We start from the raw sequence: 109,516 nt of genomic DNA on the forward strand, positions 1-109,516 counted from the left end.
GCCACCACGAACTCGGACTGGGCGCCAACGCGATGTGCGTGTGGGACATCCCCGACGGCGAGGTTTCGGCGCTCGGGCGCCAGCTCGCGCGTGAACCTGCCGTCACCCTGTGCTACCGCAGGACGCGGGTGGCCCCGCAGTGGCCTTACAACCTGTTCTGCATGATCCATGGCAGCGAGCGGGACGAGGTGCTTGCCGCCCGTGACGAGCTCGCCGGCCGACTGGGACTGGACCGTTTTCCACATGCCGTGCTGTTCAGCTGCCGCCGCTTCAAGCAAACCGGCGCCCGCTATCTGGGCGCGAAGGACCTGATCGATGCCTGATCTTTCCACCAACTCGCATACTCCGGCAGGGCGCCGCGGGGTGGCGGCCCGCCGCGAGCCGGACGACACCGACCGCCGCATCATCAATGCGTTGCAGGGTGAGTTCCCGCTCTCGGAGACCCCTTTCGCCGAGGTCGCCCGCACACTGGGTCTTGGGGAAGAGGAGGTCATCGCGCGGCTGCGCAGCTTGCTCGAAGATCGCGTACTCACCCGCTTCGGCCCGATGTTCCAGATCGAGCGCATGGGCGGCGCCTTTTGCCTCGCAGCGATCGCCGTGCCCGAGGCGCTTTGGGAGCGCACGGTCGAGGCGGTCAATGCCTTTCCTGAAGTTGCACACAACTATCGCCGCGAGCATGCGCTCAACATGTGGTTCGTGCTTGCCACTGAAACGCCGGAAGGCATTGTCGATTGCGCCCGCCGTATCGAGGCGGCCACCGGGCTGCTGGTGCATCGGTTTCCGAAGGAGCGCGAGTACTTTGTCGAGATGAGGCTGGAGGCATGAGCATGACCGGATCTGCTGCCGCACTGGCCGAGTTTGCCGAACTCGACCGACGCATCGTGCTGGCCACTCAGGGCGGCCTGCCGCTGGTGCCGCGGCCTTATGCGGCGGTTGCTGAAACGCTCGGCGTGGGGGAGCCGCTGGTGCGTGCGCGCATGGCCGCGATGCTAGAGGACGGGCGCATTCGCCGAATCGGCGCCGTGCCCAACCATTACGCCATCGGCTACACGGCAAACGGGATGAGCGTATGGGAGATCGATGACGCGGCGATCGATGCCGTGGGCGAGCGGGTCGGGGGGCTTTCCTTTGTCACGCATTGCTACCGTCGGCCGCGCCATCTGCCCGACTGGCCCTACAACCTTTTCGCCATGGTCCATGCAGGCAGTCGCGAGGCGGCGCTCGAGCGGGTGCAGGAGATCGCCGCCCTGATCGAACATGAATTCCCCGCGGCTTGTCGTCAGCACGACGTGCTGTTCTCCGCTGGGATCCTCAAAAAGACGGGGCTGCGCATCGGCGGCTGAGGGCGCACCACGTCTTGCCCGCTTCGGGGCCCTTGACACGGGTCATTTACAGCATGGGGGTACTCGGGTGAAATGGGCGCCATTCAGGAGGGCCTCATGTTCCGTATCTCCCAATTCATCCGCGAGCTCGATCATCCCACGCCGGCCGGCCCCCGCCGCAATCCACCCGGGCCGGTGGTGATCTGGAACCTGATCCGGCGCTGCAACCTTACCTGCGAGCACTGCTACTCGATCTCGGCCGACAAGGATTTCCCCGGCGAGCTGAACACGCAGGAAGTTTTCAAGGTCATGGACGACCTGAAGGCCGCGCGCGTGCCGGTGCTGATCCTGTCGGGCGGCGAGCCCCTGCTGCGCTCCGACATCTTCGACATCGCCCGCCGCGCCAAGGGCATGGGCTTCTACGTGGGCCTGTCGTCCAATGGCACGCTGATCGACGACGCCAACATCGATGCGATCGACGGGATCGGCTTCGACTACGTGGGCGTGAGCCTGGATGGCATCGGCGCCACGCACGACCACTTCCGCCGCAAGCAGGGTGCCTTCGAGGCCTCGATGCATGGCATCCGCCTGTGCCGCGATCGGGGCATCAAGGTCGGCGTGCGCTACACCATGACCGAGGGCAATGCGCACGACCTGCCCGCGCTGCTGAAGCTGGTCGAGGACGAGGGCATCGACAAGTTCTACTTCTCGCACCTGAACTACGCTGGCCGCGGTAACAAGAACCGTGCCGGCGACGCCCAGCACCGGACCACACGCGAGGCCATGGAACTGCTCTTCGAGACCTGTCTCGATCTGCACCAGCGTGGTATCGAGAAGGACTTCGTCACGGGCAACAACGACGCTGACGGCCCCTTCCTGCTGCATTGGGTGCAGCAGCGCTTCCCGGACAAGGCCGCACACATCGAGGCCAGGCTGCGCCAGTGGGGCGGTAACGCGAGCGGGGTGAATGTCTCGAACATCGACAACCTCGGCATTGTGCACCCTGACACCATGTGGTGGCATGTGCCGCTGGGCAACGTGCGCGAGCGGGCCTTCGGCGACATCTGGAACGACCTCTCCAATCCGCTGCTCGCCGGGCTCAAGCAGCATCCGCGCAAGCTCGAAGGGCGCTGCGGGGCGTGCAGGTATCTCGACATCTGCAACGGCAGCTCTCGGGTGCGTGCCGAACAGGTCACCGGCAATCCGTGGGCGGAGGATCCCGCCTGCTATCTGTATGACGAAGAAATTGGCGTGAGCGCAGCGGACTATGGCGCCGAGCGTGTGGTCACCACGCCCTGGAAACGCATCAACAAGGTGTCGGCATGATAATCCGCACCGCGCTGACCACCGTGCTCGCAGCCCTTGCGGCTGCGCTATCGACGGGTACGCTTGCCTCGCCAGCCGCGGGCCCGGCGGCAACACCAGGACAGGCTGCGGCGATTCCCCTGCAGAACGTGATTGCGCTCTATGCCCAGCATTGCGCGGAGTGCCATGCACCCAACCGCCTTGGCGCCATGGGTCCGGCCCTGCTGCCCGACAACCTTGCGCGCCTGCGCAAGGCCGAGGCGGTGAAGATCATCACGAAGGGGCGCACCGCCACGCAGATGCCTGCCTTCGGCGAGGTGCTCAGCGCCGGCGAGATCGCCGCCATCACCGAGTGGATCTACACGCCGGTCGAACCCGCGCCGCGCTGGACCGACGAGGATGTCCGCGCCTCGCGCATTGTGCATGTCGACCCGGCCACGCTCTCCGACAAGCCGGTGTTTGACGCCGATCCGCTCAACCTCTTCCTGGTGGTGGAGGCGGGCGATCATCACGTCAGCGTGCTCGACGGCGACAAGCTCGAGCCGATCCATCGCTTCCAGTCCCGTTTCGCGCTGCATGGCGGGCCCAAGTTTGCCGCCGAGGGGCGCTACGTCTTCTTCGCTTCGCGCGACGGCTGGATCACCAAGTTCGACATGTGGAACCTCAAGGTGGTGGCTGAGGTGCGCGCCGGCATCAACACGCGCAACGTGGCCGTATCGCCCGATGGTACGCACGTGGCGGTTGCAAACTACCTGCCGCACACCCTGGTGCTGCTCGACGGCGACCTGAACCTGATCAAGACCCTCGAGGCCAAGGACCAGGATGGCAGGCAGACCTCGCGCGTGTCGGCCGTCTACGATGCGACACCGCGCCAATCCTTCATTGCCGCGCTGAAGGACGTGCCCGAGGTCTGGGAGATCAGCTACACGAAGGCGGTGGAGGATATTCCCACCGGTTTCATCCATGATTACAAGCAGCGCGAGGGCAGCTTCATCCCCGGTTACCTGAACCCGCGCCGCACGGTGCTTGCCGAGGTGCTGGACGATTTCTTCTTCACCCAGGATTACTCCGAGCTGATGGGCGCCTCGCGCGAGGGTGTGGGCCAGGTGGTAAACCTCGATGTGCGCAAGAAGATCGCCAACCTGCCGCTGGATGGCATGCCGCACCTGGGCTCGGGCATCACCTGGGAATGGACCGACCCCGCCGCCGGGCCGGATGCGAAGCCGCGCACCGTGATGGCGAGTACCAACCTCAAGGCTGGCGAGGTCACGGTGATCGACATGAAGACCTGGGAGGTGGTCAAACGCATCCAGACGCGTGGCCCGGGCTTCTTCCTGCGCAGCCACGGCAACAGCCGCTACGCCTTCGTGGACTCGATGATGAGCCCCGAGGCCAAGCACATCCTGCAGATCATCGACAAGCAAACACTCGAGGTGGTCAAGGAGATCACCGGCGAGCCGGGCAAGACACTGGCGCACGTCGAGTTCACCCGCGACGGGCGCTACGCGCTCGCCAGTCTCTGGGAGGACGAAGGTGCGGTGATCGTGCTCGACGCGCAGACCCTCGAAGAGCGCAAGCGTTTGCCGATGCGCAAGCCCGTGGGCAAGTACAACGTTTGGAACAAGATCACGCGCGAAGAGGGCACCAGCCACTGAACGCAACGCTCCGCCGCCGGGGTCCCTAAACAAGGGTGGACCCGGCGGTGGTTTATCCTCCCCGGCACTTCCTCAAGCAAGACAGAGATCTAGACATGGCGCTGATTCGCCTCGACGAACCGACAAGCAAACGCATCCCCCCCGAAACCTTCTCGCTCTGGGCGCTCGGTTTCCGGCCCTTCTATCTGCTCGCTGCCCTATTCGCAGCCATCGCCGTGCCGGTGTGGGCGGTGGGTTACGCGGGGGGCATCGATCTGCCCATGCCCGGCATCTGGTGGCATGCGCACGAGATGATCTTCGGCTTTGCCGCGGCGGTCATTATCGGCTTCCTGTACACCGCGGCGGGGAACTGGACCGGACTGAAGACGCCCGTGGGCAAGCCACTCGCGGCGCTGGCTGCGGTCTGGCTGGCTGGCCGGCTCGCCATGGCCTTTGGCTCCGGCGCCTGGGTAGCGGTCGTCGATCTCGCCTTCCTGCCGGTCGCGGCAGGCATGTTGTTGCGCGTGCTGATCAAGGGCAAGAGCACGCGCAACTACTTCGTTGGGGCCGTGCCCGCGGCGCTGTCGCTGGCCAACCTGTTCTTCCACCTGGCGGTGCTCGGCGTGATCGAGGCGGATCCGCTGATGGCGATGCATTTTGCCCTCGGTCTGGTGGTGGTGCTCGAAACCATCGTGGGCGGACGGGTGATCCCGATGTTCACCTTCAATGGCCTGCGCGGCGTCCGTCAGTGGCGGAACAAGCAACTCGACTGGGCTGCGGCGATCGCCACGGGCATCGCCCTCCTGCTGTGGGCGCTTGACGCCGGTGCATGGGCGGGCGTGGTTTCCCTGCTGGCAGCCGTGCTGCAGGCGATCCGGCTGGGAGGCTGGAACCCGTGGGCAACCCGTGGTACGCCGATCCTGTGGGTGCTGCACCTGGCGTATCTGTGGATTCCGCTCGGTCTCGCGCTGGTTGGTCTCACGCAGTTCGGTGTGCTGCCGCGCTCGGCAGGGATTCACGCGCTGGCAATCGGTGCGACCGGCGGTCTCATCATCGGCATGATCACCCGCACCGCGCTCGGGCACACAGGCCGCATGCTGATCGCGGGCCGGATCGAAACGGCAGCGTATGCGCTCGTGCTCCTTGCGGCGCTGGTGCGGGTGCTGACGGTGGGCTTCATCCCGGCAGCACAGATCGGTGGCGTGCATGCAGCCGCTACCCTGTGGTCGCTCGGCTTCCTGCTTTATCTGTGGCGCTATACGCCCTTCCTCATGCGGGCGCGGGCAGACGGCAAGGAGGGCTGAGCCGCCGCATCAGGTACGCAACAGGCTGGACAGCACACCGGGGTCGGGAACCGGAAGGGACTCGAAGCCCGGTCGTGCGAACAGGTATCCCTGTTGAAGCAATATGCCCATGTCAGCGAGGCAACGCGCCTCGCCGAGGGTTTCCACGCCCTCGCCGATCAGGCTGCAGGGAAACTCTTCGGCCAGGTTGACCAGATGGCGCACGATCAGTTGACGGCGAGGGTCCTGGTCGATGTTGCGAATCAGGTTCATGTCGAGCTTCAGCGAGTCGGGCTGGAAGTGCGTGAGCAGGTTGAGACCGGCATACCCTGCACCGAAGTCGTCGATTGCAGTCGCAAAGCCGATCGCACGATATTCCTCCACGATGCGGCGTAGATGCCCATCGTTGCGCACCTCTTCGACTTCAGTGATCTCGAACTGCAGCCGGTTGAGGGGAAAACCCACGCGGTTTGCTGCCTCGATGGTGGCGCGTATGCAGGCCTTGGGCTCGTACACCGCGTTCGGCAGGAAGTTGATGCTCAGTCGCGTCGACAGGCCCAGCTTCTGTGCGAGCTCGATGGCACGAATCCGGCATTGCTGATCGAACGGGTATCGGTTCTCGTCGGTCACCTGAGAGAGTACAGTCGCTGCACCCTGGCCACCGGGGCCGCGCACGAGTGCCTCCCAGCCCCATGTTTCGCCCTTGCCCAAGTCGACAATGGGCTGAAAGGCCATGCTGAAGTCGAAGGCCAGGGGCGGCAGATCGCGGCAACGGCTGCAGCCTGGTGTATCGACAGTGGCGTGAAGGGGGTGCAGGGGGTGTTCCGTACCGGTCATGTGTTCAGCCGTGGTGTGATGTGATCGCGCCTCGCACCTTATGGCGCGGGGCTTCGAGGATCAAGGGCGTAGGTCACGCTTGCGCCACGCCCGTGCGGCTTCAGTTCAGGCTCTTGCGCAGGCGGCCGATGTCCGGAATGTGGATGGTGCGGCCCTCGACCTGGATGAGCCTCGCGTTGGACAACTCGTTGAGGATGCGTGAGAAGTGTTCCTGCGTTAGGTTCAGCCGCGAGGCGATTGTGCCCTTGCTGGTGGGAAGCCGGATGGAAACCTGGCCCTCGGCGACGTGATCGCCGTCGCGTTCTTCCTCGCGCAGCAGGTAGCCGATCACCCGCTCGCGGCCGGAGCGCAGCGAGTAACTCTCGACGTCGGCCATCAGGTGATGAAGGCGCTGCGCCAGGCCGGCGATGATCTTGCGGCAGAAGCTTGGGTCGACCGCCATCTCGTCGAAGAACACCTGCTTGCCGATGTGGAGGAGGGTGGAGTCGGTCAGGGCCTGTGCCATCACCACGTAGGGCTTGTCGGTAAACATCACCGCCTCGCCGAAGCTGCGTCCCGCATAAAGGATGTCCACCACCTTCTCGTTGCCATCGGCCGAGGTGAAGGCCAGCTTGATCTGGCCGCTGAGAATCAGGTGGAAGCCGTTGCAGGGGTCGCCGCGGTGAAAGAGGATCTCGCCCTTGGGCGCTTTTACCTCGCGCACGCCACGGGCAAAGCGTGCGATGTCGCTGCAGGACAGCCCGTTGAACAGCGAGGCCTGCGAAAGCAGGCGGCACAGGCGGTCCAGTTCGTCCGCAGGCGGCGTGCCGTACTGCGCTGGCTGCAGCCCGTCGCGGCACAGGTCGTCACATCTGGGCATGGCTTTAGCGTGTGAGCTGGGCATAGAACATGGGGAGGCGCGCGGGCAGTTCGTCCGGCTGGCGGATGACCGCGAAGCCTGCGGGGCCGAAAAGGTGGGGCAGGTAGCTCGCGCCTTCGCGGTCGATGGTGACGCAGAAGGGCACGATGCCGCGATTGCGGGCCTCGACGACGGCCACGCGGGTGTCCTCGATGCCGTAACGACCGTCGTAGAGATCAAGGTCGTTGGGCTTGCCGTCGGACAGGATCAGGAGGATGCGCCGCGCCGCGCTCTGTTTCTCGAGCACGTTGGTGGCGTGGCGGATCGCTGCGCCAAGACGGGTGTAGTAGCCGGGCTTGATCGCCATGATGCGGCCGCGTGCCTGGTCGTCGAAGCGTTGATCGAAATCCTTCAGGCGATGAAAGCGCACGTTGCTGCGTTTGACCGAGGAGAAGCCGCACAGCGCGAAGCGGTCGCCGGTGGCGAGCAGCGCTTCACCGAACAGCAGCAGCGAGTCGCGGATGACATCGATCACGCGGGCATGCGAAGAGATCCAGGTGTCGGTGGATAGCGAGAGGTCAGCGAGCGCAAGGCAGGCGAGGTCGCGCTCGCGCTTCTCGAGCGACAGATAGAGCTGGTCGGACGGGTGATGGCCCGTGGCGCGGTCCGTGGTTGCGCGCACGAGCGCGTCGACGTCGAGTTCGCTGCCGTCGGCCTGAGCCTTGAGCCAGCGGCGTGCGGGGGTGAGCGCAGCAAACTGACGGTGCAGTCGGCGTGCGGTGCGACGAAGATGGTCGGGGAGCTTGCAGGGCGCGGCGCGTGGGTCGTGCACCGAGGCGGTGAACTCGGTCAGGCGCACGTGATCCTCCCGCAGCAGGTCCTTGCGGTAGTCCCACTCCGGGAGCGGAATTCCGTCGCCCAGCACCACGTCGTCTTCCGCCGCGGACGGCAGGTCGAGGTCGAAGCGGATCTTCGAGGCCACGCGCTCGCCATCGCGGGTGATCGATAGCTGATCGAGGTTCGCCGCGGCTTCGGCTGCATTGTCGTCGGGGTCGTCGTCGGTGCTGCGCTTGACCTTGATGAACTCCGCGACCGAAAGCAGGCTCTCGACGCGGAAGGGGATGATCATGCCATGCTTTTCGGGCGCGTTGTCCTGGCGTTCGACGCGGTGTGCCTGCTCGCTGGCATCGCGGCCCGGCTTGCTGTTGCCGGCCTCGCCGCCTTCCGGGCCGTTCGCGCTGCCGGTGAGTCCCCCGGCGCCCGCTCCGTGGTAGTCACTCAGCCACAGCAACACCGGCTGGGTTTCCCGGGCCTTGGCGGGCAGCTTGGGGAGTGCGGCGATGCTGCCGGGCGCGTGCAGCGCCTGGCGTAGCAGGTTCTCGCGTTCGGCTTCGGGGGCGGGCAACTTGGCGACTTGGGGGCGTTGCGCGATCACGGCCTCCACCAGACGGCGGTAGCGTGTCTCGATGCCCGGCCAGCGGCGCAGTGCGCGCAGCGTCGCACGCTGGTTCTCGCGCAGTTCACGCGTGGCGGCTTCGTCAAAATCGCCCGCGGGCAGGGGCGCAAGCGCGGCGTCCGCTGCGGCATCGGTGATGGCGTTCCCACCGCCGTGGGCGGCCGCCAGGGCCGCCAGCCAGAGATAGAGATCACGATTGAGGCTGCGTTCGGGAAGCGCGTCCAGTTCCGGGGGCAGGCGCAGGGTGCTGATGTCCATGCGACCGCGCGGAATGCGCTCGTCGGCGCCGGCGATGCGCTGCAGCAGGCTGCGGCGGGCGCCGTGCGTATCGGACGTGGCTGCGGCCACGCGCAGGCCGGGGTCGCCACCCAGCGCACGGAAGAACACCCCGGCCACTTTCTCCATTTCCTTGAGCTTGACCGCTGCCTTGGGAAAGTGCCCGCCGGCCGCACGGGTGATCAGTCGGTGCCAGAGCAGGCCTACGTGTTCTTCCATCTGTCAGTGCTCCTCATGCGACGGTTTTTCCGCCGCAAGCCCATGGCTCAAGACTGTTCGGGCGCTTCGCGCGGACCGAAAACGGGGTAGCGCCAGGTGCGACCGTTGATTGCACGTGACAGGCCCATGACACCCAGCAGGATCAATGTTGAGTGCACGAAGGTGAAGTAAAGCACACCGATCACCCATGTCCAGGGGTTGTCGAAACCGCCGAGCAGGAAGATCGCCACGCTGATCGTCACCAGTAAAAGGCCACCCCAGATGCAGGTCCATCCGGTCTGGCGCAGGTGATTGCGTACCAGCGGATCGGGGTCGTTGTGATGGCGCGACCACAGCACCATCAGCGCGATAAATGCGATCCCCGGCAGCAACATCAGGTTGATCAGGAACAGGGCCTCGGCCGCGACGGCCAGCTTGGGGCCCGGCATGACATGCCGCAAGGGGTCTGGGCGCTGGGGGCTCATGGCAGTGTCCGTTCGTGGTGGCCGTCAGCGGCCGAAGGTGGCGGAAACCACCTCCATGAGGCCTTCCGCGATCTCGGGGTCGTCGGTGAGGCTCTCGACGATGCCGACGCGGCAGGCAGCGATCGGATCCATGCCGTCCTTGGTGAGCAGCGCAGCGTAGACCAGCAGGCGTGTGCTCGCAGCCTCTTCCAGGTCGCGATCCTTCAACGAACGCAGGGAGCCCGCGATCGCAACCAGGCGTTTGGCCAGGTCGGGCGCGCAGCCGGTCTCACCGATCAGGATGGCTTCCTCCTGCGCGGGGCGTGGAAAGTCGAAGCGCAGGCTGACGAAGCGCTGCCGAGTTGAGGGCTTCATGCCCTTGAGCAGGTTCTGGTAGCCGGGGTTGTACGACACCACCAGCATGAAACCCGGTGGTGCCTGGAGCAACTCGCCGGTGCGGTCGATCGGCAGGAGGCGGCGGTCGTCCGCGAGCGGGTGCAGCACCACAGTGGTGTCCTTGCGCGCCTCGACGACTTCGTCGAGGTAGCAGATGCCGCCTTCGCGCACGGCGCGCGTCAGCGGCCCGTCGCACCACATGGTCTTGCCGTCGCCGATCAGGTGGCGGCCGACGAGGTCGGCGGCGGTCAGATCGTCATGGCAGGCCACGGTATAGAGCGGCAGGCCGAGGCGGGCGGCCATGTATGCGACAAAGCGTGTCTTGCCGCAACCGGTCGGTCCCTTGATGAGCAGCGGCAGCCGGTTCTTCCATGCGTGCTCGAAGATGCTGATCTCGTCGCCGGAGGCTTCGTAGAACGGAGTGTCGAGGTTCGGGGTGTCCGGCTTCATTGTGCGAGTCCCTTGATGTAGGCGATGGCGATGACGGCCCAGACGAGGACCATCCAGCCCATGGTGACCGCGCGCCACAGCAGCGGTGCGTGGCGTAGCGCCATGAAATCGAGAATGATCACTGCGCCTTTCCAGAACGAGATGACGGCGAGGAGGGCAACGCCCCAGGTGCCCGTCTCGCCCAGTGCGCCCATGGCCCAGGTGGCGATGGTGGCGAGGATCAGCGTGGCCCAGAGCAGGGTGGAGGTACGAGGGGTGCCGTGCATGCTCTTGCTCATGTCGTTCTCCTCAGTGAATGACGTAGACGAGGGGGAACAGCACCAGCCAGACCAGGTCGACCATGTGCCAGTACGCGGCGCCGGTTTCGAGGCCGTTCATCTCGCCGGGACGATAGCGCCCCTGGCGTGCGCCGTTCCACATCGCGATCAGGATCACCAGGCCGAGGATCACATGCATGAAGTGGAAGAAGGTCAGTGACAGATAAAACATGTGGAACGGGCTGCTCGAGAGACTGATGTTGTGCTCGAACGCCGCCGCATACTCGGTGAGCTTGACGAGGATGAAGCCGAAGCCGGTGAGGATGGCGCCGAGCAACCAGTTGGCGCACTCGCGCGATGCCTCGCGCTCGGCGGCCTGCACCGCGCGCACGACGAAGTAGCTCGCCGTGAGCAACAGGATGGTGTTGATCGCGCCGGCGTGGCGGTTGAGCTCGAGCTGCTCGGTGTTGAACAGTTCGATGTTGTTGGCGCGGGTGAAGGCGTAGGCGGCGAAGAAGACGCCGAAGGCGAGCAACTCGGCGAGGATGAAGAACCAGATCGCCAGGTCCCCCGCCAGGCGCGGGGCATTGTCCTGCGCAGGGGCCGAATCCGGGGCGATGGCAGTGTTTGTGGTCATTTGGGGAGCCGGTCGTGTTGGTTTCCCGTGAGTCTAGGAAACCCTGCCCCCGAATAACTTGATCGGGGTTAATTGAGATCCAATCTCGCTTGTAGCCGGGCTTTCTTTTCCAGCCAGTGCCGCGTGACGTCGACCATGCGGCTGGCAAAGCCCCACTCGTTGTCGAACCAGACCATCAGGTTGATCATGCGCGGCCCGACGCTGCGCGTCTGGCTGGCGTCGAGGATCGCCGAGTGCGGATCGTGGTTGAAGTCGATCGACGCATGGGGATCGTCCGAGTACGCGATGAGGCCGCGGTAGCAGCCAGCGGCCGCCTCATGCAGCAAGGCGTTGATCTCGCCGGGATGCAGGTCCCGTGCGAGGGTGAGCACCACGTCGATGGCCGAGACATTGTGCGTGGGGACGCGGATGGCCTTGGCGACGACCCGCCCGGAGAGTTCCGGCAGGAGCCGCTCCACGCCGCGGGCGAGGCCGGTCGACACCGGGATGATCGACTGCATCGCCGAGCGCGTACGGCGCAGGTCGGTGTGATGGTAGCCGTCGATCAGCGGTTGATCGTTCATCGCCGAATGCAGGGTGGTGAGCAGTACCTGCTCGAGGCCGATCTCGCGGTGCAGCAGGTCGAGCACCGGCACGATTGCGTTGGTGGTGCACGAGGCATTCGAAACCAGCTGCTCGTCGCCGTTCAGATGCCCTTCATTGACCCCGAATACCACGGTTGCATCAACGTCCTCGCCGCTGTTGCCGGGGTGCGAGAGCAGCAGTCGTGGACACCCGGCGTGCAGGAAGCGCTGCAAGGCCTCGCGGCCGCCGTACTGTCCCGAGCACTCCACCAGCAGGTCGATGCCGAGCGCGCCCCAGTCCACCCCTTCGGGCGTCGACGCGTGCGTGACCGTGATTTCGTGGCCGGAGATGAGCAGGCTCGATTCCTTGCTGCCGACCGGTTCGGGGAAACGGCCGTGCGTCGAGTCGAAGCGGGTGAGGTAAGTGATGCTGGCCAGGTCGGCCGGCTCGTTGATGGCGACGATGCGGAAGCGCTCGGCGAGTCCCGCTTCGTGCAAGGCTCGGAGGTAGCACCGGCCGATGCGGCCATAGCCGTTGATGGCGACGCGGAAGCGGCTGTCCGGGGAGGCAGGTTTGGCGGTGAGATCGGGAGCGGTCACGTCGAACTCGAGGGCAGGCGGGGATGGGTGGCGGCGGTGGGGTGATCTGCGCACAGGCGATGGAGCCACGGGGTGGTCAACAAACTCAGGGCAGCCGCCATTCTAGCGGTGCGGGCAGCTACGGCGCCCGGAATTGCGCACCCGGGCCGCGGCCACGGCTGACTCGGGCGGCGTGACGAGCAAAAAAAAGGGGCGGCTATCGCCGCCCCAACCCCTTCCCCTGGATCGCCCAGGAGTTGCTACCGAAGAACCTTGTAAATCAGGCCTTGACTGCCTTCGCTTCGCCCTTGATGAAGAAGCTGGCGAGATAGACGATCAGACCAATGAAGAACATCACGCCCGCCCATTCACGCATCCAGTAGAACAGCGTCAGCTGATCCTGGGTGGCCATGAAGGACATCGGAGTGTCCGACACGCGCTGCAGCCAGACCTGCAGGATGCCGGCAGCGGTCAGGAACAGCGTGATGAAGACCATGGCGATCGTCATCAGCCAGAACGACCACATCTCGACGACCTGAGCCTTCTCGCTGTTGGCAGCGCGGCCGCGCATGATCGGCATGGCGTAGCTGATGATCGTCAGCACCACCATCACGTAGGCGCCATAGAAGGCCATGTGGCCGTGTGCCGCGGTGATCTGCGAGCCGTGCGTGAAGTAGTTCACCGGAGCCAGGGTGTGCAGGAAGCCCCACACGCCGGCGCCCAGGAACGCCATCACGCCGGTGCCCAGTGCCCACAGCACGGCCGCCTTGTTCGGATGCTCGCGGCGACGACGGTTCACCATGTTGAAGGCGAACACGGTCATGGCGAAGAACGGGATCGGCTCCAGCGCGGAGAAGATCGAACCCCACCACTGCCAGTATTCCGGCGTACCGATCCAGAAGTAGTGGTGGCCGGTACCGATGATGCCGGTCACGAGCGCCAGGGTGATGATCACGTACAGCCACTTCTCGATGACCTCGCGGTCAACACCGGTCACCTTGATGAGGACGAAGGCGAGCAGCGCGGCCATGATCAGTTCCCAGACGCCTTCCACCCAGAGGTGGACCACCCACCACCAGTAGAACTTGTCGCGGACGAGGTTGACCGGGTTGTAGAAGGAGAACAGGAAGAAGATCGCCAGACCCCACAGGCCCAACAGCAGGACGATGCTGATAACGGTCTTGCGGCCCTTCAGCACGGTCATGGTGATGTTGAACAGGAAGGCCAGTGCCACGACCACGATGCCGATCTTGGTCAGCAAAGGCTGTTCGAGGAACTCCCGGCCCATGGTCGCGAGGATGTCGTTGCCCGTCATCGACGCCAGCGTGCTGTAGGGCACGAGCAGGTAGCCGAGGATGGTCAGCGCCCCTGCGACGAGGAAGACCCAGAACAATGCCAGCGCCAGCTTCGGGCTGAACAGTTCGGTCTCCGCCTCTTCAGGCACGAGGTAGTAGGCCGCCCCCATGAAGCCGAACAGCAGCCACACGATCAGCAGGTTGGTATGCACCATGCGCGCCACGTTGAAGGGGATTTCCGGGAACAGGAAATCGCCCACCACGTATTGCAGGCCCATGATCAGACCGAAGATGATTTGCCCCACGAAAAGCCCGATCGCCGCGATGAAGTAGGGCATGGCGACCGCTTGTGATTTGTATTGCATGGATATCCCCTTTTGGTCTCCAGTGTTCCGATCAGCCCTCGATGTTGGGCGGCCAGTTGGCGGTGTTGATCTCGGACGTGTACTTCAGGAAGGCCACGAGCTGGTCGAGCTGTTCTTCGGTCAGATTGAAGTTCGGCATCTGGCGACGGCCGGGGGCTCCAGTGGGCATGGCCTGCATCCAGGCCTTGATGAAGTCACCGCCACGGCGCTTGTAGACGTTGCCGAGTTCGGGCGCGAAGTAGGCGCCTTCGCCGAGCAACGTGTGGCAGCCGAGACAGTTGTTGACTTCCCAGATGTGCTTGCCGGCTGCGACCTCGGGGGTGATTGCCTGCCGGTTGTCACGATTCGGAAGCTCGCGCTCCGTATCGAAGGTGAGCGCCAGGAACAGAAGGAAGAAGAATACCGTTCCCCCGTAAAAGATGTTCCGCGCCATTGATTTTGTGAAGATACCGCTCATGGAGTACTCCTCATCGCTTGTCTCGTTTTTTCCGAAAAGGTGTCGGTTTGCCCGGGTGGTTCAGGGGTTACAACTGTCCACGGCTAAGCCGATGGTGGGGGCATTGTGGGTGGGGGCCCCCCACCCGCTCCATGATATGAATCAAGATGTAGCGGCAAGGAGGCGCTGATGAGGAATGGAGGCACATCTGACCGGGCGAGGGCGCATCGTCGTTGCGTGTGGTGCTTGCATCTTGCATGCACGGTGCTGCTGGCGGGCGGGGCGGTTCCGGCGCGTACGGAGCCCGTGGCTGCTGGTCAGTGGGTCGCGGTCGACGTGGGGCATACCCTTGAGGCACCTGGGGCGATCAGCGCACGCGGCCGCAGCGAGTTCGAGTTCAATCGCACGCTCGCCCTGCATATCGTCGCCGCACTTGAATCGCGTGGCTTTGCGGTGCGCTTGATCAATGCGGACGGGCGGATCGGCAGCTTGAAGGCGCGCCCCCAGGCTGCTGCAGGGGCAGCCTTCCTCCTGTCGATCCATCACGATTCGGTGGGCGCGCATGAACTGCGGCCCTGGCGCTGGGGCGGCCACTTGCTGGATTACAACGATAAGTTCGCCGGACATTCCTTGTTCGTGTCGCGCGACAACCCGGATACGGCGCGCAGCGTCCTGTGCGCGCGCACCATTGGCGCGCGGCTGCAGCGCATGGGCTTCGAGCCCACGCACAAGAACGGCCTCCGGCGTGCCTATGCAGATCATACCCATGCGGTGCACTACTACGATGGGCTGGCCGTGCTGCGCCATGCGCGGATGCCGGCCGTGCTGTTCGAGGCAGGCGTGATCAAGAACCGGGGTGAGGAAGTGTTGCTGCGCGACCCCGAACGGCAGGCACGCATGGCGGACGGCATCGCGACCGCGATCGCTGCCTGCCTGCGCATGGGCGAACCCGCTGATGACGAGACCGCGGCCGATCGGGTTCAGTCGTGAAGGCGCGCACGGCACCCGGCGGAGGCGCTTCGCGGGGCGCCGCGCGGGTGCCGCGAGGCCGCTTACTTCGCGTTCGGCAGGCGCGACGACACGCCCTGCACGAAGTAGTCCATCTTGCCCAGCGCGGCATCGTCCATGACCGCCCCCGTCGCGAGGCGCTCGGTGCCGGCCTGGTCCACCACCGGCCCGGTGAAGGGGTGGAAGCTGCCTGCGGTGATCTTCGCCTCGAGATCACGCACCATCGCCTGCACGTCCTCGGGGATCGCCGGATTGAGCGGCGTGAGCTTGATCATGCCGTCCTTCATGCCGCCCCACACGCCCTCGGGCTTCCAGGTGCCGGCGAGGACTGCGTCGACGGTGCGCTTGTAGAACTCGCCCCAGTGGTGGGTGGTGGCGGTGAGCTGGGCCTTCGGTCCGTACTTGGACATGTCCGAATGGTAGGCGAAGGCGTGCACGCCCTTTTCTTCGGCGGCCTGCACGGTGGCGGTCGAGTCGGTATGGTGAGTGAGCATGTCGGCGCCTTGCGAGATCAGCGTCATCGCAGCCTCGCGTTCCTTGCCCGGGTCATACCAGCTGTTGGCCCAGATCACGCGCACTTCCACGTTCGGGTTCACGCTGCGCGCGCCCATGGTGAAGGCGTTGATGCCCTGCAGCACCTCCGGGATGGGGAAGGCGCCGACGTAGCCGAGTACGTTGGACTTGGTCATCTTGCCGGCGATCACGCCGTTGAGGTAACGCCCTTCATAGAAGCGCGCGTTGTAGGGGGCGAAGTTCTTCGCCGACTTGTAGCCAGTGGCGTGCAGGAAAGTGACGTTCGGGAATTGGCGGGCGACGCGCTCGACGTAGTTCATGTAGCCGAAGCTGGTGGCGAACACGATCTTGCTGCCGCTGGCGGCAAACTCCCGGATCACGCGTTCGGCGTCTGCACCTTCGGCCACGCTCTCGACATAACGCGTCTCGATGCGGTCGCCAAACGCGGCTTCGAGCGCCTTGCGGCCGAGGTCGTGCTGGAACGTCCAGCCGGCATCGCCGATCGGGCTGACATAGACGAAGCCAACCTTGGCGGGTGCCTCGGCGGCCGCGCTCAGCGGAAGGGTGGCGGCGACAGCGAATGCGGCAGCACACAGCATGAACTGGCGGCGATGGGTCATGGACGAGTCTCCTGAGGCAGTCGTGAAGGCGGGTGTGGGTCGGATGGGATTCAGCCGTGGCGAAGCGCCGGGCCGTGTTCAGCGTTGCGGGTAATGCGCGGTGGCGCGCACGCATTCGGGCACGAGTTCGGGGCCGCGGTAGATCAGGCCGCTGTAGAGCTGGACCAGCTTTGCCCCGGCATCGAGCTTGGCGCGTGCCTGCGCGCCTTCGAGCACCCCGCCTGCTGCGATGATCGGCAATTCGTCGCCGAGCGCCTGTGCAAGTTTGCGCACCACCGTGGTCGAGGCCTCGAACACCGGTGCGCCCGACAGGCCGCCCTGTTCGTTTCCATGGCGGATGCCCTGCACCTGGTCGCGCGCGACCGTCGTGTTGGTGGCGATGACGGCGTCGATGCGGTGGCGGCGCAACGCGTCGGCGATGTTGGTGATCTGTGCGTCCTCGAGATCGGGCGCGATCTTCAGCGTCATGGGTACGTAGCGACCGTGGGTGTCGGCGAGGCGGGTCTGCGCGGCCTTGAGCCGGCCGAGCAGGTCGTCGAGCTCGGACTCGCCCTGCAGCTGGCGCAGGTTCTTCGTGTTGGGCGAAGAGATGTTGACCGTGACATAACTCGCCAATGCATAGACCTTCTCGAGGCAGGCGAGGTAGTCGTCTGCGGCGTGTTCGATCGGGGTGTCGAAGTTCTTGCCGATATTGATGCCGAGGATGCCGCGGAATTTTGCCCCACGCACATGGGCGATCAGCGCATCGACGCCGTGGTTGTTGAACCCCATGCGGTTGATGATGCCCCGCACCTCGGGCAGGCGGAACATGCGTGGGCGCGGGTTGCCGGGCTGTGGTCGCGGCGTGATGGTGCCGATCTCGATGAAGCCGAAGCCCAGCCGGGCCAAGCCGTCGAGCGCTTCACCGTTCTTGTCGAGTCCTGCGGCGAGACCGATCCGGTTGGGGAACTGCAGGCCCATGACCTCGACCGGATCGGCGGCCTGAGGCTGACCGGCGGGCAGCAGCTTGCCAGCCAGATGCAGACTCTGCAGGGTGAAATTGTGTGCGCTTTCGGGGTCGAGCGAAAACAGCAGCGGGCGGGCGAGTTCGTAAAGCATTGCAGGATTGTATCGGTTCGCCCCGTGGCGGTGCAGGGGGCGGTTGAGGAGGCGGGGAATTGAAGGGGTGAGGGGGGCGCTGCGTAGTCCGCGGAAAGGTCCGACCGCTCACGGTTGTGTCCGCAGCGGCTGCCAGATCCCGTCCTGCAGAGCCTCGAGCGGCCGAAAGCGCGACTTGTAGGCCATCTTCCCGCTCTCCTCGATCCAGTAGCCCAGATAGACGTGGGGCAGTCCGAGGCGGCGGGCGGCTTCGATCTGCCACAGGATGCCGTAGGTGCCCAGCGCGCTGCGCGGCAGCCTCGGTTCGTAGAAGGTATATACGCTGGACAGCCCGTCGCTGAGGCAGTCGATCACGCTCACCATCCGCAGCATGCCGTATTCGCGAAACTCGATCAGGCGCGTGTCGACATGGCTTTGCAGCAGGAAATGGCTGAACTGCTCGCGGTTGTCCAGATCCATCCCGCCGCCCGCATGTCGTGCCGCCTGGTAGCGCTGGTAAAGCTGGAAGTGTTCTTCGTGCAAGGCGAGTGGGCGCTCCGTGCTTGTCAGGCCGCTATGCAACTTCCACGCGCGGCGCTGGCTGCGGTCGGGGCGGAAGTCCTGCACCGGGATGCGCACGGGCACGCAGGCCTTGCAGCTGTCACAGTGGGGCCGGTAGGTGAACACGCCGCTGCGGCGAAAGCCGCGACGCACAAGCTCGCTGTAGATAGGGGTGTCGATCAGGTGTCCAGGTGTGGCGACCTGCGAGCGTGCGCTGCGCTCGGGGAGGTAGGAGCAGGCATAGGGCGCTGTTGCATAAAACTGGATCAGCGCATAGGGGTAGTCCTGTTGCATTGCCTCGTTCGCCAGACAGGGTTGGGTTCAGGGCCAGTCGAAGTCGTCCATGGCGTCCGCAGCCCATTTGGCCGGCGCATCGCCTGCGGCCACGAGCTGCTGCAGTGCCATGATGAACCGTGCGCGCGGTATCTCCCGTGCGCCCATCGACAGCAGGTGGCGTGTGGTCATCTGGCAGTCGATCATGCCATAGCCGCGCGCTGCGAGCAGCCGTGCGAGGTGGGCAAGCGCGACTTTGGATGCATCGGTTTCGAGCGAGAACATGGACTCGCCGAAGAACATCCGCCCCAGCGCGATGCCGTACAGGCCGCCGACCAGCCGTTCATCCTGCCAGCATTCGACGCTGTGGGCATAGCCGAGTTCATGCATGTGACGGTAAGCGGCCTGCATGGAGGGGGTGATCCAGGTTCCGAGGCCGGGCTCGCGCGGCGCGGCACAGGCGCGCACGACCGCGGCGAAGTCGGTGTCGGCACGCACTTCAAAACGCCGGCGGCGCAGCGTCTTGCGTAGCGAGTGGCTGATGTGGACGTGCCCGGGGTCGAGCACCAGGCGCGGATCGGGCGTCCACCAAAGGATGGGCTCTCCGGCGCTGAACCACGGGAAGATGCCGCGCCGATAGGCGGCCAGGAGCCAGGGCGGCGTGAGCGCGCCGCCCGCGGCGATCAGGCCATTGGGCTCGGCCAGCGCCGCCGTGTCGGGCGGAAACTCCGGCGCATCGCCCAGCCAGGAAATCATGGTTTCGGGGTGGAGAAGCTGCGGCCTGTGTCGCCATCGGGGAAAGTGACCACATGGTCCACATCCAGCCGGATCCCGATGTGCTCGCCGACTGCGTGGTTGTGATGGCTGGGCACCAGTGACAACACCCGTGCCCCGCTTCCAAGGCGCAGAGTGTAGAGGATGTCCGCGCCGCGGAACGCCTTGTGGGCGACCTCGGCCACGAGCGGACTGGTGTCATCGTGCACGATGTCGTCGGGACGCAGCAGCACGTCGACCTCGCTGCCGTGCGCGCAGGCAGCGCAGTTCTCCCCGCATACCAGCGGTGTGCTGCTGTTGAGCACGCCGAGCTCGACTTGTACGCGCTGGTCGTCGAGCACCCTGCCGCGCACAAAGGCGCCCTGGCCGATGAAATCGGCTACGAACCGGTTCGCCGGGCGGTGATACAGGTTGTAGGGGGTATCCCACTGCTGGATGCGCCCTTCGTGCATCAGACCGATCTCGTCCGCGACCGCAAAGGCCTCGTGCTGGTCGTGGGTGACGAGGATTGCCGTGGTGTCTGTGGACTTGATGATGTCTCGCACCTCGTAGGAGAGCCTTTCGCGCAATTCGACGTCGAGATTGGAGAAGGGCTCATCGAGCAGCAGCAGGCTGGGACGCGGCGCGAGCGCGCGCGCGAGCGCGATCCGTTGCTGCTGGCCGCCGGACATCTCGTGGGGGAACTTGCCCCCCTGGCTGCCGAGCCCGACGAGTGCGAGCAGTTCCTCCACGCGCCGGCGCCGCTCGGTCGGTGTCTCTCCCCGCAGGCCGAAGGCGATGTTGTCGGCCACCGAAAGATGCGGGAAGAGCGCGTAGTCCTGAAAAACCATGCCGATGCGCCGCCGCTCGGGGGGCACGCTGTGGGCCGGCGTGCTGACGATCTCTCCGTCGAGCCGGATGTGGCCGGAAGCGAGCCGTTCGAACCCCGCGATGCAGCGCAGCACCGTGGTCTTGCCGCAGCCGGAGGGGCCCAGCAGGCAGCCGATGCGCCCCTTGGCGAGGTGCAGCGAGAGTTGGCGCACGACCACATTGTCGCCGAAGGCAAGATCGATGCGGTCTAGTTCGAGGTGGGACATGGGCCGGATCCAGGGGAGGAACGGGTGCGACGGCAGGGGCTGCAGGGCTGAGGGGGCGAGGCGTCGATTATTGCACCGCAGGTTTCCAAATGCGATCAATTATAATTCGCCGACAGCAGCGGAGCCGGCCGATGTGCGGCCAGGCCCCGATCAGACGGGAACGGAATGAATTCTTCGGGAGTATGGGGCGCAAGGCGCCTGCAGGGGTCGACACTCACGCTGTCCGCGGTGCTGGTTGCTGCACTGATCGCGGCGCCGGTGCTGTCGGTGTTCTCCAACGTGTTCGTGGGGCAGACCAGCGACACCTGGGCGCATCTGGCCGATACCGTGCTGGGCGAGTTCGTCTTCAACACCGTCGTGCTGTGTGTCGGCGTGGGCCTGGGTGTGGCCTCGATCGGGGTAACGGCGGCCTGGTTGACCACGATGCTTGATTTTCCCGGGCGGCGCTTCTTCGAGTGGGCGCTGGTGCTGCCACTGGCCATGCCTGCCTACGTGATGGCCTACGTATATACCGACTTCCTCCAGTTCGTCGGTCCGGTGCAGAGCGGGCTGCGGGAAGCCTTCGGCTGGCGGCACGGCGATTACTGGTTTCCGGATGTGCGCAGCGTCGGTGGCGCGGTGGCGATGTTCATGTTCGTGCTCTATCCCTACGTTTACATGATTGCCCGCGCGGCCTTTCTCGAGCGCGCGGGGGGCATGCTCGAGGCCGCCCGCTCGCTGGGGCTTGGACCGTGGTCCTCGTTCTTCCGCGTTTCGCTGCCGCTGGCTCGACCGGCGGTGGTCGCGGGCACGGCGCTGGCGCTGATGGAAACGCTGGCCGATTTCGGGACCGTGTCCTACTTCGGCGTGCAGACCTTCACGACCGGGATTTACCGTGCCTGGTTTTCGCTCGGTGATCGCATCGCTGCCGCGCAGCTTTCTGCAGCGCTGCTCGCTTTTGTGGTGCTCGTGCTCGCGCTCGAACATCTTTCGCGCGGGCGTGCGCGTTTCAACAACACTTCGCGCCAGGCGGCGCTCCCGGTGCGGGTCAGCCTGAGCGGTGGACGAGGCTGGCTCGCCGCCTTCGCCTGCTTCATGCCCTTGCTGCTCGGCTTTCTGCTGCCGGCCGGTCTGCTGCTGGAGATGGCGTTGGTTGAGGGGGATGCCCAGCTCGGTGCCCGTTTCGTGCAATTGGCCCGCAACAGCTTCGTGCTGGCCGCGATCACCGCCTTTATCGCGGTGCTGCTTGCCGTGCTGCTCGCCTATGCGGCGCGTCTTGCGCGCTCGCAGCTGCCACGCGCGCTGAACCGGGTGGTTGGGTTGGGTTACGCCGTGCCTGGTTCGGTGATTGCGGTCGGGGTGCTGATCCCGCTCACGCGGCTGGACAACTGGCTGGCGCACAGTTGGGAGGCGCTGTTCGGGGTCAATCCCGGGCTGGTGTTCACGGGAGGCATCGCGGCGCTGGTGTACGCCTACCTGGCGCGCTTCCTCTCGGTGGGGCTGCAGACCGTGGAGTCCAGCCTGGGCAAGATCACGCCGAGCATGGACGACGCCTCGCGCAGTCTCGGTGCCGGCAAGTGGGAGACCTTGCGCCGCGTGCACATGCCGATGCTGCGCGGAAGCCTGCTGACCGCCGGCCTGCTGGTGTTCGTCGACGTGATGAAGGAGTTGCCGGCAACGCTGGTGATCCGTCCGTTCAACTTCGATACGCTGGCGACACAGGCACACACCCTTGCTGCGGACGAGCGCCTGAGCGAGGCCTCGACGGCCGCGCTGATCATCGTCGCCGTTGGCCTGTTGCCGATGATCGTGATCTCCCGCCAGATCCTTGGCACGAGCCGGCGGCGCAGCTGAGATGCAAGGTGGGCGCCCCCGGGTGGGGTGGCGTCTTCGCCCGCGTGCCTGCTCATCGGCTGCACAGCGTGAAAAATTGCCCCATTGCGCGGTTGTGCGATCGCACATGAATACGAGGCTGGGGGATAATCGCGGCCACGAGAATAAAGCCAAGAACATGAAATCGATCGTATGGGGTCCGGTGCCTGCGCTGCGGCTTCCTCTCCTTTCAGCGCCGCCGTGTTCCGATGCCCCTTTCGCCGTTGCGGCGCAGGGGGGTGTTGCCCTCATCCTGCGAGCAGGCTGGCGATGCAGCGTGTGCTAGGCATGAAAGGCGAGATCGCCCGTCCCTATGGCTGGGCAACTCTGCTGAGCGTGGTTTTCTGCGGGACGCTGTTCGTTCACGCCAACCTGTTTCCAACCCCTGAGCATTATCTCGCCCTGCATGCCGGGCTGGAGTTCTTCTCGGTTGCGGTGTCGGTGATGGTGCTGGCCCTGGGGTGGAACCTGCGCAAGGCAGTCGGCAGTGCGCGGCGGGTCTGGCTTGGTGCCGCCTTCCTCGGCGCAGGGTTGCTCGATCTGGCGCACACGCTCTCGTATGCGGGCATGCCGCTCTTCATCACGCCCAGCGGCACCGAGAAGGCGATCCATTTCTGGCTTGCGGCGCGGACTCTGGTGCTCATCGGCCTGATCGGCTATCCCTTCGTGGGGGATGGGCGCTGGTCGTCCGCGCGCGCTTTGGTCGTCACCGGAGGAGGCCTTGCGCTGGCGCTGGCATGGAGCTGGATGGTGCTCTTCCTGCCCGATCGCATGCCGCACACCTTCGTGCCGGGGCAGGGCGTCACGACGCTCAAGCTGGCGGTCGAATACGTGCTCGCCGGGTTGTATCTGCTCGCGGCCGTGCTGCTCGCAAGGCATGCAATGGTGAAGCGGGACAAGTCGGCGAACTGGCTTGCTGCGGCGGCCTGGGTGCTTGCCCTCACCGAGCTCTATTTCACGCTCTATGTGGACGTGAGCGACTTCTTCAACGTCATGGGGCACGTGTTCAAGATCGCGGGCTTTGCGATGATCTACCGGGCGGTCTTCGTGTCGGGCGTGCGCGAGCCTCACGACGCGCTGGCCCGCGAGCGGGCGCTGCTGAGGGCACTGATCGATTCGGTGCCGGACCTGATCGCATTCCGCGATCTGCGCGGGCGCTTCCTGGGTTGCAACAAGGCCTTCGCGGCGGCATACGGTGTGCGGGAAGCGGAGTTGCTCGGGCGCCGAGAGACCGATGTCTTCCCGCAGCTTGCAGGATTGGCGGGAGGCACGCCGGACGCGGTGGTCGCTGAAGCCGTGCGTGTGGAAGAGTGGCTGGAAGGGCCGGATGGCACCCTGCGCCTGCTCGACACGCTGCGCGCGCCGTTCTGCGACGAGCGCGGCGAGAGCCTCGGCGAGATCCGGGTCAGCCGCGATTTCACCGAGCGGCGCAGGGTGCGCGAGCAGATCGCAGAGCGTGAGCGGCGGGTCATGCTTGCGCTCGAGGGCGCGGAGCTGGGTCTCTGGGACTGGGATGTGCCAAGCGGGCGGACAAGCTATAGCCCGGCCTGGGGCCGGATGCTTGGCTTCGAGCCGCATGAGTTCGAGCAGGATGTGGAAACCTGGGAGTCGCTGGTCCATCCCGACGACTGGAGCGACATCCGCAACTCGCTCGAGCCGCACCTGCGCGGCGAAAGGGACGCCTATCAGGCCGAGTACCGGCTTCGGCACAAGGACGGGAGATGGGTGTGGGTGCTCGCCGCAGGTCGGGTGCTGGACCGTGACGAGCGCGGGCAGGCGCTACGCATGGTTGGCATCCTGCAGGATGTTTCGCAGCGCAAGGTGATGGAAGAGAGCCTTGTCCAGCTTGCGACCAGCGACCCCCTGACCGGGCTCTGGAATCGCCGACACTTTGCGGAGATGGTGCGCGGCGAACTCGGACGGCTGCGCAGACATCAGTCGACGGCCGGGCTGCTCCTGCTGGATCTCGATCACTTCAAGCGCATCAACGATACCCATGGTCACGCAGCCGGCGACGAGGTGCTGCGTCACTTCACAGCGACCGTTACCGCCCAGCTTCGTGAGGCAGACGTGTTCGCCCGGCTAGGGGGCGAGGAGTTTGCCATCCTGCTGCCGTGTATCGATGCGCGCGGTGCGCTGCGTGTTGCCGAGCGGCTATGCCGTATCGTTGCGGCGCATCCGGCGGCGATCGACTCGGGCCCGCTTGTGTTCACGGTCAGTATCGGCGTCACCATGTTGTCGCTGGACGATGAGGACCACGAAGCCGCTTACGCACGTGCGGACGAGGCCTTGTATGAAGCGAAGCATGCCGGACGCAATCGCGCCCTGATGTCCTCGGCGGACCGGGAGGATGCTGGGGGACTGGCCGCCGACGTGTCGCCGGCCAGTCTGTAGGCCGCCGCAAGCGGCGACCCGGTGGGCGCTCAGCGGTAACCGGCGCGGTCGAAGATGCGCTGGGCTTCCGCCACGGTGTCGGCGAGCTCGCCGATCGGCAGGGTGTCGGCCTTGAATTCGCCGAGTTTCGTCAGTGCGGCGTTCTCGACCTTGACCGTGGGCACGACCGGCCATTCGTTGTTGCCGTTGGCGAAGTAGGCCTGCGCCGAGTCCGAGGCGAGATATTCAAGGAATTTCACTGCAGCTTCCTTGTTCGGCGCGTGCTTCAGCATGCCTGCGCCGGAGACGTTGATGTGCGTGCCCCAGCTTTGCTGGTTGGGCCACACGGCCTGGATGCTGGCCACGGCACGCTGGTCTTCCTCCTTGGGCGAATTCATCAGCCGCGCCAGGTAGTAGCTGTTCGCGATCGCCACGCCGCATTCGCCTGCAGCGACGGCGCGGATCTGGTCGGTGTCGCCGCCCTTGGGCGCGCGTGCGAAGTTGGCGACCAGGCCTTCGGCCCATTTCGCGGCGGCTTCTGCGCCGTTGTGCTTGATCAGCGCAGCGCCTAGCGACAGGTTGTAAGGATGGCTGCCCGAGCGGGTGCATACCTTGCCCTTGAGCGCAGGATCCGCAAGCTGCTCGTAGGTCTGCACCTGCTCGGCCTTGACCAGCTCCGGGTTGTAGACGATGACGCGCGCGCGGGTGGAGTAGGAGAACCAGTTCGGCGCACGCAGGTGTGCCGGGATGCGGGCTTCGAGCGCCTCCGACTTGACCGGCTCGAAGATCCCGAGCTCATCGGCCTTGGCCAGGCGTGATGCATCCACGGTGATGAAAATGTCGGCCGGGCTGTTGGCGCCTTCGTTGCGGATACGTTCGAGGAGCTCGTCTTCCTTCGCCTCGATGCGGTTGATCTTGATGCCGGTCTGCTTGGTGAAATCGCCGTACAACTGCTCGTCGGTCTGGTAGTGACGGGCGGAGTAGATATTCAGCTCGGCAGCGGCTGCGGTGCCGGCAACGCCGAATGCGGCGAGCAATGAGGCGAGTACGGCCTTCTTCATCATGTTGGAGAACCCCCGGGTTGTTGATCTTGCAGCGCGATAATAACGAGAAGAATTCCCAGTTGCAAACGGATCGCATTAGCGGCATTATCGATGAGAATCATTCGCAACAATTAAGGGGGATTCATGAATGCACTGCTCGTGGGGGCCGACCGTCTGGGCAATATTCCCGATGTCCTCGGCAGCTTCGGAATACGCATCGCCGCGCATGTGAGCGGGCGGGACACCACACACCAGCGACGCAGCGCGCCCTTGCCGAGCGGCATTGGCGTGGTGATCCTGTTTACAGACTTCATCGGGCACAACGTGATGCAGCGCTTTCGCGAGGCGGCAAGTCGCGAGGGGGTGATGTTCGTCTGCTGCCGACGGTCGACCTGCGCGCTGCAGCAGGCGCTGGGCAAGCGGCTGGGGGAGCGCTGTGCATCGTGCGAGATCGACTGCAAGCATCGTGAGGGCGCACGCAGCACGCGGAACTGAACCTGCGGCGTCAGAAACAAGAAAGCCCGGAGTTTGACGCCGGGCTTTCTTGTTTCTGGGATGTCGACGCGCTTCAGCGTGCCGTAAGCAGCGCTGAAGATGCGTTGCCGAGTGTCGGTTCGTCGATCAGTCTGCGCGCGCCATTGAAGCGTTTTGCCCAGTAGCGGGTGCCGATGCTCTCAACACGCACCTTGCCGCCGCGGGAGGGGGCGTGCACGAACTTTCCGTCGCCCAGATAAATGCCCACGTGAGAGAAGGTGCGGCGCATCGTGTTGAAGAACACCAGGTCGCCGGGTTGCAGATCGGAGCGGCTGATCTTGTCCCCCAGGCCCGCCATCTGGCGTGCAGTACGGGGCAGATCCAGCCCTACGGCGTTCCGGAACACGTTGAGCACCAGGCCGCTGCAGTCGAGCCCGGTCTCGGGAGAGGTGCCGCCGAAGCGGTAGGGAATGCCGAGGTGGCTCAGCGCTTCGTCAACCAGTTGTGCTGCCGCCGTAACGTACTCATCGCCTGCGCTCGCCCGGGACGATTCCTGCATGCGTGCGGCCTGATCCGCGTGTGTGACCGGCACATACGCGGTTGAGATGAGCAGCGCGAAAGCGATAGCACGAAAAAACATTCGGCGGAATATACGCACCGACATCGAACTTGTAAATGGAAATGTCTGCTTGCCGAAGCTGCTAGCTGAAATGCCCGGCGACCCGCCGCGGCGGGCGGCGTAGCGTAGGGCATTTCGCGTGGTGCCTGCTCAGATCTTGAGCTTGTGGCGGAAGGCCTGTTCGTGCTCGGCCAGCCCACGCGGCGTGGCAACCCCGAGCGAGAGCGCACGTGCCTGTGCCGCGAGGAAGAGCTGCGCGATCGCCCAGCCGTCGCCGAGTGCGTGGTGACGCTGGAAGGTTTCGATGCCGAAGGCCGTCATCCAGTCGCCGAGCCGGCTGGGGCGCTCCAGCTTTTCGGGGAACAGTGAGGGCAGCAGGAAGTAGAGGTCGAGCCAGAGAAGCTCGGTGGTGAGCGCGAGGTGCTCCTGCAGTGCACGCTCGAGCATGTTGCGATTGAACGAGGCGTTGAACACCACGAGCGGATTCTTCCCCGTGATGGCGAGCAGACCGACGAGTGCCTCGGCAGGTGAGGGGTCGAGCCGTGCGTAATAGGCATCCGCTGGGCGGATCAGGCCGCCATCCACGCCAATGGCGGCGACTGCGAGCAGGCGGTCGCGCTCCAGGTCCAGCCCCGAGGCTTCGGTGTTGAGGACCACATAGCGTGTTTCGAAGTGCGGCCGGCTGCGCCGCGCACGCGGCAAGGCCTGCCAGTCCTGCAGGGCCTGTCCAGCCGCCGCATCGAGTTTGACCGAGCCGCCGCGGGCGGCCTTGAGGCGTGAGAGCAGGCTCATATCTGGTAATCCAGCTTGAGTCGCAACTGGAGCTTGCGCGCCTGGCGGAAGGCTTCCTTGAGGATGCGGCGGTCGAGTTCGTTCAGCGATTCCGGGTTGACGCGGTTGTCCTCCGGGGCGTCGTGCTCGGTCTCCAGATGCTGGGCGCGCAGACGCAGGAGCTGGATGAAGTTGAAGCCATCGATCATGGCGTCGACCTCTTCGGCTGACATGCCGATCCGGGCTGCGGCCTGACGCAGGCGCTGCACGGTGCTGCTGGAGTCCACGCCGGTGCGCAAGGCGAGGATGCGGGCGACGTCCACGAACAGGCGGGCACCCGACTTCTTGAGGTCGATCGTGCCGTCGTCTTCCAGCACGAAGTCGCGGATACGCCCAAGCGGCGGCAGCACCTTGAGCGCATTCACCGCCATCATGCGCAGGAAGCTGCTGTTGCCCTTGACCGTCTTGTTGAGCCAGCTGCGCAGTTGATCCTCGAAGCGCGGGTTGCCATACAGGATGCGGAAATCGAAGAAGATCGACGCATTGAGCAGGGCCTGGGGGTCGGGCTCGCGGATCCAGTCGCCGAACCGTGATTTCCATTCGTCGAGGGTAAGGCAGAGTTCCGGGTTGCTCGCCATGATGTTGCCCTTGCAGAGCGGGAATCCGCAGGCGGCGAGGTCTTCGTTGACCGTCTGCGCGAAGGCGAGCAGGCGCTTGCGTGCGCCGTCGACCGACTGCCCCTCCATGGCGCGAAAGACAATCCCGTTGTCCTGGTCGGTGGAGAGCGTTTGTTCGTGCCGGCCTTCCGAGCCGAACGCGAACCAGCCGAAATCGATGCCGAGCAGGTCGTGGCGTTCGCGCGCCAGCACGATGATGCGCCGGGTCAGTGCATCATTGAGTGCCGAGATGAACTGAGTGAGCTGCTCGGCGCCAATGCCCTGTGCGATAAGGTTGAGCGCGAGCTGGCGGATGTCGCCGCTGGCGTGCCGCAGGGCTTCGATGTCCGCGGCGTTGTCGATGCCGGCACGGATCTGGCGCAGGCTGATGCGCTGCAGCGAGAACAGGTCACGCTCGGACACCACGCCCTTGAGCACGCCGTCGACATCGACCACGAGCAGGTGGCGTACGCCGTGTGTCGCCATCTCCAGCGCAGCGTCGTAGGCGGATGCCGATTGCGGCAGCTGGTGCGGGTTGGCGGTCATCAGCTCGCCGATCGGTCGCGACAGGTCGAAGCCAGCGAGGATCACTCGCGGCAGCAGGTCACTCTGAGTCAGTACGCCGACCGGGCGGGTCTGTTCGTCCACCACGACCATGCAGCCCAGGCGCAACTCGCTCATGCGCTCGAGCGCCTCGCGGGTGGGTGTTTCGGGCGTGACGAAGACGGGCTCCTTCTGGATCAGCTTGCCCAGCGCCGTGGTCATGGTCTGCTGTTCGGCGGCGCGCTGCGCGAAGGCGGTTTGTAGCTGCTGGCGCGACTGGTTCAGCAGGCTGGCGATGTACTGCGTGCAGAACAGGTGGAGGACCGGGCTGATCTGCATCAGGTGGAGGAACTCGTCCGTCGTGATCTGGTAGCAGAAGCTGTCCTCCACCGCCACATACGCGTTGGTCGAAGGCCGGCGTGCCGAGATCGCACCGATCGGGAAGCACTCGCCAGGGCCAAGCGTCAGGCTGGCATACTCAGTCACCGTGGTCGAGCCCGTTTGACGCGCCTGGATCTTGCCCCGCTGCACGATGTGGAAATGCTTGGGAACCCCCATCTCGGGGGTGAGGATGTCCGCGCCGCGCGGGAAGAAGCTCAGCACTGCGCGCTCGGCAAGAAATGCGAGCGCTTCCGCCTCCATGCGGTTGAATGGAGAAAAATTGCGCAGGAAATCCGTGCTGGCACCCACCAGCAGGTCGGCGGCTTCGGTACTCATGGCGGCTCGATCGACGAAGGAATCCGCCGATTATAGGTGAGCAGCCCGATGATGCGGCGGGCGGATCCGGGCTGCAGCGGCGTGCCATCCCCGGCGGGGGGCGCACGCGCAGGCCGTGGCCTCCTTTGCAGGAGGGGATTTGTCGAGGGACGGGGCGTGTGCGGGCGAGGTGCCCCTGCGTGCGGAACCCGCGGCTCAGAGCACCTCTGCGGCGTAGTCCGCCAGCCGGGAGCGTTCACCGCGCTGCAGCGTGATGTGGCCGGCATGCGCCCAGCCCTTGAAGCGGTCGACCACGAAGGTCAGCCCGGACGAGCCTTCCGTGAGGTAAGGGGTGTCGATCTGTGCGATGTTGCCCATGCATACCACCTTGGTGCCGGGGCCTGCGCGGGTGATCAGGGTCTTCATCTGCTTGGGCGTGAGGTTTTGCGCCTCGTCGATGATGAGGAACTTGTTGAGGAAGGTCCGCCCGCGCATGAAATTCAGGCTCTTGATCTTGATGCGGCTGCGGATCAGGTCGCGGGTGGCGGCGCGGCCCCAGTCACCGCCCTCGCCGGCAGTGCCGTTGAGCACGTCGAGGTTGTCTTCGAGCGCGCCCATCCACGGCGCCATCTTTTCTTCCTCGGTGCCGGGCAGAAAACCGATGTCCTCGCCCACCGGCACGGTGACCCGGGTCATGATGATCTCGCTGTAGCGCTTCGATTCGAGCACCTGGGTGAGCCCGGCGGCGAGCGTCAGGAGGGTCTTGCCGGTGCCGGCCTGGCCCAGCAGGGTGACGAAGTCGATCTCCGGGTTCATCAGCAGGTTGAGCGCGAAGTTTTGCTCCCGGTTGCGCGCGGTGATGCCCCATACGTTGTTGCGTTGGTGGCTGAAGTCGACCAGTGTCTCCAGCACCACGCTACGGCCTTCCTTTTCCTTCACCCAGGCTTGCAGGGCCGGCTCCCCGTCCTGGTACACGAACTCGTTGACCAGCATCTCGGGTGCGAGCGGGCCGCTCAGTCGGTAGTAGGTGTGCGCCTCCTCCTTCCACGACTGCATGCCACGCCCGTGCGCGTCCCAGAAGTCGGGCGGCAGTTCGCGCGTGCCGGTGTACAGCAGGTCGCTGTCCTCGAGCACCTTGTCGTTGAAGTAGTCCTGCGCCGCCAGCCCGAGCGCGCGGGCCTTGATGCGCATGTTGATGTCCTTGGACACCAGGATGACTTCGCGCTGCGGGTGCTTGTCGGCGAGGAACATCACCACGGCGAGGATCTGGTTGTCGCCACGGGCGGTGGGTAGCGCGGCTGGCAGGGCTACGTCGATGGCCTCGGTCTGCAGGTAGAGCCGGCCCGTGGCGAGCCCGCGCGATGGCCCTTCAAGCGCGATCCCGGCCTCGATGCCGTTCTCGGACTGCGACACGATCTCGTCGAGCATGCGGCTCGCCTGGCGCGTGTTGCGCGCCACTTCGCTCGTGCCCTTCTTGTTGTTGTCCAGCTCCTCGAGGGTCATGATCGGCACGTACAGATCATGCTCCTCGAAGCGGTAAAGGCTGGTGGGGTCGTGCATGAGCACGTTGGTGTCGAGCACGAAGAGCTTGCACGCACCGCCGTGCGGCGCGGTTGCGCGCGCGGTGCGTGTCCGGCGCGCCGTCCCGGATGCTGCGGCGGCCTTGGGCTTGGGTTCGGGGGTGGTCTGCGTGGCGGGGGCTTGGCGTTTCGCGGGCATTGGGCGGGCGGATCCGTTCGGTGGCGGGGAGGGCGGCGGGACGGGCCGGGGCGCGGCCTTCCCGGCGGGGCGTCAGAGGGCGCGTGCGGCGGCGAGGACTTCCTCGGCGTGCCCGGGAACCTTCACGCTGCGCCATTCGCGCGCGATGTCACCCCCGGCATCGATGAGGAAGGTGCTGCGCTCGATGCCGCGCAGCTGCTTGCCGTACATGTTCTTGAGCTTCATCACGCCGAAGGCTTCGCAGGCCTTTTCCTCCGGGTCGGAGATCAGTTCGAAGGGAAGTGCCAGCTTCGCCTTGAAGTTCTCGTGGCTGCGGAGGCTGTCGCGGCTGAGACCATAGACCCGGCATCCGGCTGCGGCGAAGTCCGCGTGCAGTGCAGCGAAATCGCGGGTTTCGTTGGTGCAGCCGGGGGTGTTGTCCTTGGGATAGAAATAGAGCACCAGCTTTTGACCGCGCAGCGCGGACAGGGTGACCGTCTGGTCCCCGGTGGCGGCCAGGCTGAAGTCGGGGGCGGGATGTGCGCTCATGCTTTCTCCTTTTCTGCTTGTCGATGCGCCTGCGCAGGCGAGGCGGCGGGCAGCCCGGCCGGTGCGCGGGGTTCAGGGTAGCGGAAAGGCCGGCTCGCGGTGAACATCTTGTTGAACCCAGGTTACCGGATGGTTGCAGCCTGGTGGCGGCGTCAACGCTCGTGGAGCAGGGCGAGTGTCACCGCGCGGCCCTCGCCGACGAGGATGTTGTAGGTCCGGCACGCGGCGGCGAAGTCCATGAACTCGAAGCCGATCCTGGCCTCGATCAGCGGGCGCAGGAGCTCGGGGGCAGGAAAGCGCTGGCGGCGGCCGGTACCGACGAGCAGGATCTCGGCGCCAGATTCCGCTGCGGCTGCCAGGTCGCTCGGGGTGAGCCCGGACAGGTCACCCGCCGCCGCAGGCGCCCAGCCGGTGACGACCTGCCCGGCGCTGACGAGCAGATTGCCCTCGTGGCGCTCCTTGCCCACCATGACGTGGTCGTCGGCATAGGCGGTGATGATGTTGGTGTTGGCGTTTTTGTCCTGGTAGAGCTTCATTGCGCGTTCCTGGTCGAGGGGCTGCTCGCGTTGCATGGGTGAAATTGCCGCGGTGCGGGAGCGGGGCTAAGATAGCAATCTTTTGCAGGGCCGGAAAACGGCAATGCGCGTATCCATCGATCAGGAAGGGTTGGCATGAAAGCGGTGAAGACACTCGAACTCGCGACGGCATCTCCGGAACCGGTGATCAAGGCCGAGGCGGGCGCGGCTGCACCGCGCCCCATCCGCAAGTCGGCCAAGCTGGCCGAAGTCTGCTACGACATCCGTGGTCCGGTGCTGGTGCGCGCCAAGCAGATGGAGGACGAGGGCCACAAGATCATCAAGCTCAACATCGGCAACCTCGCTGCGTTCGGCTTCGATTCGCCCGAAGAGATCCAGATGGACATGATCCGCAACCTGCCCAACGCGGCCGGCTACTCGGACTCCAAGGGCATCTTCTCCGCGCGCAAGGCGGTGATGCACTACACGCAGCAGAAGGGCATCAAGGGTGTCACGATCGAGGATATCTACATCGGCAATGGCGTCTCCGAGCTGATCGTCATGGCGATGAATGCGCTGCTCGACGCCGGTGACGAGGTGCTGGTGCCGGCGCCCGACTACCCGCTGTGGACCGCAGCGGTGAGCCTGTCGGGCGGCAGGCCGGTGCACTACCTGTGCGACGAGTCGCGCGGCTGGTTGCCTGACATCGAGGACATGCGCGCCAAGATCAACGCCAATACGCGCGCGATCGTGGTGATCAATCCGAACAACCCCACCGGCGCGGTGTATCCGGACGAAACGCTCAAGCAGATCATCGAACTCGCGCGCGAGCACGACCTGATCATCTATGCCGACGAGGTCTATGACAAGGTGCTGTACGAGGGCGTGAAGCACACGTCCATGGCGGCCTTGTCGGAGGATGTTCTCACCATCATTTTCAATGGCCTGTCGAAGAACTACCGCTCCTGCGGCTACCGTGCCGGCTGGATGGTGGTGTGCGGCGACAAGCGTCGGGCGGGCGATTACATCGAGGGGCTGAACATGCTGGCCTCGATGCGTCTGTGCGCCAACGTGCCCGGCCAGTACGCGATCCAGACCGCGCTCGGCGGTTATCAGAGCATCGACGACCTGGTGGCCGAGGGGGGGCGCATGCGTCGCCAGCGCGACCTGGCGTGGGAACTGATCACCCAGATCCCGGGGGTTTCCTGCGTGAAGCCCGACGCGACGCTGTACATGTTTCCGAAGCTGGATCCGAGGATCTATCCGATCGAGGACGACCAGGCCTTCATCGCCGAACTGCTGGAGGAAGAGCGCGTGCTGCTGGTGCAGGGCTCGGGCTTCAACTGGCCGTATCCCGATCACTTCCGCCTCGTCTTCCTGCCGCATGAAGACGACCTGCGCGACGCGATCGGCCGCATCGCCCGCTTCCTCGAAAACTATCGCAAGCGCCACGGCACCTGAATCGCGGCGTACTCGTCACCACTCACTCACCACGGAACACACTGCATGAAACCGATCAATGTTGGCCTGCTGGGCATCGGTACCGTCGGCGGCGGCACCTTCACCGTTCTGAAGCGCAACGCGGAAGAAATCACCCGTCGCGCCGGTCGCCCGATCGTCATCACCACCGTGGCCGACAAGAACCTCGAGCTGGCGCGCAAGGTCACCGGCGGTGACGCGAAGCTCACAGACGACGCCTTCGCAGTGGTGACGGATCCTGAGATCGACATCGTCGTCGAGCTGATCGGTGGCTACGGCGTGGCCAAGGAACTGGTGCTCAAGGCGATCGAAAATGGAAAGCACGTGGTCACCGCCAACAAGGCGCTGCTGGCCGTGCATGGCAACGAGATCTTCGCCGCGGCGCAGAAGAAGGGGGTGATGGTGGCCTTCGAGGCGGCGGTCGCCGGTGGCATCCCGATCATCAAGGCGCTGCGCGAAGGCCTCACCGCCAACCGCATCGAGTGGCTGGCGGGCATCATCAATGGCACGACCAACTTCATCCTGTCCGAGATGCGCGACAAGGGTCTGCCTTTTGCCGAGGTGCTGAAGGAAGCCCAGGCGCTCGGTTACGCCGAGGCCGATCCGACCTTCGATGTCGAGGGCGTAGACGCCGCGCACAAGGCGACGATCATGAGCGCGATTGCTTTCGGCATCCCGATGCAGTTCGACAAGGCCTACATCGAAGGCATCAGCAAGCTCGATGCGGTCGATATCGCCTACGCCGAGCAGTTGGGCTACCGAATCAAGCTGCTGGGCATCGCCCGCCGCCGCGAGCAGGGCGTCGAGTTGCGCGTGCACCCGACGCTGATCCCGGAGAAGCGCCTGATCGCCAACGTGGAAGGCGCGATGAACGCGGTGCTGGTGCAGGGCGACGCCGTCGGTGCGACGCTGTATTACGGCAAGGGCGCCGGCGCCGAGCCGACCGCTTCCGCCGTCATCGCCGACCTGGTCGACGTGACCCGACTGCACACCTCCGACCCCGAGCATCGCGTGCCGCATCTGGCCTTCCAGCCCGACCAGGTACGCAACGTGCCGGTGCTGCCGATCGAGGAGGTCGTCACCTCCTACTACCTGCGCATGCGGGTCGAAGACAAGCCGGGCGTGCTCGCCGACATCACCCGCATCCTGGCCGACAGCGACATTTCGATCGAGGCGCTCAGCCAGAAGGAAGCGGCCGAGGGCGAGACCCACACCGACATCATCCTGCTCACCCACCAGACCTTGGAGAAGAACGCCAACGCTGCGATCGCGCGCATCGAGGCGCTACCGGTGGTGCAGGGCAAGGTGACCAAGCTGCGCATGGAAGGCCTGTGACGCAGCGCCGGGCGTCGTGACACGGGGGCCGCATCCCGCGCAGGGTGCGGCCCCTTTTGATTTCAGGGGACGGCTTGGGCGTACGCGCAGAGCGCGCCACGAACAGAATGGGGAAGGACATGCGTTACACGGTGGACGAGGTCTTCATCGGCACGGTGCGGTTGCTGTCGGCGGATGGCGAACGTAGCGGCATCTTCAAGGCGCCGGCCGATGGCCCGGTGATGCTCACGCCCACCGGGCTCGCAGGGGACGAACAGGCCGACCTTCGTCATCATGGTGGCCCTGACAAGGCCCTGCATCATTTTCCGGTTGAGCACTACGCCCTGCTCGCTGCGGAATGGCCGCACTGTGCGGACAGTGTGGGTGCGGGTTTCCTTGGTGAGAATCTCAGCACGCACGGCCTGACCGAGCACGAGCTTTGCATCGGAGACGTACTTTCGATCGGTGCCGCACGCGTCCAGGTCAGCCAGACCCGCTCGCCCTGCTGGAAGATCGATCTGCGCGTAAAGGCCGAGGGCGCGTCGCGCTTCGTCGAGGCTGCGGGCATTACCGGCTGGTACTACCGGGTGCTGCAGCCTGGCCTGATCGGTGCAGGGGATGTGCTCGAGCTCATCGAGCGTCCCAACCCCTGGTTGACGCTGGCGCACTACTGGGAGTCGGTGACCGCTCATCGCCCGGAACCGGGCATGCTGCGCCGGATCGCCATGGCGCCCGGTCTCGCTGCCGACAAGGCGAAGCGCTGGGCCGAGCGGGCCGACTGGCTCGAATCGGCTTCCGCGTGAGTTCGGCAGGGGCGTTCGGGATGGCTTTCAAGCTTGCCGTGTTCATCGCCATCCTGATCCTGATTGCGGTGCTCGGAGTGCGCGCGTATCGTGCATCCGTGCGGCGCTTCGAGGAACGGGGTGGAATCCGTCGGGCGTTGTGCAGCGACGATGCATCCAAACTGGAATGAAGGAGGCGCAAGCATGTCCGATCACGTCTACAAACTCGTCGAGGTCGTAGGTTCGTCGCGCGAAGGGACCGATGCTGCCATTCGCAATGCCATCGAAACTGCGGCGAGATCCATTCGCCACATCGAGTGGTTCGAAGTGGTCGAAACGCGCGGCCACGTCGTCGATGGCGAGGTGGCGCATTTCCAGGTCACGCTCAAGGTGGGCTTCCGTCTCGAGACGGAATGACCCGCCTCACCATGGGCGCGCTGCGCTCGCCGCGCGGCGCGCCCATGGTCCCGCGCGCCTGTTTACACCGCGGTGGCGCCGGTGATCTGGTGCAGGCGCGAAACCGTGCCCGCGTCCAGGTGCAGCGCCTGTGCGAGCTGGCGTAGGTACGCCACTTCGGCCGGTGTGTCGATGTCGATCGAAAGCAGTGATGCGGCGTAGATCTCGGCGGCCACAGCTGCGTTGGGGACGTCGCGCACGAGTCCGGCGATGTCGAGCGGGCGGCGTAGTTCGCTGAGGATGAACTGCCGTTCCTCTTCGCTGAGCCCGTCCGCGCCGAGCTTGCCGACGATGCGCTGAATCTCTTCCTCGCTCACCTCGCCGTCCGCCTTGGATGCGGAAATCATGGCGCGCACGATCAGCGCCTCGGCTTCGGGGGCGGTCATGGCCTGAACGTCCTCGGGCGCAAAGCCGGCCATGGCACCTGTGGAGTCAGCCTGTTCGCGCCGTTTGTCGGTCCAGTTCTTGAGCGCGGCCATGGCGATCGTCGCCAGGATGGCCATGCCGGCATTGCCGCCCGTGCTCCCGCTGCGGCGGGGCGCTGTGCCCTGTGTGCCACCGAGCAGGCCGCCAAGCAGATCGCCGAGACCGCCACTCGGGGCAGTGGGCCGGCCGCCCGCAGAACCACCCAGTACGCCGCCGAGCAGGTCGCCCAACGCGCCTGCGCCACCGCTACGGCTGCCGCCCAGCACGCCGCCGAGCAGATCGCCGAGGCCACCCGGGCCCGCGGGTTGCCTGGCGCTGCCTGCACCCTGCGCACCGCCGAGCAATCCACCCAGAAGATCTCCGATTCCGTTGCTGCCGACCGCATGATCCAGGCGGGCGCGGCTCTGGCTCGCCATGCCTTGCTGAAGAATCTGGCCGAGGATGTTTCCCAGGTTCATGTCCGGCTCCTGTGCGTTTGCGCGAAATGGCATTGTACTCCACCGATACGGCGGAGGCGCCTGTGTGCCGGCCTGCGCTGGGTGCAGGGGGCTCAGTCGAGTTGCGCGACGCGGGTGGGCGCGGTGGGGGCGTGTTCGCTGAAGTAGCGCTTGATGCCGCGCATGAGGGCGTTGGCCATCTTCTCCTGGTAGGCCTCGTCGTTCAGACGGCGCTCTTCCTGCGGGTTGCTGATGAACGCGGTTTCGACCAGCACGGAGGGAATGTCCGGTGCGCGCAGCACGGCGAATCCGGCCTGTTCCACCTCGGGCTTGTGCAGGCGATTGATGGTGCCGAGCTCACCGAGCATCGCCCGGCCAAGCTTGAAGCTGTCGTTGATGGTTGCGGTCTGCGACAGGTCAAGCAGCGTGCGTGCCAGATGTCCCTCCTGGCGGGAGAGATTGACGCCACCGACGAGATCGGCGTCGTTCTCTTTCTGTGCGAGCCAGCGTGCGGCCGAACTGGATGCCCCGCGCTCGGACAGCACGTACACCGAGCTGCCGTTGGCTTCGGGGCGCACGAAGGCATCCGCGTGGATGGACACGAAGAGGTCCGCACGCACACGCCGCGCACGCGCGACGCGCTGGTGCAGGGGCACGAAGTAGTCGCCGTCGCGGGTCAGCACCGCCCGCATGCCGGGTTCGGCGTCGATCTTGCGCTTGAGCCGGCGCGCGATCGAGAGCGTGACGTTCTTCTCGTAGCTGCCGCGACGACCGATGGCGCCGGGGTCCTCGCCGCCGTGGCCGGCATCGAGCACCACCGTGTAGAGCCTGTTCACCGCGGGGCTGTTGCCTTTGCCCGGGCGCTCCGGCTCGCGCGGGGCGCGGCTCGCCACGGTGGAACTGCTGCGGCCTTCGTCGCCCATCGCCGCATCCATCGGCGAGTCCTTCAGGATCAAGGCCATGAGCGGATCATGTTCCTCGCTCGGATGCAGGTCGAGGACGAGGCGATGGCCGTAGCTTCCGACCGGCGCGAGGGTGAAGACCTGAGGCTCGATCACCGCCTTCAACTCGACCACGATGCGTACCACGCCGGGGCGGTTCTGCCCCGCACGGATGCGGCTGATGTAGGGGTCGCTGTCGAGCACCTTGGACGGCAGCGACTGCAGCACGCTGTTGAGTTCGACGCCTTCCAGGTCGACCACGAGGCGATCCGGGTCCTGCACCAGCATATGGCTGAAGCGCAGGTTCGATGAGCCCTCGAGGGTGATGCGGGTGTATTCGGGCGAGGGCCAGACGCGCACCGCGACGAGGCTGGTGCTGGCGGCGTGGCCGACCGGGCTGACCAGCAGCGCCAGCGAGGCGCCGGCGAACTTGAGCAGGCGCCGGCGATCGATGCGCGACGAAGGTGTGCCGGCCGGCAACGTCTCCGTGCCGGCGCTCAGATCGGCCCGGGCGCCGGGTCCGTGCCCCGCAAAGCTCTCACCAGTTCGATCGCGCATGTCTGCCCCGCTTCCGTGTTGCTGCGAATCACTGCAATCCGTCCATCCGCGGCTGGCGAGAGGCTCACCTCCAAGTCCGGGGACGGCAGATAGGGAACAGCCTTTTCAGGCCATTCCACCAGGCAGACCCCTTGTCCGGCGAAGTATTCGTCCAGCCCCGCGTCGAGATATTCTTCGGGCGAATTGAAGCGATAAAAATCAAAGTGATATAAGTCTAATCTAGAAACTACGTAAGGTTCAATGAGGGTGTAGGTGGGACTTTTCACACGACCCTCGTAACCGAGGCCGCGCAACACCCCGCGGGTGAGGGTGGTCTTGCCCATGCCGAGGTTGCCCTGTAGCCAGATCTGCAGTCCGGGGCGCAGCGTCGACGCGAGCGTGCGGCCCAGCGCTTCGGTGTCTTCTTCCGCGGGCAAGTGCGCCTGCAGGCGCTCGCCGTTATCATCGGCAGCTTGAATCAACTTGATCATTGGAACCTCTGAAAGATGGCCGACAACCCCGATCGCGAGGCCGCAGGTACGGTCTGGGCGAGCCTGCCCGAGGGTGTGGCCTTTGTTGCGCGCATGAGACAGTGGGCGGCTGAACTGGGCTTCGATGCTCTCGGCGTGGGCGGGGTCGATCTCTCCGACGCGGAGCCCGGGCTGGCGGCGTGGCTCGAAGCGGGCTTCCATGGCGGCATGGATTATATGGCCCGCCACGGGATGAAGCGTGCTCGTGCGCAGGAACTGCTGCCGGGAACGGTGAGCGTGATCAGCGTGCGAATGAACTACTGGCCCGACGCAGCCCCGGCGCGCGACGTGCTGGCCGATACGCGACGCGCGTATGTCTCGCGCTACGCCCTGGGGCGGGACTATCACAAGGTGGTGCGCGCACGGCTGCAGAAGCTCGCGGATCGCATCGCGCAGGAAGTGCCGCATCAATACCGGGTGTTCACCGATTCGGCACCGGTTCTGGAGGTGGAGCACGCGAGCCGCAAGGGCCTGGGCTGGCGTGGAAAGCACACGCTGTTGCTCGATCGTGCGGTGGGGTCGTGGTTTTTCCTTGGCGAGATCTTCACCGACCTTCCGTTGCCAGCCGATGCGCCCGTAGAGCCGCACTGCGGCCGATGCATCGCCTGCATCGATGCCTGTCCGACCCGGGCGATCGTCGCGCCTTTTGTCGTGGATGCGCGCCGCTGCATCTCCTACCTGACCATCGAGCTCGATGGTGCGATTCCCGAGGATCTGCGCCCGCTCATGGGCAACCGTATCTACGGGTGTGACGATTGCCAGCTCGCCTGTCCCTGGAACCGCTTCGCGCGGCTCGCGTCCGAGCCCGATTTTGCGCCCAGGCATGGCCTCGATCGCGCCCGCCTGGTCGAGCTCTTCTCGTGGAGCGCGGCCGAGTTTGCAGAGCGCACCGCAGGCAGTCCGCTCTATCGCATCGGTCATGAGCGCTGGCTGCGCAACATTGCGGTTGCGCTGGGTAATGCGGAGACCTCAGCCGAGGTGTGTGCGGCGCTGCGCGCGCGTGCGGAGCACGACAGCGCGCTGGTGCGCGAACATGTGGCATGGGCGCTGGCGCGACACGCTGCGGCCACTGCAGGCTAGAATCCGCGCCCCGCAGGCAGGGCCTTCAAGACAGGAATCACCATGGAAGATCGCATCGTCACGCTCGAGACCAAGCTGATGGCCGCCGAGGATCTGCTCGAAGAGCTTAATCGCACTGTCTGGCGCCAGCAGCAGGAGCTAGACCTGTTGCGCGAACAGGTCCGCCAGCTTGCACAGCAGGTCAAGACGATCCAGCCGGCCAACCCCTTGCGGCCGGAAGACGAGATCCCTCCGCACTGGTGAGCAGCGTCAGATCAGCGCCGCGCCGGTGAGGCGTGCCAGGGCCTCGCGGAAGCCCGTGGTGGCGATCACCAGGAACGGCATGCCGTAGCAGAACAGATGCACCGCCCGGCGGATGCGCGGGTGCGCCTCGTGGAGTTCGAGGAAGTAGCGGCTCACGATGAGCAGCTTGGCACCCATCACCAGGGCGACGACCACCGCGACGCCGAAGCCGTCATCGTCCGCGCCGCCGAGGCGCGCGCCGCCGATGCTCAGCAGCACCAGAGCCACCCAGGCGAGGTCGAGCTTGCGTTCTGCGTTCATGTGCGCCTCTTAACCGAGTAGGTAGAACATCGGGAAGATCATCAGCCAGAGCATGTCCGTGGCATGCCAGTAGCAGGCGAACGCCTCGAGCCCGCCGTGCTCTTCGGGCGTGTAGGCGCCGAAGCCGGTGCGCGCCATGACCCACAACATGCCGAGCAGCCCCCAGAACACATGGACCAGATGGGTGAAGGTCAGGTAGTAGTAGGTGACGATGAACACGCCGGCGCTACCGTCGAGTCCGAGTGCGAAGTTGCGCTGCAACTCGAAGATCTTGATCGCCGGATAGCCCAGTCCGAACACGAAGGCCGCGCCTAGCCAGCGCAGGCAGCGGGCACGCTCGCCCTTGCGCATCGCGTGGACAGCGCGTGCCACGCACCAGCCGCTGGTCAGCAGCATCAGGGTGTAGCCGGTTCCGGCGAGCAGCGACAGCCGGCCGGGGCCGGCAGCGAAGGCCTCGGGGTTGTGTGCGCGCGCTATGAAATAAACGGCGAACAGCAACGCGAACTCGGTGAATTCGCAGAAGATGCCCACCCACATGGCCTTGCTGCCCGGGATGCGCCCGATGGAGGGCGACCCGGTCACCGACGCGGGCAGGGGGAGGGGGGCGGCGTAGTTCACGAGTGTGGGGAAGACCTTGCGTCAGCGGGTTGGTAAGCAGGCACATGCTGCCAGCGGCGGGGCAGGGTGGCCTTGATTCGGCTCAGGAATGGGGTTGTACGAGTGCGATAATGCAAAATTGTCCGCATTCAGGAGTCGTTCATGTCGAAGATCATCGGGTCCGTATTCTCCCTGCTCGCTTTCGTACTGGCCTACCCCGCGGCGGCAGAGACGGTTGGAAGCGTCGATACCGCGTTCAAGCTGATCGGCCGCAACCATCAGGTCGTGGTCGAGGCCTTCGATGATCCGAAGGTGAAGGGGGTGGCCTGCTATGTGTCCCGTGCCCGCACGGGCGGGCTCAAGGGTACCTTCGGGCTGGCAGAGGATACTTCCGATGCATCGGTCGCATGCCGCCAGGTGGGCGAGATCGCCTTTTCGGAGCCACTGCGCGAGCAGGAGGAGGTGTTCTCGCAGAGCGCCTCGATCCTGTTCAAGAAAGTACGGATCGTGCGCATGGTCGACCCCAGACGTAACACGCTCGTCTATCTCGTCTACAGCGACAAGCTGATCGATGGTAGTCCGCAGAACAACGTCACTGCGGTGCCGGTCCCGGCCGCGCTGCCGATTCCGCTGCGTTGAAGTGCTCGCGCGCGCGTCGGGTGTGATCCGGCAACAGAGGAGGTATTCCCTCTGATGAACATCAAGAACAGCAGTGCTTGAGATGGAGTATCGTTACCGCTCCGTTGCCGTTCGCCCCCGGGCGCGAAGGTCCCCTCTTGATTCCGCGTTCATCCACCCGTCGCGCCGTGCAGCGCGACCATTTTTCATGCTGCGCGCTCTTTTCCGCGCTCGATGCAGGCCGGCTTGACGCGCTTTGCGCCGCGAGCCGGCTGATCGAGCTGCCCGCGCGAGAAACGCTTTATGACGCAGGCGACCCCCTGCGTGAGGCCTACATGCTGCGCAGCGGTAGCGTCGTGCGTTTCCAGAAGCTTGCGGCCGATGGGCGGAAGGTCATCGAACTGGTCCAGGGGCCGCAGATGCTCGCGCTCGGCGAGGTGCTCGCGCTGGCACGCTACGAATCCACCTGCGAGACCACTTCCGCGGCTGAGGCCGTGGCCATCCGGGTGGCGGTGCTGCGCAGGCTGATGATGGAGGATGCCCGCCTCGCAGCGCGGACCATCGAGGTGCTCGCCAAGCGCCAGTGCGCGATCGAGTTCGATGTCACCGGACATCGTTCGGGTGCCATCGTCGCCCAGCGCATGCTCGACTATCTTCTCGAACTGGCAGGTGGTCATGTGCCGCTTGCAGGAGAGACTACCGTCGAGCTGAAGGCGCCGAAGAAGGTGATCGCCGCCAGGCTGGGCATTACCCCCGAGGCCTTCTCGCGCAGCCTGCGGGAGCTCTCGGACAAGGGCGTAATCGTCGTCGACAAGAGCCGCATCCACATTCAGAACGCAGCTTTGCTCGACACCGGTGCGGGCGAGGCGCCGCGGCGCCTGAGTTTCGCGCGCAAGCTTCGCACGCCGCGCGGCACCCCTGAGAAGGGCCTTGCACCGGGCGAACTGGTCAATCTGTGCGGGAAGCTGCGCCTGCTTTCCCCGCGCCTGGCACTTGCCTGGGCGCTGGTTGCGCATGGGGTCACTCCTGCGGACGCACGCGTGAAACTTCGCCAGCGCGCCAGTGAGCTCGAGCGCATCCTTGCACGGCTCAGAGGGGCACAACTGGCCCTGAGGCTTGGCGACGCATTGGATGTGCTGGACGATGCATGGGTGACCTATGAGTATTCGCTCGCGGCGCCCAGCGAAGCCGATGGTGCTGCGTGCAGGGTGCTTGCTGCGAGCGAAGTGTTTCTCGGTGCGGCCGATGCGCTGACGACGCTGGCGGAACATGCGGCAGGGGGTCAGCTGGCGCGTTACGTCAATATTGCTGGTCGCAACCGCATGCTGTCGCAGCGCATGCTGAAGTTCTTCTCCTTCAAGGACCTTGCTCAATGCGAGTCCGAGGCGGACGTCGAGATCGCGCGCTCGGCGGAAGAATTCGAGGCCAATCTTGCCGAACTGCGGCAGAGCGGTCAGGCGCTCCCCGAACTGCTCGCGCAGTTGGACGAGGTCGATGAGCAGTGGCGTCGGTTCAATGAGGCGCTCGTCTCCGATGAGAGGGGCCTGCGGCGGAGCCGCCAGTTGCGTAAGGTGCTGGGTGAGAGCAGTCGCTTGCTGCGCTATGTCGATACCGCCGTCAAGCTCTACGAACGCCTGATCCGCTAGCGCAGAGGCGGCTGTTCAGCATGAGATTCGCTCCGCGAGTGCACGCACTTCGGGGGGGGCATCGGCAGCGCGCGCGGGGGGCTGCGCGGACAGCGCGTCCACCATACGTGCCACGACCGCCTCATGGGGCAGGCTGACGCCGTAGTGCAGCACGCTGCCGGCGCGAAACACCGCCAGGCTCGGAAAATTCTCCACGTCGATGTCGCCGACCAGCTCCGCATGGTCCTCGATGTCGGCCCAGGCGAACAGGATCTCCGGTCTTGCGTTGGCGATGCGCTCCAGCACCGGGCGGAACTCGCGGCAGGTGCCGCACCAATTCGCGCAGAAGGCCACGACGACGAGGGCTGCGTCGGCGATACGGGTGTTTCCGGGCAGTTCGGTGACGGCGATGGGGATCGACATGGCGACGTGACTGCCTCAGCCGTTGGCAGCATGCCCGACGCTGGGTGATCGGGTCGGGAATAAGTTGATTTTCTGTGCCACCACCGTGTCGCGCATTTTCGCCACATGCGGTCGGAGGGCGCCGATAACATGCATCTCGCAACGCTTGCAGTCGAACTTCAGGGTCAGCGTCTCGTCGCCGTTGACCAACTGCATCGGGTCGGGGCGGATGCCCTTCACTTCCTTCGGGCACAGGTTGAAGCTGTAGCGCAGGCAGTGCTTGGTGATCATCAGCGAGACATCGTCGTGCTCTGCGTTGGCCTCGTAGGCTGCGTCGATCAGCTTGACGCCGTGCTTCGCGTAGAAGGCGCGCGCCTTGTCGTTCAGCACGTTGGCGAGGTAGCTCAGCGCGTCCTGCGGGTAGGCCACGGGCGGCTCGACTGGCGCGGCACGTGTCGGACGCGGGTGGGCCGCGAGGCGGGCGGCTTCGAGTTTCTCCACGGCCTCGCGGCGCAGCGCGTTGAGTTGGGCAGCAGGCAGAAAGGGGGCAGCGGGCAGATCGAGCACGAGCTCGCCAAGGCTGAAGATCGTATTGCCTAGCTTGGCGAGGTTGTCGCGCACGGTGGCGAGCGCACGCTCGGCGTTCTGCGCCGGCTCGAAAGCTGCGGCGAGTGTCGCGGTGGCGCAGACGCCGTCCTCGTCGGCCAGGGTGAGCGCGAAGCCGTCTGCCCTCACCTCGAAGCGCGCGTCCACGCCGATGCGGCGCTCGGCCGACTTTTTCTCCAGCGCGCGCTCGAACTCGTGATCGTGATTGCGGAACAGCGAGGTTCCGGGCACGAGATCCGTGGGTAGCGGGTCGGCGGGGAAGATGCGATCGATGCCTGCGCCGCCGCCGTTCGCCTCGGCGCGATTGACGCGCAGACCGGTGAGCTCGCCCTTCGGGTCGTACCAGGTCAGGCCGTCGGCGTTGTGGATCGGTGCCACGCGCTCGACGTCAAAGAACTTTCGCCCCTTGGTGTCGATCTTCTTCACGCGGCCGATCGGTTCGCCGACGAACTTGGGCGACTCGAAGGCCTCGATGCCGTGGCGGCGGTCGTTGGTGAAGTAGTCGGTGTAGCCGCGGTTGAAGGTCTTGTCGGCCTGAGGGGTGAAGAAAAAGGTGGTGCGGCCGCTGGAGGCTCGACGATAAGAAAGGCCGTCGGCCTCGGGGTGCTCGAGGATCTCGTCGATCAGCATGCGGTAATGCGCCGTGATGTTCTTGACGTAGGAAAGATCCTTGTAGCGGCCTTCGATCTTGAACGAACTGATGCCCGCGGCAGCCAGCGCACGCAGGTTGGCGCTCTGGTTGTTGTCCTTCATCGACAGCATGTGCTGGTTGCTGGCGACGGTGTTGCCGGCCTGATCCTTGAGGTCGTAGGGCAGGCGACAGGCCTGCGAGCACTCGCCGCGGTTGGCGCTGCGCCCGGTGTGGGCGTGGCTGATGTAGCACTGGCCGGAGAAGGCCACGCACAGCGCGCCGTGCACGAAGTACTCGAGCTGGCAGGTGGTGGCGGCGGCGATCTTCTTCACTTCACTGAGCGAGAGTTCGCGCGCCAGCACGATCCGCGAGAAGCCAACGTCCTGCAGGAAGCGCGCCTTGCTTGCGTCGCGGATGTCGGTCTGGGTGCTGGCGTGCAGCTGGATCGGTGGCAGGTCGAGCTCGAGCAGGCCCATGTCCTGCACGATCAGGGCGTCGACCCCTGCATCGTAGAGTTGCCAGATGAGCTTGCGCGCCGGCTCCAGTTCGGCATCGAACAAGATGGTGTTGGTGGCGACGAAGACCTCGGCGTGGTAGCGGTGGGCGTGCTGCACCAGACGGGCGATGTCCTCCACCGTGTTGTCTGCGGCCGAGCGTGCGCCGAAGGCTGGGCCGCCGATGTAGACCGCGTCCGCGCCATGGTGGATGGCCTCGATGCCGAAGTCGGCGGTCTTGGCGGGGGCGAGGAGTTCCAGGGTGCGGCGCGGATCGTTCATGGGCAGTGGGGATTGCAAGCGTCTGATCGCAAATGACAAGGGGCGCAATGATAACAGGCTGTCGGGATGGACCGACGGGTCACACCGGGTCGAGTCACACCGGGTCGTGGCGGCGCAGCGCGAAGGGCAGCAGCACCAGCAGACCGACCGCATCGGCCAGCCAGTCCCAGGGGTCTCCGTGGCGATGCTCGGTCATGGACTGTGCGATCTCCATTCCGCCGCCATAGGCGAGCAGACCAAGGGCGATCAGCCAGGGGTGGCGTGGCCAGGCCGCCAAAGCGAGCAGGGCCAGCCCGGCGAAGAGGATGGCATGCTCGACCTTGTCCTGCCACGAAAACAGCCTGGCGGTGTCGGGTGCCGGCATCAGTGCGAGCCAGAACACGCCCAGCAAAGCGACCACGAAAGCGAGGCGGAGCAGGTGACGAACGGAATTCAGCATGCAGGGTCCTAAAATGCGCAGTACATGGACTTGAATGGGGCGCACGTGTGGGGCGGAGCGCCCATCCAGAGAGGAGCAGACCGTGCCTTGTTCAGTACGTTCGCAGCGGCGAGGCCTGTGGGCACTGCGCCGAGAGGATGACTCGCCTCGATGCGGGGCGCCTCAGTGGATGGGCGCAGCGCTCGGAGGGCTTCTGGCGCTCGTGGCGATTCTGCCGGCGCAGGCGGCGGAACGAATGCTGCGTACCGAACAGGGGCGCGTCAAGCTCGTCGAAGTGGCGACGGGGCTAGAGAATCCCTGGTCGCTAGCCTTCCTTCCCGACGGGCGCATGCTGGTCACCGAGCGCCCCGGACGTCTGCGCGTCGTCACGCGCGAAGGCACCGTTTCGCCGCCACTGCCTGGCGTCCCTGCGGTGCATGCGAGGGGACAGGGCGGCTTGCTCGATGTGGTGTTGAGCCCGGACTTCGTGCAGGACCGGACCCTCTTCCTGTCCTTCGCGCAGCCGACCGACGGCGGAGCGCGTACTGCGGTGGCCCGTGCCCGGCTCGACCTCGATGCGATGCGCCTGGAGGAGGTGGAGGTCATCTTCGCCCAGAACGAAAGCCCGGGAGGGAACCTCCACTGGGGTTCGCGTCTGGTGTTCGATCGTGCAGGCAACCTGTTCGTGACGCTGGGCGACCGATATCACCTGCGCGAGCGGGCGCAGTGGCTGCAGAGCGACCTCGGCAAGGTGGTCCGCATCCGCCCCGATGGGCGTGTTCCGCAGGACAACCCCTTCGTCGGCCGCGGCGATGCGGGCGCCCATCTGTGGTCCTACGGGCACCGCAACGTGCAGGGTGCGGCGCTGCATCCGCTGACCGGCGACCTGTGGGCGCACGAGCATGGCCCGCAGGGCGGGGATGAGCTCAACAAGGTGCTTGCCGGCCGTAACTACGGCTGGCCGGTGATCACCTTCGGGCGCGAATACGTGATCGGGACCCGAATCGGCGAAGGTACGGCCCGGTCCGATGTGGAACCCCCGCTGACGCAATGGACGCCGTCGATCGCGCCCTCGGGCATGGCCTTCTACACCGGTGAGGTGTTTCCGCAATGGAAGGGGAACTTGTTTGTTGGGGCACTCAAGTTCCAGCTTGTCGCGCGCCTGGTGCTCGACGGCGATCGGGTGATCCACGAGGAGCGCATCGACATCGGCCAGCGCGTGCGCGACGTGCGCCAGGGGCCGGATGGGCATCTCTGGCTGCTCGAGGAGAGCGAGGGACGGATTCTGCGCCTGGACCCGGCCTGAGTCGGACCGGGCGCGGATACCTTCAGCCCGTCTGCTTGATCGCGAGCACGGCCTGGTTGCGCAGCGTGCGCAGCAGGGCGAGTTCCTGCTCGCTGATGCGGATGTCGCCCGCGCAATCCTTGTCAGCGTAGATCAGCGCCATGGGGCGGCCCTTGATCATGAGGGGAAAGAGCACGAAGGTCCGCGAGGGGACGGATTTGCGGAACCATTCGGGGATGCGCGGCGCGATCTTCGGCTCGTCAATGTCCGAGATCAGGATGTCCACGCCCTTTGCGGTGGCCACATTGAACACGTTATCGGGATGCGCCGAGAGGCTGAAGTGCAGCTTCTTTGCGAGTTCGCCGGCGTCGGGGCCGAAGCCGAAACGGCCGGTCATGCTGTTGCTGCGTGCATCGCGCACACACAGCATCACGCGCTTGAAGCCCATGGCGCGGTACATGGTCTCGAGGATGATGCGCAGTACGTCGTTGAGCTTGAAGTCCTCGACCAGCGTGTTGCTGATGTCCTGAATGCCGGAGCTGAGCAGCGCCTGTGCGTCGGGCGCCTTGTGCCCTTGAGGTGCGCCTTCGACCGGACCGGACTGTTCCAGCAGCACGGTACTCGGTATCTCGGTGGTGCTGGGCCTTGGTCCCTCGTCGGCGGACGCGGCCTCGACGAACTGGCGCAACTGGCGACCGATGCGGGTCTGCTTGAGGTCGAGCTGGATTACGTTGGCGAGCTCTTCGATCTCCTGTGCGGCTCCGCACAAAACCTCTCCGACCCCCTTCAGGTCGAGCGGCACGGCGTCCGAGAAGCGCTTCGTGATCGCCCGCATCGCCCGCTCGCGCTCGGCGGGCGCCAGCTGGCTGAATGCATCGCAGTACTCGTTCGCACAGGCCGCGAGGGCGCACAGCCGCTCTTCTGCGTTCTTTGCGCGGTGTGGTCGGTCAGCGGGCAGCTTCTCCATGCTGCGCTGGATGAGCTCCGGGAAACCCCAGCTGCGTGCGAGGGCGATCCCCAGCTCGTCGAAGCTTGCCCCCAGCACGCGGACGGCCGCGGCTTCCTCACTACAGCCCGCTTGCTGCATGAGGCGGCGGATGTCCTGACTCTCCTCGGGGAAGTAGAACTGGCACAGCAGGCGCCCCAGGTTGTGGAATACCGCACAGATGTATGCCTGCTCGGTCTCGCGGATGCGCAACCGTGCCGCCAGATCACGCGCGAACAGACCGGCCAGGCAGGCACGCAGGAACTCCTCGCGCAAGTGGTCGGCGTTGGCCTTGTTCTGCATGTGCTCGAACAGCAGCACGGTGATGGCGATGTTGCGCACCGCGTCGAAGCCGAGCACGACGATCGCGCGCGAAATGGTGCTGATCTGCCCGCCGCCTGCAGGGCGATACTGCGCCGAGTTCACAAGGCGGAGCAACTTGTTGGTGAGCGAGAAGTCGCGCAGGATCAGGCCGGAAAGCGTACCGACGTTCTCCGATTCACTTGAAGCGATGCGGTTGATTGCAACCACCGACTCGGAGAGGGCGGGGAAGTCTCCGCGATGCTTCATGCGGCGCAGCAGGAACTCCATTGCGCCCGGGCGTGCGGCCTCGGTGCTGTCTTCTTCGACCTGGGGCGTCTGCCAGGCCTCGAGTGCGGCCTGAAACGCGTCGACGCTGCCGAAGCGCGTCTCAGGGGCAAGGGCGGCGGCCCGCAGTGCGATCGCAACCAGGGCGTCGTCGATCGGGGCTCCGCCGGGGGGGAGCGTCACCGCGTTGGTGCAGGTGTGCTCGAGCAGGCGTCGGGGGTCGGCTTCGCGGTGCACCCGTCGGCCCGAGAGCAGTTCCACGAGGAGGACGCCTGCCGCGTAGATGTCATTTTGCGGGCCGATCTCGCGCCGCTCGATGTATTCGGGTGCCATGTAGCCCGGTGTGCCCGAGAGTCCCTGGCGCGCAGAAGGATCGTCCACCCGCCGTGCGATGCCGAAATCCATGACCCGCGGCCTGCCATCCGCGTCGATGAGAATGTTGCTCGGCTTCAGGTCGCGGTGAACAATGCCTTGTGTGTGCGCTGCACCGAGGGCGGTCAGCACGCCGCGCATCAGCGTCACCGCCTCGTGCGCGGGCAAGGCGCCGCGCTGGTGCATCAGCTCGGCCAGGCTGCGGCCGGGGACGTATTCGAACACCAGGTAAGGCGTGCCGTTCTCTTCTCCCGCCTCGAACACAGGCACGATCCCCGCGTGGCGCAGACGGCTCACCGAGCGTGCCTCCGCGAGCAGGGTGGCGGTGTCGGGGCCGCGTTCGGGCGCGTAGTGCAGGGTCTTGAGCGCGACCTCGCGCTCGAGTTGCGGATCCCAGGCGAGATGTACCACGCTCTGCGCGCCTCGTCCCAGTTCCCGTCTGATCTCGAAGCGTCCGATCCTGCCTGCCATGTGCCGTCCTGAGTAGTCTTGTCGTTTTTCGTGCGCTGCGGGGCGGGGGCTCCCTGCGGCGGATCTCCGGGAGGGAGAAACTATAGCAGGCGCGTTGCGGCGTCCATGGCGTTTGCCGTCGAATGTGGCATTGACGCAAGTTTCGCACGTGTTTGTGTAATTGTTACCCCTCTCGCCTTGCCCGCAACGATGGCGCTTCACATCTTTCGTGGCATGATCGCGCAGCTTTTTTCAGCCGCGATGGAATGCCAGCATGGAAAGTCCGTACAAGGGCAAGACCGGTTTACGCCGGATATGGAACGCCTTCAACTATTCGCGGGATGGACTCGCTGCGGCATACCGCCATGAAGACGCCTTCCGGCAGGAGCTCTGGCTGGCGGTCGTTGCCATTCCGCTCGCCGTCTGGCTGGGCGAGTCGGGCCTGGAGCGCGCGCTGATGATTGGCTCGGTGCTGCTGGTGCTGGTGGTCGAGTTGCTGAACTCCGCAATCGAAGCCACGGTCGACCGTGTATCGCTGGAGCGGCATCTACTCGCGAAGCGTGCGAAGGACGTCGGCAGCGCAGCAGTGCTGATCGCCTTGCTCAACGCTGCCGTGGTGTGGGGGTTCCTGCTCGTCGGCTGAAGTGCTCAGGCCTTCTTGGGGCCCCAACTCCGGACCGGGCCGGTGTCGATGTGCACGAAATCCGACTCCGGGTAATAGCCAACGCCACCGGCGTCCAGCGCGATTGCCGCGTCGCGCACGCGGATCGTGTCGACGCCGACCAGGCGGATGTCGATCGCCTTGCCGTCCATGTGCAGGCTGCGCTTGGCTACGCCGCCGCCGCGCGTTTTGCGCAGCATGTTGTTGGTCTTGGGGGAGCGGTAACCGGAAATGATCTCGAAGGTGTCGCCGCCGCATGCGATGCTGATTGCGTGAAGCATGTCATAGAGCCGAGGGTCCATGCGTGTAGACTCTCCGGTTCTGAAGTCTCGCAGCAGCCAGTTCATGCGCTTGAGCGCAGGCTCGATGTAACCGTGGTGGTTGCGGAATGCGAGATGCAGGCGTTCTTCGGTGTGGGTGTGGCGAAAGCCGAGGTGACGTTCCGTCTTTGCCGCATGCAAGGGCGCGGCAGACAGGCCGAGCGGCAGCGCGGCAAGGCCTTTGAGGAACAGGCGGCGTTGGGGTGCGGCGTGGTCCAGGATGATCTTCGACATGGATAATAAGCAATCCGAACAAGCACTTGAGCGCCGAATCCTAAACGAAAGCGGCGCCCGTTTGGGCAAAAGTTTTGTAACGCTTGCGGCCTGTAGCGTGCTGATGGTGCTTGCGGCGCAGGTACGGGCGGATGATGTGGCGTGGGCCGCGGGCGGCCCGGCTTCGGTGGAATCTGCGCCGGATGGCGCGATGGATCCGATCGCGGCGCTCATCGAGCAGCGCCTCGCGCTGCGCTCCGCGGCGGCGGATGAAACCACCGCGTTGCTGTACCTGGGGCGCGGCTATCGACTCCTGTGGGGCGATCCGGAGCGTGCCTCGGCGTTGCTGTCCGCGGTCGAACAGGCTGCGACGCATGGCCTCGATCCGCAGGATTTCCGCCCGCAGCGGCTTCGCATGCTGCGCGCTGTGCCCGATGATCCGGTCGAGCGCGTGGATCGTGAGCTCGTGCTGACGGACACCTTGGCCGAGCTCGTGCGCCAGCTCCGGTATGGCAAGGTGGATCCGCGCACGCTGTACCGTGAGTGGAACTACACGCCGGTGCCGAACCCGTACCAGCTCGCTGGCGAGTTGGCGCGCGTTCTCGACGCCGCAGACCTGCGCGCCGCAATCGAAGCGCAGGCCCCCGCAGTCCCGTTGTACCGAGCCTTGCGCAGGGCGCTTGCCACCTATCAGAGCCTGGCAGCGCTGGGCGACTGGCCCAAGGTGCCGGGTGGCTCCACCCTGCGCCCCGGTCAAAGCAGTGTCCGGGTTCCGGCCCTGCGCGCGCGCCTTCAGGCCGACGGCGAGGAGGGGCTCGACGCCGCCGACCCAGCGCACTTCGACGCGCTGCTTGCGGCGGCGGTGGAGCGTTTCCAGGAACGCCATGGGCTGGAGGCCGACGGCATCGTCGGCGCCCAGACCCTGCGCGCGCTCAACACCAGCCCCGCAGAGCGTGCGCGGCAGGTTCGTGCGAACCTCGAGCGCTTGCGCTGGGTGGCGGCCGATCTGGAGGGCGATCGGCTGTACGTGGATATCGTTGGCTACCGTGCGGACCTCGTGCTGGGTGGCCGCAGCGCCTGGTCGTCGAAGGTCATCGTGGGGCGGCCGACGCGGAAGACGCCCTCGCTGCGCGACAGCGTCGTGAATCTGGTGCTCAATCCCAAATGGGTGGTGCCGCCAACCATCCTGCGCGAGGACGTGATTCCCGGCGTGGTGCACAATCCCGACTATCTGGAGAGCCACCGCATGCACGTGGTCGACCGTAGTGGTCAGGCGATCGATCCGGCTTCGATCGACTGGAGCGGTGCCCGGCGTGGCGGTTTTCCTTACATGATCGTGCAGGCGTCGGGCGCGCAGGGCTCGCTCGGTCGCATCAAGTTTTCGTTGTCGAATCGCTACGCGATCTACCTGCACGACACCAATGCGCGCGCGCTCTTCGGTCGCGCGGAGCGCGCGCTCAGCTCGGGATGCGTGCGCGTTCAGCAACCGGAAGAGCTTGCCGTGCTGTTGCTCGACGATGCCGACCACTGGGGGCCGGCGGCGCTGGCGGCCGCGCTTGACAGCGGCCGCACGCGCACGCTGCCCGTCGGGCGTGAGGTGAGGGTGTTGCTGCATTACAGCACCGCAGCGCTCGACGCTTCCGGACGCCTGCTGCTACGCAACGACATCTACGATCACGACGCCGGGATTCTGGACGCGCTGGCCGCCGGTCCGGGGGGTGGGCACTGAAGGGGTGCCTGTAGCAGCCATCCTCGTAACCTGACGGCAAGACGCGCGTAACGTCGTTGTCTCGTGCGCCGCCTATGCTGCAGCGCCATGAGAACACTCGACTACACGACCGAAGAGCTCGGAGTGGCGCCGCGGCTGCGTATCGCGCTGGTTACCGAGACCTGGCCGCCCGAGGTGAACGGTGTCGCGATGACCTTGCGGCGCATGGTCGATGGCTTGATCGAACGCGGTCATTCGCTGCAGCTGGTGCGTCCGCGCCAGACGCCCTCCGACACGGCGCTGCGGGGTGGTGTGCTCGATGAGGTGCTGTCGCGCAGCCTGCGCTTGCCGCGCTATGAGGGGTTGAAGCTGGGGCTGCCTGCGCGTGCGCGGCTGATCCGGGAGTGGACGGTGCGCCGCCCCGACCTTGTACACGTCGCCACCGAAGGACCGCTCGGCTGGACCGCGGTCACGGCGGCGAACAAGCTGCGCATTCCCGTCACGTCCGACTTTCATACGAACTTCGATCATTACAGCAGCCATTATGGAATGGCGTGGCTGCGCCAGCCGGTGGCAGCCTACCTGCGCCGCTTCCATAATCGCACCGCGATCACCTTCGTCCCCACTGCGGCACTTGCAGCCCAGTTGTCCGCGCGCGGCTACGACCGTGTCGAGGTGATCTCGCGCGGGGTCGATACCCGGCTCTACTCGCCTACGCGCCGCGACGATGCCCTGCGCCGCAGCTGGGGTCTGGCACCCGGTGCGCTCGCCGTGATGTGCGTGGGCCGTATCGCGCCCGAGAAGAATCTTGCCCTTGTCCTGCGCGCTTTCTCCGAGATCCGCCGGCAACGCCCGGACGCGCGCCTGATCCTGGTCGGTGACGGCCCGCTGCGCAGTGCGCTGGCGCGCCAACATCCGCAGGTCGTGTTTGCCGGCATGCGCCACGGAGAGGATCTGGCTGCGCACTATGCCTCGGCGGATCTGTTCCTCTTCCCTAGCCAGACCGAAACCTTCGGCAACGTCACACTCGAGGCCATGGCGAGTGGCCTGTGCGTGCTTGCGTACGACTATGCGGCGGCCTCCGAGGTGATCCGTGATCTCGGCAATGGTGGGCTTGCCACGCTGGGGGACGCGGATGGTTTCGTGGAGCGGGCGGTGCGTCTGGCTTGTGCGGATGAGCTTCGTGCCCAGTTGGGTGCTGCCGCGCGCAGCAGTGCGGAGGGGATCGACTGGGAACGGGTGAACGACCGCTTTGCAGAGGCGCTGTTGCGGATCTGGCGGCCGGGGCTCGCGCCTGCGGCCGTCGCGCAGGCGCCGGCACGTGTCCGGGGAGCCGACGCCTGATGCAGAGCGTGCGCACGATCTTCATCTCCGATGTCCATCTCGGTACCCGCGCCTGTCAGGCCGAGCGCCTGCTGGCCTTTCTGAAGGAGCACGAGTCCGAGTATCTGTACCTGCTCGGAGACATCGTCGACTTCTGGGCGATGAATCGCAGCGTCCAATGGTCGTCCCTGCACAATACGGTGGTACAGAAGGTGCTGCGTCGTGCGCGGCATGGTTGCCAGGTGTTTTTCATCCCGGGAAATCATGACGAGGCCCTGCGCGAGTACGCGGGTGTCGCCTTCGGTGATATCCGCGTCGAGTCCGAGTGGATTCACGAGGGGCTGGATGGCCGCCGTTACCTTCTTGTGCATGGCGATGAATACGATCAGGTCACTCGCCACCACCGCTGGGTCGCGGTGCTGGGGGACGTCGGCTACGACACGCTGGTGCGCATCAACCTTTTGATCTCGCGCGTTCGGCGTCTGTTGCGGCGGCCCGGCTACTGGTCGCTCGCAGGCTATGCGAAGCAGAAGGTGAAGAAGGCGGTGAGCTTCATCTTCGACTTCGAGGATGCCGTGGCCCACGCGGCCTCCCTGCGCGGTGTGGATGGTGTGGTGTGCGGCCACATCCACTGGCCCGCGGATCGGCGCATCGGCAAGGTGCGCTACCTTAACTGCGGCGACTGGGTGGATACCTGCAGCGCCATCGTCGAGTATTACGACGGACGCATCGAGGTGGTGAATTGGGGTTCCGAGGCGGCGGGCATGGAGGGCGCAGCGCCCGCTCAGGCGGGGGCTGGGCCCGAGATGCGGACGCCCGCGCTGGGCGTGGCGCGCACGGACAGGCTCACTCCCGGTTCCTGAGCGCTTCGTCGTCACGGTCGTCGCGCAACAGGTCGATCGCGACCAGTATACCCAGCACGGCGTTGGCCAGCGCCATCAATCCGGCGACCGTGTTCGCGGTCGCGGTGAGCGGGTAGGCGCGCATCGCCCAGGTCAATGCCGCGGACAGCAGGTTCAGCACGATCAGCAGCCAGAAACGGCGGTCGTGCGGTCTCCATAGGCGGGACAGCTTCATCCTCGATGGTTCTCCATACGTGTCGCGCGAGCCGCTCGTTGCCCGGCGTGCTGTGCGCGATGGATTGTCTTCGACAGGATCATACGCGGCGAATTTGTTGCACAAACAGCACGATGTTTGATCGAAAGCAAATGCGAATGATTCGCGTCTGATATATCATCGCTTCCGTAAATACAGATGCAGGGCAAGCCAGCCGTCGCCAGCCAGCCCGTAACCCTACATTTCCGGAGCTTTCGATGGTTCTTCGCCTGCGCCCGCTGACCGCTGCCTTGCTCGGTCTCTCCCTGACTTCCCTTGCGACCCAGCTGCAGGCGGAAACCGTGCTCGACACGCAGCTCGTCACCGCCAAGGGCTACGCCGCCGAAGCGCTCGAGACGCCGCAGGCGGTCGAGATCCTGCGCGCCCCGGGCGCGACCGGTGCCGTGGCAGGCGAGCTGCTGCGCGGCAAGCCTGGCTTGGCGGTCCAGTCCGATGGCGCCTGGGGGCAGAACCCGGTGTTGCGCGGGCTCAAGAAGGAAAGCGTGGTGGTGATGGTCGACGGCGTGCGCATGAACTCCGCCCAACCGCAGGGCGCAATCGCCTCCTTCCTCGACCTCGGTCTGCTCGAGCGTGCCGAGGTGGTCAAGGGCCCCGGCTCGGTGCTGTACGGCAGCGGCGCGATGGGCGGGGTGGTCAATCTGATCACGCCCGACGTCGGCTTCAGCGCGGAGGAGAAGCTCGGTGGCCGCATCGGCGCGCGCTTCTCCAGCGTGGACAAGGGCGTCGCCGGGGCCGCGCTGCTGACGCGCTCCAGCGAGAACAGTGCGCTGGTGCTGGGCGTGGCCGGGCGCGACGTGGATGACTATCGCAGCCCGGACGGTCGAGAGGATCGCACCGGCTACCAGTCCGACACCCTGCTGGCGAAGTACAAGCACAAGCTGAACGAGGACCTTACGCTGCGGGTGAACTTGCAGCGGCATCAGGATGAGGATGTCTGGTATCCGGGGTCGGCGCGCACGGGCGCGGGCATCCCCGCTCCGCTCGGTACGGCCACAATCCATTCCCCCGAGCAGCGCCGCGAGCTCTACGAGCTCGGCGTGGATGCGCGCCTGGGCGAGGGTACGCTGTCAGCCGAGGTCTATCGTCAGGAGGTTTTCCGTCAGATTCGTGCGTTCTCGTCCACGCGGCAGCGCGACTACGTGCGCAACGACGTGACCTTCGTGACCGATGGTGCGAAGGCGAAATATCTCTTTCCGCTGGGCGACAACCACCTGCTGACGGTGGGTGCCGATACATGGCGTATGCGGGGCGATCCCGAGCGCTACATCGACAACAACCCTCCGGCATTCAACAACAACATGCGGAATGATCCGTTCAACAAGGGTGAGATCGAATCCGCGGGGGTGTTCGTCCAGGACGAGTTCGCGATCGGCGAAACCCGCATTGTTGCCGGCGCCCGTTTTGATCGGGTGAAGGGCGATGCGGCGCGCAAGGGCATGACGCAGACGACCGGGCTCGACAAGACGGACAACAATCTTTCGTGGTCGATCGGTGCCATCCAGCCGCTGAATGACAACCTGAGCGCCTACGCCAATCTCGGTCGCGCCTATCGTGCCCCCGACATGCGTGAGCGTTTCGAGGATTCGGCGCGCGGTGACGGGTATTACCACGTTGGAAACCCCCAGCTGGATGCCGAGGTGTCCACCAGTCTGGAACTTGGTTTCAAGCAGGGTGGCGCCGGCCTGCAGTACCAGATCGCGGCCTTCTACACCCGGATCGATGACTACATTGCGGGGCGGATCACCGGGACGAATCACCCCCAGAACGGTCTGCCTTTCAAGCTCACCGAGAACCTCGACAAGGTCTCCATTTACGGCATTGAGGGCAGTGCCAGCATGCCGGTCGGTGCCTTCGTCGCCGACGCTGGTTTCACCTGGCTGCGTGGCAAGAACCATCAGGATGATGAGCCCCTGTTCCAGATGCCTGCGCCCGAGCTGACGCTGGGGATCGGGCAGCCCGCTGAGCGTGGTTTCTGGTGGCGTGCTCAACTGCGTGCGGTCGCCGAGCAGGATCGCATCGCGACGAAGTTCTCCAACGGCGCCGAGAACGCAACCGCCGGCTTCGTCACCGCGGACGCCGAGTTCGGCTGGCGTTTCGGCAAGGTCGGCGCCTTCGAGTCGGCCGGGCTGGCGGTTCAGCTGACCAACCTGGCCGACAAGCGCTATCACGAGCACCAGACCGAGGGGGTCTCGGGGAACGAACTCGCCGCGCCCGGCCGCGGTATCGCACTCAGTCTGAACGGGAGCTTCTGACATGCATGACCGCCGCCCCAGCCTCCATCACGAGGGTCACCAAGAGGGTCCGCGACGCGGCCTCCTCTTCGTGGATCGATCGGCTGCCTGCTCTGCGCGCGCAGACCGGTCCGATGCGGGGGCGGCGGCGTCCGTCCCGCCGCGGCGCGGCCTTGCGCTTCCGGCGTGGACGCGGGCGCTCATGCACGTGTGCGTGGTATGTGCCTTCCTGCTCGTGACCGGCATCGTCCACGCCCAGGCGGATAAGCTGCCCAAGCTGACTCTGGCCGGGCCTTCGGCGTCGGTGTCGAATGCGCTCATTCACATGGTCGATTCGGGCGCGCTGAACGATGTCGCCGAGGTGGTCGAGTTCGTGCCCTGGCGCGACCCTGACCAGTTGCGCGTGATGGCGCTCGACGGGCGTGCCGACGTGCTGGCCATGCCGACCAACGTTGCCGCGAATCTGTACAACCGCGGCGCCAAGCTGCAACTCATCAACGTATCGACGTGGGGCGTGCTGTGGCTGGTGTCGCGCGACCCGACGCTGAAGACGCTGGCCGACCTGCGCGGCAAGGAGCTGGCGATGCCCTTCCGCGGTGACATGCCTGACATCGTGCTGCAATTGCTTGCCGAGCAGCAGGGCATGGATGTGCGGAAAGACCTGCAGCTGCGCTACGTTGCAAGCCCGGTGGATGCGATGCAACTGCTGGTGATGCGCCGCGTTGACCACGCGCTGCTCGCCGAACCGGCGGCCTCGATGGCGCTGCGCAAGACCGGGTCCTTCCCGCTCAGCGTGGTTGCGCCCGAACTGCATCGCAGCGTGGATCTGCAGCAGGAGTGGGGCAGGGTGTTTGCTCGCGAGGCGCGCATTCCGCAGGCGGGCATCGCAGTGATGGGAGCACTGCGTGACCGGCCCGCACTGGTGGCGCGCATCGCGGCCGAGTACGCACGCTCGCTGAAGTGGTGCAAGGAGAACGCCGACGCCTGTGGCAAGGCGGTGGCGGCACGCATCGACATGCTCAGTCCAGAAGCGGTTGCGGACTCCATCGCGGTCAGCCAGCTCGAGGCGGTTCCCATTGCGGACGCGCGCGCAGAGCTGGAGTTCATGTTCGGCCACTTGGTGGCGAAGAACCCGGCGCTGGTCGGCGGCAAGCTGCCGGATGAGGGATTCTACGGTGGAGCAAGGCCGCAATGAACCTGTTGCGTGCCTGGCTGGCTGGCCTGCCTGCCTACCTGTGGAGCGGCTGGGGTGCGATCGCCAGCCTCTTTCTGCTGCTCGCCGCCTGGGAGGCGGTGAGCCTCGTTTACGGCCCGCTGGTGATGCCCGACCCGCGCTCGGCCTTCGCCACGCTGTGGGGCCTGATCGACAGCGGCGCGGCCTGGCCTGAACTGGCTGCCACCGCACGCCGCGCGCTCACCGGTTATGCGCTGTCGGTGGTCGCCGGCAGCGTCCTTGGCCTGATCGCCGGGCTGTCGATGACGGCGTCGATGATGTCGCGCCCACTTGTCACCGTGCTGATGGGCACGCCGCCGATCGCCTGGCTGGTGCTGGCAATGCTGTGGTTCGGTGCGAGCGACGGCACGCCGGTGTTCACCGTGTTCGTAGCGTCCTTTCCGGTGATCTTCATTGGTGCCCTGCAGGGCACGCGCACGCTGGACAACCAGCTCCATGGCATGGCAGAGGCTTTCCGCCTGCCGCGCCGGATGATGCTCACCGACGTCTATCTGCCGCATGTGGTGTCCTATCTGTTTCCGGCCTGGATCGCGGCGCTCGGTACGTCATGGAAGGTGGTGGTGATGGCCGAGCTGCTCGCCACACAGGACGGTGTGGGCGCTGCGCTCGCGGTGTCGCGCTCGCACCTGGATACCTCTGCCACCATGGCCTGGATCGCAGCCGTGGTCTGCCTGCTGCTCGCCGTGGAGTACCTGGTGCTGGAGCCGATCAAGCGCGAGGTCGAACGCTGGAGGATGCAGGGCGCATGAAGACACTGGCCAATCCATTCACGAGCCGAAGCCTGGGTGTGCTCGCCGTCACGGAGGGCGGCCCGGTGGAGGAGGGGGCGGCCCGATCCGCCGGTTCCGCGGGTGGCCTCTCCGCCCCGGCGTCGCGCGCCGAGTTGCGGGTGCACGACCTTGCCCACGCCTTTGCGCGCGATGAGGTGCTCTCGGGCATCCATTTCCGGGTGCGGGCGGGTGAGGTCGTCGCGCTGGTCGGGCCCTCGGGCTGTGGCAAGACCACCTTGCTTCACCTGGCCGCCGGTCTGCTGACTGTGCAGGCGGGGCGGGTGGACAACGGTTTCGCCTCGACCGCCTTCATGTTCCAGCAGCCGCGTTTGCTGCCGTGGAAGACTGCGCTCGACAACGTTGCCCTCGGCCTCAAGGCGGCGGGCGTCAAACGCGCCGAACGCCATTTCCGCGCGCGCGCGCTGGCGCTGCGTCTGGGGCTCGCGCATCGCGACCTCGACAAGTTCCCGCATCAGCTCTCGGGTGGCATGCAGAGTCGGGTGGCGCTGGCGCGTGCGCTGGTGCTCGCGCCCGAGCTGCTCCTGCTCGACGAGCCTTTCTCGGCGCTCGACGTCGGCCTCAAGGAAGAGCTCTATCGCTTGCTGCTCGACCACCAGGCCGAGCGTGGCATGGGCGTGCTGATGATCACTCATGACCTGATGGAGGCGGTGCGCTTGTCGGATGCGATTCTGGTGATGGCGCCTGAACCCGGTCGCATCGTGTGCCGTTTCGAGCTCGACCGACCCGCGGCCCGGCGCGATGACGCCTGGGTCTATCACCACACCGCCGAGTTGCTGCAGACGCCTGCGGTGCGGGAGAGCTTCGGCATGCCACCCGTGGTAGTGGCGGAAGGGTCCTCCCCCCAAGGGGCGCGCGGCGGCGTCGAACGCCCGGGCGGCGCCTCGGGCCTGCGCCTGGTGTCGCCTTCGGCGGGCCTGATCGCGGTTCAGGGCGGCAAGCGCTGTGGAGCATGAGCATGCATGAAACGATGACGAATGCGGCGCAATCCCCGGACGATCGTCCCGGTTGGATGGCGCGGCTGGATGGATTGCCGCTGTTCATTTGCGGGTTCCGTTCCTTCTTTCTCCTCACCGCGCTTTACGCCGTGCTGGTGGTACTCGGATGGACCGGCTTCCTTGGTTTTGGATTGCCGCTGCCGGCCGTTGCGGGCGGACCTTTCGTGTGGCATGCGCGCGAGCTGATGTTCGGCTTCGGGCTTGCCGCAGTGGCGGGCTTTCTGCTCACCGCGGTGCCGGAGTTCACCGCCACGCCGCCCTTTGCGCCGCGAGTGGCGCTGAACTTCGTGCTGTTGTGGCTTGCAGGCCGGGCGGCCTTCTGGCTGTCGGGCGGGCTGGCCGCGGTGACGGGGATCGAGTGGGTGGGGAATCTGCCCTCAGCGTTGTTGAATGTCGGCTTCGCATGCGCGCTGTTCGCGCTGCTCGCACCGCGCCTGTGGCGCGACCCCGAGCGTCGGCAGCTCGGCTTTCTGTGGGGGCTGCTGGCGATGGCGGTGGCGCTCGCCGGCTTCCATGTGGACGTGCTGCGCGGTGAGTATCCGATGCGCTGGGTGCTGGTGGGCCTGGGGGTGATGATGACCCTGATCGTGGTGGCGATGAGCCGAATCTCCATGCGGGTCATGAACGACGCGCTCGATGCCGAGCGCGCGCGCCGCCTGCCGGCGCGTGCGCTGCGCCGCGACGAGGATGCGGAGCTCGAGCTGCCGTCCTATCGTGCCCGTCCGCCGCGGCGCAATCTGGCGATCTCCGCAATCGTGCTCTACACCGTGGCGGAGTTCCTGATTCCGCAGTCCCCGATCACCGGCTGGCTCGGCCTGGGAGCAGCCGCGGCGCTGTTCAACCTGCTCAATGACTGGCATGTCGGGCGGGCGCTGTTTACACGCTGGGCCTTCATGCTCTACGCGGTGTACTGGCTCCTTGCGCTGGGCTACCTGTTGCTGGGGCTGGGGCATCTGGGCGCGCCAGTGGCCCCCAGCGCGGGGACGCATCTGCTCGCTGTGGGTGCGATGGGCTTGTCCATCTTTGCTGTGTTGTGCATTGCCGGACGTACCCATGCGGGCTATCCGCTCGACGAGCGGCCCTGGGTAGGCGCAGCTGCGGGGCTGATCGTGCTGGCAGCGCTTCTGCGTGCGGCATCAGGCCTGCCGGGTACCCCGGCGGCGATGTTGCAGGGCTTGTCCGGCATGGCCTGGGTGGTGGCGTTCGTGCTGGTGAGTGTGCGGCTGGGCGTAGTGTTCGTGCGCCCGCGCGTGGATGGACAGGCGGCATGCGCGGAATACGAGGAGCCGGCAGGCGTGGAGCCGGCCGCACAGGCGCACGGCGGTGCAAGCTGATTCGCCGTATCAGGACGCAGTAGCCTGCTCGTTCAGGTACCCGCGACGCGCCAGTACCAGCACGGTGACCGCGAGCACAACCTCGATCATCCCGATGATGACGAACACGGGGGCGTAGGCCTTGGCCATGAACAGCCCGAAAAACGCGAGCAGGACGCTGCTGATCACGGGGCCTGCGGCGAAGCCGAGCGAGCCCGCCATGTTGAATGCGGCGAGCGCGCTGGCGCGGCAGTCGGTGCCCCCGTACTGGGCCGCAAGCACTAGGGACGGCGCGTACATCAGCGCGGCGATGACGCCACCGACCGCCATCGCGGTGGCGATCGATTCGCCGGGCAGGAAAGCCAGCACGGCGAGGAAGATGCCGTACAGGACGCTGCCGGTCACCATCATCAGTAGCGGATCGAGGTGCCGGGACAGGTGGCCGGCGGGGTAGGTCAGCACCGAGAAGGGCACCAGGAAGGCCGCCATCGCCAGACCGATCTGGCGCGCGTCGAAGCCGATCACCAGGCCGAGGTAGAGCGACAGCGTCGATACGATGAAGCCGACGGTAAGCCGGTCGGCAAAGGAGAATGCGAGCGGGATCAGCAACTGCCGGCGCCGGCGCAGGGTCCCGACGATCTCGGCGGCAGCCATGCGAGGGCGAGTGTGGGCGCTGTCGTGCAGACCGATGAGGCCGGCGAGTGCGAGCGCGATCGATAGCGCGCCGCCCGCCAGCGGTACCCACAGTGGATCCAGCCCGCCGACGAAGCCGCCCAATGGCGCGCCTGCTGCCACCCCCAGACTGATGGAGGCCCCGACTGCGCCCATGCGTGCTCCGAGTCCGGCTTTTCCGGCGTGGTCGGCGCCGAGCGCCATCAGCAGGGACAGCGCAGACATGTGCGCGAAACCCTCGAGAAAGCGAAGGGCGAGCAGCACCCCGTAGTGCTCGGTGTTCGCATATGCCCATGCGATGCCGAGCAGGGTGGCCCCGTTGATCGAGAGCGCCGCGACGGCGAGGCCTTTGCGTCGCCCCAGACGGTCCGAAAGCAGGCCAGCGATCGGCGCGCCAAGGAGTGCGCCGATCATGTTGATCGACATGAAAAGATGGCTGGCGAACTGTCCCAGGCCGGGGAAGCGCTGCGCGGTGAAATCGGGCAGCACGGGCACCATTGCCGTGACCGGAAGCATCAGGCCAAAGAGCAGCAGAAGGGGAAGGTGTTGTGGACCGATCATGCTTGGAAGGCCAGGCGCCTGATGATGCTGGGGCGCGGATTTTCGGGAGAAGGCGATGATACGACGGACTGTGGCGCAAGGATCGGGCTGGGGGCGTACAAGGGCCTGTGTCCCCGGCTGAGGGCGCGCCAGGCGCTCACAGGGCGAAGAAGCGGTGCCGCGTGTCGTCCGGGATCTCCATGCCGGTGTGGCGCGCGCGCTGCAGCAACTCCCAGTAATAGCGGTAGGAGGCGCGGTCGTGCAGTCGGCCCTGGTGCTGGATCGGCCCCCACTCGGCGTCCTGCGCTGCCCCCAGGATTGCTGCGGCTTCAGTCACCTCGGTGAAGTCGGGCTGCATGGCGGCGATGATCGGGAGGATCTGGTTGGGGTGAATGCTCCACATGCGCAGGTAGCCGAACTCGCGCCGTGCGCGCTCGGCGTCGTGGCGGATCACGGCCACGTCCTGGAGTTCGGTGGTGACGTTGTGCGAGGGCACCACGCCATTGGCGAGTGCTGCCGCGGCGATGTCGGCCTTTGCACGCACGATGAGCGGGTGCTCGAACTGTCCCGGACTCTTCATCGCACTGCCCGGGATAGCGCCATGGTGGCCGGAGACGAAGTCCATGAGGCCGAAGTCGAGTGACTCGACGCCGTCGAGTGCCGCGATGTCCCAGGCTTCGCGCAGGGCGCCATGGGTTTCGATCAGCACATGGACGGGCAACGCGCGCTGGAGACCGCACGCAGCTTCGATGCGGCGCAGTTCGTCGATCTGCGCCGCAGCATCGGCGGCCGAGCGCACCTTGGGGATCGTCACGAAGGCCAGGCGGCGGCCAGCACCACCGACCAGGATCTCGAGGTCGCTTTGCCAGTGGCCGTGCGTAATGTCATGGATGCGTGCGCCGACCCGTCCGAAATGGTTGTCTGCGCCATTCACGACCTCGACCACCATGCGTGCGTGCTCGGCTTCGGCCCCCGCGCGCGCGCCGTCCTCGCAGTCGCATGTAATGTCGAACACCGGGCCCAGTTCCTGCTGCAGCTTCAGCGCCTTCAACATCAGCTTCTCGGCGCCGGCGTAGTGGTCCACGGCGGGCAGGGCGGGGAAGGGCTTCTCGCCGGCGAACAGAACCTGGTCCGGGTGTAGCGGCATCGGGGTCTCCTTGGCGGGCAGGCTTCGCGCGTTCTCGGCGCTGCCGGCCACAATGAAAAAAGGGCCACCGGATTCTACCCCGTGGCCCTTTCTCCGTCGCGGCAAGGCGCGGCGGTTGTGCTTACTTGAGCATGTCGGCGACGGCCGCGCGCTCTTCCTCGAGTTCCTTCAGGGTGATGTTGATCTTGCCCTGCGAGTACTCGTCGATCTCCAGGCCCTGGATGATCTTGAACTGGCCGTCCTTGCACTCGCACGGGAAGCCGAACACGACGCCTTCGGGGATGCCGTAGGAGCCGTCGGACGGAACGCCCATGGTGACCCAGTCGTTCGAGCCGAGTACCCAGTCATGCACGTGGTCGATGGCGGCGTTGGCAGCCGATGCCGCCGACGAAAGACCGCGCGCCTCGATGATGGCGGCGCCGCGCTTGCCAACCGTGGGCAGGAACACGTCATTGTTCCAGGCATGGTCGTTGATCAGCGCCTTGACGCTGTCGCCGTTGGACTCGCAAAAGCGGTAGTCGGCGTACATCGAGGGCGAGTGGTTGCCCCACACGACCATCTTCTTCAGCGAGGACACTGCACGGCCGGACTTGGCGGCGAGCTGCGACAGCGCGCGGTTGTGGTCCAGGCGCAGCATGCCGTGGTAGTTGGCCGGGTTGGTGCGGCCGACCTTGATCGCGGCAGCGCGGGCGATGTAGGCGTTGGTGTTGCATGGGTTGCCCACGACCAGCACGCGCACGTCTTCCTTGGCGTTCTCGGCGATGGCCTTGCCCTGGACGGTGAAGATCGCGCCGTTGGCGGTCAGCAGGTCGGCACGCTCCATGCCGGGGCCGCGCGGGCGGGCGCCGACCAGCAGGCAGACGTCGGCGTCCTTGAAGGCGACGTTGGGGTCGTCGGTGGCGACCATGCCCGCGAGCAGCGGGAAAGCGCAGTCTTCCAGTTCCATCATGACGCCCTTGACGGCCTTCTGGGCCTGGGGCAAGTCGAGCAACTGAAGGATGACGGGCTGGTCCTTGCCCAGCATCTCGCCGCTGGCGATACGGAACAGCAGGCTGTAGCCGATCTGGCCGGCAGCGCCGGTGACAGCAACGCGCATGGGGGCTTTGCTCATATGATTACTCCCTCGAGTGAGACGGTCTTGGATGAACTGGAACCTGGCCCGATGCCACCGCGCCGGGCGGTACCTGACTCTGGCGTGACGGAACCCCGACAGGCGCGGGGATACTAAAGACTTGTCCGGAGCATGTCAAATGGCATCTTATGTCTTATATAAGACATAAGACCGAGGATAGACGATTTGGAATTTTTGTGCTCAAATGCGCGCATGTCACACGAATCGCCCACCTTCAGCCCGCTTTACCGACAGATCAAGGCCTTGATTCTTCAGGCGCTTGAGGCGGGTGAGTGGCGTCCGGGTCAGGCAATCCCGAGCGAGCAGGAACTCGCCCAGCGCTTCAGCGTATCGCAGGGCACGGTACGCAAGGCGATTGATGAGATGGCGGCCGACAACCTTCTCGTACGCAAGCAGGGCAAGGGTACGTTCGTTGCGTCGCACAATGATCCGCGCGCGCTGTTCCGCTTCCTGCGTCTGGTGCCGCTGGATGGTGACCTCTCTCATCCGCAGAGCCTTCCTCTCGATTGCTGGCGCGCAAAGGCGGGTCAGGAAGCCTCGCGAATGCTCGCGATCGAGCCCGGCGCGCCGATCATCATCGTGCGCCGCTTGCTGCGCTTCACCAATCGACCGGTGGTGATCGACGAGATCTATCTGCCGGGTGACGTGTTCCAGGGGCTTTCCGCCGAGACCCTGCAGGGCTGGCATGGCTCTCTTTATAGTCTGTTCGAGACCCGCTTCGGTGTGCGCATGCTCCGTGCCCAGGAGCGCATCCGTGCGGTTGCGGCCGATCGCGGCGCGAGCGAGGCACTGCAGGTCGCCGAGGGAACGCCGTTGCTGTCGGTGGAGCGGGTGACCTACACGTATGGCGACAAGCCTGTGGAGTGGCGGCGCGGGCTGTATTCGACGGCAGAGCATTTTTATCTGAACGAATTGAATTGACGTGATCGAGGGTGCCGAGAGGCAGGTCGACGGCGCTATAATTATGGCTTTAACGGAGTCCGCGGCGGGTGTTCGTCGCACATGCAGAGGGGAGTCTTCATGTCAGAAGTGACAGTGCGCAAACAAAGGCCGAAATACCTGGCCTTGAATGAGATCCGGCTGCCGTTGCCGGGCATCGTGTCGATCCTTCATCGGGTCAGCGGCGTGGGCATCTTCCTGATGCTGCCGTTCCTGCTGTATCTGCTGGATCGCAGCCTGGGTTCGCCGGAAACCTTCGAGACCTTCGCTGCGGTGGTCGATAACTGGTTCATCAAGCTCGTGCTGTTCGGCTTGCTCTGGGCGTACCTGCACCACTTCTGTGCCGGCATCCGCTTCCTGATGCTCGACATGCACAAGGGCGTCGATCTCGAGCCTGCCCGCAAGTCTTCGAAAATCGTTCTGGCCGTGAGCCTCACGCTCACCGTGATCATCGGGGTGGTTCTATGGTGAAGCAACGTATTGTCGTCGGCGCGCATTACGGTCTGAAGGACTGGATCGCGCAGCGTGCAACCGCGGTTTACATGGCGGTCTACACGATCATCTTCGCGCTCTGTGCATTCAGTCTGCGTGAGCTGAACTTCGAAGAATGGTCCGGGCTGTTCTCCCATGGCCTGTTCAAGTTCCTCAGCTTCCTGTTCTTCCTGTCGGTGTTCTATCACGCGTGGATCGGTGTCCGCGACCTGTGGATGGACTACATCAAGCCGACCGGTGTGCGCCTGGCGCTGCACCTCATCACCATTTTCCTGCTCGTCGGCTATGCCGGCTGGGCTGCACAGATCCTGTGGAGGCTCTAAGCGTGAACGTCGCGAAGCGTACCTTTGATGCGGTCATCGTGGGCGCCGGCGGTGCCGGCCTGCGTGCGGCCCTGCAACTCTCCGAAGCTGGCCTCAAGACCGCCGTGCTGACCAAGGTCTTTCCGACCCGTTCGCACACCGTCGCCGCCCAGGGTGGTGTGGCGGCCTCGCTCGGCAACTCGACCGAGGACAACTGGCACTGGCACATGTACGACACCGTCAAGGGGTCGGACTGGCTGGGCGACCAGGATGCGATCGAGTTCATGTGCAAGAAGGCGAACGAAGTCGTCATCGAACTCGAGCACTACGGCATGCCGTTCGACCGTACCGACAACGGCAAGATCTATCAGCGCCCGTTCGGTGGCCACTCGATGAACTACGGTCAGGCGCCCGTAATGCGCTCCTGTGCCGCAGCCGACCGTACCGGCCACGCCATGCTGCACGCGCTGTACCAGCGCAACGTGCGCGCGAACACCCAGTTCTTCGTCGAGTGGATGGCGCTCGACCTGATCCGTGACGCCGACGGCGACGTGCTGGGTGTGACCGCGATGGAAATGGAGACCGGTGAGGTCTCGATCTTCCATGCCAAGGCCACCATTTTCGCAACCGGTGGTGCCGGCCGCATCTACCACTCCTCGACCAACGCCTTCATCAACACCGGTGATGGCGTGGGCATGGCGGCGCGCGCCGGCATCCCGCTGGAAGACATGGAGTTCTGGCAGTTCCACCCGACCGGCGTGGCTGGCGCGGGCGTGCTCATCACCGAAGGTGTGCGCGGAGAAGGCGGCATCCTGCGCAACGCCCAGGGCGAGCGCTTCATGGAGCGCTATGCGCCCAACCTGAAGGACCTCGCCTCCCGCGACGTCGTTTCGCGCGCCATGACCACCGAGATCAACGAAGGCCGTGGTTGCGGTCCGGACAAGGATCACGTGCTGCTCGACATCACGCACCTTGCGCCCGACACGATCATGAAGCGTCTGCCCGGAATCCGCGAGATCGCGATTCAGTTCGCCGGCGTCGATCCGATCAAGGCCCCGATCCCGGTCGTGCCGACCTGCCACTATCAGATGGGCGGTATCCCGACCAATTACAAGGGCCAGGTCGTGGTGCCGAAGGACGGCAACCCGAACAGCCCGGTGGCCGGCTTCTACGCCGCCGGCGAGTGCGCCTGCGCCTCGGTGCACGGCGCCAACCGTCTGGGCACCAACTCGCTTCTAGACCTGCTGGTGTTCGGCAAGTCGGCGGGCGAGACGGTGGTCGAGGACTTCCAGTCCGGCCAGCTCAAGCTCAAGCCGCTGCCCGCTGATGCCGCCGACTTCTCGCTGTCGCGTATCGCGCGTCTCGAAGGCCAGGCCAACGGCGAGAGCGTATTCGATGTCGGCGCCGAGATGCGCCGCACGATGCAGAAGCACGCCGGCGTGTTCCGCTTCGACAACCTGCTCAAGGAAGGCGTGCAGAAGATCGGCGAGGTCGCCGAGCGCGCCAAGCGCACCGGCATCCAGGACAAGTCCAAGGTCTGGAACGTCGCCCGCATGGAGGCCCTGGAGCTCGACAACCTGATCGAGGTCGCGCGCGCCACGATGGTTTCGGCCGAAGCCCGCAAGGAGTCGCGTGGCGCCCACGTGCGCGACGATGCACCGGATACGGCGGAGAACCCCAACGGCCGCGATGACGCCAACTGGCTGAAGCACACCCTGTGGTACAGCGAAGGCAATCGCCTCGACTACAAACCGGTAAACCTCAAGCCGCTGTCCGACGACGTCGAGCCGATCGCGCTCGCCAAGCGCACTTATTGATCAGCGTGATGAGCGCACGGGAGAAACATACATGACCAAGCGTACCGTTCAATTCAAGATCTACCGCTACGATCCGGACAAGGACGAGAAGCCCTACATGCAGGACATCTCGGTCGAGCTCGAGGCTTCCGACAAGAAGTTGCTCGACGCCCTGATGCGCCTGCGTGCAAAGGACGACTCGATGTCCTTCCGTCGCTCCTGCCGCGAAGGCGTGTGCGGCTCGGATGCGATGAACATCAACGGCAAGAACGGTCTGGCCTGCCTGACCGACATCGACGGCCTGCAGCAGCCGATCACGCTGCGTCCGCTGCCGGGCCTGCCGGTCATCCGCGATCTGATCGTGGACATGACGCAGTTCTTCAAGCAGTACCACTCGATCAAGCCCTACCTGGTCAATAACGACCCGGCGCCCGAGCGCGAGCGTCTGCAGACGCCCGAAGACCGCGAAGAGCTCAACGGCCTGTACGAGTGCATCCTGTGTGCGTGCTGCTCCACGTCCTGCCCGTCGTTCTGGTGGAACCCGGACAAGTTCGTCGGTCCGGCGGGCCTGCTCGCGGCCTACCGCTTCCTGGCCGACACGCGCGACCAGGATACGAATGCACGCCTCGACAACCTCGAGGATCCGTACCGTCTGTTCCGCTGCCACACCATCATGAACTGCGTCGATGTCTGTCCGAAGGGTCTGAACCCGACCCGCGCGATCGGCAAGATCAAGGACATGATGGTTCGCCGCGCGATCTAAGGGCAGGCGAGCGGCATGACCATCAACAGGGGGCGCGTGCGCTGGCAGTGCAGACGGGCGTTGCTTGAGCTCGATCTGGTGTTCACGCGCTTTCTCGAAAAGCATTTCGATCGTCTGACCGACGATCAGGTGGCGGATCTGGACGACCTGCTGCGCTGCGACGACTACGACCTCTGGGCGTGGGTCAATGGCAGCAAGGCATGTGAGAACGACCGCTGGAAGGAGATGATCGGGCTGCTGCGTCAGGGGTGATGCGGCAGCACCGGTCCCACGAGACCAAAGGCAGTTAAACCGGCAAGTAGAAGGGACGATCTATGAGCACTGAACGCACTGCAACCCTTACCGTCGATGGCAAGACCGTCGAATTTCCGGTCATGACCGGCACCCATGGCAATGATGTCATCGACATCCGCACGCTTGGTGCCAAGACCGGCCTCTTCACCTACGACTCCGGCTTCCTCTCCACCGCGAGCTGCAAGTCGAAGATCACCTTCATCGACGGTGACAAGGGCGAACTGCTCTATCGTGGCTTCCCGATCGAACAGCTGGCCGAGAAGTGCAACTTCCTCGAAGTCGCCTACCTGCTCAAGAACGGTGAACTCCCGAACGCGACCCAGAAGACCGCGTTCGAGAACACCATCAAGAACCACACGATGCTGCACGACCAGATGACCAAGTTCTACTCGGGCTTCCGTCGTGACGCACATCCGATGGCGGTCATGGTCGGTGTGGTGGGTGCGCTGTCGGCCTTCTACCACGAGGCGATGGACTTCTCCGACGCCGAGCACCGCAGCGTCTCGATCAACCGTCTGATCGCCAAGCTGCCGACCATCGTTGCAATGGCCTACAAGTACAACAAGGGCGAGCCCTTCATGTACCCGCGCAACGACCTCGACTACACCGCGAACTTCATGCACATGATGTTCGGCACCCCGTGCGAGAAGTACGAGCCGAACCCGGTGCTGGTACGTGCGCTCGACGTCATCTTCACGCTGCACGCCGACCATGAGCAGAATGCCTCGACCTCGACGGTCCGTCTGGCCGGCTCCTCGGGTGCCAACCCCTTCGCCTGCATCTCGGCCGGTATTGCCTGCCTGTGGGGTCCGGCGCACGGCGGCGCGAACGAGGCCTGCCTGAACATGCTGGAAGAGATCGGCGACGTTTCGCGCGTCGGTGAGTACATCAAGCGTGCCAAGGACAAGAACGACAGCTTCAAGCTGATGGGCTTCGGTCACCGTGTGTACAAGAATTTCGACCCGCGCGCCAAGCTGATGGGCAAGGTCTGCTCCGACGTGCTGGGTGAACTCGGCCTCGAGAACGACCGCCTGTTCAAGCTGGCCAAGGAACTCGAGAAGATCGCGCTGGAAGACGAATACTTCGTCGAGAAGAAGCTCTATCCGAACGTCGACTTCTACTCGGGCATCGTGCAGAAGGCGCTGGGCATCCCGACCTCCATGTTCACCTGCATCTTCGCGCTGGCGCGCACGGTGGGCTGGATCACCCAGTGGGAAGAGATGATCACGGATTCCGAGTACAAGATCGGCCGTCCGCGTCAGCTCTACGTTGGCGCGGCTCGCCGCGACGTGCCGGATCTCGCACAGCGTCCGTAAGAGGCGATGAAGAGGGGAGAGGGGCTTCGCCGACTCTGAGCCTACGGGGTGGCTGCGTGTGCGCGGCCATCCCGTTTTTCCTTCAGGGTGGCATCGAGCAGACCCCCGACACTGCAGCCCCGTCGATCGGGGCAACCGTACATAACAGGTGGCTTTCATCATGATGAAGCAACTCGAACAGACTTCGCACTTGTTCGGCTCCAACGCGCCGTTCATCGAAGAGCAATACGAGAACTATCTTGCCGACCCGGCGTCGGTGTCCGAAGAGTGGCGTGAGTATTTCGACAAGCTGCAGGCCCAAGGGGGCGCTGCGCAGCGTGATGTCGCGCACGGTCCGATCATCGCGGCCTTCGAGCAGATGGCCAAACGTGGCCCGGTACGCACCATCGTGTCGGGCGCCGGTGAGGACAAGCAGCAGGTGTCCGTGCTGCAACTGATCAACGCCTACCGCTTCCTCGGCAACCGCTGGGCGAATCTTGACCCGCTCAAGCGCACCGAGCGTCCGCAGATCGCCGAGCTGGAGCCGTCCTACTACGGCTTCACCGAGGCGGATCTCTCCAAGAACTTCAACGTCGGTTCCTTCCACGGCTTCTCGACCGAGCACGCCAGCCTGCGCGAGATCCTCGAAGCGCTGCGTCAGACCTACTGCAGCTCGATCGGCGCCGAATACATGTACATGACCGACATCGGTCAGAAGCGCTGGATCCAGAGTCGTCTGGAAAGCGTTCGCGGTACCGCGAAGTACTCGGCGGAGATGAAGAAGCGCATCCTCGAGCGGACCACGGCCGCCGAGACCCTGGAGCGTTACCTGCACACCCGCTACGTCGGCCAGAAGCGATTCTCGCTCGAAGGCGGCGAGTCGACCATCGTGGCGATGGACGAACTGATCCGCGTTGCCGGCAGTCTCGGTGTGGCCGAGACGGTGATCGGCATGGCCCACCGCGGCCGCCTCAACGTACTGGTCAACACCCTTGGCAAATCGCCCTCGATGCTGTTCTCGGAGTTCGAAGGCAAGGCACTGGCCGATCTCACTGCGGGTGACGTCAAGTACCACATGGGCTTCTCGAGCGACGTCATGACGCCGGGCGGCCCGATGCACCTGACGCTCGCGTTCAACCCGTCGCACCTCGAGATCATCAACCCGGTGGTCGAGGGCTCGGTATATGCGCGCCAGGTGCGCCGTGGCGACACCGCCAAGGGCCAGGTCCTGCCGGTGCTCATCCACGGCGACTCGGCGGTGGCTGGCCAGGGTGTCAACCAGGAGATGCTGAACTTCTCGCAGACCCGTGGTTATGGCACCGGCGGCACGGTGCACCTGGTGGTGAACAACCAGATCGGCTTCACCACCTCCGACCCGCGCGACTACCGCTCCTCGCTGTACTGCACCGACATCTTCAAGATGGTCGAGGCGCCGATCTTCCACGTGAACGGCGACGATCCCGAGGCCGTGGCCTTCGTGACCGCGCTGGCCGTGGAGTTCCGTCAGGAGTTCAAGAAGGACGTCGTGGTCGACATCATCTGCTTCCGCAAGCTCGGCCACAACGAGCAGGATGAGCCGATGGTGACCCAGCCGCTGATGTACCGCACCATCCAGAAGCACCCGGGCACCCGCAAGCTCTACGCCGACCGTCTGGTGGCCGAGGGCACGCTGAAGAACGAGGAGCCCGACCAGATGATCGCCGAGTACCGCGAGCACCTGGACAAGGGCGAGCTGCTGTACAACCCGGTGCTGTCCGGTCATAACCGCCAGTTCGCGGTCGACTGGACGCCGTACCTGAAGCAGCCCTACACCGACGAGGCCGATACCAGCATCCCGGTGCAGGAGATCAAGCGTCTGGCCGAGCGTCTGACCGCCGTGCCCGCGAGCTTCACCTTGCACTCGCGCGTCAAGAAGATCATCGACGACCGTGCCGCGATGGGTCGAGGTGACCTGCCGCTCGACTGGGGCATGGGCGAGAACCTCGCCTACGCCAGTCTGCTGGCGCAGGGCTACGGCGTGCGGATCTCCGGTGAGGACGTCGGTCGTGGCACCTTCTTCCACCGCCATGCTGTGTTGCACGACCAGAAGCGCGAGCGTTGGGACGAGGGCAACTACAAGCCGCTCGACCACATCCAGGACGGCCAGGCGCGCTTCCAGTGCTTCGACTCAGTGCTGTCCGAAGAAGGCGTGCTTGCCTTCGAATACGGCTATTCCACCACCGAACCGAATGAGCTCGTGGTGTGGGAAGCCCAGTTCGGCGACTTCGTCAACGGTGCCCAGGTGGTGCTCGACCAGTTCATCAGCTCCGGCGAGGCGAAGTGGGGCCGTCTGTGCGGCTTGACGCTGATGCTGCCGCACGGCTACGAAGGACAGGGGCCCGAGCACTCGTCGGCGCGTCTCGAGCGTTACATGAACAACGCCGCGGAGCACAACTGGCAGATCTGCGTGCCGACCACGCCGGCGCAGATCTTCCACCTGCTACGTCGCCAGATGCTGCGCAAGCTGCGCAAGCCGCTGATCATCATCACGCCGAAGTCGCTGCTGCGTCACAAGGAAGCGATCTCGTCGATGGACGAGCTCGCCAGCGGCCGTTTCCAGACGGTGATTCCCGAGGTCGAGCAGCTCGACGCCAAGAAGGTCAAGCGTGTCGTGCTCTGCCAGGGCAAGATCTACTACGAACTGCTGGCGCATCGTCGCGAGAACAAGATCACCGACACCGCGCTGGTGCGTATCGAGCAGCTGTATCCCTTCCCGGTGGAGGAGTTCACCAAGGCGATCAACCAGTTCCCGAACGCCAAGGAAGTGGTCTGGTGCCAGGAAGAGCCTCGCAACCAAGGGGCGTGGTACTGGCTCGCCTCGCGTCAGCACCTGGTCAACGTGCTCGGCACCAAGCGCCGTCTGCTGCTCGTCAGCCGTCCGGCTGCGGCGTCGCCGGCCGTGGGCTATTACGCCGTGCATAATGCACAACAGAAGGGCGTCATCGAAAACGCCTTCGGTCCGATCAAGGACACCACGCCGCAGTCCCCGAACTGAACGCACACCTAGGGAGAGATATTCATGCTGATCGAAGTCAAAGTACCGCAGCTGTCCGAGTCCGTTTCCGAGGCCACGCTGGTCACCTGGCACAAGAAGGAAGGCGAGGCCGTCTCGCGCGACGAGAACCTGATCGACATCGAGACCGACAAGGTCGTGCTCGAGACCCCCGCGCCGGCCGACGGCGTGCTGGTCAAGATCATCAAGCAGGGCGGTGACACCGTCGCGTCGGGCGAGTTGATCGCCCAGATCGACACCGAAGCCAAGGCCGCCGCCGGTGCAGCGCCGGCCGCCGAGCCGGCCCCGGCGGTCACTCCGCCGCCGGCTGCTGCGGCCTCGTCGGCTGCCGGCGCCGCCAGCCCGGCCGCGCGCAAGATCCTCGACGAGAAGGGCATCGCTTCCGCGGACGTGGCCGGTACCGGCCGTGGCGGGCGCGTGACCAAGGAAGACGCGGTTGCGGCGCAGTCCAAGCCTGCTGCCGCTGCAGCGCCGGCCGTGATCGCGGCCGTTGGTGACCGTGCCGAAGAGCGCGTGCCGATGACCCGCCTGCGTGCCCGTATCGCCGAGCGCCTGCTCCAGTCGAAGAACGAGAACGCCATCCTGACCACGTTCAATGAAGTGAACATGGCGCCGGTCATGGCTCTGCGCAAGCAGTACGGAGACAAGTTCGAGAAGGCCCACGGCGTGCGCCTGGGCTTCATGGGCTTCTTCGTCAAGGCCGCCGTGGCCGCGCTGAAGAAGTTCCCGATCCTGAACGCCTCGGTCGATGGCAACGACATCGTCTACCACGGCTACATCGACATCGGCATCGCAGTCGGTTCGCCGCGCGGCCTGGTGGTGCCGATCCTGCGCAACGCCGAGTCCATGTCGATCGCCGAGATCGAGCTCAAGATCGCCGAGTTCGGCCAGAAGGCCAAGGACGGCAAGCTGTCGCTGGAAGAACTGTCCGGCGGCACCTTCTCGATCTCCAATGGCGGTGTGTTCGGCTCGATGATGTCCACCCCGATCATCAACCCGCCGCAGTCGGCCATCCTGGGCATCCACGCCACCAAGGACCGTGCCGTGGTCGAGAACGGGCAGGTCGTCGTGCGCCCGATCAACTACCTCGCCATGTCCTACGACCACCGCATCATCGACGGTCGTGAGGCCGTGCTCGGCCTGGTGACGATGAAGGAAGCGCTGGAAGATCCGGCTCGCCTGATCCTCGACGTCTGATCACAACGCACAGGGGCGCGTCACGCCGCCGGGCTTCTCGCCCGCGCGGCGGGGCAGCGCCCCGTTTTCCTGAAGGGAGAGATGAATGTCCAAAGAATTCGACGTCCTCGTCATCGGCGGCGGCCCCGGCGGCTATGTCGCGGCCATCCGTGCGGCGCAGCTCGGCTTCAAGACCGCGTGCTGCGAATCCAACCCCTATGCCGACCCCAAGGGTGAGCCCCGCCTCGGCGGCACCTGCCTGAACGTCGGCTGCATCCCGTCCAAGGCGCTGCTGCACACCTCGCACCTGTTCGAGGAAGCCGGCCACGCCTTCGAAGGCCAGGGCATCAGCGTCGGCACGCCCAAGATCGACGTGCCCAAGATGATCGCGCGCAAGTCGGGCATCGTCGACCAGCTCACCGGCGGCATCAAGGGCCTGTTCAAGAAGAACAAGGTCACCCTGCTCAACGGCCATGGTTCGTTCGTCGGCAAGGCGGACGCGGGCTGGCAGCTCAAGGTGGGCGACGAGACCGTGACCGCGAAGCAGGTCATCGTCGCCACCGGCTCGGCCCCGCGCCACCTGCCGGGCATTCCGGTCGACAACAAGATCGTGTGTGACAACGTCGGTGCGCTCGACATCGACGCGGTGCCGAAGAAGCTCGCCGTGATTGGTGCCGGCGTCATCGGTCTGGAGATGGGCTCGGTGTGGCGCCGCGTGGGTGCGGATGTCACCGTGCTCGAAGCCATGCCCGACTTCCTCGCGGCGGCGGACCAGGACGTGGCCAAGGAAGCGCTCAAGGTCTTCACCAAGCAGGGCCTCAAGATCAACCTCGGCGTCACCATCGGTGAGGTCAAGATCGGCAAGAAGGGCGTCATCATCGCCTACAAGGACAAGGACGGTGCCGACCAGAAGCTGGAAGCCGACCGCCTGATCGTGTCGGTGGGCCGCGTGCCCAACACCGAAGGCCTGAACCCCGAGGCGGTCGGTCTCAAGGTGACCGAGCGCGGCATGATCGAGGTCGATGACCACTGCCGTACCAACCTGCCCGGTGTGTGGGCGGTGGGTGACGTGGTGCGCGGCCCGATGCTGGCGCACAAGGCGATGGAAGAGGCCGTCATGGTTGCCGAACTGATGGCAGGTCAGGCCGGGCACTGCAATTTCGACACCGTGCCCTGGGTCATCTACACCAGCCCCGAAATCGCCTGGGTCGGCAAGACCGAGCAGCAACTCAAGGCCGCCGGCGTGGCGTACAAGGTCGGCAAGATCCCGTTCCTCGCCAACGGTCGCGCGCTTGGCATGGGCGATCCTACCGGCTTCGTCAAGATGCTGGCCGACGCCAACACCGACCGCATCCTCGGCGTGCACATCATCGGTGCCAACGCTTCGGAGCTGATCTCCGAAGCCGTGGTGGCGATGGAGTTCGCCGGCTGCTCGGAAGACCTCGCGCGCATCTGCCACGCCCACCCGACCCTGTCGGAAGTGGTGCACGAGGCCGCGCTCGCTTGCGACAAGCGCCCGCTGCACTTCTGAGCGAAGCGCAAGGCGTGAGGGGTGAGGTGCGGGGTCTCTCGCACCCACCCCTTTTCGCGTCAACCTGCTGCTCTCCGATCAACGCTTCTGACCGATTCTCATGCCCCATCGCATCCTGAACGTTCCCCAGCACGGGATGATCGACGCCTACGAGGCCCAGCTCAAGACGCGCGGCTTCCAGTCCGACCCCGCCCAGCGCGCCGCCGCCCAGCGCCTGCAGGGGCTGTACACCGAACTCGTCGGCTTCAAGGTCGCCCGCCAGGGCAGCCGCCTGAAGCAGTTCCTGAACAAGCCGAAGATGCCGCGCAGCGTGTATTTCTGGGGTGGCGTGGGCCGCGGCAAGAGTTTCCTGATGGACTGCTTCTACGACTCGGTGCCATATCGCCGCAAGCGCCGGGTGCACTTCCACGCCTTCATGCAGGAGGTGCAGAACGACCTGCGCAAGTTCAACAACGCGCCCGATCCGCTGCAGAAGGTCGCCGACCGTATCGCCGAGCACACCCGCCTGTTGTGCTTCGACGAGTTCCACGTGTCCGACATCGCCGACGCGATGATCCTGGGGCGTCTGCTCGACGCGCTCTTCGACCGCGGCGTGATTTTCGTGATGACCTCGAACTATCCGCCCGACGGCCTCTATCCCAACGGCCTGATGCGCATCAACTTCCTGCCCACGATCGAGAAGATCAAACAGCGCTTCGACGTCATCGAGGTCGACCACGGCACCGACTACCGCCTGCGCACGCTGGAGAAGATGGAGATCTACCTGGTCCCGCACAGCACCGCGGCCGAGGCCAAGATGGCGGAGGACTTCCGCCGCCTCGCCGCCACCGAGGGCCGGCCGGGCCAGATCGAGATCCTGGGTCGCAGCCTTCCGGTGGTGCGGCATGCTCCGGGGGTGATCTGGTTCGACTTCGCCACGCTGTGCGGCGGACCGCGCTCGCAGAACGACTATCTGGAGATCGCGCGCGAGCATCACACGTTGATCCTCTCCGACGTGCCGAAGATGCTTGTTGGCAACGCCTCCGAGGCACGCCGCTTCACTTGGCTGATCGACGTGCTCTACGACCATCGCGTCAAGCTCATCATGAGTGCCGCCGTCGAGGCTCACGACCTCTACACCGAAGGCCACAACGCTCACGAGTTCGTGCGCACGGTCAGTCGCCTGATCGAGATGCGCACCCGCGACTACCTGGCCGAGGCGCACCGGACGGAGTGAGGCGGGCCTCATCGCACGCATGGGGCTCGGGAGCCGGCGCGCGGCAGAGGGGCGTCGGCCTGTCGAGCCACCTCGGTCGCGTGTTACAATTGCGCAAATATAAATGACCGCCGTAACAGGCGGTCTGCTTTTTCTGGCTGCCAATGCGGCCGGCCGGCGGCCTGGCGCATTCTCGCAAGCGCCGCCTGCGACGGCCTTGTGGGCGCTGATCCGACGCCCGAACCGCAGGCCTTTTCGGGCAAGCGCCGGTTCTGACAATCCCGACTTCAAGGAGCCCAGCTGTGACGCAAAAGCTCACGGCCTTCCTCGCGTTCGTCTTCGCGATCGTGATGGGGGCCATCAACCCCACGACCAGCCATGCGGCCGACCCGGCGGCAGCAACGAGCGCCGAGCAGGCGGGCCATCAGCGGCTCGCCGACCTGCTGGAAGACGAAGCCACCCGCAACGCCCTCATCGAACAGCTGCGCAAGCTCGGTGAGGACCAGGCTGCCGAGGCCATCGCAGGCGAGCAGGGTGCGCAGACGCTGGCCGGCCGTGTCGCCGGTCTGACGCAACAGCTCGCCCAGGGGATCGTCGACGAAAGCCGCACCGCCGTGGCTGCGCTGCAGGACGCCTGGGCGCAGGCGAGAGCGGCCGATCCGCAAGCCCTGCTGTGGGTGCTTGGGGAACTCGTGGTGCTCGTGGTCGTGACGCTCGTTGCCTACCGGATCCTGGGCGCCGCGGCCGGCCCCGCCTTTCGTGCGCTCGATCGCTACGGTGCGGGCGGCGAGGGCTTGCGCGCCCTGGGCTGGATTCGTCGCGTGTTTGCGGTGGCCGGCGCGGCCCTGGTCGATCTCATTGCCATCGGGCTTGCCTGGCTTGCGGGCTACGGCGTTGCGCTCTTCCTGCTCGGCGAGCCGGGCAGCCTGCGCATCCAGGAGTCGCTGTTCCTCAATGCCTTCCTCGCGGTGGAGCTCGTTCGCCTGGTGATACGCCTGCTGCTGTCGCAGCGTGGCGACAACCTGGGTGTTCTTCCGATGAGTGGCGAGAACAAGGCCTACTGGGCGACCTGGGCCGGGCGCATGGTGTATTTCCTCGGCTATGGACTGATGTGGCTGGTGCCGGTGGTGGAGCACTATCTCACCGCCGAGCTGGGGCGTGCGCTCGTGATCCTGATCCTGCTCTCGGCAGTGCTGCGTGCGGCGGTGGTGGTGATGCAGAACCGCCAGCGCGGCCGCCTCGCCCTCGAGGCGCTCGGCGAACGCATGCAGACCTCTTTCGGGCGCATCAGCATGACGATCAGCGCGCGCATCTGGCATGTCGCCGCACTCGTGTATCTGGGCGCAGTGCTGGTCACCTCGCTGCTGTATCCGAAGGATGCCTTGCCCTTCATGCTGCGCGCGACCGGCCAGACCTTGCTCGCGGTGTTCATCGGCATCGCGCTGGCGGCGCTGCTCACCCAGGTGATCCTGCGTCGCATCCGCATCGGCGACGAACTGCGGCGCAAGTTCCCGCTCCTGGAGGCGCGGCTGAACGCCTATGTACCGACGGCGCTGAAGGTCGCCCGCTTCGTGATCCTGGCCGTGGTGCTGGCCTTCGTCGTGGACGCGTGGACGCCTTTTGATTTCGGTGCGTGGCTCGCTTCGGAGGCAGGCGGTCGCTTCGTCGGCCGGGTGGTGTCGGTCGCGCTGATCGTGGCGCTCGCGCTGCTCGTGTGGCTGGTGGTGGCGAGCTGGATCGAGTTCAGGCTCAGCGCTGAGGCAGGGGGGGCGTCGAACCCGCGCGCGCGGACCTTGCTGACCATCTTCCGCAATGCGGTGGCGATCGCGCTCGTGGTGCTCACGACCATGGTGGTGCTGGCCGAGATCGGTATCAACATTGCGCCGCTGCTTGCCGGTGCCGGCGTGCTGGGCCTTGCGATCGGCTTCGGTGCACAGAAGCTGGTGCAGGACGTCATCACCGGCGTGTTCATCCAGCTCGAGCGTGCGATCGATGTGGGCGATGTCGTCACTGCAGGCGGCATCACCGGCACCGTCGAGCGCATGACCATCCGCTCCATCGGCATGCGCGACCTGCATGGCACCTACCACCTGCTGCCGTTCTCGTCGGTCGACATGGTGTCGAACTACAACCGCGACTTCGCCTACCACGTCGGCGAATATGGGATCGGCTACCGTGAAGATACCGACGAAGCCATCGTTCATCTGCGCGCAGCCTTCGCCGAACTGCTCGAGGATCCGGCACAGTGCGACGTGATCCTGGACCGTCAACTCGAAGTGCACGGCGTGACCGCGCTGGCAGACAGCTCGGTGAATATCCGCGTGCGCATCAAGACCCGCGCGGGTTCTCAGTTCCCGGTGGGCCGCGCCTACAACCGCCTGGTCAAGCGCCACTTTGACGCGGCGGGCATCGAGATCCCGTATCCGCACATGACGCTCTACTTCGGCGAGGACAAGCAGGGCAAGGCGCCCCCGGCAAATCTGCGCGTGCTTAACGGCACGCTGGCGGGCGAGATTACGCAGGAGCGATCGTGAGCTAGGCGAGAGGACAGGACCTCGATCGCGTCGCTGGCCGGTCGGGATGCTGCATCCAGCGCACGGAGGCTTGATGATGAAGGGATGTCCCGCTTCCCGCTGAGCGCGGGGCTCCGAGCGCTATACTCTCGGGTTTTCACGCTCTTGCATCATGTCCGACCCCACTCCGATCTTTGCCGCCGACGGTCCGCTTGCCACTGCCATCCCCGGCTTCCGCGCCCGTGCGCAGCAGATCGAGATGGCGCAGAAGATCGCCGAGGCGCTGCGCGACAACCGCGTGCTGGTGGCGGAGGCGGGGACGGGTACGGGCAAGACCTTCGCCTACCTGGTGCCCGCCCTGCTCGGTGGTGGAAAGGTCATCGTCTCCACCGGCACCAAGACCCTGCAGGATCAGCTCTTCAACCGCGACCTCCCCACGGTGCGCGCGGCGCTCAAGGTGCCGGTGTCGATCGCGCTGCTGAAGGGCCGCGCCAACTACGTCTGCCATTACCACCTCGAGCGCAACGCCCGGGACGGCCGCTTCCTCACCGCGCAGGATGCCGCCGACCTGCGCGCCATCGGCCGCTTCGCCCAGGTCACGCAGAGTGGCGACAAGGCCGAATGCACCGATGTGCGCGAGGACTCGCTGGCCTGGCTCGCTGCCACCTCGACGCGCGACAACTGCCTCGGCCAGGACTGCCCGCACAAGGAAGAGTGCTTCGTGATGCAGGCGCGGCGCAACGCGATGGAGGCCGACGTGGTGGTGGTCAATCACCATCTCTTCTTCGCCGACGTGATGTTGCGCGATGAGGGCATGGGCGAACTGCTGCCGGCGTGCAACGCGGTGATCTTCGACGAGGCCCACCAGCTGCCCGAAACCGCGAGCCTGTTCTTCGGCGACAGCGTATCCACCGCCCAGGTGCTGGAACTGGCCCGTGACACGCGTTCCGAGACGGTGGCGGCGGCGCGCGACTGCGTGGCGATGATCGACCAGACCCGCAACCTGGAGAAGGCCGCGCGCGACCTGCGACTGGTGTTTGGCGCCGAGTCTGCGCGCATCTCGGCCGCGCAGGCTGCCGAGCAAGAGCACTTCGACGCCATGGTCGAGGCGCTGGAGAAGGCGCTGGCGGACTTCCATGCGGTGCTCGACACCCAGGCCGAACGCTCCGAGGGCCTGGGCAACTGCCTGCGCCGCACCGAGGAGATGGCCGAACGGCTGACGAGCTGGCGCAAGCCGGAAGGCAGGGAGGTGATCCGCTGGGTCGAGGTCTTCTCCCAGTCGCTTGCGCTTAACGCGACCCCCCTGCACGTATCCGACGTGTTCAAGCGCCAGCTCGAAGGTCACCCGCGGGCGTGGATTTTCACCTCGGCGACGCTGGCGGTGGGCAAGGCCGACTTCGGCCACTATTGTCGCGAGCTGGGTCTGGCCTGGATGGATCCGCCGCCGCTCACCGCGGTGTGGGGCAGTCCCTTCGACTATGCGGAGCAGGCCCTGTTGTATGCCCCTGCCGGAATGCCCGAGCCGAACTCGCCCGACTACACCGAGCGCGTGGCGAAGGTCGCGCTGCCACTGATTCGCGCGGCGCGCGGGCGCGCCTTCGTGCTGTGCACATCGCTGCGCGCGATGCGCCGTATCCACGAGCTCATCCTCGATGGCCTGCAGCAGCGTGGCGACGCGCTGCCGGTGCTGCTGCAGGGCGAGGGTTCGCGCACCGAGCTGCTCGAACGCTTCCGCCGCCTGGGCAATGCGGTACTGGTGGCGAGCCAGAGCTTCTGGGAGGGTGTGGACGTGCCGGGTGATGCGCTGTCACTGGTCGTGATCGACAAGCTGCCCTTCGCGCCGCCCGACGATCCGGTGCTCGCTGCGCGCGTCGAGCACATGCAGAAGCAGGGTCTGAGTCCCTTCGTACACCACCAGTTGCCGAAGACCGTGATCAACATGAAGCAGGGCGCCGGACGGCTGATCCGCACCGAGCGCGACCGCGGCGTGCTGTGCATTTGCGATCCGCGCATGATCGAGAAATCCTACGGCAAGGTCGTGTGGCGCAGCCTGCCGCCGATGCGGCGCACGCGCGCCGAAGCCGATGCGGTCGCGTTCCTCGAGAAGCTGCCGCCGCCCCGGGAGGGCGACTGAGCGGGGTCAAGGGTGAGGAGGGCCTCTCTGTTGTATCCTCTCGGGTCACGCAACTCCCAACCTTCCGTGGTTTCTCGATGAAAGTCTTCGGTTTCGCCGGCTGGTCCGGTTCCGGCAAGACCACCTTGGTGGAAAAGCTCATTCCAGAGTTCACTGCGCGCGGCCTGCGCGTGTCGGTGATCAAGCACGCCCATCACGGCTTCGACCTCGACAAGCCGGGCAAGGACTCGTGGCGTCATCGCGAGGCTGGGGCGACACAGGTCCTGATGCTGTCGAACGACCGCTGGGTGCTGATGCATGAACTCCGCGGCGCGCCCGAGCCCACGCTGGAACAACAGCTTCGCCTGCTCGAACCCTGCGACCTGGTGCTGATCGAAGGCTACAAGGCCGCCGCCGTGCCGAAGATCGAAATCCATCGCCCCGCGCATGGCAAGCCGCCGCTGTGGCCGGAGAATCCGCACGTGGTTGCGGTCGCCACCAACGGCGAGATCGACTGCCCGCTGCCGTGCCTGCCACTCGACGCGCCGGCCCCGATCGCAGACTTCATTCTCGATTTCCTCAAGATCCAATGAACGCCAACATGCTTTCCTTCGATGAAGCCCACGAGAAGCTGCTCGGCTTCGTCCGCCCTGTGCGCGAGATCGAGCAGGTGGACACCATGTTTGCCGCGGGTCGTGTGCTTGCCGCGACGCAGTACTCGGCAATCAATCAGCCACCGATGGACAACTCCGGCATGGATGGTTACGCGCTACGCGCGGCCGACGTGCCTGTCGCGGGCACGCGGCTGCCGGTCAGTCAGCGCATCCCCGCAGGCTGCGTCGGCCACGAGCTTGCACCGGGCACGGCCGCACGCATCTTTACCGGCGCACCGCTGCCCCCGGGGGCCGACACGGTGGTGATGCAGGAACTGTGCGAGCATGCGGGCGAAGAGGTCCTGATCAACACCGTACCCAGGATCGGCGAAGCCGTGCGCAGGATGGGCGAGGACATCGCCTCGGGCGACGCCATCCTGCCTGCGGGCCTGCGCCTGACACCACAGGCCGTCGCCCTGGCGGCTTCAGTCGGGCTGGCGCAGCTGCCCGTGTATCGACGGGTGAAAGTAGCGATGTTCTCGACCGGCTCCGAACTCGTGATGCCGGGTGAGCCCTTGCCGCCGGGGGGCATCTACAACTCGAACCGTTTCATGCTGCGCGGACTGCTGGTCGCGCTTGGTTGCGAAGTGGAAGACTTCGGCATCGTGCCCGACCGCCTGGACGCCACGCGCGAGGTTCTGCGGCGTGCTGCCGAGGGCCACGATCTGATCCTGACCAGCGGCGGCGTGTCGGTGGGCGAGGAAGACCACGTCAAGCCCGCGGTGGAGGCAGAGGGCAGTCTCGACATGTGGAAGATCGCGATGAAGCCCGGCAAGCCGCTCGCGTACGGCCGTGTGCATGGCGCTGCCTTCATCGGCCTGCCGGGCAACCCGGTTTCGAGCTTTGTAACCTTCCTGATGATGGTGCGCCCCTTCCTGCTCGCCACACAGGGCGTGCGTGAGGTTGCGCCGGCCTCGATCCTGCTGCGTGCGGACTTCGACTGGCCCCGGCCCGATCGCCGGCGGGAGTTCCTGCGCGCACGCGTGAATGCGCAGGGCGGTGTGGAGCTCTTCTCCAATCAGGGGTCGGCGGCGCTCAACTCCACGGTGTGGGCCAACGGCCTGGTGGATATCCCGGCCGACACAGCGATCGTACGTGGTGAGAGCGTGCGCTTCCTGCCCTATGGCGACCTGATGCTCTGAGCCGCGCCGCGGCCGGCGCGCAACAACGATCCTGGACGAACACAGCGGACGAATACAGCAATGACTACGAAGGTGAAGCTTCTTTATTTCGCCAGCTTGCGCGAGGCGGTCGGGAAATCGGGTGAGGAACTCGAGTTGCCTGCCGGTGTTGAGACCGTGGGTGCATTGCGCGCCCATCTCGCGCAGCGCGGGGACGGCTGGCAGGCGCTCGCGGCGGGACGCAATGTGCGCGCCGCGCTCAACCAGCACATGGTGGGCGCGGAAGCGGCCGTGGGCGCGGGGGATGAGGTCGCGTTCTTTCCACCGGTTACGGGAGGCTGAGATGGAAATGCGCCCGGAGGTCAGCGTGCAGGAAGCCGACTTCGACGTCGGCGGCGAGATGGCCGCGCTGAGCATGGATCGGAACGACGTGGGCGCCGTGGCGAGCTTCGTGGGCCTGGTGCGCGATGTCAATGACGGCAGCGGTGTGCGCGCGATGACGCTGGAGCACTATCCCGGCATGACCGAGCGCTCGCTGGAGGAAATCGTCGCGCAGGCGCGTGCGCGCTGGCCCCTGCTCGGCGTGCGCGTGATCCACCGCTACGGCCGGCTCGAGCCGGCCGACCGCATCGTGTTCGTGGGAGTCGCCAGCGCCCATCGCGGTGCGGCCTTCGCTGCCTGTGAATTCATCATGGATTACCTGAAGACACGGGCGCCGTTCTGGAAGTGCGAGGAAACCCCGCATGGTGCGCGCTGGGTCGACGCGCGCGAGGCGGATGATTCCGCGGCGGCGCGCTGGGCGGAAGAAGGAGAAGGTGTGGACGACGTTTCCTGGGACGAGATCGAACAGCGACGCTGAGCGCACCTGCGCTGCACGCGGCCCGGGCAGTGCCTGGGCAGACGTGAAGACGGCGCCCGCAGGCGCCGTCTTTCGATCCGTGTCACCCGTAAGCGGGTTGCCGGGGCTTCCGCCCTGCGAGGCTCAGCGGCGGCCCTTGCCGGCCTGCTGCGTGAAGGACTGGAAGGCCTCGGTCGAGGCGCGGGTCATCTGCTCGAAGGCGGCGCGGGTGGTATCCATCGCGGTCTGCATCGCACCCAGTGCGTTCTGGTCAGCGATCGGCATGCCCTTGAACATCTTCTGCATGGCCTCGAACATGTCGGCGCTACCGGTGCTCAACTGCTCGCCGATGAGCTTGCCGAACTCCGCCTGCGTAGCCGCGGTGATCTCGGTGATCTGGCGTGCGCAGGCAAGCATCTGCTCGGTGGTGTTCTGCGCGAAGTGCGCACGCATGTCCATCATGCTCTTCGGGTCCTTCGCCGCGGTCAGCGCCCGGGCGTTTTCGACACCCTCCTCGAACAGACGCTTGGCAGCGTTGACCTGGATCTCCATGATGCGCTGCGAATTTTCGATGGACATCTGGGCCAGGCGCATGGCGGCCTCAAGGTTTTTCTTCTGAAGTTCGTTCAACTGGTCTTGCTTGCTGGCCATAAGATCCTCTCCACTCGCTTGAATGATCGGTTGCTGTAATGTCGGACGTTTATGCACACCGTTTTTCGGCGCAAGCGGTCTTGGTGCCGCAGCGAACGTCCTGGCTTCACAATAGCACAAGCGATGCCGCATTCCGCCGGGACTGCAGTTGGCGTGGGAAATCCGGCTTGAATGTCGCAATGCAGCAACAATTTCTGCCGCGGGATTCGCTCAGTGGATCATCGGCCGGTTCGGCAGGCCCGCATCCGGCGCAGGTGGCTCGCCCGAGCGTGGGAAGTGCCGCTGCAGGCAGGCTCCGACATCCTCGATGGCGAGCAGCAGCGCCTGCTCGACTTCGCCGTCCCGGCAGCAGCGCCCGATTGCCCCGACCAGATCGTTCCAGTGCGCCGCTCCGGTCGCACGTGTCAGTCCGCGGTCGGCGACGATCTCGATGCGATGCTCGGCCAGCAGCAGGTAGATCAGCACGCCGTTGTTGTTTTCAGTATCCCAGACGCGCTGCTTGCCGAAGAGCGTGATGGCGCGGTCCCGCACCACCTCGGAAAGGGGCTCGCCGTGCAGGAGGTGGCGCCACAGGTAACTGGGCGGCAGGCTCGCCTCCACACAGACGCAGATTTGTCCACTGTGGGTGGCTTCGCTCTGTGCGATGCGGGCCTCTAGCCGGCCGTTCGCGGCCTCGTCCAGGGCGCGGCGTGCGTCTCCGGCGTCCAGCCAGAGGTGGCGGAGCAGGCGACGCAACTTCTCCGTCACCATCTCCCCGATGCTCCCCCGCCACCGAAGCTGCCCCCACCCCCGGAGCGGAAGCCGCCACCGCCACTGAATCCTCCACCTCCGAACCCGCCCCGGCTGCGGATGACCGGGCCGCCGCCCGCGTGGGGTGGTCCGCCGCGCCCGCTGGCGCCTACGCCAAGGACGAAAACGAGGACCACGGCAAGCACGGCGCCGACGAGGGCGAGCAGCACGCTCGCGGTCAGCACATGCACGATCAAGCCGGTCGCACCGCCGGTGAGAAGGGCACCCAGCTTGCGGCCGAAGTTGCTGACAAGCACGGCCCCGAGCATGGGGACGATGACGACGAGCAGGGCACCGATGTCTTCCAGCGCACTGCTCGGTGCGTCGTCCAGCCTGGGTTCGGGCAGCGGCAGGGCTTCGCCACGGATCAGCGCGAACAGCGCATCCACGCCGGCATCGATTCCTGCCGCGTAGCCGCCGTGGCGAAAGGCGGGGGCAATGACGTCGTCGATGATGCGCCAGGCGGCGAGGTCGGGAATCGCGCCCTCGAGCGCACGTGCGACCTCGATGCGGATCCTGCGATCCGTCGTGGCAATGACCAGCAGTACGCCGTCGCCGACATCACGACGCCCTATCTTCCAGGTATCCGCAGCGCGAAACGCGAACGCTGCGATGTCTTCGGGAGCGGTCGTCGGCAGCAGCAGAACGACGATCTGGCTGCCACGCTCGGCTTCGAAGGTGGCGAGCTTCTGTTCGAGCGCGCTGCGTTCCTCCGCATTCAGCGCGCCGCTCTGGTCGATCACGCGTGCACTCAGCGGCGGAACCGGCTGCAGGGGTTCGGCGTGCACGCAGGTCGGCCAGACGACGACGAGAAGTGCGAGCAGCGGGGCGAAAAACAGTGCGAACAGGGGGGTGTGCAGCGGCGTGAGCAGCAGGGCGAGACGGCGTCCGGGGTCCGGACGCCGCCGCCTCGCGCGGCGGCCCTGCCGGGGCGCGGCTACGTCGGGCAGCCGGGTCAGACCTGGATCGGGCATGCGCGTGCCCCCGTTCAGCGCTTGTCCTGGCTACCGAAGTCCACGCGCGGCGGAGTAGCGATCTCGGCCTCGTTGGCGACGGTGAAGCCCGGCTTGGGTTCGTAGCCGAACACCATCGCGGTGAGATTGCTCGGGAAGCTGCGTGCGAGCACGTTGTAATTCCTGACTGCCTCGATATAGCGGTTGCGCGCGACGGTGACGCGATTTTCGCTGCCTTCGAGTTGCACGCGCAGATCCTGGAAGCCCTGGTTGGCCTTCAGGTTGGGATAGTTCTCCGACACGGCGAGCAGGCGAGACAGCGCGCTGCCAAGCTGCCCTTGGGCTGCCTGGAAGCGCTCCATGGCTTGCGGATCCTGCAGCATCTCTGGCGTTACCTGGATGGCGGTCGCCCTGGCGCGGGCCTCGATCACCCGGCTCAGGGTCTCCTGCTCGAAATCCGCCTCGCCCTTGACCGTCTCCACCAGGTTGGGGATCAGGTCGGCGCGCCGCTGGTACTGGTTCAGCACCTCGGACCATGCGGAGCGGGTTTCCTCGTCCAGACGCTGGAAGTCGTTGTAGCCGCACCCACCCAGTCCGAGCGAGGCGGCCAGGGCGAGGAGGGCAAGGTAGTGTCGGATCGGCGCTGGGCGCATGGTGTGTTCCCGGGGAATGCTGAGTGGATGAGGACTACTTTAGCAGCAAGAGCAGTTTTTTTGTCCTTGCTCAAGGTCCGTTCCTGCTGGTGGGGATAGGATCTGCTCGCTGCGATTCCGGCCGCAGTCCGAGACCGGACCTCTTCGATGGAAGACCCCCGATGTTCCAGAACGCTGTTCACCCCTTTGATGCGCGCGGCGTCGCCAAGCGCTTCCGCCATGCCGCGATCTTCGGTGCGCTCGAGTCGCTCGAGGACGGCGAAGTCATGCGCTTCGTGAATGACCACGATCCGCTGCCGCTGCTGAACCAGATCCAGCAGCGCTACGGCAAACAGGTCGGTATCAATTATGTCGAGCGCGAGCCCGGCAACATCGTCATCGACTTCACCATCCAGCTCGGTGCCGAAGCTGCAGCGGGTGCCCCCGCAGCGGCTGCAGCCGTCGCCGGCCATGGCGGTGGCTGCGGTGGCGGTGGCGGCCACGGCTGCTGCTCCTAAGCCTTTCCGTACTTGCGGAAGACCGCGCGGGCATCGGCCTGCGCGCGTTCCAGCGTGCAAATGGACGGATCGTCGTCATGCCCGCTGAAGAACCCGTCCTCCTGGGCGGCCATCACCAGTTTGATGGCCGCCTTTTCATTTTGGTCGAAGCGCTCGTAGAGCAGGGTTGCAACCTCGTCCAGATGTTGCTCGTACGTCATCGGCATGGGTTGCTTCCTCAGCGCAGGGTGACGAACTCTTCCGCGCTGGTCGGATGGATCGCCACAGTGTTGTCGAAGTCTGCCTTGGTTGCGCCCATCTTCACCGCTACCGCAAAGCCCTGCAGCATCTCGTCCGCACCGTCGCCGATTACATGGGCGCCGACAATACGCTCCTCGGGGCCCGCGCATACGAGCTTCATCGCAGTCTTGGGGCGATGTTCGGTCAGGGCGTGGTACATCGCAGTAAACCGGGTCACGTAGGTCTTCACGGTGTCGAAGCGCGCGCGTGCGGCCTCTTCGGTGAGGCCGACGGTGCCGATCGCCGGGTGGCTGAAGACCACGCTCGGGATGTTCTCGTACTCCAGCCTGCTGTCCGTCTGGCCGAGGAAAAGCCGCGCCGCGAGCCTGCGTCCGGCCGCGATCGCCACCGGCGTGAGCTCCGCGTGACCGGTGATGTCGCCGATGGCGTAGATGCCGGCGGCGTTCGTATTCTGGAAGGCGTCGACGGGAATCACGCCATCGTCCCGTACGCCGACTCCCGCAGCAGCCAGGTCGAGCGCATCGGTGTTCGGTCGGCGACCGGTCGCCCAGACCAGCGCATCGACCTCCAGCACCTTGCCGTCGCGGCACGCGACGCGCAGTGCGCCGTCTGCGGTGCGCTCGATGGCGGTGACCTGCGTCCCGAGATGGAGGCGGACACCGTCTTCCTGCATCTGCACTGCGAGCTCTTCGCGCAGGAGTGCGTCGAAGTTCTTCAAGAGCCGATCGCCGCGCACAAGCAGATTCACCTCGGAGCCCAGTCCTGCGAAGACCCCTGCGAGTTCCACCGCGATGTACCCGGCGCCGACCACTGCAACACGGCGCGGCTGCGTCTCGAGCGCGAAGAAGCCGTCCGAGTCCATGCCCAGCCCGGCGCCCGGGATGTCCGGCGTCACCGGCTTGCCACCGGTGGCAACGACGATGTGCGGTGCGCTGAAACGCTCGCCATTCACCTCGACCGTGCCCGGTCCGGTGAAGCGCCCGAAGCCGCGCGCCACTTCCACGCCGGATTTGTCGAGCATGCCCGCGTAGATGCCGTTCAGCCGTTCGATGTAGGCGTCGCGGCGCTGCTTGAGCGCACTCCAGTCGAAGCGTGTTTCGCCCACGGTGAAACCATAGCCCGGCGCGTCGCGCATGGCCTGGGCGATGCTGGATGCGTACCACATGACCTTCTTGGGTACACAGCCCACATTGACGCAGGTGCCGCCCAGGCGGGCGCCTTCGATCAGCAGAACCCGCGCGCCATACTCGGCTGCGCGCCGTGCCGTGGCCACGCCACCGCTGCCGCCACCGATCGCGATCAGATCGTATTCCTTCATGCGTTCTCCCTGCTTGTTCTCTTGTCCTCGCGGCCGGGGTGCATGGTGCACCTCGGCGATTACCAAGGGGACTCTATCGTGTTTCGCGCGTCGCGGCAGCGGGCGATTACAGCACCTTTTCGATCGCGGCGATCACTTCAGGGGCGTCCGGCTTGACTTCGCTCGGGAAGGCGGCGACCACGCGCCCGTTGCGATCGATCACGTACTTGTGGAAGTTCCATTCTGGCGCCGAGGACTGGCGCGCGATCTCGCGGAAGATCGGGTGCGCGGCCTCGCCGGTCACCGGGATGGGCGCGTACATGTCGAAGGTGACGCCGAAGTTCTCGAAGCAGACCTCCGCGGTCTTCGCCTCGTTGTCCGCTTCCTGACGGAAGTCGTCGGACGGAAAGCCAGCGACCTTCAGCCCCTTGTCCTTGTAGCGCTGGTGCAGCGTTTCGAGCTGGCGGAACTGGCGGGTGAAACCGCAGTGGCTTGCGGTGTTGACCACCAGCACCGGATGCCCCGCGTAGCGCTCGGCGAGCTGCACGACTTCGTCGGCGTGCAGACGGCGCAGGCTGTGGTCAAAGAGGCTGTCCGGTGCGTCCGCTGACTGGGCGAGAACAGTTGTGCCGGCCAGTGCGAGGGCAACGAGCGTCGCGGAACGAGGAAGGCATCGAAGAGCGGTGCGCAGCATGGTCATGGTCTCCGTGGAAGGTGTCGTATGGACCCGCGCGAGCCGATCCGGTTCGTCGCGCGCTACATGCGGACCGTACTTTCGCCGTCATTGTCACTTGCGCTGATGCGATCAAGGGCCAGCGCTGCGGGTCGATACGCGGAGAGCCCGCCTTGTGGGCGGACTCCAAGCGCGTTCACAGCAGCGCAACGTCCTTCTCGCCACGTTCATACACCACGTTGGCGCGCCCCACCAGAAGCGGGTCCAGGGCACCGATCTGCTCGAGGTTCTTGTTGGTGTAGGGCAGCTTGTGCAGTACATAGCGCAGGGCGTTGAGGCGTGCGCGCTTCTTGCAGTCGGACTTGACAACTGTCCACGGTGCGTCGGCGGTGTCGGTGTAGAAGAACATCGCTTCCTTGGCCTTGGTGTAGTCGTCCCACTTGTCTAGCGAGGCGAGGTCGATGGGGGACAGCTTCCACTGCTTGAGTGGGTGCGACTCGCGTTCGCGGAAGCGGCGGCGCTGCTCGTCGCGGCTTACCGAGAACCAGAACTTGATCAGGTGGATGCCGCTGCGCACGAGGTTGCGTTCGAACTCCGGCACCTGGCGCATGAACTCGTTGTACTCGTCGTTGCTGCAGAAGCCCATGACGCGCTCTACGCCGGCGCGGTTGTACCAGGAGCGGTCGAACAGCGCGATCTCGCCGGCGGTGGGCAGGTGCTGGATGTAGCGCTGGAAGTACCACTGGCCGCGCTCGGTTTCGGTCGGCTTCTCCAGCGCCACCACATGTGCGCCGCGCGGATTCAAGTGCTCCATGAAGCGCTTGATGGTGCCGCCCTTGCCGGCGGCGTCGCGCCCCTCGAACAGGATCACCACGCGCTGACCCGTCTCCTTGACCCAGGCCTGGAGCTTCAGCAACTCCACCTGCAGGCGGTACTTCTGCTTCTCGTAGGCCTTGCGCGACATCAGGTTGCGGTAAGGATAGCCACCCTGGCGCCAGTCGGGTGCAAGCTCGTCGTCGGGGTCCTGTTCCTTGCCCTGAGTGCGGTCGGCGCGCATCAGGGCGCTACGCAGCATGTGGATGTCGTCTGGTGATGCACCGGACAGGATCGCTTCCAGGGTGCGCAGCTTGTCTGCGGCGCTGCGCTCCGCCTCGTGTTGGAGGATGTCGCTGACAGCGACGATCTTGGCGTCCTGCGCTGCAGCGATGGCCTCGTCTACCTCGAAGCGCTCGATCTCGGCCGTGTCGAGGGCGGGTGCAACGTCGCCGTCGCGAGCCTTGCGAGTCGGTGTGCGCCGGCGCGCCCTGGTGCTCTCGGCACGCACCGTGGTTTGCTGTCCGGAAGTGCCGGTTTCTTCTGCATGGTTGGATTTCGCCATGAATTCCCTCCTGATAGATCAGGACAAATTCTATGCCCTTAGCGATTGCCCGCGGATGGACTTTCGATCGATCTTCTTTCTGCCTGCGATGCAATGCATGTATCCGGGGCTTCGCAGGCTGGGCGATTGGTCAACTGATGTGCGCTGGCGGCTCATCGCGCCGGCAGGTCGTTCGGCGCGGTGGACGCTGCGCGGGTAGAATTGCGCGCCTTCAATCCGCTACCGACCCTGCCGCGCGCAGTGTCGCTTCTCCGACTTCATGCCTTTGACACCCGAGACCCGATCCCTGCTCGACATGGCCTACCGTGTCGGTGCCCCCCGTTTCCATGAGCTGTCGCCGGCGCAGGCGCGCCATTCCTTTCAGAAGCTGCAGTTCGCCTTCCGGCCCGAGGCGCCGGCGGTGGCTTCTGTGACCGAGGTGCCGATTCCGCGCGGCGATGGTTCGGCCCTGCTGGCGCGCTTCTACCGGCCGCTTGCCAGCCACCGGGACGAGGTGCTGCCGCTGCTGATCTACCTGCACGGGGGCGGCTGGTGCGTTGGAGACGTGCCCAGCTACGACGTGCTGTGCCGCGAGCTCGCCAACGGGTCGGACTGCGCGGTGCTGTCGGTCGACTACCGGCTCGCCCCCGAGCATCCCTTTCCGGCTGCGGTGGAGGATGCGCGCCTGGCCTTTGACTGGTGTGCCGGGAATGCCGGCCTGCTCGGTGTGGATGCTGAGCGGATCGCGCTTGGTGGCGACAGCGCGGGGGGCAACCTTTCGCTGGTGACTGCGCTGGATTTGCGCCAGCTGCCGACGCGACCCGTGTTCCTGATGCTCGTCTATCCGAGCACCGAGATCCTCAGTGCGCGCCCTTCGCGCGCGCGTTACGCTGACGGCTACTTCCTCGATCTCGAGACGCTGCAGTGGTTCTTCGAGCGCTATCTTCCCGAAGGCAATACGGAGGACTGGCGTGCCTCGCCGATGCGCGCCGCATCGCTGGCGGGGCTGCCGCCGATGCTGCTGATCGCTGCAGAATTCGATCCGCTGGTCGATGACTGCGCTGCCTTTGCGCAACGCGCGGTCGCTGAGGGCGGCATGGTCGAACACCACGTCTTCGAAGGCGTGGTGCACGGCTTCTTCACGCTCGGCAAGCTGTTCCCAGAGTCGGGGCGGGCCGTGGCGCTGGCGGCGCAGGCGCTTCGCCGCGCCCTGCGGGGCGACTGAGTCTCGTGCCGCCCCTTCAGTCGCTCACTGCCGAAATGAGTTCGAGGCGGGTTTCGCGCGCTTCGGCCACCAGCGTCTCGAACTCGCTGGCGCCGACCTCGCCGAGGCTTGCATCGCGAAGCTCCGGCCGGTTCTGAATACCAAGCAGACTGTCGAAGGGGTTGGGCGTCTCGGCCGCGAGCGTGGCGAGGTGGAGGACGTCGTTGAGTGCGACCGGCGGCCATGCGGTGATTGCGATCGGATCGCTGGTGCAGGCGTCGATGATCACCTCGGGCATGCCGAAATCCTCGAGGATGGCGCCGCGCACCGGATCGTCCCAGACCGCGACGGCCTCTGCGAAACGGCCCATATCGCCTTCCAGTGCCGGGTAGCGGGCTGCGCGCGCGAGCAGGAAGAACTGCCCGATGTCGAGCACCAGGCCGGCAAGCATCGCGGCGTCTGCGTCACGGCGGCCAAGGTGATGCGCGAACGCGCAAGCCCAGGAAGCGACGTCCACCGAATGCATCCACAGCCCGGTCGCGATCAGGCGCATCTGGCGGGAGCGGTGGTCGCGGGCAACCTGTTCCGCCGCTACGGCGAAGGCCAGGCAGCGCAGCGTGGACAGGCCGATGCGCCCGATTGCCTGGGGCAGTCCCGTGATCTCGCCACGGTAGGGGTTCATCGACAGGGTGTTTGCCATGCGGATGACCTTGGCCGCGAGCACCGGCTCGGCACGGACGGCTGCGGTGATGTCGTTGAGCGAGCTGTCCGGGTCGTCGGCGAGCTTCTTGATCCGCAGCGACAGGTCGAATACGGTCGGAAAGCTCAGTGCGCCTTCGCGCAGTTCCTCTTCAACCTGCTGCGAGAAGGCATCGAGTTGCGACTGGAAGTCATCCATGGCCAGGGTCCGGTTCAAAGAGTGATGTGAGTGTAAGCGCACACGTGCGCTTGCGGGCATGCCGTCGCCCACGTTCGCAACGTTTGCGTGCTCAGGGCTGGGTCAGGACGACGCGGCCGTTCTCGAGGGCTTCGACCTGGGCGAGCGTGCAGACCGGCACGCCCAGCGCCTCGATCGTTGCATGGCCCTTCTTGAAGCGTTTTTCCACGATGAAGCTTGCTGCCAGTACCTGGGCGCCGGCCTCCCGCGCCATCTCGACCAGCGCCACCGCGGTGCGGCCATTGGAGAGGAAATCGTCGACGATCACCACGCGGTCGGTGGGGAGCAGGTAGCGCTGCGAGAGCACCAGCTTGGTCTCGCCACCTTTGGTAGGGGACGGGATGACGCGCGCGATGGCGGGCGACTCGACCTCGGGTGCGTACTTCTTCGCGTACACCAGCGGCAACTCGAGTGCCTGTGCCACGACGAGGCCGGGCGCGATGCCGCTGGCCTCGGCAGTCAGCACGACCGTGGGCTGAAACTGTGCGAGCCGCTTTGCGAGTTCATTGCCCATCTCGGTGATGAAACGGGGTTCGATGCGGTGGTTCAGGAAATGGTCGATCTTGAGGATCTGGTCGCCGATCACGGTGGCTTCGGCTTCGATCCTTCGCACCAGCGGTGCGTAGGGGCGGATGAGGTCAGGGTCGACAATCATGGACAGGTCCGTAAACTGAAAACGCCCCTCTGCCGGGGGCGGATTGCGCGGATTTTAGCGCGCGGATGGGGTGCGCGGGTGTTCGGGCTAGAATTCCGCCATCCCGATAGCGATGCAAGCGATGAACGACGAAGACTACATGCGCGCCGCCCTGGAGCAGGCGCGCGAGGCCGGTGCCTGTGGCGAAGTCCCCGTGGGGGCGATCGTCGTGTACGAAGGAGAGATCGTCGGCCGCGGCTTCAACCAGCCCATCGGTCGACACGATCCGACCGCGCATGCCGAGATCATGGCGCTGCGCGATGCGGCTGCGCGGCTGGGCAACTACCGCCTGCCGGGCTGTGAACTCTATGTGACCCTGGAGCCCTGCGTGATGTGCACCGGGGCAATCATGCATGCGCGCATCGCGCGCGTGGTGTTCGGTGCCCGGGACCCCAAGACGGGCGTGGCGGGCAGTGTGCTCGATCTGTTCGCGGAAACCCGGCTCAACCACCATGCCCGCGTCGAAGGCGGTTTGCTGGCCGATGACTGCGGACACATGTTGTCGCGCTTCTTCGCGGCGCGACGCAACAAGACGCTGGTGGCCTGACATGCGCGCGCGCGTCGTGATCGGTGAACAGTTGCTGCACCTCTTCGGCGACGACGGGGCCTGCATCCGGCGTTACCCGATCTCCACCGCCGCCAGGGGGGCGGGCGAAGAGCAGGGCAGCCACTGCACGCCGCGCGGCCGCCACCGGGTGCGCGCCCGGATCGGTGCCGGTGCCGCCTGCGGTACGGTGTTTCGTGGTCGCAGGCCGACTGGTGAGCTGTGGACGCCTGGGTTTGCGGCAAGCCACCCTGGCCGTGACTGGATCCTGACCCGCATCCTGTGGCTATGCGGCGAGGAGCCCGGACGCAACCGCGGAGGGGAGGTCGACTCCATGCGCCGCTACATCTACATCCACGGCACCGGCGATGACCAGCCCATGGGCGAACCGCGTTCGCATGGCTGCGTGCGCATGCGAAACCGGGACATCATCGAACTGTTCGACCTGCTGCCGCCCGGGGCGCAGGTGGAGATCGTTGAATGAGCGAACAGGCTGATGTCGAACCCTTTTGCATCGAGGTCGCGGACTGGGCCGTGGCCGAGGCGCTGGTGATGCCCGTGCGCGAGGCGGTGTTCGTGTGCGAGCAGGGCGTGCCGCCCGAGATCGAGCGCGACGGCATGGATGCGCTCAGCCGACACGCCATCGCACGCGATGCCCACGGCCGGGTGGTCGGTACGGGCCGCCTGCTGCTCGACGGCCACATCGGACGCATGGCGGTGTCGGCCCCAGCGCGCGGCGCCGGCGTGGGTGGCGCGGTGCTGGGCGCTCTGGTCGAGGAGGCGCGGCGTCGGCGAATGTGCGAGGTCGTGCTCAACGCCCAGGTGCATGCGCTCGACTTCTATAGCCGGCATGGCTTCGAAGCCTTCGGCGAGGTTTTCATGGAGGCCGGCATCGAGCACCGCGCCATGCGGCGCGTGCTGCCCGCGGTTCAGTCGGGCGATCGTGCGGGAAAGCGGTGATCCACCCGGCCGAGCAGGGCGCCGTCGCGATCCCAGCTCCATTCGACGAAGCGCAGGTGTCCGTCCCGGGCCTGTAGCAGTACGCTGCTGCAGCGCGTGCCGTAACCGGGGGCACGAATGAAGGCGGGTGAGAGCCAGCGCTCCCATTCCAGACTCATGCCGGTAGCGGGCAAGTGCGGGTCGGGGGCGGGTGTGGGGTCGCGCAACAGGTCGAGCAGAGCGGTGATTGCGGCCTGTTCCGCGTGCCCTTGCGCATCGCCTGCGGCTTCATCGAGCAGAGGGATTGCTGCGGACAGGCCCGCGCGAGCCTTGACCAGCTTGGGCCAGGGCGTATCGAGGAGATGGTTCGATAGCCCGTAAACGCCCGGCGTCAGCATGCGCACCGCGCCGGTGGTGCTCTCGAGCACCCCGAGCCGGTGGCCGTCCGAGAGCATCAGGTTGAACCCTGCATACGCTTGCGCGCCTCGCGCCAGCGCCTGCAGCGCAGTCTCGGCGTCCTCCCCGTCCTCGAGCGCGCTGCGGACCAGCGCGCCGCGCGATGGCGCCCCTTCCATACGCTGGCTTGGATCACGGAAGTTCGTGAGCGCAGCGAAGCGCCCGCCTCGCGTCAGCCCCATCCACGTGCCGCCCGCCTCGAGATCACGGCCGGCAAGCAGCGCGGGCGATTCGGGCCACCAGTGCGCGGGCGCGGCTGGGCGGCTGAAAAACTCGTCCCGGTTGGCCGCGACGATCAGCGGGTATCGTTCGTGCGCCTGCCAGGCGAAGACGATCAGGCACACGGTGGGCGGGTTCCGGTGTCGCTCAGGCCAGCGCGTAGGGCAGGTCGAGCAGCGACAGGCGCGGGCCATCGGGTGCGCCGACGCGGACCTCGCCCGCCTCGGCGCTGCTGCACTGGAGCACCGCCAGCGCTTCGAAGCCGCCGTCGGCAGTGGGTGCGACGTTGACCAGCTTGCCGGCCGACTGCTCGCCGAAGTCCGGTGCGTACAGGTCCGTCCCCGGGCCGGCTTCGGTGCCCGCGGGCAGCGCGACCCGGTAGGTGCGCTTCTTGAGCTTGCCCAGATACTGCGTGCGCGCCACGATCTCCTGGCCGGGATAGCAGCCCTTGTGGAAGTTCACCCCGCCGATGAGTTCGTAGTTGAGCATCTGGGCGACGAACTCTTCCTGTGTGGCTGCGGTGATCAGCGGGAGTCCGGCGCGAATCATGTCGAGCTGCCAGGCAGTGGTGCCGGCAGCGGTGGCCCCGGCCGCGCACGCAGCATCGAAAGCAGCGCCGGCGGTGGCAACCGGCGCGGCGAGCAGGTAGCGGGTCGGGCTCAGGCGGATGCAGCGCAGGCCGGCGTTGGTCACCGTCTGCTTCATGTCGGCTTCCGGCAGCAGGGCGCCGGCCCCCAGCGCGGCAGCGGCGGCGTCGGGACCGGCCAGCCCGATGAGGGCGGTGTCCGCACGCGCGTCCGACAGCTTGACCTTGCTGCGCAGCACGTACATCGAGAGCTTCTTCAGGAAGGCCGGCAAGATGTCGGCCGAGAGCGCGAAGGCGTGGCCCTCGGGCTCGGACCACAGCAGGAAGCTCGCGATCATCCGGCCTTTGGGCGAGTTGAAGCTGTTCCACTCGGCGCCGTCTGCGGGCAGCTTCTTGACGTCGTTGGACACGAGGTTGTGCAGGAACTCGGCCGAGTCCGGGCCGACTGCGCGGAGGGTGCCCAGGTGCAGCAGCGGCACCGCGATGGTTCCGTCGGCGCTGCGCGCTTCGGTGGTGGCGTCGGCGAAAGAGGCAGAGCGGGCATCGTCACCCAGGGTGGCGCCCCGGTGGGCGAGGTGGTCGGTCCAGGCTGTCATGGTCGGATCGTTTGGGTTCGGTTTTTGGTCGGATGTCGGGTCGTCGGGTCTAGCGGCAGCGAATTCTTGTTTGCGTGTTCTGTGGTATTTCGTCCCGCGGGGGACGCGCTGCACGATGAAGTATTATAGGCCCCCTCCGTGCGCCGGTCGCCCATGCTGCCGGCAGGGATTTTGCCCAGCAACCGCCGATGAAGCGTCTTTTTCTCAGCCTCCTTGTCCTGCTCGTCCTTGCCACGGCGTCCGTCGCCGGCGCAGGGTGGTGGTATGCCCACCGTTCGCTGCTCCTGTCTGCCGAGCGCGTCGATTTCACCATCCCGCGCGGTGTGGGCATGCGTCAGGCGGCGACGATCATCGAGCGCGCAGGCGTCGGCGTGGATGCCCGCGCGCTGGCGCTGATCGCGCGTATCGGCGATCGTGCGCACCGCATCAAGGCGGGCAGCTATGAGGTGCATGCGGGCATCACACCCTGGCAGATCGTGCTCAAGCTCTCCGATGGCGACGTGACCCAGGGCGAGCTGGTGCTGCTCGAAGGCTGGACGTTCCGCCAGGTACGTCAGGCGCTCGAGTCTCATCCCGAGCTGGAGCCGGACAGCGCCGGGCTGAGCGACGCCGAACTGCTCGCGCGCATTGGGGCCGCCGAAGCGCATCCCGAAGGCCTGTTCTTTCCCGACACCTACCTGTTCGACAAGCACAGCAGCGCGCTTGCGGTGCTGGAGCGCGCGTACCAGATGATGCAGGTGCGGCTCGAGCGTGCGTGGGGCGAGCGCGACCCGGCGCTACCGCTTGCCTCGCCCTATGAGGCGCTGATCCTGGCGTCGATCATCGAAAAGGAAACGGGTAGCGCAGCAGATCGTGCGCTCGTCGCCTCGGTGTTCGCCAACCGGCTGCGCATCGGAATGCGGCTGCAGACAGATCCGACGGTGATTTACGGCCTCGGCGAGGGCTTCGACGGCCGCCTGCGTCGCGTGCATCTGGACGCCGATCACCCCTGGAACACCTACACGCGCGCTGGGCTACCGCCGACGCCGATCGCGATGCCGGGCGAGGCCTCGCTGCGCGCCGCCGTCCAGCCGCAGAAAAGCGATTACCTGTACTTCGTCGCGCGCGGCGATGGCAGCAGCGAGTTCTCCCGCAACCTCGCCGACCACAATCGCGCGGTCAACAAGTTCATCCGCAAGCGGGGCGGATGATGCGACACGCCAAGCACGCACAACGGGCATCTGCCGACATGCACCACGACACCTCTCCCGCGCCTGAGCGCGGCCGCTTCATCACCTTCGAGGGCATCGACGGGGCCGGCAAGAGCTCGCAGATTGCCGCCGTGGTCGCGCTGCTGCAGGTGGCCGGCATCGATGTGGACCAGACCCGGGAGCCCGGGGGCACCGCGTTGGGCGAGCGCCTGCGGGCGCTGCTGCTGCATGAGCCCATGCATCTCGAGACCGAGGCCATGCTGATGTTCGCCGCCCGCCGCGAACATCTTGCGGCCCGCATCGAGCCAGCGCTTGCTGCGGGCCGCTGGGTGGTATGCGACCGCTTCTCCGATGCCACCTTCGCCTATCAGGTGGGCGGACGTGGCCTCGATCGTGCCAAGTTCGACGCGCTCGAGGACTGGGTCCATCCCGGGCTGCAGCCGGATCTAACCCTCGTGTTCGACCTCGAGCCGGCCGTCGCTGCGGCGCGCGTGGCTTCGACCGGGGTCGACCCGGACCGCTTCGAGCGGGAGCAGTGCGGTTTCTTCGAGCGTGTGCGCGAGGCCTACCTCGAACGCGCGCGCGGGGCGCCGCAGCGCATCTGCGTGATCGACGCCAGCCGCACGCCCGAGGCGATCCGGGCCGAGGTGGAGCGCGTCGTGCACGAGCGCCTGCTGGCATGATCCACGCTTGGCTCCAGCCCTCCTGGCAGCGCCTCGTCGAGCTCGGCGAGCGCCTGCCGCATGCGCTGCTTTTCGTCGGTCCCCCAGGGCTCGGCAAGCGGGAACTGGCCGAGGCGCTCGCCGCCAGACTGCTGTGCGATGCGCCGAGGCCCGACGGTCATGCCTGCGATCACTGCGAACCCTGTCAGTGGCGTCTGACTGCCAATCACCCTGACCTGATGCGGGTGGTGCCGGAGGCCGATGCCGTGGCCGCGCGCGCCGAGGGCGAAGGTGAGCTCTCGCCGCGCGAGGCAGGAGGCAAGTCCGCGTCGGAGCAGATCCGCATCGAGCAGATCCGCGACCTGCAGGCGGCGCTGAGCATCACCGGGCACCATGGCGCCCGCCGCGTGGTGGTGATCGATCCGGCCGAAGCGATGAACCCCTTCACCGCCAACGCGCTGCTGAAGCTGCTCGAGGAGCCGCCCGCGGGCTGCGTGTTCCTGCTCGTGTCGTCTGCGCCGCGCCGGCTGCTGCCCACGATCCGCAGCCGCTGCCAGCAGTGGCACTTCGCGCGCCCGGACGAAGCCGCGCTGGCGCACTGGTGGGTGCATGCTGACAAGGAGGTGAAGGCATTGCTGGCGGTGGGTGGAGGCATGCCGCTGGCGGCCGAACGCCTTGCGCGCAGCGGCGGCGCAGCGATGCTCGCGCGCTTCGTACGCGACCTTGGCGGCCTGGAGGCGACCGGGGCGCTGCGCCTGGCGGGGCAGTGGGAAAGCTGGCTGAAGTCGAAGGAGGCGATGGCGGCCGGCTTCGGGCTACCCGAGCTCACCGACTGGATGCTGCGCTGGGTAGGCGATCTCGCTGCCCTGCGGATGGGGGGGCGCGTGCGCTTCTTTCCCGCACAGGAAGGCGTGCTCGCTGCGCTGGCCAGCCACACGAGCGTGGCCGCGGCAAGCGCCTGCTACAATGAGCTCCTTCAGATCCACAAGGTATCGCGCCATCCGCTCAGTCTGCGCCTGGTGCTCGAAGACATGCTCATGCGTTACGCCCGTGCCATTGCCGGAGCCCGAGGATGACCGAAGCTGCACGTCCTGCCGTTGCCCGCCCGAGCGTGCTGTCGCTCAACATCAGCTCGAAGGCTGCGCTGTATGCGGCGTACATGCCTTTTCTGGTCCATGGCGGCATCTTCGTGCCCACGCCGAAGACCTACAAGCTTGGCGACGAGGTCTTCCTGCTGCTGCAACTGCTGGACGACCCCACCCGCCACCCGGTCGCGGGCAAGGTGGCCTGGCTGACACCGCAGGGAGCCCAGGGGGGCAAGACACAGGGGATCGGCGTGCATTTTTCCGATGACGATTCTGGCAAGGGTTTGCGCGCGCGGATCGAACAGGTGCTGGCGGGCCACCTGAACTCGGCACGCCCCACCCATACGCTTTGACGCTGCCGGAGCGCGCCACGCGCGCCGCTCCGGTTTCCGCCCGGCGTCCCGGCGAGCACTTCGTACGGGAGCGCGCCGGGACACTCACTGACCTGCAGGAACCGGATGTTCGTCGATTCACATTGTCACCTCGATTTCCCAGACCTGATCAGCCGTGAGGACGCGTTGCTCGCCAACATGGCGGCGAACGGTGTCGGTGCGGCGCTCTGCATCAGCGTCAAGCTGGAGGATTTCCCGCGCGTGCGTGGGCTTGCCGAGCGGCACGCCAACCTGTGGGCCTCGGTGGGCGTTCATCCCGACAATGCGGATGTGGAGGAGCCCGACCTCGCGCGGCTGATCGAGCTTGCCGATCATCCACGGGTGGTGGCGATCGGGGAGACCGGGCTCGACTACTACTGGCAGAAGGATGCGCCCGAGTGGCAGCGCGAACGCTTCCGCGTGCACATCCGCGCCGCGCGCGAGACAGGCAAGCCGCTGGTCATCCACACCCGCAGCGCCGCCGAGGACACTCTGCGCCTGATGCGTGAGGAAAACGCGGGCGAGGCGGGCGGCGTCATGCACTGCTTCACCGAGCGCTGGGAGGTGGCCGAGGCGGCGCTCGAGCTCGGCTTCTACATCTCATTCTCGGGCATCGTCACCTTTCGCAACGCGAAGGAACTCAAGGAGGTCGCCCGCCGCGTGCCGCTCGACCGCCTGCTGATCGAAACCGATTCGCCCTATCTCGCGCCGGTGCCACACCGGGGCAGGACCAACGAACCGGCCTGGGTCGTGCATGTGGCCGAGGAGATCGCCCGTCTGCGCGAACTGCCGCTGGCTGCCATCGAGCAGGCCACCACCGACAACTTCTTCCGGCTTTTCCATCATGCACAAAGACCTGCCTGAAACGCGCGCCAAGGCTCGGCCCGCGAGCAGGCTGATCGTTGCCACCCTGCTGGCCGCCAGCACGCTCTGCTCCTGCGCAGCGATCGCGGGCAGCTACGACGATGCGCTCGATTCGGCGCGTCTTGGCGACACGCGCCAGCTCACCAGCCTGCTCGACCGGGGTATCGATCCGGACACTGTCGATCCGCAGGGCAATTCGCTGCTGATCCTCGCTGCGCGGGAAGGCCAGGCGGACACCGTGGCGGCTTTGCTGAAGTATCGCGCTCGTGTCGATTACCGCAACCTTGCCGGCGATTCGGCCTTGATGCTTGCGGTGCTGCGTGGGCACGAGGCAGCGGTTCGCGTGCTGCTCAAGGCTGGTGCCCGCGTCGAACACGAAGGCTGGACGCCGCTGCACTATGCCGCCTTCGAAGGGCGGGAGAACATGCTTGATGCCTTGTTCGCTGCCGGTGCAAACGTCAATTCGCCGGCGCCGAACAAGGCCACGGCGCTGATGCTCGCCGCGCGCAACGGTCACGTCGGCGTGGTCCGCCGTCTGCTGGCGATGCCGCAGACGGACCTCAATGCGCTCAACGACGTCGGCTTGTCCGCCGATGCGTGGGCGCTGCAAGGCAAGAACACCGAGATCGCCGAGCTCATCCAGGCCGAACGCAAGCGTCGCGGCCTGCGTCCGCCGGCGATCAAGCTCACGATCGAGTGAGCCCGACCATGAGGCGCCTGCGCCCCATTCATATCCAGTGAAGGAAACAGCATGAGCAGTCTGCCCAGGTGCCCCGCCTGCAACTCCGAATACACCTATGAGGACGGTGACAACTACGTCTGTCCCGAGTGCGCCCACGAGTGGCCCCGCAAGGCGGGCGCCGAGGCCGAGGAGGCGGGCAAGGTGTGGAAAGACGCCAACGGCAACGTGCTGCAGGATGGCGACAGCGTCACGGTGATCAAGGACCTCAAGGTCAAGGGCTCGTCCCTGGTGGTGAAGGTCGGCACCAAGGTGAAGAACATCCGCCTGGTCGAGGGTGATCACGACATCGACTGCAAGATCGACGGTATCGGTGCGATGAAGCTGAAGTCGGCGTTCGTGAAGAAGAACTGAAGCCGCGCCTATCCGGCGAGACGAATGCAAAAGGGCCGCGCAAGCGGCCCCTCCGTTTCTGCAAGGCGCCGGGGCTCAGTCGCGGAACTTCGGTGCCTGTTTCGTCATGCCGGCGCGGATTGCGGTCTGCAGGTCCTCGGACAGCAGCATCGCAGCGTTCCAGGTGGCGACGCGGTCCAGACCGTCGGCCACGCTGTGATCGCGCGCGTGGTTGAGCATGTCCTTGGTGCCACGGACCGCGAGCGGCGACTTGGCGGCGATGGTGTGGGCGAGCTTCATCACGCCCTCCATCAAGGCCTCGGGCGTATCGAAGACCCGGTTGACCAGGCCCATGCGGGCAGCCTCCCCGCCATCGAACCCGCGCCCGGTATAGGCAAGCTCGCGCACCATGCCTTCGCCGATCAGACGCGGTAGCCGCTGCAGGCTGCCGACGTCGGCGACCATGCCGAGGTCGATCTCCTTGACGGAGAACTTCGCATCCGCCGCGCAGTAACGCATGTCGGCGCAGGCGATCAGGTCCACGCCGCCGCCCACGCAGGCGCCCTGGATGGCAGCGAGCACCGGCTTGCGGCAACGTTCGAGGCTGGTGAGCGTGTCCTGCAGGTCGAGGATGAGGTTGCGCAGGTTCTCGCGCGTGCGCGCCTCGCAGGCGTCCTTCACGGTGGGCAGGATGCTCATCATCATCTGCAGGTCGATGCCGGCGCAGAAGTTCGCGCCGGCGCCGTGCAGCACCGCCACGCGCACCGCCGGTGTACGGTCCATCCACTGCATCGCGGCGCGGATGTCCTGCCACATCTGCAGGTTCATCGCGTTGGCCTTGTCGGGGCGGTTCAGGGTGACGACGGCGACCTGGCCGTCGAGGCCGATGCGCAGGGTGTCGAACTGCGGCAGGGGGATCCCTGCGGTCGTGGCGGAGGCAGGGAACTGGCCCGCGACGACGGCCGGTGCCGAGGCGGCCCTCTCGATGCTGGCCGCCAGCTCGATGCCCTGCTTGATCGCGCGCTTCGCGTCGAGTTCGGCGGCCACGTCCGCGCCGCCGATCAGGTGCACGCGCATGCCGGCCTCGATGAGCGCGGCCTGGAGTTCTCGCTGCGGCTCCTGACCGGTGCACAGGATCACGTTGTCGACCGGCAGCACCTCATTCTTGCCGCCGATGCTCAGGTGCAGGCCGGCGTCGTCGATGCGGTGGTAGCTTGCCCCCGGGATCATCTGCACGCCGCGGTTCTTGAGCGCGGTGCGATGGATCCAGCCGGTGGTCTTGCCCAAGCCTTCACCGACCTTGCTGGTCTTGCGCTGCAGCAGCACGATCTCGCGCGGGGCGGTTTCCAGATGCGGCTTGGTCAGGCCGCCGCGATGGACGTAGGCAGCGTCGATGCCCCATTCGGCATAGAACTTGTCCGGCGCCAGGCTGGGGCTGATGCCCTCGTGGCTCAGGTACTCGGCGACGTCGAAGCCGATGCCGCCCGCCCCCAGGATGGCGACGCGACGGCCTACCGGCTTCTTCTCCCGCAACACATCCAGGTAGCCGAGTACCTTTGGGTGATCCACGCCCTCGATCTCCGGCACGCGCGGCACGATGCCGGTGGCGAGCACGACCTCGTCGAACTTCCCGGACAGCTCGGTGGCGGAGACGCGGGTGTTCAGCTTCAATGCGACGCCGGTCTGCTCGATGCGCCGGCCGAAGTAGCGCAGGGTCTCGGCGAACTCTTCCTTGCCCGGGATCTGCATCGCGATGTTGAACTGCCCGCCAATGCGCGCACCGGCTTCGAACAGCGTGACCTTGTGCCCGCGCTCGGCGGCTGTGGTGGCGAAGGCCAGGCCCGCGGGGCCGGCACCGACCACCGCGATGTTGCGCGGGGTCACGGTGGGCTCGATCACCAGTTCGGTTTCGTGGCAGGCACGCGGGTTCACCAGGCAGGAGGTGATCTTGCCGCTGAAGGTGTGGTCCAGACAGGCCTGGTTGCACGCGATACAGGTGTTGATGTCGGCGCCGCGGCCCGCAGCGGCCTTGTTCACGAAGTCAGGGTCGGCGAGGAAGGGCCGCGCCATCGACACCATGTCGGCCTTGCCCTCGGCGAGGATGGCCTCAGCGATCTCGGGCGTGTTGATGCGGTTGGTGGCGATCAAGGGGATGCTGACGTGGTCCTTGAGCTTTTGCGTCACCCAGGCGAAGCCGGCGCGCGGCACGCAGGTGGCGATGGTGGGGATGCGCGCCTCGTGCCAGCCGATGCCACTGTTGATCAGCGTGGCGCCGGCGGCTTCGATCGCCTGCGCGAGCTGCACCACCTCCTCGAAGGTGGAGCCGTCCTCGACGAGGTCAAGTAGCGACAGGCGGAAGATGAGGATGAACTCGCGCCCGAGGCGTTCGCGCGTGCGGCGCACGATCTCGGTGGCGAAGCGGATGCGGTTGGCGTAGGCACCGCCCCATTCATCGCTGCGCTGGTTGGTATGGGCGACGATGAACTCGTTGATCAGGTAGCCCTCGGAGCCCATGATCTCGACACCGTCGTAGCCGCCTTCGCGGGCAAGCTCGGCGCAACGCACGAAGTCTTCGATCGTGCGTTCGATGTCGGCGGTGGACAGTTCGCGCGGCACGAAAGGCGAGATCGGCGCCTGGATGGGGCTGGGTGCGACCAACTCGGGGTGGTAGGCGTAGCGGCCGAAGTGCAGGATCTGCATGGCGATCTTGCCGCCTTCGCGATGCACTGCCTCGGTGATCACGCGGTGGTGCGCGGCTTCTTCCGATGTGGTCAGCGTGGCGCCGCCGCTCCAGGGGCGGCCCTCGGCGTTGGGGGCAATGCCGCCGGTCACGATGAGGCCGACGCCACCGCGCACGCGCTCTGCGTAGAAGGCCGCCATGCGCTCGAAGCCGCCTTCGGCCTCTTCCAGCCCGACGTGCATCGAACCCATCAGGAAGCGGTTGGGCAGGGTAGTGAAGCCGAGGTCCAGGGGACGGAAGAGGTTCGGGTAGGTGGCCATCGTCTCGCTCGCGGTGTTTTATGGTGGGGCTGGTTGCATGGCCGGACCGCGGGGGAGGGAGTCCGGCCTGCGCGCTCGAGGAGGGAGGGAGTGGTGCGCAGGCCGTGGAGGGGTGCTGTCCAACTATGCAACCAGTTGCAGCACTTTAGAAGATCTCGATCGACTATGCAACGCGTTGCATGGTTCACATGCACGCGGCTAGACTTGCGCCATGTCGCTCGCCCACGCCCTGCTCACCTCGCTGCTCGAACAACCCTCGTCCGGCTACGATCTGGCACGGCGTTTCGACAAGTCCATTGGCCACTTCTGGCAGGCGACGCACCAGCAGATCTATCGCGAGCTGGGCCGAATGGAAAAGGCGGGCTGGATCCTGTCCGAGCCCGACCCTGACGCAGGCCGCACCCGCAAGCGCACCTACTGTGTATTGCCCTCCGGCCGCCAGGAACTCGAGCGTTGGGCCGCCGAACCTGCGCCGCTGCCCGAACTGCGTGACGAGTTCATGGTCCGGCTGCGCGCTGACGCCACGCTCGGCCCGCTTGGCCTGCTGCCCGAGCTGCGCCGGCGCCGTGAGCTCCACTGCGAAAAACTGCGCGCCTACCGTGCGATCGAGGCCCGCGACTTTGCGCCCGAGACGGCGCCCACGCGCAAGCGCCGTATCCATCACCTGATCCTCAAGGCGGGCATCCAGTACGAGGAAAACTGGATTGCATGGTACGACGAGGCAGTGCAGGTGCTCGGTGAGAGCTGACCCGCGAGATTTCATCCGCGAGGCCTGACGCGCGAGCGGGCCCGACTCTTTAACCCGCGCGCCCAGCCAGGCTCCCGTGCGGGCCCTTCTGCTCAGCTGCCCGCGTAACGCTCCAGCCAGTGCGCGTAGGGTGCGGGCAGCACCCAGGTCGGGCGCTCGACCCCGAGCGCTCGCGCGGCCTGCATCGGCCAGTGCGGGTTGGCGAGATGCGCGCGCCCGATCATCACCAGATCGAGCTGGCCGTCGCGCACGCAGGCATCGGCGGTGGCCGGGTGGTCGAACCCCCAGGCCGATGCCACCGGCAGCCCGGTCTCGCGGCGCACGCGCTCGGCCACCGGTGCGAGCAGGGCCGGCGCCCAGGGAATGTTCGCGGTGAGCGTCGAGAAGCCCATGCTGACGTTGAGCAGGTCCAGACCTTCGGCCTTGAAGCGGCGGGTGAGTTCGATGGCTTCGGCGAGGGTCTCCTCATCGCGGCCGTCGTATTCGATCACACCGAACCGTGCGGTCAGCGGCAGGTTTTCCGGCCACACCTTGCGCACCGCCTGCACGGTCTCGCGCAGGAAGCGGCTGCGGTTCTCGAAGCTGCCGCCGTAGGTGTCGGCGCGCTGGTTGGCGTGCACCGAGAAAAAACTCTGGCCGAGGTAGCCATGGGCGAAGTGCAGTTCCAGCCACTCGAAGCCGGCCTCGTGTGCGCGCCGGGCGGCGGCCACGAAGTCCTCGCGCACGCGGGTGATGTCTTCCAGCGTCATCGCCTTTGGCACCTTGGGCAGATGTGCGCCGAAAGCAGTGGCCGAGGGCGAGATCGTCTGCCAGCCGCGCGGGTCGCCGTCGGCGATGTGGTTGTCCCCCTCCCAGGGGCGGTTGGCGCTGGCCTTGCGGCCGGCGTGGCCGATCTGGATACCGGGCACCGCGCCGGCGGCCTTGATCGACGCGGCGATCGGCGCCATGGCCGCAGCCTGTGCATCGTTCCACAGGCCGGTACAAGCCGGGGTGATGCGGCCTTCGGGCGAAACCGCCGTCGCTTCGACGATGACCAGACCCGCGCCGCCGCGTGCGATGGCAGGGTAATGCACGCAGTGCCAGTCATTGACCACGCCGTCGGTGGCCATGTACTGGCACATCGGCGGCACGGCGATGCGGTTGCGCAGGGTGATGTCCTTGAGCTTGAGTGGCTGGAAGAGTGCGGTCATGCAGTGGGTCCTTGCAGGGTTCCAGGAATAACCCGGGTTCACAGGCTGGCTTCGAGGATGCGGCGGCTGGTGGCGAGGTCGATGTCGCGGTGCTCGCCGAGTGCCGTCATGCCATGCACTTCGAGCTGGGCGATGATCCGGTCGATCGCGTCCGCGCCGATGCCGTAGTCGGACAGGCGGGTCTTCACACCGAGCGACTCGAAGAAGGCGCGGGTACGGGTGATGGCGGCGTCGATGCGTGCATCCTCTTCGCCATCATGAATTTTCCATACTCGCGCGGCGTACTGCAGCAGCTTGGCGCGCTTGGCGGCGCGGCGATCGTTCAGAAGGCTGGGCAGCACGACCGCGAGCGTCTGCGCGTGGTCCAGACCATGCAGCGCGGTGAGTTCATGGCCGATCATGTGGGTCGCCCAGTCCTGCG

At 65.9% G+C, this 109,516-nt stretch carries 111 protein-coding genes (2 of these 111 running past the window's edge); 60 read left to right on the forward strand and 51 right to left on the reverse strand.

Annotated elements, in window-relative coordinates; genetic code table 11:
* The 6 genes from ahbB (ACUH78_RS02345) to ACUH78_RS02370 all read left to right on the forward strand — a co-directional run.
* Positions 1-323, forward strand: the 3' end of a protein-coding gene (gene ahbB, locus ACUH78_RS02345; RefSeq protein WP_445332692.1) for a siroheme decarboxylase subunit beta. It extends 742 nt beyond the left edge of the window; the window shows 323 of its 1,065 coding nt (coding positions 743-1,065); its start codon lies off the left edge, out of view; its stop codon occupies positions 321-323.
* A complete protein-coding gene (locus ACUH78_RS02350) occupies positions 316-825 on the forward strand; it encodes an Lrp/AsnC family transcriptional regulator (protein ID WP_445332691.1) in 510 nt (169 codons plus the stop codon). The genes ahbB (ACUH78_RS02345) and ACUH78_RS02350 overlap by 8 nt, the downstream gene beginning before the upstream one ends.
* Positions 826-827: 2 nt before the next feature.
* Entirely contained in the window at positions 828-1,343 is a 516-nt protein-coding gene (ahbB, locus tag ACUH78_RS02355; RefSeq protein ID WP_418364823.1) for a siroheme decarboxylase subunit beta, read from the forward strand.
* Positions 1,344-1,439: 96 nt separating this feature from the next.
* Complete coding sequence (gene nirJ, locus ACUH78_RS02360) at positions 1,440-2,648, forward strand: heme d1 biosynthesis radical SAM protein NirJ (RefSeq protein ID WP_418364822.1); 1,209 nt, start codon at positions 1,440-1,442, stop codon at positions 2,646-2,648.
* A complete protein-coding gene (locus ACUH78_RS02365; protein WP_435750141.1) occupies positions 2,645-4,282 on the forward strand; it encodes a cytochrome D1 domain-containing protein in 1,638 nt (545 codons plus the stop codon). The genes nirJ and ACUH78_RS02365 overlap by 4 nt, the downstream gene beginning before the upstream one ends.
* A gap of 95 nt (positions 4,283-4,377) precedes the next feature.
* On the forward strand, positions 4,378-5,565 hold the full coding sequence (locus tag ACUH78_RS02370) for an NnrS family protein (protein ID WP_445332690.1): 1,188 nt from the start codon (positions 4,378-4,380) through the stop codon (positions 5,563-5,565).
* Between the two features lie 9 nt (positions 5,566-5,574).
* Here the strand turns inward: ACUH78_RS02370 and ACUH78_RS02375 are convergent, their stop codons facing one another.
* The 10 genes from ACUH78_RS02375 to ACUH78_RS02420 form a co-directional block, all read right to left on the reverse strand.
* Entirely contained in the window at positions 5,575-6,381 is an 807-nt protein-coding gene (locus tag ACUH78_RS02375) for an EAL domain-containing protein (RefSeq protein WP_510497547.1), read from the reverse strand.
* Positions 6,382-6,481: 100 nt separating this feature from the next.
* Entirely contained in the window at positions 6,482-7,240 is a 759-nt protein-coding gene (locus ACUH78_RS02380) for a Crp/Fnr family transcriptional regulator (protein WP_418364818.1), read from the reverse strand.
* Between the two features lie 4 nt (positions 7,241-7,244).
* A complete protein-coding gene (locus ACUH78_RS02385) occupies positions 7,245-9,170 on the reverse strand; it encodes a nitric oxide reductase activation protein NorD (RefSeq protein WP_445332688.1) in 1,926 nt (641 codons plus the stop codon).
* 47 nt (positions 9,171-9,217) lie between these two features.
* Complete coding sequence (locus tag ACUH78_RS02390) at positions 9,218-9,634, reverse strand: magnetosome magnetite crystal formation protein family (RefSeq protein WP_418364816.1); 417 nt, start codon at positions 9,632-9,634, stop codon at positions 9,218-9,220.
* A gap of 24 nt (positions 9,635-9,658) precedes the next feature.
* Positions 9,659-10,459, reverse strand: coding sequence for a CbbQ/NirQ/NorQ/GpvN family protein (locus ACUH78_RS02395; RefSeq protein ID WP_418364815.1), 801 nt, complete (start codon positions 10,457-10,459; stop codon positions 9,659-9,661).
* A complete protein-coding gene (locus tag ACUH78_RS02400; RefSeq protein WP_418364814.1) occupies positions 10,456-10,737 on the reverse strand; it encodes a cytochrome C oxidase subunit IV family protein in 282 nt (93 codons plus the stop codon). Before ACUH78_RS02400 ends, ACUH78_RS02395 begins: the two co-directional genes overlap by 4 nt.
* Positions 10,738-10,747: 10 nt before the next feature.
* Positions 10,748-11,353, reverse strand: coding sequence for a cytochrome c oxidase subunit 3 family protein (locus ACUH78_RS02405; protein WP_418364813.1), 606 nt, complete (start codon positions 11,351-11,353; stop codon positions 10,748-10,750).
* 68 nt (positions 11,354-11,421) lie between these two features.
* Positions 11,422-12,516: a type I glyceraldehyde-3-phosphate dehydrogenase gene (locus ACUH78_RS02410; RefSeq protein WP_418364812.1), complete on the reverse strand. Its 1,095-nt coding sequence runs from the start codon at positions 12,514-12,516 to the stop codon at positions 11,422-11,424.
* Between the two features lie 259 nt (positions 12,517-12,775).
* A complete protein-coding gene (locus ACUH78_RS02415) occupies positions 12,776-14,155 on the reverse strand; it encodes a cbb3-type cytochrome c oxidase subunit I (RefSeq protein WP_418364811.1) in 1,380 nt (459 codons plus the stop codon).
* Positions 14,156-14,186: 31 nt separating this feature from the next.
* The gene (locus ACUH78_RS02420) at positions 14,187-14,612 is read right to left on the reverse strand and encodes a c-type cytochrome (protein WP_418364810.1); all 426 of its coding nucleotides are present in this window, start codon (positions 14,610-14,612) and stop codon (positions 14,187-14,189) included.
* Between the two features lie 285 nt (positions 14,613-14,897).
* On the opposite strand from ACUH78_RS02420, the gene ACUH78_RS02425 reads away from it, so the two are divergent.
* Positions 14,898-15,581, forward strand: coding sequence for an N-acetylmuramoyl-L-alanine amidase family protein (locus tag ACUH78_RS02425; RefSeq protein ID WP_445332687.1), 684 nt, complete (start codon positions 14,898-14,900; stop codon positions 15,579-15,581).
* A gap of 62 nt (positions 15,582-15,643) precedes the next feature.
* Here ACUH78_RS02425 and ACUH78_RS02430 read toward each other — a convergent pair whose 3' ends face one another.
* The 5 genes from ACUH78_RS02430 to ACUH78_RS02450 all read right to left on the reverse strand — a co-directional run bounded on the left by ACUH78_RS02430 (position 15,644) and on the right by ACUH78_RS02450 (position 20,493).
* Positions 15,644-16,732, reverse strand: coding sequence for a BMP family ABC transporter substrate-binding protein (locus ACUH78_RS02430; RefSeq protein ID WP_445332686.1), 1,089 nt, complete (start codon positions 16,730-16,732; stop codon positions 15,644-15,646).
* A 78-nt stretch (positions 16,733-16,810) separates the two neighbouring features.
* A complete protein-coding gene (locus ACUH78_RS02435) occupies positions 16,811-17,830 on the reverse strand; it encodes a quinone-dependent dihydroorotate dehydrogenase (protein ID WP_445332685.1) in 1,020 nt (339 codons plus the stop codon).
* Positions 17,831-17,938: 108 nt separating this feature from the next.
* Positions 17,939-18,664, reverse strand: coding sequence for an arginyltransferase (locus tag ACUH78_RS02440; protein ID WP_445332684.1), 726 nt, complete (start codon positions 18,662-18,664; stop codon positions 17,939-17,941).
* A 27-nt stretch (positions 18,665-18,691) separates the two neighbouring features.
* Positions 18,692-19,399 (reverse strand): leucyl/phenylalanyl-tRNA--protein transferase, encoded by a 708-nt coding sequence (gene aat / locus ACUH78_RS02445; RefSeq protein WP_445332683.1) that lies wholly within the window; start codon positions 19,397-19,399, stop codon positions 18,692-18,694.
* On the reverse strand, positions 19,396-20,493 hold the full coding sequence (locus ACUH78_RS02450) for an ABC transporter ATP-binding protein (RefSeq protein ID WP_445332682.1): 1,098 nt from the start codon (positions 20,491-20,493) through the stop codon (positions 19,396-19,398). Before ACUH78_RS02450 ends, aat begins: the two co-directional genes overlap by 4 nt.
* Positions 20,494-20,658: 165 nt before the next feature.
* Between ACUH78_RS02450 and ACUH78_RS02455 the strand changes: the two genes are divergently transcribed.
* Positions 20,659-22,326: an ABC transporter permease gene (locus tag ACUH78_RS02455; RefSeq protein ID WP_445332681.1), complete on the forward strand. Its 1,668-nt coding sequence runs from the start codon at positions 20,659-20,661 to the stop codon at positions 22,324-22,326.
* Between the two features lie 288 nt (positions 22,327-22,614).
* Positions 22,615-24,738 (forward strand): sensor domain-containing diguanylate cyclase, encoded by a 2,124-nt coding sequence (locus ACUH78_RS02460; protein ID WP_445332680.1) that lies wholly within the window; start codon positions 22,615-22,617, stop codon positions 24,736-24,738.
* Between the two features lie 29 nt (positions 24,739-24,767).
* On the opposite strand, the gene ACUH78_RS02465 is transcribed toward ACUH78_RS02460, so the two are convergent.
* Positions 24,768-25,778 (reverse strand): Fe(3+) ABC transporter substrate-binding protein, encoded by a 1,011-nt coding sequence (locus tag ACUH78_RS02465; protein ID WP_435750217.1) that lies wholly within the window; start codon positions 25,776-25,778, stop codon positions 24,768-24,770.
* Positions 25,779-25,904: 126 nt separating this feature from the next.
* Between ACUH78_RS02465 and ACUH78_RS02470 the strand changes: the two genes are divergently transcribed.
* Positions 25,905-26,255, forward strand: a complete 351-nt coding sequence (locus ACUH78_RS02470) for a DUF2325 domain-containing protein (RefSeq protein ID WP_418364801.1) — start codon at positions 25,905-25,907, stop codon at positions 26,253-26,255.
* Positions 26,256-26,328: 73 nt separating this feature from the next.
* On the opposite strand, the gene ACUH78_RS02475 is transcribed toward ACUH78_RS02470, so the two are convergent.
* The 6 genes from ACUH78_RS02475 to ACUH78_RS02500 form a co-directional block, all read right to left on the reverse strand.
* Positions 26,329-26,874, reverse strand: coding sequence for a C40 family peptidase (locus tag ACUH78_RS02475; protein ID WP_445332679.1), 546 nt, complete (start codon positions 26,872-26,874; stop codon positions 26,329-26,331).
* 129 nt (positions 26,875-27,003) lie between these two features.
* Positions 27,004-27,645 carry a 3'-5' exonuclease gene (locus ACUH78_RS02480; RefSeq protein ID WP_445332678.1) on the reverse strand — a complete coding sequence of 214 codons (642 nt, stop codon included), beginning with the start codon at positions 27,643-27,645 and terminating at the stop codon, positions 27,004-27,006.
* A complete protein-coding gene (locus ACUH78_RS02485; RefSeq protein WP_445332677.1) occupies positions 27,642-29,540 on the reverse strand; it encodes a DUF294 nucleotidyltransferase-like domain-containing protein in 1,899 nt (632 codons plus the stop codon). Before ACUH78_RS02485 ends, ACUH78_RS02480 begins: the two co-directional genes overlap by 4 nt.
* Before the next feature lie 195 nt (positions 29,541-29,735).
* Entirely contained in the window at positions 29,736-31,238 is a 1,503-nt protein-coding gene (locus ACUH78_RS02490) for a PhoH family protein (RefSeq protein WP_445332676.1), read from the reverse strand.
* 72 nt (positions 31,239-31,310) lie between these two features.
* Positions 31,311-31,766, reverse strand: coding sequence for a peroxiredoxin (locus tag ACUH78_RS02495; RefSeq protein ID WP_445332675.1), 456 nt, complete (start codon positions 31,764-31,766; stop codon positions 31,311-31,313).
* Positions 31,767-31,918: 152 nt separating this feature from the next.
* Positions 31,919-32,302: an Mth938-like domain-containing protein gene (locus ACUH78_RS02500; RefSeq protein ID WP_445332674.1), complete on the reverse strand. Its 384-nt coding sequence runs from the start codon at positions 32,300-32,302 to the stop codon at positions 31,919-31,921.
* 135 nt (positions 32,303-32,437) lie between these two features.
* On the opposite strand from ACUH78_RS02500, the gene ACUH78_RS02505 reads away from it, so the two are divergent.
* From ACUH78_RS02505 to ACUH78_RS02525, 5 genes are all read left to right on the forward strand, one after another.
* The gene (locus tag ACUH78_RS02505; RefSeq protein ID WP_418364794.1) at positions 32,438-33,742 is read left to right on the forward strand and encodes a pyridoxal phosphate-dependent aminotransferase; all 1,305 of its coding nucleotides are present in this window, start codon (positions 32,438-32,440) and stop codon (positions 33,740-33,742) included.
* A gap of 45 nt (positions 33,743-33,787) precedes the next feature.
* Positions 33,788-35,095, forward strand: a complete 1,308-nt coding sequence (locus tag ACUH78_RS02510) for a homoserine dehydrogenase (RefSeq protein WP_435750154.1) — start codon at positions 33,788-33,790, stop codon at positions 35,093-35,095.
* A 119-nt stretch (positions 35,096-35,214) separates the two neighbouring features.
* Positions 35,215-35,877, forward strand: coding sequence for an MOSC domain-containing protein (locus ACUH78_RS02515; protein ID WP_445332673.1), 663 nt, complete (start codon positions 35,215-35,217; stop codon positions 35,875-35,877).
* Between the two features lie 20 nt (positions 35,878-35,897).
* The gene (locus ACUH78_RS02520; RefSeq protein ID WP_418364791.1) at positions 35,898-36,047 is read left to right on the forward strand and encodes a hypothetical protein; all 150 of its coding nucleotides are present in this window, start codon (positions 35,898-35,900) and stop codon (positions 36,045-36,047) included.
* Between the two features lie 13 nt (positions 36,048-36,060).
* On the forward strand, positions 36,061-36,273 hold the full coding sequence (locus tag ACUH78_RS02525) for a dodecin (protein WP_418364790.1): 213 nt from the start codon (positions 36,061-36,063) through the stop codon (positions 36,271-36,273).
* Between the two features lie 62 nt (positions 36,274-36,335).
* On the opposite strand, the gene ACUH78_RS02530 is transcribed toward ACUH78_RS02525, so the two are convergent.
* The 3 genes from ACUH78_RS02530 to tsaE form a co-directional block, all read right to left on the reverse strand.
* Positions 36,336-37,196: a tellurite resistance TerB family protein gene (locus ACUH78_RS02530; RefSeq protein WP_445332672.1), complete on the reverse strand. Its 861-nt coding sequence runs from the start codon at positions 37,194-37,196 to the stop codon at positions 36,336-36,338.
* A gap of 92 nt (positions 37,197-37,288) precedes the next feature.
* Entirely contained in the window at positions 37,289-38,674 is a 1,386-nt protein-coding gene (locus ACUH78_RS02535) for an N-acetylmuramoyl-L-alanine amidase (protein WP_418364788.1), read from the reverse strand.
* A complete protein-coding gene (tsaE, locus tag ACUH78_RS02540) occupies positions 38,614-39,144 on the reverse strand; it encodes a tRNA (adenosine(37)-N6)-threonylcarbamoyltransferase complex ATPase subunit type 1 TsaE (protein WP_418364787.1) in 531 nt (176 codons plus the stop codon). The genes ACUH78_RS02535 and tsaE overlap by 61 nt, the downstream gene beginning before the upstream one ends.
* 15 nt (positions 39,145-39,159) lie before the next feature.
* Between tsaE and queG the strand changes: the two genes are divergently transcribed.
* Positions 39,160-40,263 carry a tRNA epoxyqueuosine(34) reductase QueG gene (queG, locus tag ACUH78_RS02545; RefSeq protein ID WP_418364786.1) on the forward strand — a complete coding sequence of 368 codons (1,104 nt, stop codon included), beginning with the start codon at positions 39,160-39,162 and terminating at the stop codon, positions 40,261-40,263.
* 42 nt (positions 40,264-40,305) lie between these two features.
* Positions 40,306-40,506 (forward strand): SlyX family protein, encoded by a 201-nt coding sequence (locus ACUH78_RS02550; protein ID WP_435750161.1) that lies wholly within the window; start codon positions 40,306-40,308, stop codon positions 40,504-40,506.
* A 6-nt stretch (positions 40,507-40,512) separates the two neighbouring features.
* On the opposite strand, the gene ACUH78_RS02555 is transcribed toward ACUH78_RS02550, so the two are convergent.
* Both ACUH78_RS02555 and ACUH78_RS02560 read right to left on the reverse strand, forming a co-directional pair.
* Positions 40,513-40,806: a hypothetical protein gene (locus ACUH78_RS02555; RefSeq protein ID WP_418364784.1), complete on the reverse strand. Its 294-nt coding sequence runs from the start codon at positions 40,804-40,806 to the stop codon at positions 40,513-40,515.
* A gap of 9 nt (positions 40,807-40,815) precedes the next feature.
* Positions 40,816-41,343 carry a cytochrome c oxidase subunit 3 family protein gene (locus ACUH78_RS02560; RefSeq protein ID WP_418364843.1) on the reverse strand — a complete coding sequence of 176 codons (528 nt, stop codon included), beginning with the start codon at positions 41,341-41,343 and terminating at the stop codon, positions 40,816-40,818.
* A 222-nt stretch (positions 41,344-41,565) separates the two neighbouring features.
* Here ACUH78_RS02560 and ACUH78_RS02565 point away from each other — a divergent pair, with 222 nt between their 5' ends.
* Positions 41,566-42,042, forward strand: coding sequence for a CreA family protein (locus tag ACUH78_RS02565; RefSeq protein ID WP_435750162.1), 477 nt, complete (start codon positions 41,566-41,568; stop codon positions 42,040-42,042).
* Positions 42,043-42,179: 137 nt separating this feature from the next.
* Entirely contained in the window at positions 42,180-43,667 is a 1,488-nt protein-coding gene (locus tag ACUH78_RS02570) for a type IV pili methyl-accepting chemotaxis transducer N-terminal domain-containing protein (protein WP_445332671.1), read from the forward strand.
* 15 nt (positions 43,668-43,682) lie between these two features.
* Here ACUH78_RS02570 and ACUH78_RS02575 read toward each other — a convergent pair whose 3' ends face one another.
* The 3 genes from ACUH78_RS02575 to ACUH78_RS02585 form a co-directional block, all read right to left on the reverse strand.
* A complete protein-coding gene (locus ACUH78_RS02575) occupies positions 43,683-44,069 on the reverse strand; it encodes a thioredoxin family protein (protein ID WP_445332670.1) in 387 nt (128 codons plus the stop codon).
* A gap of 15 nt (positions 44,070-44,084) precedes the next feature.
* The gene (locus ACUH78_RS02580) at positions 44,085-46,061 is read right to left on the reverse strand and encodes a peptidase U32 family protein (RefSeq protein WP_445332669.1); all 1,977 of its coding nucleotides are present in this window, start codon (positions 46,059-46,061) and stop codon (positions 44,085-44,087) included.
* A gap of 94 nt (positions 46,062-46,155) precedes the next feature.
* Positions 46,156-46,500, reverse strand: a complete 345-nt coding sequence (locus tag ACUH78_RS02585; protein WP_418364779.1) for a VanZ family protein — start codon at positions 46,498-46,500, stop codon at positions 46,156-46,158.
* Between the two features lie 169 nt (positions 46,501-46,669).
* Between ACUH78_RS02585 and ACUH78_RS02590 the strand changes: the two genes are divergently transcribed.
* On the forward strand, positions 46,670-47,785 hold the full coding sequence (locus tag ACUH78_RS02590) for a PQQ-dependent sugar dehydrogenase (protein WP_445332668.1): 1,116 nt from the start codon (positions 46,670-46,672) through the stop codon (positions 47,783-47,785).
* Positions 47,786-47,807: 22 nt separating this feature from the next.
* Here ACUH78_RS02590 and ACUH78_RS02595 read toward each other — a convergent pair whose 3' ends face one another.
* The gene (locus ACUH78_RS02595; protein ID WP_445332667.1) at positions 47,808-50,180 is read right to left on the reverse strand and encodes a protein kinase domain-containing protein; all 2,373 of its coding nucleotides are present in this window, start codon (positions 50,178-50,180) and stop codon (positions 47,808-47,810) included.
* Positions 50,181-50,433: 253 nt separating this feature from the next.
* Between ACUH78_RS02595 and ACUH78_RS02600 the strand changes: the two genes are divergently transcribed.
* Entirely contained in the window at positions 50,434-50,802 is a 369-nt protein-coding gene (locus ACUH78_RS02600) for a diacylglycerol kinase (RefSeq protein WP_445332666.1), read from the forward strand.
* A 5-nt stretch (positions 50,803-50,807) separates the two neighbouring features.
* Here the strand turns inward: ACUH78_RS02600 and mepK are convergent, their stop codons facing one another.
* On the reverse strand, positions 50,808-51,374 hold the full coding sequence (gene mepK / locus ACUH78_RS02605) for a peptidoglycan L,D-endopeptidase MepK (RefSeq protein WP_418364775.1): 567 nt from the start codon (positions 51,372-51,374) through the stop codon (positions 50,808-50,810).
* Positions 51,375-51,477: 103 nt separating this feature from the next.
* Here mepK and ACUH78_RS02610 point away from each other — a divergent pair, with 103 nt between their 5' ends.
* From ACUH78_RS02610 to ACUH78_RS02620, 3 genes are all read left to right on the forward strand, one after another.
* Positions 51,478-53,082: a L,D-transpeptidase family protein gene (locus tag ACUH78_RS02610; RefSeq protein WP_445332703.1), complete on the forward strand. Its 1,605-nt coding sequence runs from the start codon at positions 51,478-51,480 to the stop codon at positions 53,080-53,082.
* A gap of 87 nt (positions 53,083-53,169) precedes the next feature.
* On the forward strand, positions 53,170-54,405 hold the full coding sequence (locus ACUH78_RS02615; RefSeq protein WP_445332665.1) for a glycosyltransferase family 4 protein: 1,236 nt from the start codon (positions 53,170-53,172) through the stop codon (positions 54,403-54,405).
* Entirely contained in the window at positions 54,405-55,247 is an 843-nt protein-coding gene (locus tag ACUH78_RS02620) for a UDP-2,3-diacylglucosamine diphosphatase (protein ID WP_445332664.1), read from the forward strand. The genes ACUH78_RS02615 and ACUH78_RS02620 overlap by 1 nt, the downstream gene beginning before the upstream one ends.
* On the opposite strand, the gene ACUH78_RS02625 is transcribed toward ACUH78_RS02620, so the two are convergent.
* Entirely contained in the window at positions 55,231-55,461 is a 231-nt protein-coding gene (locus tag ACUH78_RS02625) for a hypothetical protein (protein WP_418364772.1), read from the reverse strand. The two genes, ACUH78_RS02620 and ACUH78_RS02625, sit on opposite strands and share 17 nt — an antisense overlap.
* A 236-nt stretch (positions 55,462-55,697) precedes the next feature.
* Between ACUH78_RS02625 and ACUH78_RS02630 the strand changes: the two genes are divergently transcribed.
* The 5 genes from ACUH78_RS02630 to ACUH78_RS02650 all read left to right on the forward strand — a co-directional run bounded on the left by ACUH78_RS02630 (position 55,698) and on the right by ACUH78_RS02650 (position 62,085).
* Positions 55,698-57,752, forward strand: coding sequence for a TonB-dependent receptor plug domain-containing protein (locus ACUH78_RS02630; protein WP_445332663.1), 2,055 nt, complete (start codon positions 55,698-55,700; stop codon positions 57,750-57,752).
* A gap of 181 nt (positions 57,753-57,933) precedes the next feature.
* On the forward strand, positions 57,934-58,926 hold the full coding sequence (locus tag ACUH78_RS02635; RefSeq protein WP_418364770.1) for an ABC transporter substrate-binding protein: 993 nt from the start codon (positions 57,934-57,936) through the stop codon (positions 58,924-58,926).
* The gene (locus ACUH78_RS02640; protein WP_418364769.1) at positions 58,923-59,714 is read left to right on the forward strand and encodes an ABC transporter permease; all 792 of its coding nucleotides are present in this window, start codon (positions 58,923-58,925) and stop codon (positions 59,712-59,714) included. The genes ACUH78_RS02635 and ACUH78_RS02640 overlap by 4 nt, the downstream gene beginning before the upstream one ends.
* The gene (locus tag ACUH78_RS02645) at positions 59,711-60,709 is read left to right on the forward strand and encodes an ABC transporter ATP-binding protein (protein WP_445332662.1); all 999 of its coding nucleotides are present in this window, start codon (positions 59,711-59,713) and stop codon (positions 60,707-60,709) included. Before ACUH78_RS02640 ends, ACUH78_RS02645 begins: the two co-directional genes overlap by 4 nt.
* A 2-nt stretch (positions 60,710-60,711) precedes the next feature.
* Positions 60,712-62,085, forward strand: coding sequence for an NnrS family protein (locus ACUH78_RS02650; protein ID WP_445332661.1), 1,374 nt, complete (start codon positions 60,712-60,714; stop codon positions 62,083-62,085).
* Positions 62,086-62,094: 9 nt separating this feature from the next.
* Here ACUH78_RS02650 and ACUH78_RS02655 read toward each other — a convergent pair whose 3' ends face one another.
* The 3 genes from ACUH78_RS02655 to ACUH78_RS02665 all read right to left on the reverse strand — a co-directional run bounded on the left by ACUH78_RS02655 (position 62,095) and on the right by ACUH78_RS02665 (position 65,534).
* Positions 62,095-63,297 carry an MFS transporter gene (locus tag ACUH78_RS02655; RefSeq protein ID WP_445332660.1) on the reverse strand — a complete coding sequence of 401 codons (1,203 nt, stop codon included), beginning with the start codon at positions 63,295-63,297 and terminating at the stop codon, positions 62,095-62,097.
* A gap of 136 nt (positions 63,298-63,433) precedes the next feature.
* The gene (locus ACUH78_RS02660) at positions 63,434-64,423 is read right to left on the reverse strand and encodes an HpcH/HpaI aldolase/citrate lyase family protein (protein ID WP_418364765.1); all 990 of its coding nucleotides are present in this window, start codon (positions 64,421-64,423) and stop codon (positions 63,434-63,436) included.
* Positions 64,424-64,544: 121 nt separating this feature from the next.
* On the reverse strand, positions 64,545-65,534 hold the full coding sequence (locus tag ACUH78_RS02665; protein ID WP_418364764.1) for a malate dehydrogenase: 990 nt from the start codon (positions 65,532-65,534) through the stop codon (positions 64,545-64,547).
* A 213-nt stretch (positions 65,535-65,747) separates the two neighbouring features.
* Here ACUH78_RS02665 and ACUH78_RS02670 point away from each other — a divergent pair, with 213 nt between their 5' ends.
* The 17 genes from ACUH78_RS02670 to moaE all read left to right on the forward strand — a co-directional run bounded on the left by ACUH78_RS02670 (position 65,748) and on the right by moaE (position 85,649).
* Entirely contained in the window at positions 65,748-66,476 is a 729-nt protein-coding gene (locus tag ACUH78_RS02670) for a GntR family transcriptional regulator (RefSeq protein WP_435750180.1), read from the forward strand.
* A gap of 99 nt (positions 66,477-66,575) precedes the next feature.
* Complete coding sequence (sdhC, locus tag ACUH78_RS02675; RefSeq protein WP_418364762.1) at positions 66,576-66,965, forward strand: succinate dehydrogenase, cytochrome b556 subunit; 390 nt, start codon at positions 66,576-66,578, stop codon at positions 66,963-66,965.
* A complete protein-coding gene (sdhD, locus tag ACUH78_RS02680) occupies positions 66,959-67,309 on the forward strand; it encodes a succinate dehydrogenase, hydrophobic membrane anchor protein (protein WP_418364761.1) in 351 nt (116 codons plus the stop codon). Before sdhC ends, sdhD begins: the two co-directional genes overlap by 7 nt.
* Before the next feature lie 2 nt (positions 67,310-67,311).
* Positions 67,312-69,105, forward strand: a complete 1,794-nt coding sequence (sdhA, locus tag ACUH78_RS02685) for a succinate dehydrogenase flavoprotein subunit (RefSeq protein ID WP_435750181.1) — start codon at positions 67,312-67,314, stop codon at positions 69,103-69,105.
* 31 nt (positions 69,106-69,136) lie between these two features.
* Complete coding sequence (locus ACUH78_RS02690; protein WP_445332659.1) at positions 69,137-69,847, forward strand: succinate dehydrogenase iron-sulfur subunit; 711 nt, start codon at positions 69,137-69,139, stop codon at positions 69,845-69,847.
* Between the two features lie 15 nt (positions 69,848-69,862).
* Entirely contained in the window at positions 69,863-70,099 is a 237-nt protein-coding gene (locus ACUH78_RS02695) for an FAD assembly factor SdhE (protein WP_418364758.1), read from the forward strand.
* A 62-nt stretch (positions 70,100-70,161) separates the two neighbouring features.
* A complete protein-coding gene (gltA, locus tag ACUH78_RS02700; protein WP_418364757.1) occupies positions 70,162-71,457 on the forward strand; it encodes a citrate synthase in 1,296 nt (431 codons plus the stop codon).
* A 160-nt stretch (positions 71,458-71,617) separates the two neighbouring features.
* A complete protein-coding gene (locus ACUH78_RS02705) occupies positions 71,618-74,470 on the forward strand; it encodes a 2-oxoglutarate dehydrogenase E1 component (protein WP_435750182.1) in 2,853 nt (950 codons plus the stop codon).
* Between the two features lie 24 nt (positions 74,471-74,494).
* A complete protein-coding gene (gene odhB / locus ACUH78_RS02710; protein ID WP_418364755.1) occupies positions 74,495-75,685 on the forward strand; it encodes a 2-oxoglutarate dehydrogenase complex dihydrolipoyllysine-residue succinyltransferase in 1,191 nt (396 codons plus the stop codon).
* Positions 75,686-75,770: 85 nt separating this feature from the next.
* Complete coding sequence (gene lpdA, locus ACUH78_RS02715) at positions 75,771-77,195, forward strand: dihydrolipoyl dehydrogenase (protein ID WP_418364754.1); 1,425 nt, start codon at positions 75,771-75,773, stop codon at positions 77,193-77,195.
* Positions 77,196-77,295: 100 nt separating this feature from the next.
* Positions 77,296-78,411 carry a cell division protein ZapE gene (gene zapE / locus ACUH78_RS02720; RefSeq protein ID WP_418364753.1) on the forward strand — a complete coding sequence of 372 codons (1,116 nt, stop codon included), beginning with the start codon at positions 77,296-77,298 and terminating at the stop codon, positions 78,409-78,411.
* Positions 78,412-78,692: 281 nt separating this feature from the next.
* Positions 78,693-80,924 (forward strand): mechanosensitive ion channel domain-containing protein, encoded by a 2,232-nt coding sequence (locus ACUH78_RS02725; RefSeq protein WP_418364752.1) that lies wholly within the window; start codon positions 78,693-78,695, stop codon positions 80,922-80,924.
* 151 nt (positions 80,925-81,075) lie between these two features.
* Entirely contained in the window at positions 81,076-83,037 is a 1,962-nt protein-coding gene (yoaA, locus tag ACUH78_RS02730) for a DNA repair helicase YoaA (protein ID WP_418364751.1), read from the forward strand.
* 77 nt (positions 83,038-83,114) lie between these two features.
* Positions 83,115-83,609, forward strand: coding sequence for a molybdopterin-guanine dinucleotide biosynthesis protein B (gene mobB, locus ACUH78_RS02735; RefSeq protein WP_418364750.1), 495 nt, complete (start codon positions 83,115-83,117; stop codon positions 83,607-83,609).
* Positions 83,606-84,811: a molybdopterin molybdotransferase MoeA gene (locus tag ACUH78_RS02740; RefSeq protein ID WP_418364749.1), complete on the forward strand. Its 1,206-nt coding sequence runs from the start codon at positions 83,606-83,608 to the stop codon at positions 84,809-84,811. Before mobB ends, ACUH78_RS02740 begins: the two co-directional genes overlap by 4 nt.
* Before the next feature lie 60 nt (positions 84,812-84,871).
* Complete coding sequence (gene moaD, locus ACUH78_RS02745) at positions 84,872-85,132, forward strand: molybdopterin converting factor subunit 1 (protein WP_418364748.1); 261 nt, start codon at positions 84,872-84,874, stop codon at positions 85,130-85,132.
* Position 85,133: 1 nt separating this feature from the next.
* Positions 85,134-85,649: a molybdopterin synthase catalytic subunit MoaE gene (moaE, locus tag ACUH78_RS02750; RefSeq protein WP_418364747.1), complete on the forward strand. Its 516-nt coding sequence runs from the start codon at positions 85,134-85,136 to the stop codon at positions 85,647-85,649.
* Positions 85,650-85,772: 123 nt separating this feature from the next.
* Here moaE and ACUH78_RS02755 read toward each other — a convergent pair whose 3' ends face one another.
* From ACUH78_RS02755 to ACUH78_RS02770, 4 genes are all read right to left on the reverse strand, one after another.
* Positions 85,773-86,279 carry a phasin family protein gene (locus ACUH78_RS02755; protein ID WP_418364746.1) on the reverse strand — a complete coding sequence of 169 codons (507 nt, stop codon included), beginning with the start codon at positions 86,277-86,279 and terminating at the stop codon, positions 85,773-85,775.
* Positions 86,280-86,489: 210 nt separating this feature from the next.
* Entirely contained in the window at positions 86,490-87,029 is a 540-nt protein-coding gene (locus ACUH78_RS02760) for a TPM domain-containing protein (protein ID WP_418364745.1), read from the reverse strand.
* A complete protein-coding gene (locus ACUH78_RS02765) occupies positions 87,023-88,042 on the reverse strand; it encodes a TPM domain-containing protein (protein WP_418364744.1) in 1,020 nt (339 codons plus the stop codon). The genes ACUH78_RS02760 and ACUH78_RS02765 overlap by 7 nt, the downstream gene beginning before the upstream one ends.
* A gap of 14 nt (positions 88,043-88,056) precedes the next feature.
* Positions 88,057-88,674 (reverse strand): LemA family protein, encoded by a 618-nt coding sequence (locus ACUH78_RS02770; RefSeq protein WP_418364743.1) that lies wholly within the window; start codon positions 88,672-88,674, stop codon positions 88,057-88,059.
* Between the two features lie 161 nt (positions 88,675-88,835).
* On the opposite strand from ACUH78_RS02770, the gene ACUH78_RS02775 reads away from it, so the two are divergent.
* Positions 88,836-89,171, forward strand: a complete 336-nt coding sequence (locus ACUH78_RS02775; RefSeq protein WP_418364742.1) for a DUF2249 domain-containing protein — start codon at positions 88,836-88,838, stop codon at positions 89,169-89,171.
* Here ACUH78_RS02775 and ACUH78_RS02780 read toward each other — a convergent pair.
* From ACUH78_RS02780 to ppk2, 4 genes are all read right to left on the reverse strand, one after another.
* A complete protein-coding gene (locus ACUH78_RS02780; RefSeq protein WP_418364741.1) occupies positions 89,168-89,377 on the reverse strand; it encodes a hypothetical protein in 210 nt (69 codons plus the stop codon). The genes ACUH78_RS02775 and ACUH78_RS02780 overlap by 4 nt on opposite strands.
* Positions 89,378-89,388: 11 nt before the next feature.
* Entirely contained in the window at positions 89,389-90,729 is a 1,341-nt protein-coding gene (gene gorA / locus ACUH78_RS02785; RefSeq protein ID WP_418364740.1) for a glutathione-disulfide reductase, read from the reverse strand.
* Between the two features lie 106 nt (positions 90,730-90,835).
* Positions 90,836-91,402: a glutathione peroxidase gene (locus tag ACUH78_RS02790; protein WP_445332658.1), complete on the reverse strand. Its 567-nt coding sequence runs from the start codon at positions 91,400-91,402 to the stop codon at positions 90,836-90,838.
* 175 nt (positions 91,403-91,577) lie between these two features.
* Positions 91,578-92,759, reverse strand: coding sequence for a polyphosphate kinase 2 (gene ppk2, locus ACUH78_RS02795; protein ID WP_435750199.1), 1,182 nt, complete (start codon positions 92,757-92,759; stop codon positions 91,578-91,580).
* Between ppk2 and ACUH78_RS02800 the strand changes: the two genes are divergently transcribed.
* Complete coding sequence (locus ACUH78_RS02800) at positions 92,758-92,958, forward strand: hypothetical protein (RefSeq protein WP_445332657.1); 201 nt, start codon at positions 92,758-92,760, stop codon at positions 92,956-92,958. The two genes, ppk2 and ACUH78_RS02800, sit on opposite strands and share 2 nt — an antisense overlap.
* Before the next feature lie 60 nt (positions 92,959-93,018).
* Positions 93,019-93,963 (forward strand): alpha/beta hydrolase, encoded by a 945-nt coding sequence (locus ACUH78_RS02805; protein WP_445332656.1) that lies wholly within the window; start codon positions 93,019-93,021, stop codon positions 93,961-93,963.
* A gap of 16 nt (positions 93,964-93,979) precedes the next feature.
* Here ACUH78_RS02805 and ACUH78_RS02810 read toward each other — a convergent pair whose 3' ends face one another.
* Both ACUH78_RS02810 and xpt read right to left on the reverse strand, forming a co-directional pair.
* The gene (locus tag ACUH78_RS02810) at positions 93,980-94,840 is read right to left on the reverse strand and encodes an HDOD domain-containing protein (RefSeq protein WP_445332655.1); all 861 of its coding nucleotides are present in this window, start codon (positions 94,838-94,840) and stop codon (positions 93,980-93,982) included.
* A 91-nt stretch (positions 94,841-94,931) separates the two neighbouring features.
* Entirely contained in the window at positions 94,932-95,534 is a 603-nt protein-coding gene (gene xpt / locus ACUH78_RS02815; protein ID WP_418364734.1) for a xanthine phosphoribosyltransferase, read from the reverse strand.
* 121 nt (positions 95,535-95,655) lie between these two features.
* Between xpt and tadA the strand changes: the two genes are divergently transcribed.
* From tadA to ACUH78_RS02830, 3 genes are read left to right on the forward strand one after another with little or no spacing between them, the layout of a single operon-like run.
* The gene (tadA, locus tag ACUH78_RS02820; protein ID WP_435750200.1) at positions 95,656-96,120 is read left to right on the forward strand and encodes a tRNA adenosine(34) deaminase TadA; all 465 of its coding nucleotides are present in this window, start codon (positions 95,656-95,658) and stop codon (positions 96,118-96,120) included.
* Position 96,121: 1 nt separating this feature from the next.
* Positions 96,122-96,601, forward strand: a complete 480-nt coding sequence (locus ACUH78_RS02825; RefSeq protein WP_418364732.1) for a L,D-transpeptidase family protein — start codon at positions 96,122-96,124, stop codon at positions 96,599-96,601.
* Positions 96,598-97,077 (forward strand): GNAT family N-acetyltransferase, encoded by a 480-nt coding sequence (locus ACUH78_RS02830; RefSeq protein WP_445332654.1) that lies wholly within the window; start codon positions 96,598-96,600, stop codon positions 97,075-97,077. The genes ACUH78_RS02825 and ACUH78_RS02830 overlap by 4 nt, the downstream gene beginning before the upstream one ends.
* Here the strand turns inward: ACUH78_RS02830 and ACUH78_RS02835 are convergent.
* Positions 97,047-97,856 (reverse strand): NRDE family protein, encoded by an 810-nt coding sequence (locus ACUH78_RS02835; RefSeq protein WP_445332653.1) that lies wholly within the window; start codon positions 97,854-97,856, stop codon positions 97,047-97,049. The two genes, ACUH78_RS02830 and ACUH78_RS02835, sit on opposite strands and share 31 nt — an antisense overlap.
* Before the next feature lie 22 nt (positions 97,857-97,878).
* Positions 97,879-98,913 (reverse strand): CAF17-like 4Fe-4S cluster assembly/insertion protein YgfZ, encoded by a 1,035-nt coding sequence (ygfZ, locus tag ACUH78_RS02840; RefSeq protein ID WP_445332652.1) that lies wholly within the window; start codon positions 98,911-98,913, stop codon positions 97,879-97,881.
* A 188-nt stretch (positions 98,914-99,101) separates the two neighbouring features.
* Between ygfZ and mltG the strand changes: the two genes are divergently transcribed.
* From mltG to ACUH78_RS02875, 7 genes are all read left to right on the forward strand, one after another.
* Positions 99,102-100,103 carry an endolytic transglycosylase MltG gene (mltG, locus tag ACUH78_RS02845; protein WP_445332651.1) on the forward strand — a complete coding sequence of 334 codons (1,002 nt, stop codon included), beginning with the start codon at positions 99,102-99,104 and terminating at the stop codon, positions 100,101-100,103.
* 38 nt (positions 100,104-100,141) lie between these two features.
* Positions 100,142-100,786 carry a dTMP kinase gene (gene tmk, locus ACUH78_RS02850; protein WP_445332650.1) on the forward strand — a complete coding sequence of 215 codons (645 nt, stop codon included), beginning with the start codon at positions 100,142-100,144 and terminating at the stop codon, positions 100,784-100,786.
* On the forward strand, positions 100,783-101,841 hold the full coding sequence (gene holB, locus ACUH78_RS02855; protein WP_445332649.1) for a DNA polymerase III subunit delta': 1,059 nt from the start codon (positions 100,783-100,785) through the stop codon (positions 101,839-101,841). Before tmk ends, holB begins: the two co-directional genes overlap by 4 nt.
* Positions 101,838-102,203, forward strand: a complete 366-nt coding sequence (locus ACUH78_RS02860; RefSeq protein ID WP_418364725.1) for a PilZ domain-containing protein — start codon at positions 101,838-101,840, stop codon at positions 102,201-102,203. Before holB ends, ACUH78_RS02860 begins: the two co-directional genes overlap by 4 nt.
* Before the next feature lie 105 nt (positions 102,204-102,308).
* Positions 102,309-103,085 carry a TatD family hydrolase gene (locus tag ACUH78_RS02865; RefSeq protein ID WP_418364724.1) on the forward strand — a complete coding sequence of 259 codons (777 nt, stop codon included), beginning with the start codon at positions 102,309-102,311 and terminating at the stop codon, positions 103,083-103,085.
* Positions 103,066-103,785, forward strand: a complete 720-nt coding sequence (locus tag ACUH78_RS02870; protein ID WP_418364723.1) for an ankyrin repeat domain-containing protein — start codon at positions 103,066-103,068, stop codon at positions 103,783-103,785. Before ACUH78_RS02865 ends, ACUH78_RS02870 begins: the two co-directional genes overlap by 20 nt.
* Positions 103,786-103,836: 51 nt before the next feature.
* A complete protein-coding gene (locus tag ACUH78_RS02875; RefSeq protein ID WP_418364722.1) occupies positions 103,837-104,178 on the forward strand; it encodes a zinc ribbon domain-containing protein YjdM in 342 nt (113 codons plus the stop codon).
* Positions 104,179-104,253: 75 nt separating this feature from the next.
* Here the strand turns inward: ACUH78_RS02875 and ACUH78_RS02880 are convergent, their stop codons facing one another.
* Positions 104,254-107,157 (reverse strand): crotonase/enoyl-CoA hydratase family protein, encoded by a 2,904-nt coding sequence (locus tag ACUH78_RS02880; RefSeq protein ID WP_445332648.1) that lies wholly within the window; start codon positions 107,155-107,157, stop codon positions 104,254-104,256.
* A gap of 211 nt (positions 107,158-107,368) precedes the next feature.
* On the opposite strand from ACUH78_RS02880, the gene ACUH78_RS02885 reads away from it, so the two are divergent.
* Positions 107,369-107,905, forward strand: a complete 537-nt coding sequence (locus ACUH78_RS02885; protein ID WP_445332647.1) for a PadR family transcriptional regulator — start codon at positions 107,369-107,371, stop codon at positions 107,903-107,905.
* Positions 107,906-107,997: 92 nt separating this feature from the next.
* Here the strand turns inward: ACUH78_RS02885 and ACUH78_RS02890 are convergent, their stop codons facing one another.
* Entirely contained in the window at positions 107,998-109,095 is a 1,098-nt protein-coding gene (locus tag ACUH78_RS02890) for an NADH:flavin oxidoreductase/NADH oxidase (RefSeq protein WP_445332646.1), read from the reverse strand.
* A 38-nt stretch (positions 109,096-109,133) separates the two neighbouring features.
* Positions 109,134-109,516, reverse strand: the end of a protein-coding gene (locus ACUH78_RS02895) for an iron-containing alcohol dehydrogenase (RefSeq protein WP_445332645.1). Its footprint extends 775 nt past the window's final position; 383 of the gene's 1,158 nt are visible here — the last part of the coding sequence; the start codon falls outside the window, past its right edge; it ends in the stop codon at positions 109,134-109,136.

Source organism: Thauera sp. ZXT1-4, from assembly GCF_052598215.2.

Excerpts from the sequence above, each read along its gene's own strand:
- ACUH78_RS02350 (WP_445332691.1), top strand. The coding sequence starts at position 316 with ATGCCTGATCTTTCCACCAACTCGCATACTCCGGCAGGGCGCCGCGGG.
- ahbB (WP_418364823.1), top strand. The coding sequence starts at position 828 with ATGACCGGATCTGCTGCCGCACTGGCCGAGTTTGCCGAACTCGACCGA.
- nirJ (WP_418364822.1), top strand. The coding sequence starts at position 1,440 with ATGTTCCGTATCTCCCAATTCATCCGCGAGCTCGATCATCCCACGCCG.
- ACUH78_RS02365 (WP_435750141.1), top strand. The coding sequence starts at position 2,645 with ATGATAATCCGCACCGCGCTGACCACCGTGCTCGCAGCCCTTGCGGCT.
- ACUH78_RS02370 (WP_445332690.1), top strand. The coding sequence starts at position 4,378 with ATGGCGCTGATTCGCCTCGACGAACCGACAAGCAAACGCATCCCCCCC.
- ACUH78_RS02375 (WP_510497547.1), bottom strand. The coding sequence starts at position 6,381 with ATGACCGGTACGGAACACCCCCTGCACCCCCTTCACGCCACTGTCGAT.
- ACUH78_RS02380 (WP_418364818.1), bottom strand. The coding sequence starts at position 7,240 with ATGCCCAGATGTGACGACCTGTGCCGCGACGGGCTGCAGCCAGCGCAG.
- ACUH78_RS02385 (WP_445332688.1), bottom strand. The coding sequence starts at position 9,170 with ATGGAAGAACACGTAGGCCTGCTCTGGCACCGACTGATCACCCGTGCG.
- ACUH78_RS02390 (WP_418364816.1), bottom strand. The coding sequence starts at position 9,634 with ATGAGCCCCCAGCGCCCAGACCCCTTGCGGCATGTCATGCCGGGCCCC.
- ACUH78_RS02395 (WP_418364815.1), bottom strand. The coding sequence starts at position 10,459 with ATGAAGCCGGACACCCCGAACCTCGACACTCCGTTCTACGAAGCCTCC.
- ACUH78_RS02400 (WP_418364814.1), bottom strand. The coding sequence starts at position 10,737 with ATGAGCAAGAGCATGCACGGCACCCCTCGTACCTCCACCCTGCTCTGG.
- ACUH78_RS02405 (WP_418364813.1), bottom strand. The coding sequence starts at position 11,353 with ATGACCACAAACACTGCCATCGCCCCGGATTCGGCCCCTGCGCAGGAC.
- ACUH78_RS02415 (WP_418364811.1), bottom strand. The coding sequence starts at position 14,155 with ATGCAATACAAATCACAAGCGGTCGCCATGCCCTACTTCATCGCGGCG.
- ACUH78_RS02420 (WP_418364810.1), bottom strand. The coding sequence starts at position 14,612 with ATGAGCGGTATCTTCACAAAATCAATGGCGCGGAACATCTTTTACGGG.
- ACUH78_RS02430 (WP_445332686.1), bottom strand. The coding sequence starts at position 16,732 with ATGACCCATCGCCGCCAGTTCATGCTGTGTGCTGCCGCATTCGCTGTC.
- ACUH78_RS02435 (WP_445332685.1), bottom strand. The coding sequence starts at position 17,830 with ATGCTTTACGAACTCGCCCGCCCGCTGCTGTTTTCGCTCGACCCCGAA.
- ACUH78_RS02440 (WP_445332684.1), bottom strand. The coding sequence starts at position 18,664 with ATGCAACAGGACTACCCCTATGCGCTGATCCAGTTTTATGCAACAGCG.
- aat (WP_445332683.1), bottom strand. The coding sequence starts at position 19,399 with ATGATTTCCTGGCTGGGCGATGCGCCGGAGTTTCCGCCCGACACGGCG.
- ACUH78_RS02450 (WP_445332682.1), bottom strand. The coding sequence starts at position 20,493 with ATGTCCCACCTCGAACTAGACCGCATCGATCTTGCCTTCGGCGACAAT.
- ACUH78_RS02455 (WP_445332681.1), top strand. The coding sequence starts at position 20,659 with ATGAATTCTTCGGGAGTATGGGGCGCAAGGCGCCTGCAGGGGTCGACA.
- ACUH78_RS02460 (WP_445332680.1), top strand. The coding sequence starts at position 22,615 with ATGCAGCGTGTGCTAGGCATGAAAGGCGAGATCGCCCGTCCCTATGGC.
- ACUH78_RS02465 (WP_435750217.1), bottom strand. The coding sequence starts at position 25,778 with ATGAAGAAGGCCGTACTCGCCTCATTGCTCGCCGCATTCGGCGTTGCC.
- ACUH78_RS02470 (WP_418364801.1), top strand. The coding sequence starts at position 25,905 with ATGAATGCACTGCTCGTGGGGGCCGACCGTCTGGGCAATATTCCCGAT.
- ACUH78_RS02475 (WP_445332679.1), bottom strand. The coding sequence starts at position 26,874 with ATGTTTTTTCGTGCTATCGCTTTCGCGCTGCTCATCTCAACCGCGTAT.
- ACUH78_RS02480 (WP_445332678.1), bottom strand. The coding sequence starts at position 27,645 with ATGAGCCTGCTCTCACGCCTCAAGGCCGCCCGCGGCGGCTCGGTCAAA.
- ACUH78_RS02485 (WP_445332677.1), bottom strand. The coding sequence starts at position 29,540 with ATGAGTACCGAAGCCGCCGACCTGCTGGTGGGTGCCAGCACGGATTTC.
- ACUH78_RS02490 (WP_445332676.1), bottom strand. The coding sequence starts at position 31,238 with ATGCCCGCGAAACGCCAAGCCCCCGCCACGCAGACCACCCCCGAACCC.
- ACUH78_RS02495 (WP_445332675.1), bottom strand. The coding sequence starts at position 31,766 with ATGAGCGCACATCCCGCCCCCGACTTCAGCCTGGCCGCCACCGGGGAC.
- ACUH78_RS02500 (WP_445332674.1), bottom strand. The coding sequence starts at position 32,302 with ATGAAGCTCTACCAGGACAAAAACGCCAACACCAACATCATCACCGCC.
- ACUH78_RS02505 (WP_418364794.1), top strand. The coding sequence starts at position 32,438 with ATGAAAGCGGTGAAGACACTCGAACTCGCGACGGCATCTCCGGAACCG.
- ACUH78_RS02510 (WP_435750154.1), top strand. The coding sequence starts at position 33,788 with ATGAAACCGATCAATGTTGGCCTGCTGGGCATCGGTACCGTCGGCGGC.
- ACUH78_RS02515 (WP_445332673.1), top strand. The coding sequence starts at position 35,215 with ATGCGTTACACGGTGGACGAGGTCTTCATCGGCACGGTGCGGTTGCTG.
- ACUH78_RS02520 (WP_418364791.1), top strand. The coding sequence starts at position 35,898 with ATGGCTTTCAAGCTTGCCGTGTTCATCGCCATCCTGATCCTGATTGCG.
- ACUH78_RS02525 (WP_418364790.1), top strand. The coding sequence starts at position 36,061 with ATGTCCGATCACGTCTACAAACTCGTCGAGGTCGTAGGTTCGTCGCGC.
- ACUH78_RS02530 (WP_445332672.1), bottom strand. The coding sequence starts at position 37,196 with ATGAACCTGGGAAACATCCTCGGCCAGATTCTTCAGCAAGGCATGGCG.
- ACUH78_RS02535 (WP_418364788.1), bottom strand. The coding sequence starts at position 38,674 with ATGCGCGATCGAACTGGTGAGAGCTTTGCGGGGCACGGACCCGGCGCC.
- tsaE (WP_418364787.1), bottom strand. The coding sequence starts at position 39,144 with ATGATCAAGTTGATTCAAGCTGCCGATGATAACGGCGAGCGCCTGCAG.
- queG (WP_418364786.1), top strand. The coding sequence starts at position 39,160 with ATGGCCGACAACCCCGATCGCGAGGCCGCAGGTACGGTCTGGGCGAGC.
- ACUH78_RS02550 (WP_435750161.1), top strand. The coding sequence starts at position 40,306 with ATGGAAGATCGCATCGTCACGCTCGAGACCAAGCTGATGGCCGCCGAG.
- ACUH78_RS02555 (WP_418364784.1), bottom strand. The coding sequence starts at position 40,806 with ATGAACGCAGAACGCAAGCTCGACCTCGCCTGGGTGGCTCTGGTGCTG.
- ACUH78_RS02560 (WP_418364843.1), bottom strand. The coding sequence starts at position 41,343 with ATGTGGGTGGGCATCTTCTGCGAATTCACCGAGTTCGCGTTGCTGTTC.
- ACUH78_RS02565 (WP_435750162.1), top strand. The coding sequence starts at position 41,566 with ATGTCGAAGATCATCGGGTCCGTATTCTCCCTGCTCGCTTTCGTACTG.
- ACUH78_RS02575 (WP_445332670.1), bottom strand. The coding sequence starts at position 44,069 with ATGTCGATCCCCATCGCCGTCACCGAACTGCCCGGAAACACCCGTATC.
- ACUH78_RS02580 (WP_445332669.1), bottom strand. The coding sequence starts at position 46,061 with ATGAACGATCCGCGCCGCACCCTGGAACTCCTCGCCCCCGCCAAGACC.
- ACUH78_RS02585 (WP_418364779.1), bottom strand. The coding sequence starts at position 46,500 with ATGCTGAATTCCGTTCGTCACCTGCTCCGCCTCGCTTTCGTGGTCGCT.
- ACUH78_RS02590 (WP_445332668.1), top strand. The coding sequence starts at position 46,670 with ATGGGCGCAGCGCTCGGAGGGCTTCTGGCGCTCGTGGCGATTCTGCCG.
- ACUH78_RS02595 (WP_445332667.1), bottom strand. The coding sequence starts at position 50,180 with ATGGCAGGCAGGATCGGACGCTTCGAGATCAGACGGGAACTGGGACGA.
- ACUH78_RS02600 (WP_445332666.1), top strand. The coding sequence starts at position 50,434 with ATGGAAAGTCCGTACAAGGGCAAGACCGGTTTACGCCGGATATGGAAC.
- mepK (WP_418364775.1), bottom strand. The coding sequence starts at position 51,374 with ATGTCGAAGATCATCCTGGACCACGCCGCACCCCAACGCCGCCTGTTC.
- ACUH78_RS02610 (WP_445332703.1), top strand. The coding sequence starts at position 51,478 with ATGGTGCTTGCGGCGCAGGTACGGGCGGATGATGTGGCGTGGGCCGCG.
- ACUH78_RS02615 (WP_445332665.1), top strand. The coding sequence starts at position 53,170 with ATGAGAACACTCGACTACACGACCGAAGAGCTCGGAGTGGCGCCGCGG.
- ACUH78_RS02620 (WP_445332664.1), top strand. The coding sequence starts at position 54,405 with ATGCAGAGCGTGCGCACGATCTTCATCTCCGATGTCCATCTCGGTACC.
- ACUH78_RS02625 (WP_418364772.1), bottom strand. The coding sequence starts at position 55,461 with ATGAAGCTGTCCCGCCTATGGAGACCGCACGACCGCCGTTTCTGGCTG.
- ACUH78_RS02630 (WP_445332663.1), top strand. The coding sequence starts at position 55,698 with ATGGTTCTTCGCCTGCGCCCGCTGACCGCTGCCTTGCTCGGTCTCTCC.
- ACUH78_RS02635 (WP_418364770.1), top strand. The coding sequence starts at position 57,934 with ATGCACGTGTGCGTGGTATGTGCCTTCCTGCTCGTGACCGGCATCGTC.
- ACUH78_RS02640 (WP_418364769.1), top strand. The coding sequence starts at position 58,923 with ATGAACCTGTTGCGTGCCTGGCTGGCTGGCCTGCCTGCCTACCTGTGG.
- ACUH78_RS02645 (WP_445332662.1), top strand. The coding sequence starts at position 59,711 with ATGAAGACACTGGCCAATCCATTCACGAGCCGAAGCCTGGGTGTGCTC.
- ACUH78_RS02650 (WP_445332661.1), top strand. The coding sequence starts at position 60,712 with ATGCATGAAACGATGACGAATGCGGCGCAATCCCCGGACGATCGTCCC.
- ACUH78_RS02655 (WP_445332660.1), bottom strand. The coding sequence starts at position 63,297 with ATGATCGGTCCACAACACCTTCCCCTTCTGCTGCTCTTTGGCCTGATG.
- ACUH78_RS02660 (WP_418364765.1), bottom strand. The coding sequence starts at position 64,423 with ATGCCGCTACACCCGGACCAGGTTCTGTTCGCCGGCGAGAAGCCCTTC.
- ACUH78_RS02665 (WP_418364764.1), bottom strand. The coding sequence starts at position 65,534 with ATGAGCAAAGCCCCCATGCGCGTTGCTGTCACCGGCGCTGCCGGCCAG.
- ACUH78_RS02670 (WP_435750180.1), top strand. The coding sequence starts at position 65,748 with ATGTCACACGAATCGCCCACCTTCAGCCCGCTTTACCGACAGATCAAG.
- sdhC (WP_418364762.1), top strand. The coding sequence starts at position 66,576 with ATGTCAGAAGTGACAGTGCGCAAACAAAGGCCGAAATACCTGGCCTTG.
- sdhD (WP_418364761.1), top strand. The coding sequence starts at position 66,959 with ATGGTGAAGCAACGTATTGTCGTCGGCGCGCATTACGGTCTGAAGGAC.
- ACUH78_RS02690 (WP_445332659.1), top strand. The coding sequence starts at position 69,137 with ATGACCAAGCGTACCGTTCAATTCAAGATCTACCGCTACGATCCGGAC.
- ACUH78_RS02695 (WP_418364758.1), top strand. The coding sequence starts at position 69,863 with ATGACCATCAACAGGGGGCGCGTGCGCTGGCAGTGCAGACGGGCGTTG.
- gltA (WP_418364757.1), top strand. The coding sequence starts at position 70,162 with ATGAGCACTGAACGCACTGCAACCCTTACCGTCGATGGCAAGACCGTC.
- ACUH78_RS02705 (WP_435750182.1), top strand. The coding sequence starts at position 71,618 with ATGATGAAGCAACTCGAACAGACTTCGCACTTGTTCGGCTCCAACGCG.
- odhB (WP_418364755.1), top strand. The coding sequence starts at position 74,495 with ATGCTGATCGAAGTCAAAGTACCGCAGCTGTCCGAGTCCGTTTCCGAG.
- lpdA (WP_418364754.1), top strand. The coding sequence starts at position 75,771 with ATGTCCAAAGAATTCGACGTCCTCGTCATCGGCGGCGGCCCCGGCGGC.
- zapE (WP_418364753.1), top strand. The coding sequence starts at position 77,296 with ATGCCCCATCGCATCCTGAACGTTCCCCAGCACGGGATGATCGACGCC.
- yoaA (WP_418364751.1), top strand. The coding sequence starts at position 81,076 with ATGTCCGACCCCACTCCGATCTTTGCCGCCGACGGTCCGCTTGCCACT.
- mobB (WP_418364750.1), top strand. The coding sequence starts at position 83,115 with ATGAAAGTCTTCGGTTTCGCCGGCTGGTCCGGTTCCGGCAAGACCACC.
- ACUH78_RS02740 (WP_418364749.1), top strand. The coding sequence starts at position 83,606 with ATGAACGCCAACATGCTTTCCTTCGATGAAGCCCACGAGAAGCTGCTC.
- moaD (WP_418364748.1), top strand. The coding sequence starts at position 84,872 with ATGACTACGAAGGTGAAGCTTCTTTATTTCGCCAGCTTGCGCGAGGCG.
- moaE (WP_418364747.1), top strand. The coding sequence starts at position 85,134 with ATGGAAATGCGCCCGGAGGTCAGCGTGCAGGAAGCCGACTTCGACGTC.
- ACUH78_RS02755 (WP_418364746.1), bottom strand. The coding sequence starts at position 86,279 with ATGGCCAGCAAGCAAGACCAGTTGAACGAACTTCAGAAGAAAAACCTT.
- ACUH78_RS02760 (WP_418364745.1), bottom strand. The coding sequence starts at position 87,029 with ATGGTGACGGAGAAGTTGCGTCGCCTGCTCCGCCACCTCTGGCTGGAC.
- ACUH78_RS02765 (WP_418364744.1), bottom strand. The coding sequence starts at position 88,042 with ATGCCCGATCCAGGTCTGACCCGGCTGCCCGACGTAGCCGCGCCCCGG.
- ACUH78_RS02770 (WP_418364743.1), bottom strand. The coding sequence starts at position 88,674 with ATGCGCCCAGCGCCGATCCGACACTACCTTGCCCTCCTCGCCCTGGCC.
- ACUH78_RS02775 (WP_418364742.1), top strand. The coding sequence starts at position 88,836 with ATGTTCCAGAACGCTGTTCACCCCTTTGATGCGCGCGGCGTCGCCAAG.
- ACUH78_RS02780 (WP_418364741.1), bottom strand. The coding sequence starts at position 89,377 with ATGCCGATGACGTACGAGCAACATCTGGACGAGGTTGCAACCCTGCTC.
- gorA (WP_418364740.1), bottom strand. The coding sequence starts at position 90,729 with ATGAAGGAATACGATCTGATCGCGATCGGTGGCGGCAGCGGTGGCGTG.
- ACUH78_RS02790 (WP_445332658.1), bottom strand. The coding sequence starts at position 91,402 with ATGCTGCGCACCGCTCTTCGATGCCTTCCTCGTTCCGCGACGCTCGTT.
- ACUH78_RS02800 (WP_445332657.1), top strand. The coding sequence starts at position 92,758 with ATGAATTCCCTCCTGATAGATCAGGACAAATTCTATGCCCTTAGCGAT.
- ppk2 (WP_435750199.1), bottom strand. The coding sequence starts at position 92,759 with ATGGCGAAATCCAACCATGCAGAAGAAACCGGCACTTCCGGACAGCAA.
- ACUH78_RS02805 (WP_445332656.1), top strand. The coding sequence starts at position 93,019 with ATGCCTTTGACACCCGAGACCCGATCCCTGCTCGACATGGCCTACCGT.
- ACUH78_RS02810 (WP_445332655.1), bottom strand. The coding sequence starts at position 94,840 with ATGGATGACTTCCAGTCGCAACTCGATGCCTTCTCGCAGCAGGTTGAA.
- xpt (WP_418364734.1), bottom strand. The coding sequence starts at position 95,534 with ATGATTGTCGACCCTGACCTCATCCGCCCCTACGCACCGCTGGTGCGA.
- tadA (WP_435750200.1), top strand. The coding sequence starts at position 95,656 with ATGAACGACGAAGACTACATGCGCGCCGCCCTGGAGCAGGCGCGCGAG.
- ACUH78_RS02825 (WP_418364732.1), top strand. The coding sequence starts at position 96,122 with ATGCGCGCGCGCGTCGTGATCGGTGAACAGTTGCTGCACCTCTTCGGC.
- ACUH78_RS02830 (WP_445332654.1), top strand. The coding sequence starts at position 96,598 with ATGAGCGAACAGGCTGATGTCGAACCCTTTTGCATCGAGGTCGCGGAC.
- ygfZ (WP_445332652.1), bottom strand. The coding sequence starts at position 98,913 with ATGACAGCCTGGACCGACCACCTCGCCCACCGGGGCGCCACCCTGGGT.
- mltG (WP_445332651.1), top strand. The coding sequence starts at position 99,102 with ATGAAGCGTCTTTTTCTCAGCCTCCTTGTCCTGCTCGTCCTTGCCACG.
- tmk (WP_445332650.1), top strand. The coding sequence starts at position 100,142 with ATGCACCACGACACCTCTCCCGCGCCTGAGCGCGGCCGCTTCATCACC.
- holB (WP_445332649.1), top strand. The coding sequence starts at position 100,783 with ATGATCCACGCTTGGCTCCAGCCCTCCTGGCAGCGCCTCGTCGAGCTC.
- ACUH78_RS02860 (WP_418364725.1), top strand. The coding sequence starts at position 101,838 with ATGACCGAAGCTGCACGTCCTGCCGTTGCCCGCCCGAGCGTGCTGTCG.
- ACUH78_RS02865 (WP_418364724.1), top strand. The coding sequence starts at position 102,309 with ATGTTCGTCGATTCACATTGTCACCTCGATTTCCCAGACCTGATCAGC.
- ACUH78_RS02870 (WP_418364723.1), top strand. The coding sequence starts at position 103,066 with ATGCACAAAGACCTGCCTGAAACGCGCGCCAAGGCTCGGCCCGCGAGC.
- ACUH78_RS02875 (WP_418364722.1), top strand. The coding sequence starts at position 103,837 with ATGAGCAGTCTGCCCAGGTGCCCCGCCTGCAACTCCGAATACACCTAT.
- ACUH78_RS02880 (WP_445332648.1), bottom strand. The coding sequence starts at position 107,157 with ATGGCCACCTACCCGAACCTCTTCCGTCCCCTGGACCTCGGCTTCACT.
- ACUH78_RS02885 (WP_445332647.1), top strand. The coding sequence starts at position 107,369 with ATGTCGCTCGCCCACGCCCTGCTCACCTCGCTGCTCGAACAACCCTCG.
- ACUH78_RS02890 (WP_445332646.1), bottom strand. The coding sequence starts at position 109,095 with ATGACCGCACTCTTCCAGCCACTCAAGCTCAAGGACATCACCCTGCGC.